This window comes from Streptomyces sp. NPDC043685 (genome assembly GCF_056436585.1).
Window position 1 is genome coordinate 224200 of the sequence record NZ_JBWKCH010000010.1, and the last position, 110047, is coordinate 334246.

At 73.4% G+C, this 110047-nt stretch carries 106 protein-coding genes and 2 pseudogenes (2 of these 108 running past the window's edge); 57 read left to right on the plus strand and 51 right to left on the minus strand.

The genetic code is table 11. The features are described from left to right. The 4 genes from AC0665_RS30580 to AC0665_RS30595 form a co-directional block, all read right to left on the minus strand. On the minus strand, positions 1-974 hold the 5' portion of the coding sequence (locus tag AC0665_RS30580) for a HEAT repeat domain-containing protein (RefSeq protein WP_478706239.1). Its footprint begins 517 nt before the window's first position; only the first 974 of its 1491 coding nucleotides appear in the window; the start codon lies at positions 972-974; the stop codon falls past the left edge of the window. Positions 975-1106: 132 nt separating this feature from the next. Beyond that, the gene (locus tag AC0665_RS30585; protein ID WP_478706240.1) at positions 1107-2114 is read right to left on the minus strand and encodes a trypsin-like serine peptidase; all 1008 of its coding nucleotides are present in this window, start codon (positions 2112-2114) and stop codon (positions 1107-1109) included. Positions 2115-2344: 230 nt separating this feature from the next. Then, positions 2345-2833: an SRPBCC family protein gene (locus AC0665_RS30590; protein WP_468639469.1), complete on the minus strand. Its 489-nt coding sequence runs from the start codon at positions 2831-2833 to the stop codon at positions 2345-2347. 231 nt (positions 2834-3064) lie between these two features. After that, positions 3065-3352: a zinc-ribbon domain-containing protein gene (locus tag AC0665_RS30595; protein ID WP_468414152.1), complete on the minus strand. Its 288-nt coding sequence runs from the start codon at positions 3350-3352 to the stop codon at positions 3065-3067. Between the two features lie 157 nt (positions 3353-3509). Here AC0665_RS30595 and AC0665_RS30600 point away from each other — a divergent pair, with 157 nt between their 5' ends. Continuing rightward, the gene (locus tag AC0665_RS30600) at positions 3510-4001 is read left to right on the plus strand and encodes a DUF5949 family protein (protein WP_478511062.1); all 492 of its coding nucleotides are present in this window, start codon (positions 3510-3512) and stop codon (positions 3999-4001) included. Between the two features lie 53 nt (positions 4002-4054). Here the strand turns inward: AC0665_RS30600 and pgm are convergent, their stop codons facing one another. Next, positions 4055-5695, minus strand: coding sequence for a phosphoglucomutase (alpha-D-glucose-1,6-bisphosphate-dependent) (pgm, locus tag AC0665_RS30605; RefSeq protein ID WP_468413878.1), 1641 nt, complete (start codon positions 5693-5695; stop codon positions 4055-4057). A gap of 228 nt (positions 5696-5923) precedes the next feature. Then, complete coding sequence (locus AC0665_RS30610; RefSeq protein WP_468413876.1) at positions 5924-6352, minus strand: hypothetical protein; 429 nt, start codon at positions 6350-6352, stop codon at positions 5924-5926. A gap of 137 nt (positions 6353-6489) precedes the next feature. On the opposite strand from AC0665_RS30610, the gene AC0665_RS30615 reads away from it, so the two are divergent. After that, positions 6490-6639: a hypothetical protein gene (locus AC0665_RS30615; protein WP_366053424.1), complete on the plus strand. Its 150-nt coding sequence runs from the start codon at positions 6490-6492 to the stop codon at positions 6637-6639. Between the two features lie 106 nt (positions 6640-6745). Then, positions 6746-7618: an SCO4651 family lipoprotein gene (locus tag AC0665_RS30620; protein WP_478706241.1), complete on the plus strand. Its 873-nt coding sequence runs from the start codon at positions 6746-6748 to the stop codon at positions 7616-7618. 7 nt (positions 7619-7625) lie between these two features. Here AC0665_RS30620 and AC0665_RS30625 read toward each other — a convergent pair whose 3' ends face one another. Continuing rightward, complete coding sequence (locus AC0665_RS30625; protein ID WP_478706242.1) at positions 7626-8576, minus strand: DUF1731 domain-containing protein; 951 nt, start codon at positions 8574-8576, stop codon at positions 7626-7628. A 116-nt stretch (positions 8577-8692) separates the two neighbouring features. Here AC0665_RS30625 and AC0665_RS30630 point away from each other — a divergent pair, with 116 nt between their 5' ends. Further along, on the plus strand, positions 8693-9016 hold the full coding sequence (locus AC0665_RS30630) for an antibiotic biosynthesis monooxygenase (protein ID WP_366053420.1): 324 nt from the start codon (positions 8693-8695) through the stop codon (positions 9014-9016). Positions 9017-9231: 215 nt separating this feature from the next. Here the strand turns inward: AC0665_RS30630 and AC0665_RS30635 are convergent, their stop codons facing one another. Beyond that, positions 9232-10584, minus strand: coding sequence for a diacylglycerol/lipid kinase family protein (locus AC0665_RS30635; RefSeq protein ID WP_468414150.1), 1353 nt, complete (start codon positions 10582-10584; stop codon positions 9232-9234). A 314-nt stretch (positions 10585-10898) separates the two neighbouring features. Between AC0665_RS30635 and AC0665_RS30640 the strand changes: the two genes are divergently transcribed. The 5 genes from AC0665_RS30640 to AC0665_RS30660 all read left to right on the plus strand — a co-directional run bounded on the left by AC0665_RS30640 (position 10899) and on the right by AC0665_RS30660 (position 15006). Beyond that, positions 10899-11402, plus strand: coding sequence for an SRPBCC family protein (locus AC0665_RS30640; RefSeq protein WP_478610457.1), 504 nt, complete (start codon positions 10899-10901; stop codon positions 11400-11402). Beyond that, a complete protein-coding gene (locus AC0665_RS30645; protein ID WP_478706243.1) occupies positions 11402-12454 on the plus strand; it encodes an LLM class flavin-dependent oxidoreductase in 1053 nt (350 codons plus the stop codon). Before AC0665_RS30640 ends, AC0665_RS30645 begins: the two co-directional genes overlap by 1 nt. 66 nt (positions 12455-12520) lie before the next feature. Beyond that, entirely contained in the window at positions 12521-13195 is a 675-nt protein-coding gene (locus AC0665_RS30650; protein ID WP_478610459.1) for a hypothetical protein, read from the plus strand. Between the two features lie 207 nt (positions 13196-13402). Beyond that, on the plus strand, positions 13403-13804 hold the full coding sequence (locus AC0665_RS30655) for a hypothetical protein (RefSeq protein WP_478706244.1): 402 nt from the start codon (positions 13403-13405) through the stop codon (positions 13802-13804). 98 nt (positions 13805-13902) lie between these two features. Further along, the gene (locus AC0665_RS30660; RefSeq protein ID WP_478706279.1) at positions 13903-15006 is read left to right on the plus strand and encodes a GNAT family N-acetyltransferase; all 1104 of its coding nucleotides are present in this window, start codon (positions 13903-13905) and stop codon (positions 15004-15006) included. Positions 15007-15047: 41 nt separating this feature from the next. Here the strand turns inward: AC0665_RS30660 and AC0665_RS30665 are convergent, their stop codons facing one another. Further along, positions 15048-15638, minus strand: coding sequence for an AMIN-like domain-containing (lipo)protein (locus tag AC0665_RS30665; RefSeq protein ID WP_478610461.1), 591 nt, complete (start codon positions 15636-15638; stop codon positions 15048-15050). A 148-nt stretch (positions 15639-15786) separates the two neighbouring features. On the opposite strand from AC0665_RS30665, the gene AC0665_RS30670 reads away from it, so the two are divergent. Both AC0665_RS30670 and AC0665_RS30675 read left to right on the plus strand, forming a co-directional pair. Continuing rightward, positions 15787-18342 (plus strand): SpoIIE family protein phosphatase, encoded by a 2556-nt coding sequence (locus tag AC0665_RS30670; RefSeq protein ID WP_478706245.1) that lies wholly within the window; start codon positions 15787-15789, stop codon positions 18340-18342. Between the two features lie 131 nt (positions 18343-18473). Continuing rightward, positions 18474-19136 (plus strand): GAF and ANTAR domain-containing protein, encoded by a 663-nt coding sequence (locus AC0665_RS30675; protein ID WP_478610561.1) that lies wholly within the window; start codon positions 18474-18476, stop codon positions 19134-19136. Between the two features lie 21 nt (positions 19137-19157). Here AC0665_RS30675 and AC0665_RS30680 read toward each other — a convergent pair whose 3' ends face one another. Then, complete coding sequence (locus tag AC0665_RS30680; RefSeq protein ID WP_478610463.1) at positions 19158-21290, minus strand: SpoIIE family protein phosphatase; 2133 nt, start codon at positions 21288-21290, stop codon at positions 19158-19160. Between the two features lie 280 nt (positions 21291-21570). Between AC0665_RS30680 and AC0665_RS30685 the strand changes: the two genes are divergently transcribed. After that, positions 21571-22296 carry an ankyrin repeat domain-containing protein gene (locus AC0665_RS30685; RefSeq protein WP_478706246.1) on the plus strand — a complete coding sequence of 242 codons (726 nt, stop codon included), beginning with the start codon at positions 21571-21573 and terminating at the stop codon, positions 22294-22296. 187 nt (positions 22297-22483) lie between these two features. Here AC0665_RS30685 and AC0665_RS30690 read toward each other — a convergent pair whose 3' ends face one another. Beyond that, on the minus strand, positions 22484-22666 hold the full coding sequence (locus AC0665_RS30690; RefSeq protein WP_468413855.1) for a hypothetical protein: 183 nt from the start codon (positions 22664-22666) through the stop codon (positions 22484-22486). Positions 22667-22995: 329 nt separating this feature from the next. Between AC0665_RS30690 and AC0665_RS30695 the strand changes: the two genes are divergently transcribed. The 3 genes from AC0665_RS30695 (at position 22996) to AC0665_RS30705 (ending at position 27180) form a co-directional block, all read left to right on the plus strand. Then, positions 22996-23817, plus strand: a complete 822-nt coding sequence (locus AC0665_RS30695; RefSeq protein ID WP_468413854.1) for a chitosanase — start codon at positions 22996-22998, stop codon at positions 23815-23817. 88 nt (positions 23818-23905) lie between these two features. Further along, positions 23906-24868, plus strand: coding sequence for a DMT family transporter (locus AC0665_RS30700; protein ID WP_478610466.1), 963 nt, complete (start codon positions 23906-23908; stop codon positions 24866-24868). Positions 24869-24927: 59 nt separating this feature from the next. After that, positions 24928-27180, plus strand: a complete 2253-nt coding sequence (locus tag AC0665_RS30705; RefSeq protein ID WP_478706247.1) for an MMPL family transporter — start codon at positions 24928-24930, stop codon at positions 27178-27180. Between the two features lie 13 nt (positions 27181-27193). On the opposite strand, the gene AC0665_RS30710 is transcribed toward AC0665_RS30705, so the two are convergent. From AC0665_RS30710 to AC0665_RS30725, 4 genes are all read right to left on the minus strand, one after another. Then, positions 27194-27958, minus strand: a complete 765-nt coding sequence (locus tag AC0665_RS30710; RefSeq protein ID WP_468639441.1) for a sulfite exporter TauE/SafE family protein — start codon at positions 27956-27958, stop codon at positions 27194-27196. A 177-nt stretch (positions 27959-28135) separates the two neighbouring features. Further along, a complete protein-coding gene (locus AC0665_RS30715; RefSeq protein WP_478706248.1) occupies positions 28136-30175 on the minus strand; it encodes a DUF1996 domain-containing protein in 2040 nt (679 codons plus the stop codon). Between the two features lie 392 nt (positions 30176-30567). Further along, positions 30568-31734, minus strand: coding sequence for a pentapeptide repeat-containing protein (locus tag AC0665_RS30720; protein ID WP_478706280.1), 1167 nt, complete (start codon positions 31732-31734; stop codon positions 30568-30570). A 250-nt stretch (positions 31735-31984) separates the two neighbouring features. After that, complete coding sequence (locus AC0665_RS30725; protein WP_468413842.1) at positions 31985-32617, minus strand: GNAT family N-acetyltransferase; 633 nt, start codon at positions 32615-32617, stop codon at positions 31985-31987. A gap of 401 nt (positions 32618-33018) precedes the next feature. On the opposite strand from AC0665_RS30725, the gene AC0665_RS30730 reads away from it, so the two are divergent. Next, positions 33019-34071 (plus strand): YihY/virulence factor BrkB family protein, encoded by a 1053-nt coding sequence (locus tag AC0665_RS30730; protein ID WP_478706281.1) that lies wholly within the window; start codon positions 33019-33021, stop codon positions 34069-34071. Positions 34072-34084: 13 nt separating this feature from the next. Here the strand turns inward: AC0665_RS30730 and AC0665_RS30735 are convergent, their stop codons facing one another. The 3 genes from AC0665_RS30735 to AC0665_RS30745 form a co-directional block, all read right to left on the minus strand. After that, positions 34085-34537: a flavodoxin family protein gene (locus AC0665_RS30735; protein WP_478706249.1), complete on the minus strand. Its 453-nt coding sequence runs from the start codon at positions 34535-34537 to the stop codon at positions 34085-34087. Between the two features lie 71 nt (positions 34538-34608). Beyond that, positions 34609-35040 carry a DUF3618 domain-containing protein gene (locus tag AC0665_RS30740; protein WP_478610476.1) on the minus strand — a complete coding sequence of 144 codons (432 nt, stop codon included), beginning with the start codon at positions 35038-35040 and terminating at the stop codon, positions 34609-34611. Next, a complete protein-coding gene (locus AC0665_RS30745) occupies positions 35037-35480 on the minus strand; it encodes a phage holin family protein (RefSeq protein ID WP_478511048.1) in 444 nt (147 codons plus the stop codon). The genes AC0665_RS30740 and AC0665_RS30745 overlap by 4 nt, the downstream gene beginning before the upstream one ends. A gap of 148 nt (positions 35481-35628) precedes the next feature. Between AC0665_RS30745 and AC0665_RS30750 the strand changes: the two genes are divergently transcribed. After that, the gene (locus tag AC0665_RS30750) at positions 35629-36078 is read left to right on the plus strand and encodes an SRPBCC family protein (RefSeq protein ID WP_468413834.1); all 450 of its coding nucleotides are present in this window, start codon (positions 35629-35631) and stop codon (positions 36076-36078) included. Between the two features lie 58 nt (positions 36079-36136). Here the strand turns inward: AC0665_RS30750 and AC0665_RS30755 are convergent, their stop codons facing one another. From AC0665_RS30755 to AC0665_RS30765, 3 genes are all read right to left on the minus strand, one after another. Beyond that, positions 36137-40468 carry an HAD-IC family P-type ATPase gene (locus AC0665_RS30755; protein WP_478706250.1) on the minus strand — a complete coding sequence of 1444 codons (4332 nt, stop codon included), beginning with the start codon at positions 40466-40468 and terminating at the stop codon, positions 36137-36139. Between the two features lie 16 nt (positions 40469-40484). Continuing rightward, positions 40485-41081 (minus strand): hypothetical protein, encoded by a 597-nt coding sequence (locus AC0665_RS30760; RefSeq protein WP_478610481.1) that lies wholly within the window; start codon positions 41079-41081, stop codon positions 40485-40487. 84 nt (positions 41082-41165) lie between these two features. Next, positions 41166-41375, minus strand: a complete 210-nt coding sequence (locus tag AC0665_RS30765) for a hypothetical protein (RefSeq protein ID WP_478610483.1) — start codon at positions 41373-41375, stop codon at positions 41166-41168. Positions 41376-41710: 335 nt separating this feature from the next. Between AC0665_RS30765 and AC0665_RS30770 the strand changes: the two genes are divergently transcribed. From AC0665_RS30770 to AC0665_RS30790, 5 genes are all read left to right on the plus strand, one after another. After that, the gene (locus tag AC0665_RS30770) at positions 41711-42388 is read left to right on the plus strand and encodes a nucleotidyltransferase family protein (RefSeq protein ID WP_468413826.1); all 678 of its coding nucleotides are present in this window, start codon (positions 41711-41713) and stop codon (positions 42386-42388) included. 11 nt (positions 42389-42399) lie between these two features. Beyond that, positions 42400-42687: a hypothetical protein gene (locus AC0665_RS30775; protein WP_468413824.1), complete on the plus strand. Its 288-nt coding sequence runs from the start codon at positions 42400-42402 to the stop codon at positions 42685-42687. After that, complete coding sequence (locus AC0665_RS30780) at positions 42684-43448, plus strand: metallophosphoesterase family protein (RefSeq protein ID WP_468413822.1); 765 nt, start codon at positions 42684-42686, stop codon at positions 43446-43448. Before AC0665_RS30775 ends, AC0665_RS30780 begins: the two co-directional genes overlap by 4 nt. Before the next feature lie 226 nt (positions 43449-43674). Next, positions 43675-45339, plus strand: a complete 1665-nt coding sequence (locus AC0665_RS30785; protein WP_478610485.1) for an alkaline phosphatase D family protein — start codon at positions 43675-43677, stop codon at positions 45337-45339. 170 nt (positions 45340-45509) lie between these two features. Continuing rightward, the gene (locus tag AC0665_RS30790) at positions 45510-46877 is read left to right on the plus strand and encodes an alpha-lytic protease prodomain-containing protein (RefSeq protein ID WP_478706251.1); all 1368 of its coding nucleotides are present in this window, start codon (positions 45510-45512) and stop codon (positions 46875-46877) included. Positions 46878-46938: 61 nt separating this feature from the next. On the opposite strand, the gene AC0665_RS30795 is transcribed toward AC0665_RS30790, so the two are convergent. From AC0665_RS30795 to AC0665_RS30820, 6 genes are all read right to left on the minus strand, one after another. Continuing rightward, positions 46939-48162, minus strand: coding sequence for a serine hydrolase domain-containing protein (locus AC0665_RS30795; protein ID WP_478706252.1), 1224 nt, complete (start codon positions 48160-48162; stop codon positions 46939-46941). Further along, positions 48159-49076 (minus strand): DUF6895 family protein, encoded by a 918-nt coding sequence (locus AC0665_RS30800; protein ID WP_366053391.1) that lies wholly within the window; start codon positions 49074-49076, stop codon positions 48159-48161. Before AC0665_RS30800 ends, AC0665_RS30795 begins: the two co-directional genes overlap by 4 nt. Then, positions 49073-49984, minus strand: a complete 912-nt coding sequence (locus tag AC0665_RS30805; RefSeq protein ID WP_478706253.1) for a DUF6895 family protein — start codon at positions 49982-49984, stop codon at positions 49073-49075. The genes AC0665_RS30800 and AC0665_RS30805 overlap by 4 nt, the downstream gene beginning before the upstream one ends. Further along, the gene (locus AC0665_RS30810; protein WP_468639412.1) at positions 49981-50682 is read right to left on the minus strand and encodes a hypothetical protein; all 702 of its coding nucleotides are present in this window, start codon (positions 50680-50682) and stop codon (positions 49981-49983) included. Before AC0665_RS30810 ends, AC0665_RS30805 begins: the two co-directional genes overlap by 4 nt. Positions 50683-50701: 19 nt before the next feature. Continuing rightward, positions 50702-50890 carry a hypothetical protein gene (locus tag AC0665_RS30815; protein WP_366053388.1) on the minus strand — a complete coding sequence of 63 codons (189 nt, stop codon included), beginning with the start codon at positions 50888-50890 and terminating at the stop codon, positions 50702-50704. A 179-nt stretch (positions 50891-51069) separates the two neighbouring features. Next, positions 51070-51174, minus strand: coding sequence for a hypothetical protein (locus AC0665_RS30820; RefSeq protein WP_478610493.1), 105 nt, complete (start codon positions 51172-51174; stop codon positions 51070-51072). A gap of 50 nt (positions 51175-51224) precedes the next feature. Between AC0665_RS30820 and AC0665_RS30825 the strand changes: the two are divergent. From AC0665_RS30825 to AC0665_RS30840, 4 genes and pseudogenes are all read left to right on the plus strand, one after another. Beyond that, a pseudogene (locus tag AC0665_RS30825) lies at positions 51225-51449 on the plus strand (amidohydrolase); the annotation flags it as partial. Positions 51450-51512: 63 nt separating this feature from the next. Beyond that, positions 51513-52046, plus strand: coding sequence for a DoxX family protein (locus AC0665_RS30830; RefSeq protein WP_366053385.1), 534 nt, complete (start codon positions 51513-51515; stop codon positions 52044-52046). Between the two features lie 76 nt (positions 52047-52122). Then, positions 52123-52686, plus strand: a complete 564-nt coding sequence (locus tag AC0665_RS30835) for a hemerythrin domain-containing protein (protein WP_366053384.1) — start codon at positions 52123-52125, stop codon at positions 52684-52686. Between the two features lie 346 nt (positions 52687-53032). Further along, a complete protein-coding gene (locus AC0665_RS30840; RefSeq protein WP_478610565.1) occupies positions 53033-54319 on the plus strand; it encodes an MFS transporter in 1287 nt (428 codons plus the stop codon). A 409-nt stretch (positions 54320-54728) separates the two neighbouring features. On the opposite strand, the gene rfaE2 is transcribed toward AC0665_RS30840, so the two are convergent. The 10 genes from rfaE2 to AC0665_RS30890 all read right to left on the minus strand — a co-directional run bounded on the left by rfaE2 (position 54729) and on the right by AC0665_RS30890 (position 65284). After that, on the minus strand, positions 54729-56126 hold the full coding sequence (rfaE2, locus tag AC0665_RS30845; RefSeq protein WP_478610495.1) for a D-glycero-beta-D-manno-heptose 1-phosphate adenylyltransferase: 1398 nt from the start codon (positions 56124-56126) through the stop codon (positions 54729-54731). Next, positions 56123-56758, minus strand: a complete 636-nt coding sequence (locus AC0665_RS30850) for a D-sedoheptulose-7-phosphate isomerase (protein ID WP_468413802.1) — start codon at positions 56756-56758, stop codon at positions 56123-56125. Before AC0665_RS30850 ends, rfaE2 begins: the two co-directional genes overlap by 4 nt. A 97-nt stretch (positions 56759-56855) precedes the next feature. Continuing rightward, entirely contained in the window at positions 56856-58133 is a 1278-nt protein-coding gene (locus AC0665_RS30855; protein ID WP_478706254.1) for a glycosyltransferase, read from the minus strand. After that, entirely contained in the window at positions 58130-59095 is a 966-nt protein-coding gene (locus AC0665_RS30860) for a glycosyltransferase (protein WP_478610501.1), read from the minus strand. The genes AC0665_RS30855 and AC0665_RS30860 overlap by 4 nt, the downstream gene beginning before the upstream one ends. After that, positions 59092-60165 carry a glycosyltransferase family 9 protein gene (locus AC0665_RS30865; protein WP_478511038.1) on the minus strand — a complete coding sequence of 358 codons (1074 nt, stop codon included), beginning with the start codon at positions 60163-60165 and terminating at the stop codon, positions 59092-59094. The genes AC0665_RS30860 and AC0665_RS30865 overlap by 4 nt, the downstream gene beginning before the upstream one ends. Next, complete coding sequence (locus AC0665_RS30870; RefSeq protein ID WP_478706255.1) at positions 60162-60770, minus strand: D-glycero-alpha-D-manno-heptose-1,7-bisphosphate 7-phosphatase; 609 nt, start codon at positions 60768-60770, stop codon at positions 60162-60164. Before AC0665_RS30870 ends, AC0665_RS30865 begins: the two co-directional genes overlap by 4 nt. Then, positions 60767-61840 (minus strand): glycosyltransferase family 2 protein, encoded by a 1074-nt coding sequence (locus AC0665_RS30875; protein ID WP_478706256.1) that lies wholly within the window; start codon positions 61838-61840, stop codon positions 60767-60769. Before AC0665_RS30875 ends, AC0665_RS30870 begins: the two co-directional genes overlap by 4 nt. Then, a complete protein-coding gene (locus AC0665_RS30880) occupies positions 61837-63513 on the minus strand; it encodes a carbamoyltransferase family protein (protein ID WP_478511035.1) in 1677 nt (558 codons plus the stop codon). The genes AC0665_RS30875 and AC0665_RS30880 overlap by 4 nt, the downstream gene beginning before the upstream one ends. 66 nt (positions 63514-63579) lie before the next feature. Then, on the minus strand, positions 63580-64545 hold the full coding sequence (locus AC0665_RS30885; protein ID WP_366053374.1) for an NAD-dependent epimerase/dehydratase family protein: 966 nt from the start codon (positions 64543-64545) through the stop codon (positions 63580-63582). Positions 64546-64756: 211 nt separating this feature from the next. Continuing rightward, positions 64757-65284, minus strand: a complete 528-nt coding sequence (locus AC0665_RS30890) for a hypothetical protein (RefSeq protein ID WP_366053372.1) — start codon at positions 65282-65284, stop codon at positions 64757-64759. A gap of 305 nt (positions 65285-65589) precedes the next feature. Here AC0665_RS30890 and AC0665_RS30895 point away from each other — a divergent pair, with 305 nt between their 5' ends. After that, entirely contained in the window at positions 65590-66222 is a 633-nt protein-coding gene (locus AC0665_RS30895; protein WP_478706257.1) for a hypothetical protein, read from the plus strand. Further along, the gene (locus AC0665_RS30900) at positions 66219-66752 is read left to right on the plus strand and encodes a hypothetical protein (RefSeq protein WP_468413786.1); all 534 of its coding nucleotides are present in this window, start codon (positions 66219-66221) and stop codon (positions 66750-66752) included. Before AC0665_RS30895 ends, AC0665_RS30900 begins: the two co-directional genes overlap by 4 nt. 15 nt (positions 66753-66767) lie before the next feature. Here the strand turns inward: AC0665_RS30900 and AC0665_RS30905 are convergent, their stop codons facing one another. Continuing rightward, positions 66768-67091, minus strand: coding sequence for a hypothetical protein (locus AC0665_RS30905; RefSeq protein ID WP_468413784.1), 324 nt, complete (start codon positions 67089-67091; stop codon positions 66768-66770). 284 nt (positions 67092-67375) lie between these two features. Here AC0665_RS30905 and AC0665_RS30910 point away from each other — a divergent pair, with 284 nt between their 5' ends. Further along, positions 67376-68230, plus strand: a complete 855-nt coding sequence (locus AC0665_RS30910) for a fructosamine kinase family protein (protein ID WP_478706258.1) — start codon at positions 67376-67378, stop codon at positions 68228-68230. 3 nt (positions 68231-68233) lie between these two features. Here AC0665_RS30910 and AC0665_RS30915 read toward each other — a convergent pair whose 3' ends face one another. Together AC0665_RS30915 and AC0665_RS30920 are read right to left on the minus strand one after the other, a co-directional pair. Beyond that, the gene (locus AC0665_RS30915) at positions 68234-69892 is read right to left on the minus strand and encodes a catalase (protein ID WP_478706259.1); all 1659 of its coding nucleotides are present in this window, start codon (positions 69890-69892) and stop codon (positions 68234-68236) included. Between the two features lie 145 nt (positions 69893-70037). Beyond that, the gene (locus AC0665_RS30920; protein WP_478610517.1) at positions 70038-71372 is read right to left on the minus strand and encodes a hypothetical protein; all 1335 of its coding nucleotides are present in this window, start codon (positions 71370-71372) and stop codon (positions 70038-70040) included. 94 nt (positions 71373-71466) lie between these two features. Between AC0665_RS30920 and AC0665_RS30925 the strand changes: the two genes are divergently transcribed. Further along, complete coding sequence (locus AC0665_RS30925; RefSeq protein WP_468639392.1) at positions 71467-72081, plus strand: hypothetical protein; 615 nt, start codon at positions 71467-71469, stop codon at positions 72079-72081. A 97-nt stretch (positions 72082-72178) separates the two neighbouring features. Here AC0665_RS30925 and AC0665_RS30930 read toward each other — a convergent pair whose 3' ends face one another. Further along, the gene (locus AC0665_RS30930; protein WP_478706260.1) at positions 72179-72415 is read right to left on the minus strand and encodes a hypothetical protein; all 237 of its coding nucleotides are present in this window, start codon (positions 72413-72415) and stop codon (positions 72179-72181) included. 330 nt (positions 72416-72745) lie between these two features. Between AC0665_RS30930 and AC0665_RS30935 the strand changes: the two genes are divergently transcribed. The 6 genes from AC0665_RS30935 to AC0665_RS30960 are packed head-to-tail and all read left to right on the plus strand — an operon-like array spanning position 72746 to position 78325. Then, positions 72746-74491: an ATP-binding protein gene (locus AC0665_RS30935; protein WP_478706261.1), complete on the plus strand. Its 1746-nt coding sequence runs from the start codon at positions 72746-72748 to the stop codon at positions 74489-74491. Beyond that, positions 74488-74910, plus strand: coding sequence for a roadblock/LC7 domain-containing protein (locus AC0665_RS30940; protein WP_468413773.1), 423 nt, complete (start codon positions 74488-74490; stop codon positions 74908-74910). Before AC0665_RS30935 ends, AC0665_RS30940 begins: the two co-directional genes overlap by 4 nt. Beyond that, positions 74907-75269: a DUF742 domain-containing protein gene (locus AC0665_RS30945; RefSeq protein ID WP_468413771.1), complete on the plus strand. Its 363-nt coding sequence runs from the start codon at positions 74907-74909 to the stop codon at positions 75267-75269. The genes AC0665_RS30940 and AC0665_RS30945 overlap by 4 nt, the downstream gene beginning before the upstream one ends. Beyond that, positions 75241-75867: a GTP-binding protein gene (locus AC0665_RS30950; RefSeq protein ID WP_478610521.1), complete on the plus strand. Its 627-nt coding sequence runs from the start codon at positions 75241-75243 to the stop codon at positions 75865-75867. The genes AC0665_RS30945 and AC0665_RS30950 overlap by 29 nt, the downstream gene beginning before the upstream one ends. After that, complete coding sequence (locus AC0665_RS30955) at positions 75864-77102, plus strand: cytochrome P450 family protein (protein WP_468413767.1); 1239 nt, start codon at positions 75864-75866, stop codon at positions 77100-77102. The genes AC0665_RS30950 and AC0665_RS30955 overlap by 4 nt, the downstream gene beginning before the upstream one ends. Beyond that, entirely contained in the window at positions 77099-78325 is a 1227-nt protein-coding gene (locus tag AC0665_RS30960; RefSeq protein WP_478610522.1) for a cytochrome P450 family protein, read from the plus strand. The genes AC0665_RS30955 and AC0665_RS30960 overlap by 4 nt, the downstream gene beginning before the upstream one ends. 232 nt (positions 78326-78557) lie before the next feature. Here AC0665_RS30960 and AC0665_RS30965 read toward each other — a convergent pair whose 3' ends face one another. Further along, positions 78558-80051, minus strand: a complete 1494-nt coding sequence (locus AC0665_RS30965) for a helix-turn-helix domain-containing protein (protein ID WP_478610523.1) — start codon at positions 80049-80051, stop codon at positions 78558-78560. A 167-nt stretch (positions 80052-80218) separates the two neighbouring features. Here AC0665_RS30965 and AC0665_RS30970 point away from each other — a divergent pair, with 167 nt between their 5' ends. The 9 genes from AC0665_RS30970 (at position 80219) to AC0665_RS31010 (ending at position 89674) form a co-directional block, all read left to right on the plus strand. Next, entirely contained in the window at positions 80219-80839 is a 621-nt protein-coding gene (locus AC0665_RS30970; RefSeq protein ID WP_366053356.1) for an L-threonylcarbamoyladenylate synthase, read from the plus strand. 151 nt (positions 80840-80990) lie between these two features. Beyond that, positions 80991-81746 carry a dienelactone hydrolase family protein gene (locus tag AC0665_RS30975; RefSeq protein WP_478610524.1) on the plus strand — a complete coding sequence of 252 codons (756 nt, stop codon included), beginning with the start codon at positions 80991-80993 and terminating at the stop codon, positions 81744-81746. Positions 81747-82040: 294 nt separating this feature from the next. After that, positions 82041-83546: a metallophosphoesterase family protein gene (locus AC0665_RS30980; protein ID WP_478706262.1), complete on the plus strand. Its 1506-nt coding sequence runs from the start codon at positions 82041-82043 to the stop codon at positions 83544-83546. Positions 83547-83646: 100 nt separating this feature from the next. After that, the gene (locus tag AC0665_RS30985) at positions 83647-84675 is read left to right on the plus strand and encodes an LLM class flavin-dependent oxidoreductase (protein WP_478706263.1); all 1029 of its coding nucleotides are present in this window, start codon (positions 83647-83649) and stop codon (positions 84673-84675) included. Positions 84676-85107: 432 nt separating this feature from the next. After that, positions 85108-85218: a keywimysin-related RiPP gene (locus AC0665_RS30990; protein WP_107047813.1), complete on the plus strand. Its 111-nt coding sequence runs from the start codon at positions 85108-85110 to the stop codon at positions 85216-85218. 26 nt (positions 85219-85244) lie between these two features. Beyond that, complete coding sequence (locus AC0665_RS30995) at positions 85245-87089, plus strand: lasso peptide isopeptide bond-forming cyclase (RefSeq protein WP_478706264.1); 1845 nt, start codon at positions 85245-85247, stop codon at positions 87087-87089. A gap of 34 nt (positions 87090-87123) precedes the next feature. Further along, entirely contained in the window at positions 87124-87378 is a 255-nt protein-coding gene (locus AC0665_RS31000) for a lasso peptide biosynthesis PqqD family chaperone (RefSeq protein ID WP_478706265.1), read from the plus strand. Further along, positions 87375-87812, plus strand: a complete 438-nt coding sequence (locus AC0665_RS31005; protein WP_478706266.1) for a lasso peptide biosynthesis B2 protein — start codon at positions 87375-87377, stop codon at positions 87810-87812. Before AC0665_RS31000 ends, AC0665_RS31005 begins: the two co-directional genes overlap by 4 nt. Further along, positions 87809-89674 carry an ABC transporter ATP-binding protein gene (locus AC0665_RS31010; RefSeq protein WP_478706267.1) on the plus strand — a complete coding sequence of 622 codons (1866 nt, stop codon included), beginning with the start codon at positions 87809-87811 and terminating at the stop codon, positions 89672-89674. Before AC0665_RS31005 ends, AC0665_RS31010 begins: the two co-directional genes overlap by 4 nt. Positions 89675-89733: 59 nt before the next feature. Here the strand turns inward: AC0665_RS31010 and AC0665_RS31015 are convergent, their stop codons facing one another. Continuing rightward, positions 89734-90708: a TauD/TfdA dioxygenase family protein gene (locus AC0665_RS31015; protein ID WP_478706268.1), complete on the minus strand. Its 975-nt coding sequence runs from the start codon at positions 90706-90708 to the stop codon at positions 89734-89736. A gap of 276 nt (positions 90709-90984) precedes the next feature. Between AC0665_RS31015 and AC0665_RS31020 the strand changes: the two genes are divergently transcribed. From AC0665_RS31020 to AC0665_RS31035, 4 genes are read left to right on the plus strand one after another with little or no spacing between them, the layout of a single operon-like run. Continuing rightward, a complete protein-coding gene (locus AC0665_RS31020) occupies positions 90985-92394 on the plus strand; it encodes an extracellular solute-binding protein (protein WP_478706269.1) in 1410 nt (469 codons plus the stop codon). Further along, complete coding sequence (locus AC0665_RS31025; protein WP_478610537.1) at positions 92391-93347, plus strand: carbohydrate ABC transporter permease; 957 nt, start codon at positions 92391-92393, stop codon at positions 93345-93347. Before AC0665_RS31020 ends, AC0665_RS31025 begins: the two co-directional genes overlap by 4 nt. Positions 93348-93364: 17 nt before the next feature. Further along, complete coding sequence (locus tag AC0665_RS31030) at positions 93365-94219, plus strand: carbohydrate ABC transporter permease (RefSeq protein WP_468639369.1); 855 nt, start codon at positions 93365-93367, stop codon at positions 94217-94219. Then, entirely contained in the window at positions 94216-95592 is a 1377-nt protein-coding gene (locus AC0665_RS31035) for a glycoside hydrolase family 32 protein (RefSeq protein WP_478610541.1), read from the plus strand. The genes AC0665_RS31030 and AC0665_RS31035 overlap by 4 nt, the downstream gene beginning before the upstream one ends. On the opposite strand, the gene AC0665_RS31040 is transcribed toward AC0665_RS31035, so the two are convergent. Next, on the minus strand, positions 95555-96619 hold the full coding sequence (locus AC0665_RS31040; RefSeq protein WP_468639498.1) for a LacI family DNA-binding transcriptional regulator: 1065 nt from the start codon (positions 96617-96619) through the stop codon (positions 95555-95557). The genes AC0665_RS31035 and AC0665_RS31040 overlap by 38 nt on opposite strands. 107 nt (positions 96620-96726) lie before the next feature. On the opposite strand from AC0665_RS31040, the gene AC0665_RS31045 reads away from it, so the two are divergent. Together AC0665_RS31045 and AC0665_RS31050 are read left to right on the plus strand one after the other, a co-directional pair. Continuing rightward, complete coding sequence (locus tag AC0665_RS31045; protein WP_478610542.1) at positions 96727-97557, plus strand: aldo/keto reductase; 831 nt, start codon at positions 96727-96729, stop codon at positions 97555-97557. A 38-nt stretch (positions 97558-97595) separates the two neighbouring features. Further along, a complete protein-coding gene (locus AC0665_RS31050; protein WP_478610544.1) occupies positions 97596-98210 on the plus strand; it encodes a DNA polymerase ligase N-terminal domain-containing protein in 615 nt (204 codons plus the stop codon). Positions 98211-98219: 9 nt separating this feature from the next. Here the strand turns inward: AC0665_RS31050 and AC0665_RS31055 are convergent, their stop codons facing one another. The 4 genes from AC0665_RS31055 to AC0665_RS31070 all read right to left on the minus strand — a co-directional run bounded on the left by AC0665_RS31055 (position 98220) and on the right by AC0665_RS31070 (position 102280). Then, positions 98220-100562, minus strand: coding sequence for a SpoIIE family protein phosphatase (locus AC0665_RS31055; protein WP_478610545.1), 2343 nt, complete (start codon positions 100560-100562; stop codon positions 98220-98222). A 61-nt stretch (positions 100563-100623) separates the two neighbouring features. Further along, positions 100624-101091 (minus strand): peroxiredoxin, encoded by a 468-nt coding sequence (locus AC0665_RS31060; RefSeq protein ID WP_468413734.1) that lies wholly within the window; start codon positions 101089-101091, stop codon positions 100624-100626. Then, complete coding sequence (locus AC0665_RS31065) at positions 101088-101468, minus strand: DoxX family protein (protein ID WP_468413732.1); 381 nt, start codon at positions 101466-101468, stop codon at positions 101088-101090. Before AC0665_RS31065 ends, AC0665_RS31060 begins: the two co-directional genes overlap by 4 nt. A gap of 50 nt (positions 101469-101518) precedes the next feature. Continuing rightward, positions 101519-102280, minus strand: a complete 762-nt coding sequence (locus tag AC0665_RS31070) for a helix-turn-helix transcriptional regulator (protein WP_366053337.1) — start codon at positions 102278-102280, stop codon at positions 101519-101521. A 90-nt stretch (positions 102281-102370) separates the two neighbouring features. Between AC0665_RS31070 and AC0665_RS31075 the strand changes: the two genes are divergently transcribed. The 4 genes from AC0665_RS31075 to hemC all read left to right on the plus strand — a co-directional run bounded on the left by AC0665_RS31075 (position 102371) and on the right by hemC (position 107014). Next, the gene (locus AC0665_RS31075; protein ID WP_478610567.1) at positions 102371-103528 is read left to right on the plus strand and encodes an MFS transporter; all 1158 of its coding nucleotides are present in this window, start codon (positions 102371-102373) and stop codon (positions 103526-103528) included. 430 nt (positions 103529-103958) lie between these two features. Next, positions 103959-104939, plus strand: a complete 981-nt coding sequence (gene ligD, locus AC0665_RS31080) for a non-homologous end-joining DNA ligase (protein WP_478610547.1) — start codon at positions 103959-103961, stop codon at positions 104937-104939. Positions 104940-105081: 142 nt separating this feature from the next. Then, positions 105082-105855 carry an NPP1 family protein gene (locus tag AC0665_RS31085; protein WP_468413728.1) on the plus strand — a complete coding sequence of 258 codons (774 nt, stop codon included), beginning with the start codon at positions 105082-105084 and terminating at the stop codon, positions 105853-105855. A 223-nt stretch (positions 105856-106078) separates the two neighbouring features. Beyond that, positions 106079-107014, plus strand: a complete 936-nt coding sequence (hemC, locus tag AC0665_RS31090; protein ID WP_478610549.1) for a hydroxymethylbilane synthase — start codon at positions 106079-106081, stop codon at positions 107012-107014. A 24-nt stretch (positions 107015-107038) separates the two neighbouring features. Here the strand turns inward: hemC and AC0665_RS31095 are convergent, their stop codons facing one another. Both AC0665_RS31095 and AC0665_RS31100 read right to left on the minus strand, forming a co-directional pair. Next, positions 107039-107560 carry a hypothetical protein gene (locus AC0665_RS31095; protein ID WP_468413725.1) on the minus strand — a complete coding sequence of 174 codons (522 nt, stop codon included), beginning with the start codon at positions 107558-107560 and terminating at the stop codon, positions 107039-107041. Between the two features lie 192 nt (positions 107561-107752). Continuing rightward, positions 107753-108276, minus strand: a pseudogene (locus tag AC0665_RS31100) (MarR family winged helix-turn-helix transcriptional regulator). A gap of 196 nt (positions 108277-108472) precedes the next feature. Here AC0665_RS31100 and AC0665_RS31105 point away from each other — a divergent pair. Continuing rightward, entirely contained in the window at positions 108473-109264 is a 792-nt protein-coding gene (locus AC0665_RS31105) for an RNA polymerase sigma factor SigF (protein WP_366053332.1), read from the plus strand. A gap of 21 nt (positions 109265-109285) precedes the next feature. On the opposite strand, the gene AC0665_RS31110 is transcribed toward AC0665_RS31105, so the two are convergent. Further along, complete coding sequence (locus AC0665_RS31110) at positions 109286-109606, minus strand: ANTAR domain-containing protein (RefSeq protein WP_468413723.1); 321 nt, start codon at positions 109604-109606, stop codon at positions 109286-109288. A gap of 247 nt (positions 109607-109853) precedes the next feature. Between AC0665_RS31110 and AC0665_RS31115 the strand changes: the two genes are divergently transcribed. Continuing rightward, positions 109854-110047, plus strand: partial view of a VOC family protein gene (locus AC0665_RS31115; RefSeq protein ID WP_468413721.1) — the start only. The gene runs 610 nt beyond the window's last position; only the first 194 of its 804 coding nucleotides appear in the window; its start codon is at positions 109854-109856; its stop codon lies beyond the right edge, outside the window.

Genomic DNA, 110047 nt, shown 5'->3' on the forward strand with positions numbered 1-110047 from the left:
AGCAGCCACACCGCGTCCCAGCGGCCCGCCGCCCCGACGGCCCCGGCGGCGGCCGCCCGGGTGCGGGCCGGGAGCGTCCGGTCGAGCAGGGCCGAGCGGAGGTGCGCGGCGGCCGTGCCCGGGTCGAGCGTGCCCAGGGCACGCGCGGCCGACGGTCCGGCGACGGGGTCGCGCAGCCATCGCAGGGCCGGTTCCCTCAGGCGATCGTCGCCCTGTCCGGCCAGACCGCCGAGCAGTCGTGCGGCGACCTCGGGATGCTCCTCGGTCCGCGATGCCGCGCGCAACGCGTCATGTACCTGCCGTTGTTCCACGTGGAACAGGCGCCGGGCGGCCTCGATGCGCACGGCGGTGGACGGATCGCGCAGACCGGAGAGCAGGGAGTCGAGGAGCTGTCCGGTGCAGCGCGCCGGCAGCCACTCCAGGGCACGGGCACGGGCGATGCCCCTGCCCTCGCGGGCGGTGCGGATCAACTCCGCGCGCACGGCGGGGTCTTCCCCGCACAGGTGCATCAGGGTACGAGCGCGTCCCCACACCCCGTAGTGGGGGTCGCCGAGCAGGGCGGACAAGGCCGTCACATCGCCGGGGACGCGCAGGGCCGCCAGTCCCTCCAGGGCGCTGATCCGCACGCGATGGTCCGGGTCGGTCAGCAGCCGGGTGAAGGCCCGGGTGATCTCGGGTCCGTCGAGACGCAGCCGGACGGCGGCGACCGAGGCCCTGTGCCGGACGCCCGTATCCGCGTCCGCCATCAGCCGGGGCAGCACCTCCTGGCCGGCCTCGGGAATGCCGAGCCGTCCCAGGGCCAGGGCGGCGGCCGCTCGCACGGACGGGGCGGGATCGTCGGCGGCTTCGGTGAGCACTCGGGCGTGCTCGGCCCGGCCGATCCTCCCCAGCCCCTTCAACGCCGCGGCCCGCCGCTCCGGCTCGGGCCGCGCCGACTCCCGCAGGAAGTAAGCGATCTGATGGTCCGCCCCCATGGCCACCCCCCGTAGGAAGAGACCGTCGAGGGACAGGAAAGTTGCCCTCTCCGCGTCGGCCGGTGGTCTTGACGGCCCCTGGGTCCTCCGCCAGGGATCGGCGGAGGACCCGGCTCTCGAAGAGGGTCTGGATCAGGACGACTGGGCGCTCTGGTACAGGTTCTGCGCGTCCGCGCCGAAGTACGGGCCGTACATGGAGTTCGGGAAGAAGTTGTACTTGAAGCTGTTCACCGAGGACTGCAGGCCGGTTCCGGTGGCCTCGTTGAACTGGGTGAACCAGGGGCCGCCGCTGGAGCCGCCGGTCATGTTGCAGGTCAGTCCGTGGTCGTTGGACAGCAGGAAGTCCCGGGTGGTGGTGCCGCTGCAGTAGATGAACTTCTCCCCGTCGTACGGCGCTGCCACGGGGAAGCCGAAGGAGTACATCGCCTTGTTGTAGCCGGTGTTGAAGGCCAGACCCTGGCCGCCGACGACATCGGTCAGGTTCTTCCCGTCCAGCGGGGCGACCACGGCCGCGCCGATGTCGTAGTTGATGTCCTCACTGGCCGTCCACTGCGGCGTGGACAGGAGTTTGGACGCGGTCCAGGTGCCGTACGGGCGCTGCCCGTCGTGGTAGCCGGGCACGAACACCCAGTTGGTGTGCCAGGCGCCCTCCAGCTTCACGCAGTGGCCCGCGGTCATCACGGTGCTCTTGTTGGCGCTGGTCACGGCGTTGCCGGAGCAGGACGCGGTGCGGCCCTGGTAGGTGAAGAACACCCGTCCGGCGGTCTTGGTCACCGCTCCCCCGCCGGACCAGGGTCCGCCACCGTGCGGGAAGGCGAGGGGACCCGTGGCGGAGGCGGGAGCGGTGGGGGGCACGGTGGTCGCCCTGCCCTTGCGAAGTGCCGGTGCCCGCACGTCGGAACGGTCGACGGTCAGGACGTCGAGCGGGGTGGCCTCGCGCATGCGCTCGGGGGTCCAGAAGGCGAGGGCACGCTCTCGCGCCGAGGGGGTCATCGCGCCGGGATCCGGTGCGGCGCTCGCCGGTGCGACGGTGACGCCGGTCGCCAGCAGTGCGGCGACGCCGGCGAGCGCGCCGACCACGGAACGGCGGGCGCGGTTGCCGCGGAGGAGGGAGGTGAACCTGCGGGGTCTGCCTATCACGCGGTCTCCTTCTGCTGTGGGGGCCGGGCGACGGGAAGCCCGTCCACCCGGTCAGGCAGGGGTGTCACTGCGGACAGTCAGGGGGCAGCGTGCCACCCGGAGACCCAGATGGACAGGTGCATGTCATAACGATGGCCGAAAAAACACGTCCTCTCCCGGCGGAACAGGACACGCGGGCACAGCGGAACCCGGCCTCACCATGGAGGCCGGGTTCCGGGGACGTGGCTGTGTCAGAGGATGGGGCCGGAGCCGCCGGTGGTGTCACCCGGCTGCACGCGGCCGCGCCAGGCGCCGGACTCGACTCCGCGCTCCTCGATGTACTGCTTGAAGCGCTTCATGTCGCCCTTCACCCGGCGGTCGATCGTGCCCGTCATGTCCGCCGCCTTCTCCACGGCTCCGCTGGGCTCGACATCCAGCACGAGCTCCACCCTGGTGTGGGTGTCGTCGAGGCGCTCGAAGCGCACGGAGCCCCTCTGGTGCGTGTCTCCGCTGGTCGTGCGCCACGTGACCCGCTCGTCGGCCAGCTGGTCGACGATCTCGGTGTCGAACTCGCGGCGTACCCCACCGATCTTGGTGGTCCAGTGGTTGTGGCGGTCGTCCAGCTGCCTGACCTCCTCGACGCCCTCCATGAAGTTCGGGAACTCCTCGAACTGCGTCCACTGGTTGTACGCGGTGTGGACGGGGACGGCGACTTCCACGGTTTCCTTGATGGTGCTCATCCGTATGCCTCCGTTTCACTGATCGACTGCAGGAGGCCCATCGGCCCACTCAGGTCCGGGCCCGCGGAGGCCGGGTACCCGGGATGCCGCGGATGCCACATGGGATGTGACCAGCGCCCCGACGGGCGCCCGCCGCGGGGGTCTTGGAGCGGAAGTCGCAGCCGGGTCCGGGGCCGCAGCCGGCGTTCTGAGGGGTCGGCAGGAGGCGTGCCGGAGAGACGGCGCCCGCGGTCAGAACCGGTCGTGCTGCTGCGGCTGCCCGTGTGCCTGGCCGCTCGGGCCGCTCGCGTTCTGGGTCTGCAGCTGCTCCGCCTGTTCCCCGGTCACCTTCTGTTCGGCGCCGCAGAAGGTGCACTGCGTCATGTACTTCGTGGAGACCGGGAACAGCGGGACGAAGAACAGGGTGAACTTCGTGACGCGCTTGCGCAGCGTGTGGGCGGCGGGATTCCCGCACTGTCCGCACACCATCGTCAGTATCGCCAGCTGGTACAGGTATCCCTTGGTGCCGAAGATGATCACGTGTCGGTCCTTCCCCAGTCGGATCTTCATCCAGTGTCCCGCATCGGGGGCACGCCGGGCGTGCGCGCCCCTCGTTCGTGTGGAGAGCCCGGCGGGGGCTGGTCCAGTCGGGTGACGGCGGGCCGGGTGTCCCGCCGCGCGCAGATACGGTTCCGCGGTGACCACGATCTCACCCGAAACGCAGTCCGTGCCCGCCGACGACCTGGGTTCCCTCGTCGTCCAGTCCTGGCGGGGCACGACCCCCGACGGTGACGTCCCCTACCTCCTGGCCTGCTCCCTCGGAGACGGGGCGAACGGCCCCGAGGGCACCTCGAAGGCCGTCGAGCAGTTGCTGCTGAGTGCCGGTCTCCCCCTGGGCGAGGGACTGGTCCACGCCACCCAGCGGCCCAGCCTGCCGGTGAGCCTGCTCGTGGTGCCCGGGTCGGCCGTCCTCACCGTGCAGCACCTCAAGTCGCAGTTCATCCCGCCGGAGACCTGGCTGGAGGCGGTGGGCGAACTCGGTTTCGCCTACCTCATCTTCACCACGCGGCCGTGGCCGCAGGGCGCGGAGCCGGGCGACGTCGAGACGCTCGCCGCGTTCACCTCCGACGAGGACGCGATGGCCTCGGCGGCACATGTCGTGCTGCCCGCCCGCAGCCTGCGCGGCTGACCCGCGAACGGCCCGGGCCACATGCGGTGGCCCGGGCCGCGTCGTGCCCGCGGTCAGGCCGACAGGGCCGACAGCACCACGGACTTGGCCTCCTCCTGCACCCGGCCGAGGTGGTCGGGGCCGAGGAAGGACTCGGCGTAGATCTTGTAGACGTCCTCGGTGCCCGAAGGGCGGGCGGCGAACCAGGCGTTGTCCGTGGTCACCTTGATGCCGCCGATGGCCGCGCCGTTGCCGGGCGCCTCGGTGAGCACCGCGGTGACCGCGTCCCCGGCCAGCGTGTCGGCTGTGACCTGGGCCGGGGAGAGCTTGGCGAGCAGGGCCTTCTCCTCGCGGGTCGCGGGGGCGTCGATGCGCGCGTAGGCCGGTTCGCCGAAGCGGGCGGTCAGCGCCGCGTAGTGCTCGGATGGGGTCTTCCCGGTGACCGCCGTGATCTCGGAGGCGAGCAGCGCGAGAAGGATGCCGTCCTTGTCCGTGGTCCACACCGAGCCGTCCCGGCGCAGGAAGGACGCCCCGGCGGACTCCTCCCCGCCGAAGCCGATGGTGCCACCGGCCAGTCCGTCCACGAACCACTTGAACCCGACGGGCACCTCGACCAGCTCGCGGCCCAGGTCCGCGGCGACCCGGTCGATCATGGCGGAGGAGACCAGGGTCTTGCCGATACCGGTGGTGGCCGGCCAGCGGTCGCGGTGGGCGTAGAGGTAGGAGATGGCGACGGCCAGGTAGTGGTTGGGGTTCATCAGACCCCCGTCCGGGGTGACGATGCCGTGCCGGTCGGCGTCGGCGTCGTTGCCGGTGGAGATCCGGAACCGGTCGCGCTGTTCGATGAGCGAGGCCATCGCGTACGGCGACGAGCAGTCCATGCGGATCTTGCCGTCCCAGTCCAGCGTCATGAACCGCCAGGTGGGGTCGGTGTGCGGGTTGACCACGGTCAGGTCGAGGCCGTGCTGTTCGGCGATACGGCCCCAGTAGGCGACCGAGGCCCCGCCGAGCGGGTCGGCGCCGATCCGGATCCCGGCGGTGCGGATCGCGTCCAGGTCGAGCACGCCGGGCAGGTCGGCGACGTAGGTGCCGAGGAAGTCGTAGCGGCCGGTGGTGGGGGCGGCGAGGGCGCGGGCGTACGGGACGCGCCGTACGTCCTTCAGGCCGCCCCGGATGATCTCGTTCGCCCGGTCCTGGATCCAGGAGGTCGCGTCGGAGGCGGCGGGGCCTCCGCTGGGCGGGTTGTACTTGAATCCGCCGTCGACGGGCGGGTTGTGGGAGGGCGTGACGACGACGCCGTCCGCGAGGCCCGTGGTGCGGCCCCGGTTGTGGGTGAGGATGGCGTGCGAGACGGCGGGGGTCGGCGTGTAGCCGTCCGCGTCGTCGATCAGCACGGTCACCTCGTTGGCGGCGAACACCTCCAGGGCGGTCACGCGCGCGGGCTCCGACAGGGCGTGGGTGTCGGCGCCCAGGAAGAGCGGGCCGTCGATGCCCTGGCCGGCGCGGTACTCACAGATGGCCTGGCTGGTCGCCGCGATGTGGTCGTCGTTGAACGCGGCCGCCAGTGACGAGCCGCGGTGTCCGGAGGTCCCGAACGTGACGCGCTGCCCCGGGTCGTCCAGGTCGGGGCGCAGCGCGTAGTACGCGGTGACCAGCCGAGCGACGTCGACGAGATCCTCGGGTCCGGCCGGACTTCCCGCTCGCTCGTGCTGCATGGGCCCGCTCCTCCGCATCGTGTGATCCTTCGCTTGCGGTCTCATCCTTCCTCGTCACGGCGGTGCCGCGCGAGGGGGGCACCCCGCCGGGGGCCGGATGTGCGCCAGACCACGTGGGAGGAGGCGACACGCCGCACGAGGAGGCGGCGCCGCGGACCACCGGGACACCCGGTGCCGCGTCGCGCCGCCCGCTGCCTCGTGCCGGCACGTCCGTCGCGCCGGCCGTGCTCAGATCCGTCCGCCCGTGAGCCGGGTGAGGGGCCCGTGCGCGCCGCGTTCCGCACGGCGCCCGACGGCGTAGGACGCGGCGCTCAGGGCGGTCAGACCCGCTCCGACGCCCGCGGCCACGAGCTTGCGCTGGGCGATGACCGTCCACGCCGTCTTCGCCGTGGTGGCGACGTGACCCGAGGCCGTGACGACCGCCTGGCGGCCGGCCTCGACGCCCTTGGCCGCGGTCTGCGCGGCCGCCTTCGCCGTCTCGGCGGAGCGCTCCGCACCGGACTTGGCCGCCGACGCCGCCTCACCGGCCTTGTCCGCCGCGCCCTTGGCCGCCTGGGACGCCGGCGCGGTCGCCTTGTCCGCAGTACGGCGGGCCTTCGACTCGGCGGTGCGGACGGAGGCGGGCTTCTGATTCGTGCGCTTGTTCTCTTCAGTCATGGACACCGACTTGCCTCTGTCCCGGGCGGCAAACACGTTCGGTCGCGGACCGACCGGGCAGGAGGGTGCCTGAGCACGCCGAACGGGGGGTAGGCGTGCAACAGGAAATGACATCGGATCAGGAAGGAAGGTGCGTCATGGCCGGAATGCTTAATCGCATCAAGGAGTTCGCCCGGAGCCCGCAGGGGCAGCGGGCCGTGGAACAGGCGCGGCGGGCCGCCGCCGACCCCCGCAAGCGGGCTCAGGCCCAGCGTCTGCTCGGCAAGCTCAAGGGGCGCGGGCACTGACCGGGGCGCCCTTCCCTCCCGGTATCCAACTCCTCGGCCACACAGGTGTGTTCGTGCCCGGCTTGGGCACTTGGGTCGCATCACACACCTGAGAGGGGCTGGTTCGATGAGCAGGGCGGGAAAGGGCGGGCGGGTCTGCGCCTTAGGCGTCGCCGGAGCGCTGGCCGGGACAGTGCTGGTCGGCTGCGGTGACGGTGACTCGGGCGACGCCGCGCAGGGGGTGTCGGCGAAGCCGAGCGCCGGGGCCGAGGAGCGGGGCACCCGGGCGGTGCGTTCGGCCTACGACCGGACGGCCGAGGAGGACACCGCCAAGGTGAAGCTGCGGGTGCGGACCTCGGCCCAGGGCGCGGCGCAGACCGCGAACGGGCAGGGCACGGTCGACCTGGACGACGGCGACAGTGTCATGACGCTCACGGCACAGGGGCAGCGGATCGAGCAGCGCGTCATCGATCAGGTGCTCTACCAGAAGCTGCCCAAGGGGCAGGCGCCCGGCGGCAAGCCCTGGATCAAGATCGACCTGGGGAAGGTCGCCGCACAGCAGGGCACGGGCGACCAGTCCATGAGCGATCCGGCGCAGTCCGCCGCGTACGCCAAAGCGATCACCGACAAGGACGTGACCAAGAAGGGCACGGCCACCATCGGCGGCGTGGAGACCACGCACTACCGGGTCTCCGTCGACGTGGCGAAACTGCCCAACGGCGACACCCTGCGCAAGCAGGTGGGCCCGACCCTGCCGATGGACGTCTGGCTGGACGACGAGGGCCGGATGCGCCGTCAGCAGATCGACATGACCGTCAAGGCCCCGGCGGCGAAGCAGCGGTCCTCCACCGACGCCTCGTCCGCGCCCGAGAAGGTCACGGTGCGCACGGTCATGGACTTCACCGACTTCGGCACCGAGGTGGACGCGGACGCTCCCCCGGCCGGACAGGTCACCGACATGACCGGCAAGGTCCTGGACCGGGGCAAGGGGCGGAGCTGACCCCGGGTCACCTCGCCGCCCGGCCGCGGAGGCGTCGCACGAGGTCCTCCGCGGCCGCCGGCCAGGCCGGGTGATCGAAGGAGAAGCCCGCGTCGAGCAGGCGGCCGGGGACGACGCGGCGGCTCTTCAGCAGCAGTTCGGTGTCCGAGCGCAGGACGAACGCGCCGATCTCCGCCATCCAGCGCGTCGCGGGCAGGCCCAGCGGGACGCCCCACGCGGCGCGCAGGGCACGCATGAAGGCACGGTGCGGCAGGGGGCCCGGGGCGGCGAGGTTGACCGGGCCCTCGATGTCGTCCCGGGCGACGAGGAACTCGACCGCCCGGGCGAAGTCCCGGTCGTGGATCCAGGAGACGTACTGTCCGCCGCCGGCGACGGGGCCGCCCAGGCCGAGCCGGGCCAGGCGCAGCAGGATGTCGAAGACGCCGCCGCGGTCGGGGCTCATCACCATGGCGGCGCGCAGGGCCACTTTGCGGGTGTGCGGGGTGTGGGCGCTCTCCTGCTCGCGCTCCCAGGCCTTGGCGATGTCGACGCTGTAGCCCCAGTAGCCGGGCACGTCGGGCTCGGTGCCGCCGATCAGGCCGTCGGCCTCGTCGTTGGGGGCGTCGAAGCGGTGGGCGTAGACGGTCGCGGTGCTCATCTGCAGCCAGACGGCGGGCGGCCGGTCGGCCGCGGCGATCGCCTGGCCCACGACCCGTGCGGAGTGGATCCGTGAGTCCATCATCTGCCGGAGGTTGGCGGGCGTGTAGCGGCAGCTCACGCTGCGGCCTGCCAGATTGACCACGACGTCGCTGCCGTCGATCTCGGCCATCCAGGGCCCCGGGGTCGCCCCGTCCCAGTGCACTTCCCCCGGCCCCGCGGGATGCCTGCTGAGCACCACGACGTCATGGCCCGCCGCACCGAGGGCGCGCTTCAGGATCGTGCCGACCTGTCCGGTCCCGCCGGGTATCACGAACTTCACGGTGGACTCCCCCTCGCTGTGTCGAGGCGAGCCTAACCCATATTTGAACGCGTTCAAAACATAATGCGCCCGGGGGCTCGGCCTGCGCGGATGTGGCGTCGGGCAAGATGGGGCGCATGAGCGTAGTCAAGATCAATGTGCTGACCGTGCCCGCCGAGCAGCGGGAGACGCTGGAGAAGCGGTTCGCCTCCCGTGCGCACGCCGTGGAGAACTCCGACGGGTTCGAGTGGTTCGAACTGCTCCGCCCGGTGGAGGGCACCGACACCTACCTCGTCTACACGCGGTGGCGTGACGAGGAGTCCTTCCAGGCCTGGATGGAGGGGCCGATGAAGACCGCGCACCAGGGCGGCGGCGAGGGCGAGCGGCCCAAGCCCGCGGCGAGCGGCTCGACGCTGTGGTCCTTCGAGGTCGTGCAGCAGGCCGGGCCGAAGGAAGCCTGACCCACGACACCGCGAGATGGTCCCCCGTGCCGCGCGGCGCGGGGGACCATCTCCTGGCGGCGTGATCAGGGTGGCGCCGTCGGACGCCGGCCCCGGGGCAGGGGTACGGCGGTCGACGCCCTGCCCGCCCGGGATGGTGCCCCTTGGAGAGGACCGCCCATCACTTCGGCGTTCTCGCCGGTCAGGGACGTGGGCGCCACAACCGCCTGGCGCTCTCAGGCAGGGCGGGACCGCGAGGGTACGGCGGTGCGGCCGACCGCTGCGGCCAGTTTGCGCAGCCGGCGCCAGTCGAGGCGCGGAGGCGCCTCGGGGACTCCGGGACGGTTGCGGGGCACCCGCACGCGCAGGGCGCGACGCGCGATGCGGCAGTGGACGGGGGCGGGCATCGTGAGCGCCTCGCCGTCGAGGCCGACCTCCAGCTGCGGCTCGTCGGCGTCCACGACGACATGCTGGGCGGTGAGCACGGTGAGCCCCTCCGGGCGCGGAGACAGCAGCAGTTCGGCCGCTTCCACGGCGTTGTCCACACGGACGGCGAGCACCCCCAGCCGCCCGGAGTTGAGCCGCTCGCGCCGGCCGAGACCGAAGGGGTCGTCCATGCGGTAGGCGTTGTTGCTCACCAGGATGGCCTGCGGATCGGCGACGGTGATGCCGTCGGCGGTGGCCGTCAGACGCGGACCGCTCTGCCGGGTGAGCAGATCGGGCAGGCGCTCCAGGGCCGCGCCCACCTTGTCCTCGCGGTAGCCGGGGCTCTGCACGACCGCCCCGTACACGCCGAACGACGCGTTGTTGACGAAGGGGCGGTCGTCGGCGAAGCCGAGGTCGACCCGCAGTTCCACGCCGTCGGTGAGGGCGTCGAGACAGGTGGAGGGGTCGTCCCGGTCCAGCCCCAGGTCCATGGCGAAGTGGTTGCGGGTGCCGGCGGCGATGACGAGGAACGGCAGGCCGTGCTCGGCGGCGACGGCGGCGACCAGCGCCTGGGTGCCGTCACCGCCCGCCACGCCCAGGAGGTCGGCTCCCTCGGCCACGGCGGCCCGGGCCAGGGCGGTGACGTCCTGATGCTGTTCCGGGTCGAGGAGCACGACCTGGGCCCCGAGCGACTCGGCCTTCTCCCGCAGGTTGAACTTCTCGACCTTGCCGCCGCCGGAACGCGGGTTGAGCAGCAGGAAGGGACGCAGCGGCGGCGGGGTGCGGTACTCCCTGACCCGCACGGACCGCAGGCCGGTGCTGCGCAGGGCGTAGCGGCCGCTCCAGACCGCCCCGCACCACAGGAGCAGGGAGACGAAGACCACCCAGAGCAGATTCGCGGTGGCGAAGAGGGTGACGAGGCCGACGGGCGCGGCGACGACCAGCGCGGCCGCCGCGATGCGGACCACTCCCCTGCGGGACAGCACCCACCACAGCGCGGCGGCGGTCAGGGCGAGTCCCGCGAGGGCCGTCACGAGCAGCAGCAGGCCGCGCAGACCGCCGGAGACGAGCGGCAGCAGGGCCGCCAGAGCGGCCGCGGCCAGGGCGCCCCGGGCAGCCCATCTCTGCCGGCGGTGAAACCGCTCGTCCATCGCCGATCCCATCTCGTCCCTCCGCTCGATGGCCGGCGCGGGCGGACTGTCGAGTCCGCGCCCGGCCCGGACCATGGTGCCCGCCGGCACGTCGGCTCTGCCACTGCCGTCCCTGGATGGCTCCCCCGCCGCCGGGCACGTCAGACGTGCGGATCCATGGGGGTGGAGCCACCGGTAGCGTACGCGGCTGCCCGAGCGCGGTTCCGCGCCCGGGGGCATACCGGCACGCGCACTCGCCCTCTCCTCGTTTCCTCGCCCTTGACCTGTTGAGTCTTATTACGCAACTCTGTCGCCAGAGTCCCAGTCGACGAGGAGGCCGACAGGCGATGGAGTGGACGGGCGCGCGGTACGCCGACCAGCCGACGGTGGAGGTGGCGACCTGGATCGCCGCCCCGCCGGGCAGGGTGTGGGCACTGGTGTCGGACGTGACACGGATGCCGGAGATGAGCCAGGAGCTGCTGTCGGCGCGGTGGGAGGGCGACGCCGGGCCGGCCGTGGGGGCGCGGTTCGTCGGCCGGAGCAGGCACGAGCAGTTCGGCGAGTGGGAGACCACCTCGACCGTCGTCGCGTGCGACCCGGAGCGGGTGTTCGCCTGGGCGGTCGGGGACCCCGCGGAGCCCAGTGCCGTCTGGCGGTTCGCGCTGGAGCCGAGGGACGGCGGGACCGGACTGTCGCAGTGGATGCGGATGGGGCCCGGGCGTTCGGGGCTGTCGTTCGCGATCGACGCCATGCCGGAGAAGGAGCAGAAGATCGTGTTCGTGAGGATGCGGGAGTTCGAGCGGGGCATGACCGCCACGCTGGAGCACATCAGGCAGCGGGCGGAGGCCTGATGCGCGCGGCGACGACCGTCGAGGCGGCGGCGCTCGGCTCCTGGTCCCGGCAGGCCGACTTCGTGGAAGAGGCCGAAAAGCTCGGACTCGACGTGTGCTGGGTGGCCGAGGCATGGGGGTCCGACGCCCCCTCCGCCCTGGGTTACTACGCGGCCCGTACGCGGCGGATGCTGCTCGGCTCCGCGGTCATGCAGGTCGGCACGCGCACACCGGTGGCCCTCGCCCAGACGGCGATCACTTTGTCCAACCTGTCCGGCGGACGGTTCCTGCTGGGGCTGGGCCCGTCAGGTCCGCAGGTGATGGAGGGCCTGCACGGCGTGCCGTTCGCCCGCCCCCTGGCGCGGGTGCGCGAGACGGTGGAGATCGTGCGGCAGGTGGTCGCGGGCGGCAGGATCTCCCACTCGGGCTCGGAGTTCCGCATTCCGCTGCCCGGCGGGGAGGCGGTGCCGATGCGCCTGTCCCTGCGCGCCGAGCATCCCGTGCCCGTCTACCTGGCCGCACTGTCGCCCGCGATGCTGCGGCTGACCGGCCGGGTCGCCGACGGCTGGCTCGGCACCAGCTTCGTCCCCGAGGGGGCGGCGGAGGCCTACTTCGCTCCCCTGGACGAGGGCCTGGCCGCCGCCGGCCGCGCACGCGCCGGGTTCGACGTCTGCCAGGGCGCCGAGGTCGCGTTCGCCCGGGACGAGGAGGAACTGGCCGGCATGGTCGCCGGCCGGAAGAAGGAACTCGCCTTCAGTCTGGGCGGCATGGGCTCGGCGTTCACCAACTTCTACAACCGGGCGTACAGCCGGCAGGGCTGGGCCGACGTGGCGGCGGAGGTGCGTGAGCGCTGGCAGAAGGGCGACCGGGACGGCGCGGCCGGTCTCGTCACCGACGAGATGGTGCTGGCCACCACTCTCATCGGCACGGAGGAGATGGTGCGGCGGCGGCTGCGCGTCTGGCACGACGCCGGTGTGAACACGGTCCGTCTCTACCCGTCGGGAGCCACCCTCGACGACCGGCTCGCCACCCTCGGCCGGGCCATCGAACTGGTCCACGCGACCTCGCCCTGAGGCGGCGGGTAGGCTCCCCTGCTGATCAACGGCCGACACGAACAACAGGGGGGCTCCGTGCGGGCCATGGCTACGGTGACGACGACCGCGTTCTGCCTGCTGGCGAGCGCTGCACTGGCCGGGTGCGGTGCCGGCGGCGGCGAGGAGAGATCCGCCGGCGAGCTGCTCGACGAGGCCAACGCGAGGATGCGGAAGCTGGACTCCGTCACCGTCGAGGTCACCAACCGCACCGCGAGCGGCGGCACGGTCACCAGTCACCTCGTGACCGACCTGGACAGCCGGTGCAGGTCGAAGACCACCTGGTCCGGCGGCGGCGTCCTGGAGCAGATCCGTCTGGGCACGACCGACTACGTCCGGCCCGACCGGGCGTATCTCCAGAAGTGGAAGAATAAGCCGGGGGCCACCGGCGAGCAGAGGCTGTGGGTGAAGACGCCCGTGGATCCGGCCTCCTCGGGCGACGGGCTCGCTTCCTGCGAACGGCCCTTCGACTCCTTCGGCACGGCGAGGAAGGGCGGAACCAAGCGCGTCGGAGACACGAAGGCCGTCGAGCTGATCGTCACCGACAAGGCCGACAAGAAAGGGACGTACACCTTCTACGTGGCCGAGGAGGGCGAGCCGTATCTGCTGAAGACGGTGTACGAGAGCGCCTCGCAGCGGACCACGACGTCGTTCAGCGATTTCGACGAGCCGCTGGACGTGCGGGCTCCTAAGCCGGGTGAGGTGCTGAGCGTCGGCGGCTGAGCACCTGCCCGACGGTGGCGCTTTCCGTTCGATTTCCGGTGGCAAGCGGCCGGATGGGGCGAATCGTCACACCAGGGCTTGACGCGATGGAGCCCGGCTCGGCCTACTGGAAGGCGCGGCCGGGCGTGTCGGGGGATCCGGTCAGTACCGGCCCCGGGGTCGAGTCCACTTCCGTGCTCCCCGTCGGGAACGCAGATCAGGGGTCTGATGGTGCGGCGACGATGGGCGGCGGCGGTGGGTCTGGTGGCCTGCCTGCTGATGCTGCATCTCGTCGTCGAGGGGCTCGCGGGCGAAGGGCGGGCGGCCGTCGCGGTCACGGCGGACTCCTCGGAGCCGGGTGCGGTGGGGTCGGGCGCGACCCTGAGGGCCGAGTTCGCGGAAGCCGCTGAGGCAGGAGAGCCGTGCCCCTGCGAGGACGAGCCGTCCGGGCGGCACCTCGCGGCGCGGACACCGCGGGCCGCCGGAGCGGCCGGTGCGAGCCCGGTGGTGACCGGGGCGGCCGTGGTGGACCGGGGCGGCACGCACGCCCGTGCGGCGGGAGCGGGTCCGTGCACGGGGGCGGCCGGATCCGCCCCGAACGCCGCCCGATTGCAGACGTTCCGCTGCTGAGAGCCGTCAGTACCGGCAAAGGCCTGCGCCGTGCGGCCTGAGTACTGCCCTGGTGCCCGATCGCGGTGATGTGCAGGCCTTCGTGTGTCCCCATGCCGATGACACAGGAGGCGGAGTTGCCCGGAAAACGCGTTCTCGTTCTGCGGCCGGACGAACTGGGCCCGAACGACCAGAAGATGTGGCGGGAGATCCGGACGGAGTCCGGTGCCCCGGCGAACCCCTTCCTCGACCCGGCGTTCACCGTGGCGGTGGGACGGGTCAGGCCCCGAGCCAGAGTGGCGGTGCTGCTGGACGACGGCTCCCCGGTGGGGTTCTTCCCCTACGAGGCGGGGGTGTTGGGGCAAGGCCGGGCCATCGGGCTGGGTGTGTCCGACAGTCAGGGGGCCGTGTTGCGTCCCGGCCTCCGGCTCGACGCTCACCGGCTGTTACGGGCCTGCGGGCTGTCGTCCTGGGAGTTCGACAATCTGGAGGCCGGTCAGGGGGTGTTCGAGCCGCACGCGGTCGAGGAGCTCGCCTCCCCGGTCGTCGACATCGGCGAAGGGTTCGACGCGTACCTCGGACGGCTGCGGGCGAAGTCGCCGGGGTTCCTCAGACAGACCCTCGCGAAGGAGCGCAAGCTGGAACGGCAGGTCGGCGCCGTGCGGTTCGCGTACGACACGACGGATCCGGGGGCGCTGCGGGCGCTGATGGAGTGGAAGTCGGCGCAGTACCGCAGGACCGGCCGCCGGGACCGGTTCGCGCAGGAGTGGATCACCGGTCTGGTGGGGCTGCTCGGGGAGAGCGAGGACCCGGAGTGCCGTGGCGTGCTGTCCGTGCTGTACGCCGCGGACCGGCCCGTCGCCGCGCACTTCGGGCTGCGCTCGCGTTCGGTGCTGTCCTGGTGGTTCCCGGCGTACGACCGCGCGTACGCCAAGCACTCCCCCGGCCGTGTGCTGCTGCTGAGGATGCTGGAGGCCGCGGCGGCCGACGGGGTCGGGACGGTCGACCTGGGGAGCGGCCCGGCCCGCTACAAGGAGTCGCTCAAGACCCGTGACCTGCGGGTGTACGAAGGTGCGGTGGTACGGCCGGTGCCGGGCGGAGCCGCCCACTGGCTGGGCCGGGAGCCCGCACGGGCCGCCCGGCGGTTCGTCCGCAACCGGCCCCGCCTGGCCGGTGCCGCCGCGCGGACCCTCGAAGAACTGGGCAGGCTGCGCGGCGGCTGAGCCTGGGGGCGCCCGGCCCCGGAGGGCCGGGCGTCCCGCGGTCAGCGCGTGGCCGTCCAGCTGTGGGCGACGTCCACGATGACGCGGCCGTCGAGCTGCTGCACCCGGAAGGGCAGCCGGGCGCGGACGCCGAGTCCGATCTGGGTCTCCCCTTCGAAGCTGCCGCCGTACCGGGCGTCCCGGAAGGTGCGGTAGCCGGTGAGGTCGACGCCCGGCAGCGGGCGCGTCGGACGGCCGGGATACGTGGCCGCGCCGGTCTCCGGGTCGTACGCCGGCGCGCTCACCCGCACCTCGAGGACGGCGCCGCCGGCCACGGGGATGGGGCGGCCCGAGCCGTCCTGGTAGAGCTGGTCGACGTACTGGACCGTGTAGCCGACGCCGCTGCCGCCGCCGGGCACGTCGATGACCATCCGGTCGTAGCAGGTGTGACGGCCGGTCCTGATGTTCGTCACCGAGGCGAGCGTGGTACCGGCGTCGGTCTTGGCGAGGCTTCCCCAGCCGGTCGGACAGGTCGTGGCCTGTGTGGTGGACCGCTGGGCGGCGGCAGGTGCGGCCCCGGCCGGGACCGTCGCCATGCCCACCGTGGCGCCCACGAGTGCGAGTGTCGCGCATGCAGTTCTGATTCGTACCATTGCCGCCCCCGAGGCTTGCATTTGCTGGTACGGAGTGAGACGGCCGGGCGGACCGAAAGGTTGCACTTGCCGCGCCGGACCGCCGACCATGGCACATCCTGGTGGGAAGCGATTGGTGTCCGGTGCGTCCGTACCGGGAGGACGCGACATGGATGAGGCAGCCGCCGTACCGGACAGGCCGCGGTCAGCCGGTGGCCAGAGCCGGGACGGGGCTGGCGGCCGGGTCCCCGCCGGGGGCACGGCCCGGATCGAGGATGCCCTGACGACCCCGCTGGTGGAGGCCGTCCGGGACTTCGACGGCTACGGCGGGCTGGTCTACCTGCGCTCCCGCGACCGGCGCTCGCTGGTCCTCGCGATGGTCACCGGGGTACCCCGGTCGCTGCTCAAGAGCTGGTGGCGGGTGCCGGTGGGCGGCGCCCTGCCCATGGCGGAGGCCTACCGGCGCGACGAGACGCTGTGGCTGCCGGACGAGCGGGCCGGCATGGTGCGTTTCCCGCACTTCACCGCCGGCCTGCCCTACTCCTTCGGCTCCGCCTACCAGCCCGTGCGGGCCGGTGGCGAGGCCGTGGGCGTGCTGGTCGTGCTGCGCTCGGCGGCCCGGCCGCCGATGGAGGCGGAGGCGGTGGAGCGCGCGCTGCGTCCCGCCGGGCGGGCCATGGAGGAACGCCTCGACCGCCTCGCCCGCGGCGGGTCCGGTCCGGGCTCCTCCGCCCACCGCGTCGAGTACGACGACGAGCCGGTCACCGTCCGGCTGGCGATCTCGGCCGCCCGCCCGGTCCGGGTCGGACTCATCGACTGGGACCTGGACAGCGACCGGTGCACGGCGGACGACGACGCCCTCGGGCTGCTGGGCATCGACCGGGCGGACTACGGCGGCACCATCGCCGACATCGAGGCCCGGATCAGCCCCGACGACCTGCACGAACTGCGGGAGAGCCGGCACGACGCGCTCACCGGCGGCCGGGTCAGGTCACGGCACCTGCGGGTACGCGACGAGTCCAGGGGCGAGGAGCAGGCCGGCTACCGGCCGGTCGAGCTGTGGGGCCACCTCGTACGCTCCGGCTCCGGGCGGATCCTGGTGGGCGCCCTCGTCGACGCGGCCGGCGGGCTCACCGCGGCCGAAGCCGCCGAGCGGCTGCCCGACGGGCTCTTCTCCCTGGACCAGGACGGCCGCCTGACCTTCGCCAACCGCCGCTGCGAGGAACTGCTGGGCTGCGGCCGGGAAGAGCTCTTCGGACGCTATCCCTGGGAGGTGGTCACCTGGCTGCGGGACCCCGCCTACGAGGACCGCTACCGGGCGGCGATGCTGTCGCAGGAGCAGGTGTCCTTCCTGGTGCGCCATCCCGAGGGGAACTGGCTGAGCTTCGTGCTGTACCCGGACGTGCACGGGCTGACCGGCCGGGTCTTTCGGACCGGGCCGCCCACGGGGGCCGGGCCGGAGGCCGGGTCCGCCGCGGGAGGCGGGGCCGCCGCGGTCACGCCGCCGCCCGGTCCTGTCGCCGCCGCCCGCGCGGGGGCGCTGTACCACGTGGTGCAGATGGCGAGCGTGCTCACCGAGGCGGTCACGGTGCAGGACGTGTGCCGGGCGGTCTCGGAGCAGCTGCTGCCCGCCTTCGGCGCCCGGGAGCTGGCCCTGTACACCGTCCGCGAGGGGCGTATGTACCTGCTGTGGGAGTCGGGGTACCCGGAGGGCTTCCTCACCCCGTTCGAAGGGGTCACGCTCGACACCCAACTGCCCGGCGTCCACGCCCTGACCACGCGGCTCCCGCTGTTCTTCGAGTCGCCCGAGGAGCTCTCCGTCGCCTACCCGGGCATCACTCTGGACCGGATGCACGCCTGGTCGTTCCTGCCGCTGATCGCCTCCGGCCGTTCCGTCGGCTCCTGCATCCTCGGCTGGGACACACCGCACCGGTTCACACCCGACGAACGCTCCGCGCTGACCGCGCTCAGCGGCCTGGCCGCCCAGGCGATGGAGCGGGCGCGGCTCTACGACGCGGAGTCCGCCGTCGCCCGGGGCCTCCAGGAGGGGCTGCTGCCGCACCGGCTGCCCGCCGTGGAGGGCCTGCGCACCACGGGCCGCTATCTGCCCGGCACGCAGGGCATGGCGATCGGCGGCGATTGGTACGACGTGATCACCACCGGGCGGGGTGTGGCCCTGGTCATCGGGGACGTGGAGGGCCACAGTGTGGGCGCCGCAGCGGTGATGGGGCAGTTGCGCAGCGCCGTGCACGCCTTCGCCGCGAGCGAGCGGCCGCCGCAGGAGGTCATCACGCACACCAACCGGCTGCTGACCGAGCTGGAGTCGGACGTCTTCGCGACCTGCTGCTACATCGAACTCGACCCGGCCACCGGGCGGGCTCTGGCCGTGCGGGCCGGTCATCCCCCGCCGCTGCTGCGCCACCCCGACGGGCGGGCCGAGACGCTGGACCTCGAGGGCGGGGTGATGCTGGGTGTCCAGCCCGACTCGGTCTACCCCGTCACCGCGCTGACGCTCGCCCCCGGCAGCGTCCTCGCCCTGTACACGGACGGGCTGGTGGAGCGGCCCGGCAGCGACATCGAGACGGGCATCGACGCGGTCCGCCGCCGGTTGTCCGAGACACCGGCGGACTCGGTGGAGCATCTCGCCGACCGGCTGGTGGGCACCGCCCGGCAGGCCCGGGAGCGGCCGGACGACGTGGCACTGCTGCTGACGGCGTACCGGTGATCGCGGCGCTCCCGCGGGGCACGCCGCCCGGCCGCCCGGACGAAGAGCCCTACGAAGCGGCGCGGAGTAGCGTGGGCGGGACCGGGCGCGAGGCGGTGGTGGCGGTGGAGTGGCAGCGGTACGCCGAGCAGATGGCGCTGTTCGCCCGGGACCTCGTGGCGCGGGAGTCGGTTCAGGAGACGCTGGACGCGATCGCGGTGGCGGCGGTGGAGCTGGTCGAGGGCTGCGACGCGGCGGGAATCCTGACGGTCTCGAAGGGCCGGACGAAGACGCTGTCCGTGTGCGGTGACGTCGTCGCGGAGTCGGACCGGCTCCAGGGCGAGTTCGGCGAGGGGCCGTGTTTCGACGCCGCGCGCCGCGTGGACGGCAAGCGGCTGTTCCGGATCGCCGACATGACGCGGCCGCAGCCGTCCTGGCCGCGGTACAGCCGGGCGGCCCGTGAGCTCGGGATCGGCAGCATGACCGGTGTGCTGCTCTACACCGACGACGAGGACTTCGGCGCGCTGAACCTCTACTCCTTTCGCCCCGGGGCGTTCGGCGAGGACATCGAGGCCGCGGGGTGGCTGCTCGCCTCGCACGCAGCGGTGGCGCTGGCCACGGCCCGTACCGTCGACCAGCTGGAGCACGCCATGGAGACCCGGCACGCCATAGGTGAGGCGATGGGGATCCTGATGGAGCGCCATCAGCTCGGTGAGGACGAGGCGTTCGGCGTGCTCAGGCGCATCTCCCAGGACCACAACCTCAAGCTGCGCGACGTGGCACGGCGGGTCCGGGCCGGGTCGCGCGAGGCCTGACGGGCCGGTCCGGCGGCGGTCTCACGCCGCTCGGTCCCGGAGGTGACCGGCACGCAGCAGCAGCACCGTGATGTCGTCGGTGTGCCGTGCGGTGGGCGTGGTGTGGCGGACGAGCCGGTCGATGAGCCGTTCCAGGTCGTTGCCGTCATCGGCGTCCAGGTGTCCGGCGAGGTCGGAGGTGGTGCGGGTGGCGTCGGTGCCGGGGAGTTCGACCAGGCCGTCGGTGTAGAGGGCGAGGGTGGTGCCGGGCAGCAGGGGCACGGTGGTGACGGGATAGTCGGCGCCGGTGTCGATGCCCAGCAGCGGGCCGGGCTCGACGTCGAGGACACCGGCGGGGTGCCGGGCCTGGCGCAGCAGCGGCGGCACGTGTCCCGCGCTGGCGAAGGACGCCTGCCGGCCGGCCAGGTCGAGATGGACGTACAGGCAGGACACGAGCAGTTCGGAGTCGAGGTCGGCCAGCAGGCGGTTCGTGCGGGCGAGGACCTCGCCGGGTGCGGCACCGGCGGTGGCGTGGGCGTGGACGGCGGTGCGGACCTGTCCCATGAGGGCGGCGGCGGCCACGCTGTGGCCCTCCACGTCGCCGATGACGGCGGCCGCGGTCGTCTCGTCCAGGCGCAGGACGTCGTAGAAGTCTCCGCCGACCTCGGTGCCGTGACCGGCGGGCAGGTAGCGGGCGGCTACGTCGAGGCCGGGCAGCCGGGGCAGGGCCCGGGGCAGCAGGGCGCGCTGCAGCTCGTGCACGAGGCGGTGTTTGGTGTCGTAGAGGCGGGCGCGGTCGAGGGCCTGGGCGATCAGGCCGGACAGCGAGGTGAGGACGGCGCGTTCGTCGGCGGTGAAGGTGTGCGGCCGGGCGTAGGACAGGATGCAGCAGCCGACCGGCCGGCCCGAGATGATCAGGGGGAGGAACGCCCAGGCCTGTTTGCCGCTGATCTGGGGTGCTCCGGGGTAGCTGGCGGCCAGCTCGGCGGGGTGGGCGAAGAAGGCCGGGGTGCCGTCCGCGAGGACCTGGCCGGCCGGGGTGAGGTCGGTGTCTATGGACAGGGCGTCGAGCCGCTCCACGACGTCGGCCGGGTAGCCGTGGTGGCCGGTGATCTTCAGCCGGCCGGCCTCGACGCCGGACAGGACCAGGCCCTGGGCGCCGAAGGCGGGCAGGATCTGGTGGGCGATCAGCGCTACCAGGTCGCGTACGGTCACCGTCTCGGTGAGCGCGGCGGCCAGGTGCACGAGTTGGTAGAGGCGCCCCGTCGGCGCCGCGGTGGCCGGGCGCGCGGGTGCGGGCGGCCGGTCCTCGGGCTGCTGCGCGCCGGGGACGACGCGGACGCTGATGCCGCTGCTGTCGGGGTAGAGCTGGAAGGTCAGCGGCTGATCCGGCGGCCGGACCGCGGTGAAGGACACGGGGGCGCGGCTGACGAGAGCCGTGCGGTAGTGGTCCTCGTAGACGGGGTCGTCCAGCCAGGGCAGGGAGTGCCAGGGACGGGTGCCGAGCAGCCGGTCGGCGCCGCGGCCGAGCAGCCGGGCCGCGGCGGCGGTGGCGAAGGTGACGCGGCCCTCCAGGTCGAGGCCGAGTGCGCCCTCGGGGAGGCGTTCGAGGTAGTCGGCGGCGGCCAGACCGGTCTGCGCGGGGTGGCGTGCCGCGTCGACGGGGACCACGCGCGGCACGTCGGGCAGCTGCGGCGGCTGGGCGGCGTCGTCCAGCAGGCGGGCGATGCGGCGGGCGCTCGAGGTGATGTGGCCGCGTTCGCGCGGGGTGATCCGGCGGGGCCGCCCGGCCGGCCACATCAGCACGATGCCGCCCCAGGAGCGCCGCACGCCGGTCAGCGGGACGGCGGTCAGGGCGAACGGGTAGGGCAGGACGGCTGCGGCCCGCGGGTAGCGGCGGGCCATCTCGTCCTGGCCCGCGACGCTGACCAGGGTGTCGTCGTGGATCGCGTCGGCCACCGGGACCGGTGCGGTCAGGGGCAGTCGCTGCCACGGGGCGGTGAAGGCCACCGGCAGACCGCACAGGGCCACCAGGCGCAGCACCGGCTCCGCCTCCTCGATCAGGTAGAGGCCGCCGATCGAGGCGCCGGTACCGCGCACGGTGTCGGCCAGGGCCGCCCCCAGGGCGTCGTCCAGGGATCCGGCGCCCCGGGACTGCTCGTTGCTCCCGGGCATGTGTCCTCCCGCTCCTACCCGGACGCTACGCCTGGCGACGCGTGCGGGCATGTCATCGGCACGGGTGCCCGCTTCGCGACCGGACGCGCAGGCGCCCGGCCCGGGCGGCGGGCCGTGCTCGGTCGGGGCGACGTATCCCCGGCCCCGGCCGTGCTCCCTTCACCGAGGACGGCGCGCTTCCCGCTCGGCACCACTTCCGAGTACCTGCCTCAGAACGTGGGTGTACGTGGGCGCCTGCTGGCAGAATCGGGGGCCTCGGACGGCATTCGGGGAGGCCGGCTTGCTGACGCTGACATCGCAGGACCCGCAGGCCGTGGCCGTCACGGAGGCGATCCGGGCCGGTGATCTGCCCCGGCTGAGGCGGTTGCTCGCCGACCACCCCGGTCTCGCTTGCGCACGCATCACCGAACGCGGCGAGGACCGCGCGGGTACGCGGACGCTGCTCCACATCGCGACCGACTGGCCCGGTCACTTCCCGCACGGGCCCGAGGTGATCGCGATCCTGGTCGCCGCCGGAGCCGATCCCGACGCCCGCTTCGGCGGAGCCCACGCGGAGACACCGCTGCACTGGGCCGCCAGCAACGACGACGTGCCCGCCCTGGACGCGCTGATCGCGGCCGGGGCCGACATCGAGGCGCCGGGGGCGGTGATCGGCGGTGGCACACCGCTCGCGGACGCGCGGGGGTTCGGCCAGTGGCGCGCCGCGCACCGGCTCATCGAGCACGGCGCCCGCGTCACGCTCCAGGACGCCGCCACGCTCGGGCTGCTCGACCGGGTCCGGGCCTGCGTCGAGACGGACCGGCCCTCACCGGAGGAGATCACCAGCGCCTTCTGGGGCGCCTGCCACGGCGGGCACCTGCCCACGGCGCGCTACCTGCACGAACACGGCGCCGACCCCCACTGGCGCGGCTACGACGACATGACCCCGCTCGACATCGCCCGCGCCCAGGACGCCACCGACGTGGTGCGGTGGCTACGCGGGCTGGAAGCGCAGAGCGGCTCTTAGCGCCCTGGGGTAGCGGGGGGCCGGGCGCCTTCCGGGGGGTCGGCCCGACCGGGTGAGAGCGCACCCGGGCGCAAGGCGCCGTCTGGGCGCCCTGGCACGGCACGACGGGCGCACCTGCTGGTGCCCCCGTTCCTGCACTGCCTCGGCGTAACCCCACACCTCTCGGCGCCCCGCCCCGCCCGACGGCTCACAAGCAGTAACGCACGAGCCATTCGTCCTGGTTGTACGCGGTGCGCGACGGGTCGGGCACGCCGGCCGCTCGCTCCTCGACCATGTCCTCCACGCGCACCGGCTCCGGGAGTGTCCCGAAACGGGCCCGGCGGGCGGCGTTCTCCGCCTCGTTCCCCTGCTGCGACGTCGCCTCGTCCACGGCGATTCCCCTCTCCGGGTGCTCGGATCGACCGTTCGGCCCTTGCTGGGCACAGAGTTGACGTACGAGAGAGGCTCATGGTTCCCGTGACGGCGACGCTCAGCCGTCGAAGTCGCTGTCACCGGTCCGCTTCACGCCGAGGCGCTGCGCACCGACGGACTCGTTCACGGTGACGCCGAGCCGGGCGATTCGCCGGCACCCCAGGCGCTTGTTCGACCCTACGAACTTTCGACTCCGCTGTTCCTCCCCTGCCCTTCCAGTGATAGGAAACCTTCCTATCAGTTCGCACGGCCAGCTCTCCCCCACCCCCCACCCTGCTTGGAGGCACCGTGAAACACCCCTCTGCCCCGGCCACGCGCCGTACCGCCCTGGCGTTGTTCGGCGCGGCCCTCGTCGCCGCCCCGCTCCTGAAGCCGTCGTACGCCACGGCATCCGCGCGGGCGATCGGACTCGACGACCCGGCGAAGAAGGAGATCGCCATGCAGCTCGTGTCGAGCGCGGAGAACTCCTCGCTCGACTGGAAGGCGCAGTACCAGTACATCGAGGACATCGGCGACGGCCGTGGCTACACCGCCGGCATCATCGGGTTCTGCTCCGGCACCGGCGACATGCTGGACCTCGTCGAGCTCTACACCGCCCGCAAGCCCGGCAACGTCCTCGCCAAGTACCTGCCGGCCCTGCGCGAGGTAGACGGCTCCGACTCGCACGACGGACTCGACCCCGGCTTCCCCGGCGACTGGCGCCGGGCGGCGCGCGACGCCGAGTTCCGGCGCGCCCAGGACGACGAGCGCGACCGGGTGTACTTCAACCCGGCGGTCCGGCAGGGGAAGGCGGACGGGCTGCGGGTGCTGGGCCAGTTCGCCTACTACGACGCCATCGTCATGCACGGCGACGGCGGTGACTCCACGAGCTTCGGCAGCATCCGCCGACGGGCCCTGCGAACGGCGAAGCCGCCGGCGCAGGGCGGTGACGAGGTGACGTACCTCAACGCCTTCCTGGACGCGCGGGTGTGGGCCATGAAGCAGGAGGAGGCGCACAGCGACACGAGCCGGGTCGACACGGCGCAGCGGGTGTTCCTGCGTCTGCGCAACCTCGACCTGAACCCCCCGCTGGACTGGAAGGTCTACGGCGACAGCTTCCACATCGGCTGACCGCCGCGGCCCGGGCGGGAATTGGTCCGCCAAGCAGACAGGGAAGTGGACTCCTTCCCGGGCCGCCCGGCTGCCTAGCGTCACCCGTATGAACGCAACGACCACGCGCGGCTCCCTGCTCGCCGCGCTCGCCTGCGTCCTCGTCGGGGGGTCCTTCACCGCCAACAGCGTGCTGGGCGACTACCCGTACGCGGGCGGCCAGTTCCTGCGCTACGGGCTGGCGTGCCTGCTGTTGGTCCCGGCGGCGGGGAAGGGAGTCACCGACCGGCTGCGCGCCCTGACACCGCGCCAGTGGGGCCGTCTCGCCCTGCTGGCCGCGGTCGGCATGGTCGGTTTCAACCTCGCCGTCATCGCCGCGGAGCGCACGGCGGAACCGGCGGTCCCCGGTGTCTTCGTGGGCTGCGCGCCGGTGGCCGTGGCCGTGCTCGTGCCTCTCCTGGAGGGGCGCCGTCCCCAACGGGCGGTGCTGTACGGAGCGTCGCTGGTGGCCGTCGGCGCCTTCACGGTCCAGGGCTGGGGGCGCACCGACGGCGTCGGCATCGCCTTCTCCGCATGCGCCCTGGCCGGAGAGGTCGGCTTCGCCGTGCTGGCCGTACCCGTGCTGCGTCCGCTCGGGCCCCGGCTGCTGTCCGCCACGGTCTGCGCGGTCGCCGCGGTGGAGTCGGCGGCGGCGGGACTGCTGGTGGACGGCGGCTCGTGGCTGCGGCGGCCCGACGGCGTCGAGACGGCCGCGCTGCTGTGGCAGGCGGTGGTCGTCACCGTGGTCGGCTTCGTGTGCTGGTACATGGGCATGCAGCGGATCGGCGCGGAGCGCGCCACCCTGTTCTCCGGTCTCATCCCGGTCGCGGCGGCCTGCACCGCGCCGCTCGTCGGCACGGGCTCGTACGGTCTCGTACAGGCGGCGGGCAGTGCCCTGGTGGGGTTCGGGGTGGCGCTCGGGTCCGGGGCGCTGGGACGGGCGGGGCGCGGGCGCCGGACACGGGGCCGGTCCTTTCGGGGGAACGGCCGCCCTCAGTCCCGTGGCGTCCGCGTGCCCGAAATGCCGGAGTGATCACGCGCGCATCTAATGGGCGGCACCGAACGTCCCGGCCGACCCAGGAGACGACGTCCATGGCGCACACCCGCACCGGTGAAGGGGAGCAGAAGGCCGCGCGCGGGGGCTTGCTGCGGCGACTGGGCGAGTGGTGCGCGCGGCACTTCGGGATCGTCATCGGCGCCTGGCTCGTGGCGCTGGTGGCTCTGCAGGTCGTCAACCACGTCGCCGGTGGGACGTACTCCGACAACTTCTCCCTGCCCCAGGCCCAGTCACAGAAGGGCCTGGACGTGCTCAAGCGGCACGATCCGCAGGCCGGGGGCTACAGCAGCCAGATCGTGCTGCACGACGACCAGCAGGCCCTGACGGCGCTGAGCTCCCCGATGTCCACCACGATCAGCGCCCTGGAGAAGCTGCCGCACGTCCTGTCGGCGCAGAACCCGCTGTCCACGCAGGGGGCGTCCTCGGGGCAGTCGCAGCAGCAGAACGTCGGGCCGCTGTCGGACGACAAGAAGACGGCCTACATCACCGTCCGCTTCGACCAGCAGCCCTCGACGCTCGGGGACGGCTATCTGAACGGGGTCGACAGCGCCGTGCAGCCGCTGCGCTCCGCCGGAGCGGAGGTGGAGTACGGCGGGCCGCTCGGCGAACTCGCCCGGCCGGAGACCGACGACCGGATCAGTGAGCTGATCGGTTTCGGCGTGGCCGTCGTGGTGCTGCTGGTCGGGTTCGGCAGCGTCATCGCGGCGGGAGTCCCGCTGCTCACCGCACTGATCAGCGTCGTGGGCGGTCTCGCCGTCCTCGGGCTGCTGGCCGTCGCGTTCACGTTCGCGACGGTCTCCCCGACCCTCGCCACGATGATCGGGCTGGGCGTCGGCATCGACTACGCCCTGTTCCTGATCACCCGTCACCGGCAGAACCTCGTCGACGGCATGGACCCGGTGCGGGCCGCCGGGCAGGCCGCGAGCACCAGCGGTCACGCCGTCCTGGTCTCCGGCTGCACCGTGATCATCGCGCTCGCGGGCCTGTCCGCGTCCGGGGTCTCCTTCATCTCCCTGCTCGGGCTCGCCGCCGCCGTCACCGTCCTCTCGGCCGTAGTCGGCGCGCTCACCCTCGTGCCCGCGCTGCTCGGTCTCCTCGGACGGCACATCGACCGCTACACGGTGCGCCGTCCGGTCGCCGAGACCGGCGCCGAGGAGGGCGGGACACCACACGGCACCTGGCACCGGTACGCGCAGCGGGTGGAGCGCAGGCCCCTGTGGTTCCTGACGGCGGGTGTCGCGGCGGTCGTGGTGCTCGCCATCCCCGTGTTCTCCATCCAGCTCGGCCACATCGGCGACGGCGCCGATCCGACGTCCTTCACCGACCGGCGGGCGTACGACCTGATGACCGACGCGTTCGGACCCGGCTCCAACGGGCCCCTCACCGTCGTCATCGACCAGACGGACGTGCCCTCCTCGCAGCGTTCCGGTCTGGCGTCGAAGGCCCAGCAGACCCTCGGCTCGGTCCAGGGCGCCGCCGTCGTCACCCCCCTCACCGCCACGCAGGACGGCGACGTCCTCCTCGGCACCGTCTACTCGACCCGGTCGCCGCAGAGCGCCACCACCACCGACCTGGCCAACCGCCTGGTCGACGACACGCTGCCGGACGCGGTGAAGGGCACGGACGCCAAGAGCTATGTCACCGGTACGACGGCGGCCCAGGTCGACTTCCGCGACATCGTCGCCTCCCGGCTGCCCGTGATCATCCTCGTGGTGGTCGCGCTGGCCTTCCTGATCATCCTGGCCGTGTTCCGGGGGCTGCTCGTCGCCGTCAAGGCGGCCGTCCTGAACGTCCTGTCGATCGCGGCCTCCTACGGCGTGGTCGTCGCCGTCTTCCAGTGGGGCTGGGGCGGTCCGGCGCTCGGAGTCAACGGCACGGTGCCCATCGAGAGCTACGTCCCGATGATGATGTTCGCCATCATCTTCGGTCTCAGCATGGACTACGAGATCTTCCTGCTCTCCCGTGTCCACGAGGCCTGGCAGCGCACCGGGGACGCCAAGGCCTCGGTGGCGCACGCCCTGGAGATCACGGCCCGGGTCATCACCTGCGCCGCGCTGATCATGGTGAGCGTGTTCGCGGCGTTCATCGTGAGCGACGACATCGTGGTCAAGATGCTCGGTCTGGGGCTGGCCGTCAGTGTGCTCATCGACGCGACCGTCGTGCGGCTGCTGATGGTGCCGGCCGTGATGACGCTGCTGGGGCGGCACGCCTGGTGGACGCCGCGGTGGCTGGACCGGGTGCTGCCGCACATCGACGCCGAGGGGGCGCAGGCTCGTCCGACGCCCTAGGTGGGGGCGGGGGTCAGTGGACCATCAGGTGGACGAGGGCGACGGTGCCGACCGACACGATGAGGGTGCGCAGGACGGCGGGGCTGAAGCGGCGGCCCGTTCTGGCGCCGATCAGGCCGCCCAGCGCGGAACCGGCGGCGATGAGCAGGACGGCCGTCCAGTCGAAGTCGGCGAAGAAGACGAAGAGCAGGGCCGCGACGGTGTTGACGACGGCCGCCAGCACGTTCTTGACGGCGTTGAGCCGTTGCAGCGTCTCGTCGAGCAGCATGCCCATCAGGGAGACGTAGATGATGCCCTGCGCGGCGGAGAAGTAGCCGCCGTAGACGCTGGCCAGCGTCAGCCCGGTGAACAGCAGCGGGCCGCCGTCACGGCTTACGCGAGCGCCGGACTCACGCCGGCGGCGCACCCGCTTCGCGATCCAGGGCTGGCAGGCGACGAGGACGAGGGCGAGTCCCACCAGGACCGGCACGATCCGCTCGAACGCCGAGGCGGGCAGGGTCAGCAGCAGCACCGCGCCCGTGAGTCCGCCCAGCACGGCACCGGTCCCCAGCAGGAGGACGCGTCGGCCCTGGCCCCGCAGTTCCTCGCGGTAGCCGACGGCCGCGGTGATGGACCCCGGGACCAGGCCCAGCCCGTTCGACACCGTGGCGGTGACCGGGGGCAGCCCGGCGGCGAGCAGCACCGGAAAGGTGATCAGCGTTCCCGAGCCGACGACGGCGTTGACGGCGCCCGCGCCCGTGCCGGCGGCGAGCACGGCGGCCATCTCCCACGGCGTCACGCCGTCGCTCCGCCCCGGGGGCCGTTCCAGGTGAGGTACATGAGGTCACGCTAGCCGGTGGGTCCTTCGGCGGCCGTCGAAGGGTGCCCGGCGCGACCTCGGCCGGACGCAAGGGGACGGCGGCCGAACCCGTGGGGATTCCGCCGCCGTCCGTGGGTCGTGCCCGTGCCTGACGCCCTAGGTGCGCCGCACCCGGCGCAGTACGACGAAGCCCGCGATGACCAGGACTGCGCCCGCCGCGGCCGGCCACAGCTGGGCGCCGGTGTCGGCCAGGCCGCCCCCGCCGACCGCCTGCGGCTCCGTCTGCGACGGGGCCGACGGCGTCGGCGCGGCACTGGTCGCCGTGCCGACGGCCTGGGACTCGCCGAGACCGTCCGTGTCCTGACCGGAGTCGTCGGCGCCGCCGCCCTGTTCGGCGGCGTCGCCGCCGTCGGCCGAAGCGGTCGCCTTCACCTCGGGCACGGTCTTGCCGGGCTCCGGCTCGGCGGCCGGCCCGTCCGCCGGTGGCTCGGCCTTCCCGCCCTTGCCCTCGCCACCGTCGTCGCCCTTGTCCGCAGGCTTGCCCGCGTCGTCACCGTTGTCCGCGGGCTTGCCCGCGTCGTTCCCGCCCTGCTGGGCGTCCGGGGTGCGGGTGGGCTGCTCCTGCGGGGCCTCGGGCGCCTTCGTCGGCTCCTCCCGGGGCGTCTCGGGGGCCTTCGTCGGTTCCTCCTGCGGGGCCTCCGGCGTCTTGGTCGGCTCCTCCTGGGGCTCCTCGGTCGGTCCCGGGTTCTGCCCGCCGTCCGCTCCGGCTCCGCACGTGCGGCCGTCGTTGATGCAGTCGACCATCTCCCCCATCAGATCCTCGTCGAAGATGTTGATGAAGTCGCCGTGGTCCGTGACCGGCTTGTGCAGCTGCTCGGGGAAGGAGTCGACCGCGAACAGCGGTGTCGTACGGCCGCCGTCCTCGAGGCTCGGCGCGTCGATGTCGTAGACGATGCGCTGGACCAGCTGCGGGATGGCGCGGAAGCCGGACGGGCAGGTGCCGTCGGCGGCGGTGAACGCCACGTGGGTGCGGTGGTTGGCGCTGTCGATGTTGCGCCCGTCCCAGCAGCTCTGGAACTTGAAGGTCCGTACGACGTCGCTGCCCTGGGGGCACAGCGGGTACTTGTCCTTCAGCTGCCGGTCCTCGAAGCCGGTGCAGCTCCAGGAGGCGTTGGCGTTGGCGGGGCCGTTGACGAACGACTTGGCGTCGCCGGTGATGATGCGCAGCAGCCGCGGCATGGCCGTGACCTTCTCGCGCGGGTTGCCGACGAACGTCAGCGTGACCTGCTTCGGCGTGACGATCTCACCGGCGTTGCCCTCGATGCCACCGCCGGGCTTCTGGGCGTCCTGCTCCTGCGCGCCGTTCTGCAGACGCACGACGGGCCAGTAGTAGGACGACTTGTCGCCCTGGTCGTCGCAACTGGTCTCGGCCTTCGCCAGGTCCTGGTCGCTGGCGAAGGCGTTGTTGGACTGGTTGCCGACGTAGTCGTGGAAGTGGTGGGCGCCGTTGGTCACGCCGGGGGCGGCGATGATGTTGTCCGAGTTGAACAGGCCGTTGTCGTTCACGCCGCAGCTGGTGGCGAAGGAGCCGCGGGACGCGCCGCCCTGCGCGGCGGGGCTGTTCACATTGGGCTGGACGCTCTTGATGTCCGCGAAGTCGGCGGCGACGGGGCCGTTGCCCGCCTGCCCGCCGTTGGCGCCCTGGCCCTGGCCGTCGCCCTGCTGCTGGCCTCCCTGGCCCTGTTCCTGACCGGGCTGCCCGGCACCGCCGCCGTCCTGGCCCTCGCCCTGCGCGGGCGCCTGGTTGCCGTCCTCGACGGTGCAGGCGGCCAGGGCCTCGAGTCCGTCGGGGCGGTCCCCCACGCGGTCGATGGCGACGGCGATGCGCTCGAGTGTCGCGGCCCGCTTCTCCTTCAGCGGGTTCACGACCGCGTTGTCGGCGAAGGCGGGGTCCTGCCGGACCTGCTGGGCCGATTCGCTCAGCCGCTGGTAGGCCTTGGCGATCTGCTCGTCCAGCAGGGCGAGTTCCTTGTCGACCTCCCCCCGCGCCTGTTCGGGGACCGAGGTCAGCTTGCTGCCGACGTCCGGGCAGTCGATCGTGGCGCCCGCGGTCCGGACCCCCGTGCCGGACCGCGTCTGAGCGGAGTCGCCGGCCGAACCGCCGTCCGTGGCGGAGGCGTAGACGTTCGCGGCCATCAGGCCGCCTCCGCCCAGGATCAGTGCGAATGCGGCGAAGGTCGCGCGTCGTGGGCCGGTAGGGCGTCTTCGCGTGTTGCGTCCCAAGGGTGCTCTCCTGCGCTTGTGGCGTGCCGGGCATGAAAATCCCCTCGCCCCATACGTACGGGAGCACCGCTGCGTTCACCCGTCTCGAAAACTTTCGGAGAACGCTCGCCGGGTCCGGCCCCGCCCTGGTCCCCGCCGGGCCCGTCGCCCGGCGGGCCGACCCGCGGCTTTGCGCGGCCATCGTGGACCGGCTCGCCAGCACCAGGGGCCGGGCTGCCGGGCAGGACGCTGCCACGAGCTGACCACGGACCCCGCAGAGGAGGAGTCAGTCGGCCAAGTCTTCCCGCGCGCAGCGGGCCCTTCGGTCACGGCATGGACCGCAGGGGCGGGTGCTGCGTCGTTATCCCTGAGGGCTGGAGCAGTGGCGGAGGTTCGGGGCCGGGATCCTCGGTGACAACGACGCCGGCGGCCGCGCGATCGAAACCGGCCGGCCAGCGAGTGTGCTCGCTGGCCAGCGCGCCGGTCAGACGTGCCTGGAGCAGGTCGGCTGTGCTCAGGTCGGAGCCACGCAAGTCGGCCAGGCGAAGGTCGGCGCGGCGGAAGACAGCGCCGCCGGCGTTGGCCTTGCGCAGGTTCGCCTCGCGCAGGTCGGCCTCGGTGAAGTCCGCGTCCCGCAAGTCGGTTTCGACCAGCCGGGCGCCCCGTAGGTCGGCCAGAACGCAGCGGGCCCGGCGCAGGATCGCCGTCTTGAGGTCGGCATGCCGCAGGTTGACTGAGACGAGGGACGCCTGCGTCAGGTTGGCGCGGTACAGGCCCGCCGCCTCCATACAGGACCGGTCGAGGTTGACCTCATGCAGCCACAGTCCGTCGCAGTCGGCCCGGCGAAGGTCCGTGACGCTGAGGTTGACCCAGGACTGCTGCCGGGGTTGCAGCAACAACACGCCGAGCCCGGTCAGCGCCACCTGGGCGTCGGCGGCGCGGACCTCCAGCGGCACAACGTCGTTGATAGGCACGTCCGTCGCCGGAGCTTCCGGTCCGGTGGGCGGCCACGGCAGGTGTGTACGCAGGTAAGCGGCCTGGATGGAGATGACGGCCTCGCGATCACGGGCGGAGTGCTCCGCGATCCGCCACAGCGCGTGGAGTCCGCCGATGCGTGTTTCCAGCTTGTCACTGCCGAGCTGATCGACGGCTGTGCTGAACCGGTCGGTGATATAGCCCTCCTGGGTGGCGCGCAACCCGTCCTGGCTGACGCGCAGTTGCCGCCACGTGGCGAACGCGCCGAACAGCACGACCATGCCGCCCACGGCCTGCAGAAGTGTCGTACGGACGTCATTCACCGCTTTCAGCCGGTCCTGCGCGGCGACGCTCGCCCCGGCAAGATCGTGGTCGACCACCACACCCGGTAGGACGACGAGCACCGCGCCCAGAACGGCCAGCCCCGCTGTCCCGGCCAGCAGGGCTGCGATCGCACGATACTTGACCAGCCGGTCTCGCCACGGCCTGCGACCGCGGCCCGGATCCCCCATCTCCATGGTCACGGGAGCCTAGGCGCCGCTCAAAAAACGATCAAGGTGTACGACTTCGAGCGGCTGGGCTCAACTGCCACTGGCCCGACGGATGACCATGACAATCCATGATCTCCCTCTTTCGGATGTGGGGGTGTGGTGCGTTCAACCGTGACGTACTTTCGATCATGTTTCGGGATAGGAGCGCTCCCATATCGCACAGCCTGCACCCCGGAACACGGCTCGGCAATGCGCGCTTGCACCACTTCCGCCTCGCTCAGAGGCGGTCGAGTTCCTTGGTGCCGCGGCCGAGGTAGGTGGCCTCACCCGGCTCGGGGACGTCGATCTCCACGAAGCCCATGCGGTCGTAGAAGGCCCTGGCCCGAGTGTTGGCGGTGGCCATGGAGAGGTGGACGGCCGGCACTCCCCTGTCCTGGAGCGCTTGGAGGAACGTCCGCATCAGGCGGCGCCCGTGGCCTCGGCCCTGCCAGTCGGGCAGCAGGTCGATGTGCAGATGCGCGGGGTGGGCGGCCAGTTCGGGCAGCACCATCCGTTCGGGGTGGTGCAGCAGACCCGCGATCACCTCGTCGGGCGTGCGCGGCGGCCGGGGCGGCTCCGGATAGCGGCCGGCCACCAGGGGCAGCCACGTCGCGCGGAACTCCTCGGCGAAGCGCCGGGTGTCGGCCGTGCCGAGGATGTAGCCGACCGCCCGCCCCCGCCCGTCGTCCAGCACGAAGGCGAGCTCCGGCTCCAGCAGGACGTACGGCGCCGCGAAGGCCGCCGGGAACACGCCCGGGTCCGCGTAGTGGGGGCGGCTGTCCTCGCCGTGGTGCGCGGTGCGGATGCAGATGTCGTCGAGGGCGGGGCGGTCCTGGGGGCGGTACGGGCGGATGGTCGGCGGCGTGGTCATGACCGCAATCGTGCCCGGCGTGGGAGCGCTCCCTCAACCCCGTCCCGTGCCTGCTTCGACACGCGCTGCTTAAGGCCCTCGCCAGGGGTTACCCGGCTCACATGGTGAAGCTGCATATTCCGGGACGAAAAGAGCACCCCGAGACCGAGGCCCCGCCTCCGGAGGACCCGCGCCCCCGGTCCGGGTCGGACCGCGAGTCTCCCGAGGCCGAGGCTGCGGCCGAGCGCCGGGACGCCCCCGAGACGGACCGTCGGCTGACTTCCGAGACCGAACGCCGGGACGTGCGGGAGACGGACCGCCGGGGTGGCTTCGGTGCGGAGCACCGGGAGGGCCCTGAGACGGACCGCCGCCTGGCGCCCGAGGCGGACCGCCGCCAAGCCCCCGAGACGGACCGTCGGCTGGTGCCCGAGGGTGACCGCCGTAAAGCGTCCGAGACCGACCGCCGGGAGGTTCCTGCCTCCGCCTCCGAGGAGCCCGGGCCGGGCCCCGAGGTGGAGCGGGCCGCGCCGGACTCGCTGGCCGACATGCCCCGCAAGTCGTGGGGCGCCGTCCTCAAGGGCAGTCTGCGGGAGTTCAAGGACGACGAGCTGACCGACCGGGCGGCCGCGCTGACGTACTACGGCGTGCTGGCGCTGTTCCCGGCGCTGCTGGTGCTGGTGTCGATGCTGGGCCTGACCGGCCGGTCGACCACGGACAAGGTCACCGAGAACGTCCGCGAGCTGGTGCCCGGCTCGGCGGGCGACATCATCACCCGGGCCGTTCAGCAGCTTCAGGGCAACGCCGGCATCGGCTCCCTGATGGCCATCGTCGGTCTGGTGCTGGCCGTGTGGTCGGCGTCCGGCTATGTGGGGGCGTTCATCCGCTCCGCCAACGCCGTCTACGACATGCCCGAGGGCCGGCCGGTGTGGAAGCTGCTGCCGATGAGGGTGGGCGTGACGGTCGTGCTGCTGGTGCTGGCCGTCATCAGCGCGCTGATCGTGGTCTTCACCGGAGGCCTCGCCCGGCAGGCCGGAGACGCGCTCGGCATCGGCGACACCGCGCTGACGGTGTGGTCGATCGCCAAGTGGCCCGTTCTGGTCCTGCTGGTCGTCTTCATGATCGCGATCCTGTACTGGGCGGCCCCGAACGCCAAGGTGAAGGGGTTCCGCTGGATCACCCCGGGCAGTTTCCTGGCCCTGCTGATCTGGATGGTCGCCTCCGCCGGCTTCGCGGTCTACGTGGCCAACTTCGCCTCGTACAACAAGACCTACGGCACGATGGCCGGTGTCATCGTCTTCCTCGTCTGGCTGTGGATCACCAACCTGGCGATCCTTCTGGGCCTGGAGTTCGACGCGGAGACGGTGCGTCAGCGGGCCATCGCCGGCGGGCATCCGCCCGAGGCCGAGCCGTACACCCAGCCGCGTGACACCCGGACCTGGGACGAGCAGGACCGGCGCCGCCTCGAGGAGACCTGATCCGCCGGGCGGGTCAGCCCATGAGGCCGGCGGCGATCGTCGCGCCCAGCTCCCAGCAGCGTTCGAGGCCGCCCTTGTCCGGTTCGCCGGTCACGGTCACGGCCTCGGCGCCGCGTCGCCAGCCGAGGCCCGTGGTGACCGACTCGATGGAGCGCACGGCCCCGGTGACGTCGTTGCCGCCGTGCACCCAGTAGCCGAAGGGCCGCCCGCGGGTGGCGTCCAGGCACGGGTAGTAGATCTGGTCGAAAAAGTGCTTGAGAGCCCCGGACATGTAGCCGAGGTTCGCCGGGGTGCCGAGGAGGTAGCCGTCGGCGGCGAGGACGTCGGAGGCGGAGGCGGCCAGCGCGGGCACGCGGACGACCCGGACGCCGTCGATCTCGGGGTCGGTCGCCCCGGAGGCGACGGCTTCGAACATCGCCTGGCAGTGCGGCGAGGGCGTGTGATGGACGATCAGCAAGGTGGACACGGCACCCGACCATGCCGTCAGGGCCCCGTCACCGCAAGCGGTGACGGGGCCCTGGTGTCTTTCGCGGTCGCTCAGCGGTTGCCGCGACGGCGGATCAGCAGGAAGGTCACGAGGAGGGCGCCGGCGCCCGCCAGCAGGGCGGTCCGGTGGTCACGCACCTGCTGCGGAGCCTTGTCCTGCCAGACCTGTTCGGCCTGCGCGGCCTTCTCCTTGGCGCCCTGCGCGGCGGCCGCGCCCTTCTGCTTCACCGGCTCGGGGAGCTTCTCCTCGACCGTGTGGGCGACGTGCGCGGCCTTGGCCTTGGCCTGGCCGCTCCATTCCTGGGCCTTGGCCCCGGCCTGCTCCCGGACCGCGACGGCCTTCTCACGGGCGCGGGTCTTGACGTCGGCCCGGTCCGCCAGTGCCTGGACGGTGTCGCCGAGCTCGTGACGGGTCTGCTCGACCTGCTCGCGCAGCTCCTCCTGGCTGCGGGCGGTCGGCTCGTCGTGCGGGGGCTGGGTCATCGCTGTGCACTCTCCTTGATCTCGGCCACGTCGGCCTTGACGCTGTCGATGGTCCGCTGCGGGGTGGGCGGGGCGGCGCTGCGCACCTGCTTGCGTCCGGCCAGCGCCGTCAGGCCGGTGGCGACGGCGAGGACGGCCGTGACGATCAGCGCGGCGGCCCACACCGGCAGCGGTACGGCAAGGGCGGCGATCACCGTGGCGACCAGGGCCTGAAGGGTGACGAAGCCGAGGACGCCGGCTCCGCCGAACAGGCCACCGCCCTTGCCGTAGCGCTTGCCCTTCTCGGTCATCTCCGCCTGGGCGAGGCGCATTTCGCCGCGCACCAGTTCGGTCAGCTGCTCGGTGGCCCGTTGCACCAGCTCGCCCACCGGCTCTTCCCCGGCCGCCGGCGCGCTCCCCGTGGGGGGAGCGGCGGGGGCCGTGCGGTGCGTGTCCGTCATGGCGATCACCTCCCGGTCCGTAGTTGTGGGCCGGGTACCAGCGACGGCGGAAAGAACACCTGGTCGCGCGACTTTCGATGACGATGAGTGAGCGGAGCGAAATCCGGTACCCGTCCGTCGCTCACGTACGAGAGAGGGAGGTATCGCCTTGTCGCAGGTAGAGGAATCCATCGAGGTCCGCGTGCCGGTGCACACCGCGTACAACCAGTGGACGCAGTTCGAGTCCTTCCCCCAGTTCATGGACGGTGTCGAGCGCGTCGAGCAGCGCACGGACACCCTGACGCACTGGGTCACGAAGGTCGGCGGACAGGCGCGGGAGTTCGACGCGGAGATCACCGAGCAGGTCCCGGACGAGCGCGTCGCCTGGACCACCGTGGGCGGCGAGGCCCGGCAGGCCGGTGTGGTGACGTTCCACCGCATCCAGGCCGACACCACCAAGGTGATGCTGCAGATGGACTTCGACCCGAACGGTGTGGCCGAGACGGTGGGCGACAAGCTCGGGTTCGTGAAGCGGCAGGTCTCCGGCGACCTGAAGAGGTTCAAGGACTTCATGGAGGCCCGCGGTACGGAGACCGGCGCCTGGCGCGGCGAGGTCTGACCTCGCGCCCGAAGGCCGCCACCCCGCACGGGGTGGCGGCCTTCCGCTGTGTTCGGGCCTATGCCGCCACCGGACCGGCGACGCCGCTCTGCAAGAGGTCCCGGGTCTGCCGGCTCAGGTCGCCCAGGCGCAGGGCGAGTCGGGCCGCTGCGTCGTAGACGGCGTGGACGGCCCGCAGGCGTTCCAGGCGGGGGGCCAGGGCCGACAGGGCGATGGCCAGGGCCACGCCGGCCCAGGCCACGGGCCCGAGGGGGGTGCAGCCGAAGAAGTGGCTGACGCCCGGGGTCTGGACGAGGGCGGCGAGTACGGCGGCCGAGCCGAGGGCGGTGACCCACACCAGGGTGCTGTGGCGCCGCCCGGAGAGGGTCTGCACGAGCTGGGCCCCGACCACGCCGCACAGGGCCATGGTGGTGGAGCGGCGTTCGGTGCCGGGGGTGAGGCGGCCGATGAGGTACGCGGTGACCGCGCCGAGGCAGGTGGTGATGCCGCGGCGGCGGATGGAGCGCAGCAGAGGCGCGCCGAGGACGTCGAGGCCCATCGGGCCGGTGGCGGCGTGTTCCGCGGTCGAGGGGTCGTCGCTGGGGGTGACCGCGACGGCCATGGCCGGGAACATGTCGGTGAGCAGGTTGACCAGCAGCAGTTGGCGGGTCGACAGGGGCGAGGCGCCGGCGAGCAGGGTGCCGAGGACGCTGAAGCCGACCTCGCCCGCGTTGCCGCCGATGAGGATGCTCACCGCGTCGGCGACGCTGCGCCACAGGGCGCGGCCCTCGACGACCGCGTCCACGAGGACGGAGAGGTCGCCGGTGGTCAGCACGAGGTCGGCGGCGTTGCGGGCGGCGGCGGAGCCGCGGGACTCGACGCCCACTCCCACGTCGGCGGCGCGGATGGCGGCGGCGTCGTTGGCGCCGTCACCGGCCATCGCCACGACCCGGCCGGCCTGTTGCAGGGCCTCCACGACGTGCAGTTTCTGCTCGGGTGCGACCCGGGCGATGACGCCCGCCCCGCGCAGGACCCGGACGCGTTCGCGGCGCTCCATGGCGACGAGTTCGTCGCCGGTCACCGCCTCGGTCTCCTCGGGCCAGCCCAGTTGCAGGGCGATGGCGCGGGCGGTCTCCGGGTGGTCGCCGGTGAGCATGACGGGCAGGATGCCGGAGCGGCGCAGTTCCGCGAGGAGGGCGTGCGAGGTGTCGCGGGGGACGTCGGCGAGGGCGATGAAACCGCTGAACTCCAGGTCCGCGAGCACTTGGTCGAGTTCGGCCTCGGCGTCGTCGGCCCGGCAGGCGCGACGGGCGACGGCGAGGACGCGCAGTCCCTGCCCGGCCAGTTCGTGTGCGGTGTCCCAGGCGTGTCCGGGCAGGTCCCGGCAGGCGGGCAGGATCGTCTCGGGGGCACCCTTGACGACGAGCAGCTCCCCCATGCCGGGGTCGCCGTCGCGGCCGACGGCGGCGGCGTAGCCGCGGCGGGTCTCGAAGGGCAGTTCGCCGGTCGGGGCCCAGTCCTGGTCGGGCGGGGCGACGTCGAGGACGGCCTCGTCGGTGGCGTGCGCGATGCGGCGGCCCTGGCCCGTCTCCTCCTGCGGGCAGGCGCGGGCGGCCAGGCGTACGACGGGTGCGGCCTCCTCGGTGTCGGTGGCGAGGACGGTGCCGTCGGCGGTGGCGACCCGGACCATGCGCAGCTTGTTCTCGGTGAGGGTGCCGGTCTTGTCGAAGCAGACGGTGTCGACGCGGCCGAGCGCCTCCAGGGTGCGTGGGGTGCGGACCAGGACGCCGCGGCGGGACAGCCGTCGGGCCGCCGCCATCTGGGCGACGGTCGCGACGAGCGGGAGGCCCTCGGGGACGGCGGCGACGGCGACCGCGACACCGCCGCTGACGGCGCGTCGGACGGGGCTTCCGCGCAGCAGGGACAGACCGGTCACGGCCGCGCCGCCGGTGAAGGTGACGGGCAGGGCCTTGCGGGTGAGTTCCTGGAGCCGGGCCTGGACTCCGGCGGGCGGTGGGGTGCGTGCGGCGAGGGTGACGGCCCGGCCGGCCTCGGTCTGGTCGCCGGTGTCCACGACGAGGGCGGTGGCGCGTCCGGCCACGACGGTGGTGCCCTCGAAGACCATGCAGGTCCGCTGGGCCACCGGCAGGCCGGGCGTGGCCTCGACGGACTTGGTCACCGGCAGGGATTCGCCGGTGAGCGCCGACTCGTCGACCTCCAGGCCGTCGACGTCCAGCAGCCGGGCGTCGGCGGGTACGACGTCGCCGGCGCCGAGGCTGATCTCGTCGCCGGGCCGCAGCCGGGCGGCGTCGACGGTGATCGTGCGCCGGCGGCTGTCCTGCTTGCGGGCTTTGGGCTGCTGCCGGGCGGCGAGCCGGGCCAGGGCCTGTTCGGCGCGCATCCGCTGGAGTCCGCCGGTGACGGCGTTGAGGTCCATGGCGCCGACGACGAGCAGCGCGTCGACGACCGAGCCGAGCAGCGCGGAGGCGACGGCGCCGGTGGCGAGGACGGGGGTGAGCGGGTCGTCGAGTTCGCGGCGGACGGCGCCGGCCGCCTGCCACGTCCAGCGGGCGGGGGTGGCGACGGGGTGGCGGGCCAGGCGTGCGGCCTGCTGCTTTGAGCGGTCGGCGAGCAGGGCGAGTCCGCGGGGCTCGTCGTCACCGTCGGCGCGCCCCAGCCGGTCGCGGGCCTCGTCGGGTTCCAGGGCGTGCCAGGGGATGTGCAGCCGGGGCGGGGGCGGGGTGGCCCGGGCGACGCGGGTGGCTTCGAGCCAGCCGGTGATCAGGGCGTTGGCGGCGGCGATGTTGACGGGCGCGTGCCGGGAGAGGGGCCACAGCAGGTGCCGGCCCGGGGGCTGTCCGCCGCGGGCGACGAGGAGCCCGGAGAGCGCCGCGCCCGCGCGGGCCAGCGTCTGCGAGCGGCGGCCGACGCGCCGGGCCGCCGGGATGGCGGTCAGCAGCCGCCAGACGTCGGCGAGTCCGCCCGGGGCCAGCACGTCGACCTCCCAGCAGACGGCGGACCGGCCGTCGGTGAGGGCGATCGCCACGTCACCCGCGGGCAGTCCGGCCGCGAGGTGCCGGTCGCCGGACTCGTCAAGGCGGGCGACGGTCACGACCACGCGCCCCTCGGCCTGCAGGGCCCGGACGACGTCCGCGAACGGCTTGGCGCTCGGGGCGACCTCGTCGGCGAGCCGGGTGATGTCCTTCAGGTCGGAGCCGCCCGCGATCACGACGTGCAGTCCTGCCCGGCGGGCGGCGTCCAGCACGGCCTCGGCGAAGGGGTGGACCGGGTCGTCGGGCAGGCCGTCGCCGGTGTCGTCGTGCCGCAGGCTGCGCAGGGCGTCGGCGTGCAGGACGAGGGCGTCGGCGATCTCCAGTTGCCGCAGGCGCTCCCCGTTGCGCAGGAGCATGCCGGCGTGGGCGAGGTAGGTGCCGAGGGTGGCGCCGAAGGCGGCCGGTCCGTAGCGGGCGGCCTTGGGGGATCCGGCGAGGACCGCTTCGGCCGCGTCCGTCGCGCTGTGGGTGACGAGGAGGGTGGCGGCGGCGCCGGCGAGGCTGCCGGTGCTGGCGTGGGAGGCGTACTCCGCGGCGGGGGTCACCTTGAGGGGCGGCCGGGCGCCCGTGGGGCCGGACAGGCTGGTGCGCCGGTGGTGGCAGACGTCGTCGTGCAGCGCCTCGAAGGCCGCGGCGCGGGCCACCGCCTCGACGAGCTGGTTGCCGCGTAGGACGCCGTCGAGCACGAGTGCCAGCGGGGTCTGGCCGACGCCGTGGGCGGCGGCGTTGGCGGCGGCGAGGACGAGTTCCATGCCGGACGCTCCGAAGCGCCGGCGCAGGACGGCCCGGAAGCGGGGGTTCTCGCGCAGCAGCGTGACGGTGGCGGTGATGATGCGCGAGCCGGGGGGCAGCCGCAGCGACCGGCCGGCCAGGGCCCCGGCCGCGCCGGCGGCGTCCAGCAGGATCGCCGCCGCGCTGACGCGCACCTCGGCGGGGTCGCCGGGGTGGCTGGTGTCCCGGAGGTTGGGGTCGACGCCCTCGTCCATGCCGAGGCGGGCCGCGAGTGCCGTGGCCCGTTCGGTGACGCGGTCGGTGGCGGCGTCCTCGGCCAGGGTGACGACCAGGCGGGCCAGTCCCCCGTCCCAGTACGCCGTGAGCACGTCCGGGTGCTCGACCAGCTCCTCGGCGACCTGGCGGGCGAGCGTTTCGGCGTCGCCCTCGGAGTGCCGCAGGGCGAGGTGGAGGCGCTGTCCGGCCTTCCAGTGCTGTCCGCCGGTCAGGGCGTTGCGCGCGACGTTGCGGACGCGGCGCGTGGTGTCGTAGACGGACGTCGCCGACCGGGCTGTGCCGCGGGCGGCTCCTGCGGCCGCGCCGGCCACGGCCCCGACGAGTGGGGCGACGTCGAAGCGTGTGAGCATCTGCTGCTGTCCCGACTCAGCCGGTGGGGCGGCTGTCGTGTCCGGTCCGGGGGCCCTGGACGGGCTCCTCGCCGTGCGGGTGGTGGGTTGTGGCCTCGGCGACCTGCTTCAGCGCGGAGGCGGTGGCGGTGTCGCCGACCTTGGCGGGCTGCTCGTGGACGTGCGGGTCCGGCCGCTCACGCCGGTAGTGGGAGGCGGCGAGTCTGCCGCCGGGGCCGTAGGAGGAGGTGTCCTGGTCGTCGGACCCGTGCTGGGAGCGGTGGTGACCGGCCTCGCCGGTGCCGGGTGCGCCGTTCGGTGACCCGTCGTCGGGCCGGGAGGGGCGCGGCTGGGTCAGCCAGGCGACGGCCGCGCCGGTGACGGCCACCGGCCATTCCACGACGCCGGCCACGCCGAGCACTCCGGCCCCCGCGTAGACGGCCATCCGGCGGCCGCGCGGCGAGACCGCGCCGATCCTGTCCAGCGCGTCGGTGGCCGCCTTGCCCACCTGCTCGGCACCCGGCAGATGCCTCAGTCCCGAGGCCACGGCCCGCAACGGCTGCGGAAGATCGGACGAACGTGATGTCTCCTGGTTCATGTCGACCTCCACAAGCGCGGCGTCCAGTGGCTTCATCCGGTTTCCCAGCTCTTTGCCCCATATTCCGCCTTTGGATGGGTATGCGCTTGTCTTGTTCGGCCGGGTCCGGCGGGCGGGAGGTCAGACGACGGTCTCGCCGTCGTGCACTCCGCCCATGCAGCGCTTGGTGTAGCCCTGTGTGCCGTCTCCCACGGCGGAGATGATGATCATGCCTCCGCCGGCGACGCACTGGCCGGCGGTGACGTCCGCCGGCAGGGTGGCGGCCCGGGCGGGCACGGCGAGCAGGGACACGGCCAGGGCGGTGAGCAGCGCCTGGAGCAGTGTGCGCATGGGGGCTCCTTCTCCGAACGGGCGGCCGGATGGTCCGCCGTATCAGGCTCGCCAGCACGCGCGGGTGCCGCCACCCGGGGGCGACGCCCTCCGGTGGGGCCGGGACCCGCGGTCCGGCACCGAACCGGCCCCGGATGTGCGGGACTTCGTCGCGAAGATCCGTCTCCGCGGCCCTGCCGGCGTCCGGGCCGGGGCGGGTGACGGGCCCGGTCGGGCGCTCTTCGGAAGCCGTCCGTGTCGGGGCGAAAGCTCCGGGTACTCAGTGCAGGCAAACAGCCGTCTCGGGTCCGGGCACCGCACGGGAGCGACGTGTCCGGTTCGGCGAAGGAGTGGTCATGACGCAGAACGGTGATGACGCGACGCTCGTCCGGCGACCGGGGATCCCCGATCTCCGGACGGCACCGGACGGGGACGAGCCCGCGCCACCACAGGACCCGCAGGCCGACGAGCCCCTGCAGGAACTCCCCCAGGACCGCAACCAGGCGCTGCTGGAGGCGGCGAAGCAGGTCGGCGCCCTGCTGAAGCGCAAGGGGCACCTGTTCGCGCTGGCCGGCAGCGTGGCCGCGTATGCCCACGGCGGTGAGAAGAACCTCCAGCACGACGTCGACTTCGCCATCCGCCCCGAGGACGCGAAAGCCGTGGCGGCCACGCTCCACGAGGCCGGGCTGACGGTCTACACCCCGCCGGAGGACTGGCTGATCAAGGCCACGTGCTTCGGCCAGCCGGTGGACATCATCTTCGAGCTGGCGCACCGGCCGGTCGGCGCGGACATGCTGGAGCGGGCGGAGGAGCTGTCGGTCGACTCGGTGCGCATGCCCGTGCTGGCCCCGACGGACCTGCTGTGGAGCCTGACCGCCGCGTTCTCCGAGCACCACTGCGACTTCGGGGCGGCCCTGCCGATCGCCCGCGCCCTGCGGGAGAAGGTCGACTGGGACCGGGTACGGCGCGAATGCGGGGACGAGCCCATGCCCGCGGCCTTCTTCTTCCTGCTGGAGCGCCTGAACGTCATCTGAAGGAGCACCCCATGAGCACCCACGGTTCACAGGACGCGGGCGGCGGGCCGCCCGCCGAGAACCTGGACTACCGCATCGCCCACCTCCAGGACCGCCTCGCCGCCGGCGAGCTCGGCGAACTGGGCGTACGGGTCGAGGCCCGCGGCGAGGCGGTGCTGATCACCGGCACCGTGCCCTCGACGCCCTGCCGGGACGAGATCGTGCGCACCGTCCACGAGGAGCTCGCGGGATTCCCCGTGCACAGCGACCTCGTGGTCACCGAGGCGTCCTCCCCCGACCACGCGGAGGAACTGTCATGATCCGCATCGCGGCCGTCGGAGACATCCACATGGGGCCGGACAGCCAGGGGGTGCTGCGGCCCGCCTTCGAGACCCTGCCCGAGTGCGCCGACATCCTGCTGCTGGCCGGGGACCTCACGCGGCACGGCACCCCCGAGGAGATGCGGGTGGTGGGCCGGGAGATCCAGGACCTCGCCGTCCCGGTCGTCGCCGTGCTCGGCAACCACGACCATCACGACGACCGCCCGGACGAGGTCACGGCCATCCTGCGGGAGGCCGGCGCCCATGTCCTGGAAGGGCAGGGCACGGTCGTCGAGAGCGGCGGTGCCCGCATCGGCGTCGCCGGGACCAAGGGGTTCGGCGGTGGCTTCGTCGGGCGCTGCGCCGGGGAGTTCGGCGAGCCGGTGATGAAGGAGTTCGTGCGGTACTCGCGCCGGAGCGCGGACGGCCTGCGCACCGCGCTGGAGGAGCTGGACGCGCAGGGCTGTGACGCGCGGATCGCCCTGACCCACTACTCCCCCGTCGCGGACACGCTGGCGGGCGAGCCGCTGGAGATCTACCCGTTCCTGGGCAGCTACCTGCTGGCCGAGGCGATCGACACCGCCGGTGCCGACCTCGCGGTGCACGGGCACGCGCACGCCGGTACGGAGCACGGCATGACGAGCGGTGGCGTGCGGGTGCGCAACGTCGCCCAGCCCGTCATCGGACGGGCCTTCCACGTCTACCACCTGCCGGTCCGGGAGCCCGCCACGACCGGCGGCGCCGCCCAACAGGCCCGCTGAGCCACCCCTTTCCCCTCCGCCGCCGGCGAACGCCGGCGGCGGTTTCGTTTGCCCGCTCACCGGGCGCGCCGCACCGCCGGTGTACCGCCTGTGGTGTGAACCCCCCGCACGTCGTGCCCGTTTCAGGCATTTTGTCTGCTTAGCATGCGAGCTCCGCGCTCCGCACATCGGCGATGTCCCCACGCGTCCGTCCGGGGCGCACGTGCCCCGTACGAGAGGACATCAGATGGCGCTGACGGGCCGTCAAACATCACCGTCCGAGCATGCCTTCTCCCCGCACGACGCCGTACTGCGCAGTGCGGCGCCGCACGTCGCCCGCCGTCGCTTCCTGACCGTCACGGCGGCCGCCGCCATGCTCGCCTTCAGCACCAACCGGCCCGCGCGCGGCGCCACCGCCGCCCGTGAACGCGACGCGGCCCGGATCACCGACAACCCCTTCACGCTCGGTGTGGCCTCCGGGGACCCGCTGCCGGACTCGGTGCTGCTGTGGACACGGCTCGCGCCCCAGCCGTACGCCGAGGACGGCGGCCTCGGCCAGGAACGGGTCGCCGTGTCCTGGGAGGTGGCGATGGACGAGTGGTTCGTCCTCGTCGAGCAGGAGGGGACCGCCACGGCCCACCCCGAGTACGCCCACAGCGTCCACGTCGACGTCAAGGGCCTGCGATCGGACAGCGAGTACTACTACCGGTTCCGGGTGGGCAGCTGGATCAGCCCCGTCGGCCGCACCCGCACCGCCCCGGCGCCGGGCAGTGACGCCGACCGGCTGCGGCTGGCCGCCGTCGCCTGCCAGGCCTACCAGGACGGCTACTACACCGCCCACCGGCACCTGGCGCAGGAGGACGTCGACGTGGTCCTCTTCCTCGGCGACTACCTGTACGAGTACGGCGTCGACTCCGCGGGCGGGGCCCGCCGCTACACCGACCGCAAGCTCCCCGACGTGTTCAACCACGAGGCGACCACGCTCGCGGACTACCGGCTGCGCTACTCGCTCTACAAGAGCGACCCGGACCTCCAGGCCGCGCACGCCCAGCACCCGTTCGTCGTCACCTGGGACGACCACGAGACCGAGAACAACTACGCGGGCGCCTACGACGAGAAGGGCAGCGCCCCGGCGGACTTCCTGGTGCGCCGGGCCGCCGCCTACCGGGCGTACTGGGAGAACCAGCCGCTGCGCGCCGAGCAGCTGCCGAACGGGCCCGACGCCCGGCTGTACCGCCGGCTGGCCTGGGGATCGCTCGCCCAGTTCGACATCCTCGACACCCGTCAGTACCGCTCCGACCAGGCCTACAACGACCGGCCCCACGCACCGGGACCAGAGTCGGACGATCCGGCCCGCACCCTCACCGGCGCCGATCAGGAGCGCTGGCTGCTGGACGGCTGGCAGAAGTCGAACGCCCTGTGGCACGTGATGCCCCAGCAGGTGTGTTTCTCCCAGCGCAAATTCGACCTGACGGCGCCGGCCCGGGTGTCCATGGACGCCTGGGACGGCTACCGGGCCTCCCGCGACCGGGTCATGGCGGGCGCGAAGGCCGCGGGCATCTCCAACTGGATGGTGCTCACCGGCGACGTCCACGTCGGCTACGCCTTCGACATCAAGGAGGACTTCGACGACCCGGCCTCCGGGACGGTCGGGACGGAGTTCACCTGCACCTCCGTCGCCAGTGGCGGCGACGGCACCGCCAAGCCCGCCGACTGGGACACGTACATGAAGGCCAACCCCCACATGAAGTACTACGACGGCCGGCGCGGATACGTCCGCGTCGACATGGACCGCGAGACCGCGCAGGTCGACTTCCGGACCGTCCCGGCCATCACCACGCCCGGGGGCGGCATCACGACGACCGCGTCCTTCGTCACCGAGGTGGGTTCGCCCGGCCTGAAGTCCGCGTGAGGCGTCCGCCGGTACTGCACATGGCGCCGTTCCCCGCACCAAAGCGCGAACCGGGGCGGCCCGGGACATCACCCCGGGCCGTTCCGGCAAGGCCTGCACGAAGTCGCGTCGACGACCGCGACACCCACCGAACCACGCACACAACGCTGTGATCGAAGGAGACGCATCGCATGGTCCACAGACATGCCGTGACCGGTCGCCGGGTGGCGCTGACCGCGCTCGGCGCGCTCGTCGCCACCGGGATCCCGGTGGCCGTGGCGGCCGAGCCGACGCCCGCGGCGGGCCCCCTGCCCTCGGCCGCCCAGACCCTCGGCGCCGACCGGCCGTCGGCACCGGTGCTGCGCGCCATGGAGCGCGACCTCGGACTGACTCCGGCCCAGGCGTCCCGGCGGCTGGTCAACGAGGCGGAGGCGGGCACCCGGGCGGGCCTGTTGCGCAACGCCCTGGGTGACCGCTTCGCGGGGGCCTGGCTGCGGGGCGCCACGTCGCAGGAGCTCGTGGTGGCGACCACGGACGCCGCCGACGTGGCCGCCATCAAGGCGCAGGGCGCGAAGGCGGCCGTGGTGAAGAAGACGCTGCGCGACCTGCGGGCCGCCAAGGACAAGCTCGACGCGGCGGCCGCCCGGGTCAGCACCCGCGAGACCCCCCTGTGGTACGTCGACATCCCGGCGAACCGGGTCGTGGTGGAGGCCGGGACCAAGACCGCCGCGGCCGCGTTCGTCAAGGCCGCCGGCCTCGACGCCAGAAATGTGAGCGTGAAGGTCACGGCGAACCGGCCGCGGCTCATGGAGGACGTCACGGGCGGCGACGCCTACTACATCGACGGCACCGCCCGCTGCTCCATCGGCTTCTCCGTCACCAAGGGCGAGCAGGAGGGCTTCGCCTCGGCCGGCCACTGCGGCAAGCCGGGCGCCAAGACGACCGGGCACAACAAGGCGGCGCAGGGCACCTTCCAGGCCTCCGTCTTCCCCGGCAAGGACATGTCGTGGGTGGCCGTCACCGACCCGTGGAAGGCCACGCCGAACGTGAAGGGCGAGGGCGGCCAGCCGGTGCAGATCACCGGTTCGGTCCAGGCGCTGGTCGGGGCGGCGATCTGCCGCTCGGGCTCCACCACGGGGTGGCACTGCGGCAAGGTCGAGCAGCACGACACCAGCGTCAGCTACGCCGAGGGCAAGGTGGACGGTCTGACGCAGACGACGGTGTGCGCCGAGCCGGGCGACTCCGGCGGGCCGTACGTCTCGGGCGTCCAGGCCCAGGGCGTGACGTCCGGCGGTTCCGGTGACTGCTCGACCGGCGGCACCACGTTCTACCAGCCGATCAACGCGCTGCTGAGCGAGTTCGGCCTCACCCTCAAGACGGCCGAGGCGGAGGACCCTGCGCCGCAGGGCAACGTCGCGCAGACGTGGGCCGCGGGCCGGGTCTACGAGGCCGGGGTCACCGTGACGCACGCGGGTGTGCGCTACCAGTGTTTGCAGACCCACCAGGCCCAGGGCCCCTGGGCGCCCACCGGCACCCCCGCCCTGTGGCAGCGGTTGTGACGAGGGGTCAGGGCTGTCCGGTGCCGGCGCGGCCGCTGCCGCCGGTGCCGGGCGGGCCCCGCTACTCCTCCGCCAGCAGCGCGTACGCGGCGGCGACGAACGGGTCGTGGGCGCGGAAGCGGCGGGTGCAGACGGCGGCCAGTGCCGTGCCGGTGTCGGGGCGGAAGCCCAGGAAGGCCTGCTGGCCCAGGGTCGCTCCGCTGTGGAAGTACATCGGCCCGCCGTCGGTGGGGTGACGGAACCAGGCGATGGTGTGCACGTGCCGGTGCGACAGGCCCCGGCGGAGCACCGGGCGCCGGACCGCGCGCAGCGCCGGGGCGAGCTCCGGTGGGGCGTCGTCCGGGTACAGGTGGGCCTCGAGGAAGGTGAGCAGGTCGTGCGGCGTGGCGCGGACGGCGCCGGCCGCCTGGAAGCCGCCGGCGTCGAAGGGGGGTACCGGTGTCTTGCCGTCCTTGCCGTGTCCGACGGCGTCGAGCCCGGAGCCGTCCGCGCGCAGGGCGGTGCCGTCGAGGCCCAGCGGGCGCAGCACCTGCCCGGTGAGCAGGTCCTCCCAGCCGGTGCCGGTCGCGGCGGCCAGGGCGTGTCCCAGGACGGCGACGCCGTAGTTGGAGTAGCACCAGCGGGTGCCGGGGCGACGACGCTGCCGGTGGCGCAGGTAGGCGTCGACGACCAGGTCGGCCGGGAAGCGGGCGTAGGGGTTGGTGTTCCAGCCGGGCAGGGCCCGGAGGAAGAAGCCGGGCGGGAGGGCGGGCAGTCCCGAGGTGTGGGTGATCAGGTGGGCCAGCGTCACGGGGGTGGCGCCGACCGGCCGTCCGGGGTCCAGCAGGGCGGTGGCCGGTTCGCCTCCCGACAGGGCGCCGGTATGGATCAGCCGGGCCAGGAGCAGGCCGGTGAGCGTCTTGCCGGCCGAGCCGATCTCGTGGCGCAGGTCCTCGCGGGGCAGCGGTGGGGGCGGTGCGGTGCCGCCGCTCAGGACGGTGCGGTGGCCGTGTCGCGAGAGGGCGAAGACGACGTCCGGGGCGTCGGAGGCGGTGACGGCGTCGGCGAGCCGCTCGGCCGGTCGCGGGTCGGCCGGAGAGGCGTCCGTCGCCGGCACGCGCAAGGCCTGGGCCGTGGAAGCGGCTCCAGGCGAGGTGTGCGGTGAGCGCGCGGCGAGCGGGAGCGGCGTCGGACGCGGGGCCGTGTACACGGCGTTCGCGGCCGGAGCCTCGTAGGCCGGTGCCGGGGCGTCACCGTCGAGCGGTTCCGGCTCGCCCGGCCACGGGGACGGCCGACGGGACGTCATGACGCGGGCACCAGCCCGGACAGCGCACGGGACGTGGCCAGCACCGAGGCGAACGCGGCGACCAGCGTCGGGTGGTAGACGATGTCGAACACCTCGTCGGGCGTGCCCTCGGGCATCGTGCGGATGGCGGGCATCGCTCCGTCGGGCTGCTGTGCGGCGGCGAAGGCCTGCCAGGCGCGTTCGTCCAGGGTCGGGCGGGGCAGGCAGGCGTCGACCACGAGGAGTTCTCCGAGCAGGTCCCACCGTTCCAGGTCCAGCCAGTCGTCGATCCAGACCGGCAGCCAGGTGGCGAGGTAGTCGGCGATGTCCGGCGGCAGACCGTCGGGGTCCTCCCCCCAGTCGGTGAGGTGGAAGACGGTGTGGGTGATGTCGTAGGCGATGTGGCCTTCGACGGTCCAGGGTTCCGGGGTGCGCGCCAGCCAGGTCGTGCCCACCAGGTCGGCCTCGGGCGGGCGGGGGGTCAGTCCGTAGCGGCGCTGGAAGGCGGACAGGCCGAGCCGCCGGGTCGGGGTCGTCTCGAAGGCGACCCAGCTGTCCAGCCGGTGGTTGAGGACGGCCGCCCGTTCTACGTCCGGCTGGCTGTAGCCCAGTTCCTTGAAGGGGAGGTACACCTCGAACGGGATGGGTGAGATCGGCTCCGTGCGCTGTCCGCGGACCAGCATGGTGCCGCCGTCGAGCGTCTCGCGCCAGGCGTGGTCGAGCAGTTGGCGCGCCAGCTGGGCCTGGCGCGAGCCGGCCACTCCCTCGCGGAAGAGCACCTTGCAGATCAGGGCCAGTTCACCGACGGGCTTGAAGCGCTCCAGGAAGCCGATCTCGGGGTCCACATCGGGTTCCAGGCGGAATCCGTCCCGGTGGGCCCACAGCCATTCGATGGCGCCCACCCCGACGGTGTGGATCAGACGGGTGTCGGTCATACCGGTGCTCCTTGTCCGGCGGTGAGTGCCGCCGCGAAGGCCGCCATGAGGGTGGAGTGGTAGTGGTGCGCGAAGTACCGGTCGGGGTCGCCCGCGTCGTTCTCCTCGGGGAGTGCGCCGGACGGGTCCTGTGCCGCGGCGATCCGTTCCCAGGCGTCGCCGGGGACGGTGTCGTCCGGCAGCCCGGGCACGCCGGCCGCCACGGCGAGCAGTTCGCAGGACAGGTCCCACATCCGCGCGTCCAGGCAGGTGTCGAGCCAGGGCGGCAGCCAGTCGGCGAGGTAGGCGGTCAGGTCGGAGGGGAAGCCCTGGGGCGCGCGGCCCCAGTCGGTGAGGTGGAAGACGACGTGGGTGAGCGCGTAGCCGGCGGACCGTTCGAAGGTCCATGGCTCGGGCAGACCGCCCAGCCAGGTGCGGCGCAGCACCTGCTCGCCGGGGTCGTCCCGGTGGACGCCGCCGTGTTCCTCCGCCTTGAGGACGCCCAGGCGGCGGGTCGGTTCCTGCTCGGTGAGCCGCCAGCCTCGAGTGCGGGCGACGGTGGCGGTCGCGGCCTCGTAGGCGGGGTGCCGGAATCCGGCCGCGGCCAGGGCGGCGTAGACCTCCAGCGGGTAGGTGGCGAAGGGCTCCAGGCGTTGCAGCCGGAGGAACAGCTCGCCCTCGCCGGTCTGCTGCCAGGCGAAGGCCAGCAGGTCGGCCGCGCAGGTGTGCAGCGGGTCGCCGGGGGGTGTGCGGCGGATGACGCTCGCGCAGACCTGGGCCAGTTCGCCGAGCGGCTTCCAACTGCTGTTGACCTGTCCGTCGACGGCCAGCGCGTCGTCGCCCAGGGCGAAGTCCGCGCGGTGCGTGGACGCCCAGGCCAGCGCGGCTCGCGCCACCTGCCGGATCCGCGGGGACTGTGCCGTGGTCACACCGGCACTCCGGTGCGCAGGCGGCGGGCCGCCGCCACCTGGAGTTCCACGAGCGGGTCGTGGCCGGCCATCAGTTCCACGAAGTCCAGGCCGGTTTCGAGTCCCAGTGTCTCGGGGACGCCGTGCAGCAGGGTGAGCCAGCGGCCGGCACCGGCGGCCTGCCGCCAGTCCCTGCGGCGCACCGCGCGCACGAATCCGCGGGCCACGTCCACGGGGCGGCCCTGTGCGGCGCGGGACACGGCGCAGTCCTCGCCGGGCAGGGCGAGGGGGGCCAGTACCGCCAGTTGATGGGTCAGGACCTGCCAGCTCGCGACGTCGAGCCATTCGGCCCCGGGTTCCGTGCCGTCGGCGATCCCGGCGGCGGACGGCGGGTCGAGGCGGCGCAGGGTGCGTGCCATGGCCCAGTGGCTCCACAGCACGGTGGGGGCCGCGTCCGCGCGCGGCGGGAAGGACTCCACGGACTTGCGGAACACGGCGAGTTCGTCCGGGTCGGGCGGGGTGCCCAGCAGGACGGCCGGCAGCAGCGCGTCGGCTCCCAGCACGCGGACGGCCGCGAGTACGAGGCCTCCCTCCTCCACGTCGACCGGCCCGGGTGCGGCCGCTCGCGCGTGGTCTCCGCCCCGAAGGGCGGAGACCACACCGGAGGCGAGGTCCTGCACCGCGCCCTGCAAGAGGGTCGAAGTGCCAGACTGCTCCATTGACTACTCCCGTCGATCACTAGCCCTTCTTCGGGCGCGGGGTCGGCGGCGACAGCAGCAGCTTGGTTGCCCCGGAGGACAGAGCCAGTGCTGCGCACTCACGGCTGTCGCGGTAGACGCCGTCGAGTTCCGCCGGGTCGAGTGCCGCCTCGATGTCGACGCTCGGCACACCGGTCAGTTCTTCGATGACCTTTTCCTTGGAAGGCATAGCACCATCTCCCTGAGCTGAAGCGAGTACCTTCACCTTCCGGATCACCGAAATCCGGCAAAGCATGCCAACTTTCTCAGAATTCACTTAAATAACATTTTCAACATCTGACCCATCAGGAGCCACCTCGCGGGCCATGACCCGCAGCGTGCGCATGGAGGAATCGGCCGCGTCCGGGATCAGGACGCCGTGCTCCACGCGCTGCGGAGGCAGTCCAGCACCGCGTCGGTGATGACCTCGCCGGGAGCCACCGCGGGGACGCCCGGCGGACAGGGGCGGGTCATCTCCGCGGAGATCCGTCCCCGGCCCGCTCGGCGGGCACGTGCTCGACCGGGACGTCGGCAACGTCAGCACGCGGGTGCCGGCCATCCACCCGTTCGTCGCGATCATGGGCGAGGACGGTTCCGACCACACGCCGGAGTCCGCCGGGGCGGCAGCCTCGCCCCGGGCCCGCGAGGTGCTGGTGGCGGCCACCGAGGCCCTCGCGTGCACCGCGGCCGACGTCCTGCTGTCGGGGGAACTGCGCGAGCGCGCGTGGGCACGGCACCGGGCGGTGTGAGTGGTTCGGCTCCGGCTGGGGAACCCGGCGAGCGCTGTACCCACCGACTCCCTGGAGAGGGCCATGAGTTTGTTGCGTGTGCTCGGCCGCCCCATGCTGGCCTCGATGTTCCTCACGGGCGGCATGAACTCCGTCCGCGATCCGAAACAGGTCGCCGACGCCGCCGAGCCTGTCGTCCGACCCGTCACCGAACGCGTCTCGGCCCTGCCGGACCGCACCGAGCAGGTCGTGCGGCTGAGCGGCGCGGTCCAGGTCGTGGCGGGGCTGATGCTGGCCACGGGGCGCATGCCGCGTCCGGCCGCGCTGGCCATCGCCGCCACGCTGGTGCCGACCACACTGGCGGGGCACCGTTTCTGGGAGGCGGACGACCCCGAGGAGCGGGCGCAGCAGCGCATCCACTTCTTCAAGAACATGTCCATGCTCGGCGGCTTGCTGATCGCCGCCGACGACACCGGCGCGCGCCCCTCGGTGGTGTGGCGCGGCACGCACGCGGCCCGGGGTCTGCGGCGCGACGCGGGTCTGGTGCGCCGTTCCGTGCGCGCCACCGCCCGCCCGGCCGCCGCGGCCGGTCGCGTCCGGGCCAAGCTCCCCGCCTGAGCCGCCGGGCGGCACCGGCCGGACCGCGCGTTAACCCCGAGAGGCCGGGGGGACCCGGGCGCTGGAGGTGAAGGACATGGGACACGGAGGAAACGTCATCGACGAACTGGTGACCGATCACCGCGAGGTCGAGGAGATGTTCGGCAGGATCGAGGCACTCCCGTCCGGCCACCAGGACCGCAAGATGTACGCCGACCAGGTCACGATGGAACTCGTACGCCACTCGGTGGCCGAGGAGGCCTACCTCTACCCCGCCGTACGCGAGCACGTGGCGGGTGGGGACGCCCTGGCCGACCAGGAGCTGCGGGATCACGCCACGGCCGAGCAAATCATGAAGGATCTGGAGGGCTGTGACGCGGGCGACGCCGACTTCGACCGGCTGATGGGCATGCTGATGAGCGAGATCCGCTCGCACATCGCCGACGAGGAGGGCAACCTCTTCCCCCGGCTGCGGCAGGCCTGTCCGATGGACACGCTCGACGAGCTGGGCGACAAGGTGCGCAAGGCGAAGAAGACCGCCCCGACCCGGCCGCACCCGGCCGCGCCGGACAAGCCTCCGGCGAACAAGCTCCTGGCTCCGGGCGCCGGCATGATCGACCGCCTGCGGGACGCGCTGAGCGGCCGCGGCTCGTCCGAGTAGGTCACCGCTCCGAGCAGGACACCGCAGGCAGCTCACCGCAGGCAGCTCACCGCGCGAGCGGGGCCCGTCGCAGAGGCGACGGGCCCCGCTTCCGTGTGCGTGTGATCAAACGCACTACGGCCTCAACACATGTGCGCGCCAGGGTGTTTGGGAGGCCTCGGGCGGCGGGCCGGGGCGAGGTGGAACCGCTTGTCCGGTCCCCTCTGCCACGATGGTCGGCGCCGTACCCGTCGAGGGACGCCGCCGTGCAGCGCCGCCGGTGTGACACGCTCCCTCGTCCCCCTCCTGCTGAGTCCTCCGACTCGTCTTCGAGTACCGCACTGTGTCTACCTTCCCCTCCCCCGCCCTGCCTGCCTCCCGTTCACCCTGGCGTGCCCTGCGGTACCGCAGCATGCGCTGGTGGTCCGTCGCGAACTTCGTGTCGAACGCCGGTACGTGGATGCAGCTCACCGTGCAGAACCTGCTGGTCCTGCAGATCACCGGGTCCGCCGCCGCGACCGGGCTGTCCATGTCCGTGCAGGCCGCCCCCGCGCTGCTGATCAGCGTGGTGGGCGGGGCCGCCGTCGACCGGTGGCCCCGCAAGCTCACGGCAGCCGTGAGCCAGGCGGTGCTCGGCATGATCGCGTTCACCACGGCCGTTCTCGTGGCGCTGGACCGGATCGACATGACCTCGCTGATGGTGCTGGCCGCCGTCACGGGCGTCGTCGCGACCGTCGACAACCCGGCCTGCGCCCTGCTGGGCAACGACCTCGTGCCGGCGGAGGACGTGCCCTCGGCCATCGGGGTCGGCGCGCTGGTGCACCAGGCGGGACGGCTGGTCGGCGCGGCCATGGCCGGTGTCGCGGTCGGGTTCCTCGGCACGTCCGCCGCCTACTTCGGCAACGGGCTGTCGTTCCTGTTCGTGGCCGCGGTCATCCCGTTCCTGCGCCCCGCGCCCGGTGCGGCGCCGCAGGACGCCCCGGCCCCGGAGCACACCGGTGCCGACCTGACCGTGCGCGAGGGCCTGGCCTACTTCGTGCGGCGGCCGCGCCTGGTCGCCCTGGCAGGGGTGACCGGGATCAGCTCCGTGTTCGGCCGCAACTACGGGCTGACCCTGGCCGTGCTCGTCACCGGGCCGCTCGCCGGAGGCGCCGGGGCGTTCGGCACGGTGTCGACGGTGCTCGCCGTCGGCGGCATCCTCGGGGCGGTGCTCGGCGCCCGGCTGCGCCGGCCGTCGGTGCGGCTGGTGGGCGCGCTCGCGGCCGCCGGGGCACTGTTGCAGGTGGTGGCGGGGCTGTCACCGTCGATGGCGGTGCTGATCGCCCTGGTGCTGCCGATGGCGGTGGTGGAGTCCGTCTCCGACACCGCCGGTACGGCGGTCCTCCAGACCGACCCGCCGCCGCATCTGCGGGGCCGGGTGCTGGGGGTGTGGGGCAGCATCGGCACGGTGTGGGGTCTGGGCGGCCCGCCCGCACTCGGCCTCCTCATGGAGCTGGCCGGGCCCCGCGGCGCCCTCGTCACCGGCGGGCTGCTCATCGCCGGCGCGATCGGAGCGGGCTCCCTGCTGCGACGGCGCCGTCCCACGGCCCCGGTGATGCTCCGCACCGAGGAGCACGACATGCCGGTCAAGCCGGCGCTGAGCCCGGCGGCCTGAGGGCCCCCGGCCGGGCATCCGGAGGCCGAAGAGCTCGAACGCCCGGCACGCCAGGACGCGCCGGCCGGTGGCCCCGTGCCGCCGATGCTCCTCCCAGAGGAGCACGACATGCCGGTTAAGCCGGCGCTGAGCCCGGCGGCCTGAGCGCGCCCGCGCCCTCGTCACCGGCGGGCTGCTCATCGCCGGCGCGATCGGGGCGGGCTCCCTGCTGCGACGGCGCCGTTCCACGGCCCCGGTGATGCTCCTCACCGAGGAGCACGACGTACCGGCTCAGCCGGCGCTGAGCCCGGCGGCCTGAGCGCGCCCGTCCGAGTTCCTGGAGCAGCTGCCACGGGCTGCCCGGGCCGGGCCGAAGGCGGAAGCCGTCGGCCGCATGCCCGGCGGCGAGGGCGCCGGCGTCGCCGTGGGCCTACCTTCCCAGCGCCTCCTCCGCCGCCTTCGCCGCCCGGCGGGCCAGCAGGGTCGTGGAGCGGCCGTCGAGGTAGGGCAGGACGACGGCCTGGCCTCCCCAGGCGCGCAGTGTGCGCGCCTCGGGCAGGTCCTGGACGGAGTAGTCGCCGCCCTTGACCCAGACGTCCGGCCGCAGCCGGGCCAGGACCGCCTCCGGAGTGTCCTCCTCGAAGACCACGACGGCGTCGACGCTGCCGAGCGCGGCCAGGACGCGGGCCCGGTCCGCCGCCGGGTTCAGCGGGCGGCCCGGCCCCTTGCGGCGGGCGACGGAGGCGTCGGAGTTCAGGCACACGATGAGGCAGTCGCCGATGCGCCGGGCGCTCTCCAGCAGACCGACGTGACCGGCGTGCACCAGGTCGAAGCAGCCGCCGGTGGCGACGACGGTGCCGCCGCGGGCCCGGACCCGCTCGGCGAGACCGAACGCGTCGGTCTCGGGCTCGTCCTCGGGACGGGGCGCGGGTTCGGTCCGCCACAGGTCGGGGTTGCCCGCGCCGCCCGCCGCGACGAACGCGGCCGCCTCGGCCACCGCCCGCTGCACCGCCTCCTCGGGGAGCAGTCCGTCGGCGAGGGCCGCCGCCGTCGTGGCGGCGAAGCAGTCGCCCGCGCCGCAGGGGTCCCCGGCGGCCCGGTAGGGCACCGGCACGAGCATCGGGGTGCCCGAGCCCGGCCGGGCCAGCAGCACCCCCCGTTCGCCGAGGGTGACGGCGACACCGGCGGCCCGCCAGCGCTCGGCCAGCCGCGCCCCCCGCTCGGCGTAGGCGCCCAGGGTGGTCCCTCCGGAGCCCGGATGCAGGGCCCGCGCCTCCGCCGCGTTGGGGGTGACCAGCCGGGCCCCGGGCACGGGCGGGTCGCCCTGGGGGTGCGGGTCCCACACCAGCGGGGTGCGGCGGGCGACGTCCTCGAGGAGCGGCCGCAGGGCGCCCGCGGTGTGCCGGCCGTAGTCGGCGACGAGCACGGCGTGCGCGTCGGCCAGGGCCGCACGGACCGTGTCACCTGGTTCGCCGGGGGTGCCGCCGCCCCGGTCGATGCGGACGACGGGCCGCCCGCCCGCGAGGACGCGGGTCTTGACCGGCAGAGTGCCGTGCAGCGGGATCTCCAGCAGCCGGACCCGGCCGCGCAGGTCGCGCCGCACCGCCTCGCTGGCGTCGTCGTCGCCGAGCGCCGTCACCAGGACCACGTCCCGGCCACCGCGGGCGGCGAGAGCGGCGGCGAGCCCGGCACCGCCCGGGTGGCGGCGGTCGCCGGTGACGTCGACGACGGGGGCCGGGGCGTCCGGGGCGAGCCGGGTGGAGACACCCTCGATGTCCTCGTCGAGCAGGACGTCCCCGACGACGGCCAGAGGACGCGGGCCGGTCATGAGGTGCTCCCCCGGGTGAGGACCGCGCGCCGGGCGAGCGGAGTGGACACGGCCGTGTCGAAGCATTCGCAGAGCAGGTGCACGGCGACCAGGTGGGTCTCCTGGACGTTGGCGGTGCTGCCGGCGTCGACGCACAGCGCTTCGTGGGCGGCTTCGGCGAGGGGGTTCGGGCCACGGCCGGTCAGGGCCCACACGCGCAGTCCGGCCTGCCGGGCGGTGACGGCGGCGGCGATGAGGTTGGGGCTGCGGCCGGAGGTGGAGAGCAGCAGCAGGATGTCGCCGGGGCGGCCGTGGGCGGTGACCTGACGGGCGTAGACGTGGTCGAAGCCGTAGTCGTTGCCGATGGCGGTCATGCTGGACGTCTCGGCGTGCAGCGCGAGCGCGGAGTAGGCGCGGCGTTCCTGGCGGTAGCGGCCGACCAGTTCGGCGGTGAGGTGCTGGGCCTGCGCGGCGCTGCCGCCGTTGCCCGCGGCGAGCAGCCGGCCGCCGCCGCCGAGGACGTCGGCGAGCCGGCCGCCCCAGTCGGCGATCCGGTCCAGGCCGTGCGTGCGGAACCGGGCGAGGGCTTCCTCCAGGGACCGGCAGTGCAGGCGCGCGGCTTCCAGGGCGTGGTGTGCGGAGGGTTCGCTCATGTCGGTCGGGCGTACCGCCGTGGGTGACGGCGGCGAGCCCACACCTCCTTCGGACGTCGGCTGCTGTCGGCTGGTCGTCGGGTCGGGGACGGGGCGGTCAGCCCGCGCCGGTCGCCGCGGTTTCGGTGTCGAGGACCTCGCAGTAGGCGGCCTCGGTGGCCGCGGCGACCTGGCCCCAGCCGTACCGGCTCAGCACCCGGCGGCGCCCGGCCGCCCCGCAGGCCGCGCGGGCGGCCGGGTCGGCGAGCAGCCCGGCGACGGCGTGGGCCAGGGCCACCGGGTCGCGGGGCGGCACCAGCCGTCCGGTGCCGGGGTCGGCGACGGTGTCGAGCTGCCCGCCGACCGCGCTGGCCACCACGGGCACGCCGCAGGCCATGGCCTCCAGCGGGACGATGCCGAAGGGTTCGTAGTCGGCGGGGCACACCACCACGTCGGCGGAGCGCAGCAGTGCCGGCACCTGCTCGCTGGGCAGGGCGCCGGTGAAGCGGACCCGGTCGGCTACCCCGGCGTCCCGGGCGATGCCCCGCAGCCGGCGCACCTCCGGGTCGCCGTCGAGCCGGTCGGCGGGCGGTCCGCCGGCCACGACCAGTTCGGTGCCGGGCAGCCGGGCCAGCGCGGCGATGGTGACGGCGGCGCCCTTGCGCGGTACGAGCCGGCCCAGCTGGAGGATCCGGTGCGGGTACGGTCCGCGCGGGGCGGCCGGGCCCTTCGGGGTGAACCGGTCGGGGTCGACACCGCACGGCACGATGCCCACCTGGTGCGGGGGAATGCCCATGCGGGCCAGTTCGTGGGCCTCGTCCCGGCAGGTGGCGATGACACGGTCGCAGCCAAGGCCGATCTCGATCTCGCCGGGGATCCGCTCCGGCGGGCTGGTGTCGGCGAGCCGCTGGTGCCGTCGCTTCACCGTGCCGAGGGCGTGGTACGTGTGCAGCAGGGGCAGGCCGTGCTCGCGGGTGGCGCGCAGCGCGGCCAGGCCCGACATCCAGTAGTGGGAGTGCACGAGGTCGGGGGCCCGGGTGCGCCAGCTGCGGACGAGGTACCGGCCGAACTCGTCCATGTGCGGCAGCAGGGCGTCCTTGGGCAGCGGTTCGGCCGGCCCGGCGGGCACGTGGTGCACCTCCACTCCGTCGCGCAGTGCCACCCGGCAGGGCGGGTCGGGCGCGTCGCGGCGGGTGTAGACGGTGACGCGGTGTCCGCGGTCGGCGAGCGCGCCGGCCAGGCAGGCGACGTGGACGTTCTGCCCGCCGGCGTCGACTCCGCCGAGTGTGGCGAGGGGGCTGGCGTGCTCGGAGACCAGCGCGATGGCGAGGACGCCCGGGTCGAGCGGGTCGCCGCCGAGCGGCCCGGCGGGGAAGGGGCTGAGGGACGGGGTCATGAGCACACCTCCGTGATCAGGCGCTCCCAGTCGGACAGGAAGCGCTTGAGCCCGTAGCGTTCGAGGGCCGCCTGGCGGGCGCGGGCTCCGTCCGCGGCCGCGGCCTCGGGTTCGTGGAGGTAGCGGCGGGCGGCGCGGGCCAGGACGTCGGGGCGGGTGGTCAGGGTGCCGGCGCCGGGCGGGACCGCCTCGACCGCCTCGGTGGTGGCGAGGGCCAGCACGGGCAGGCCGAGGTGCATGGCCTCCAGCAGGGACAGGCCGAGGGAGGTCCAGCGCACCGGGTGCAGGTACATGCGGCGTTCGGCCAGGGCCGTGTGCAGCTCGCTCTGCGGGAGGTCGCCGGTGCGGCAGCGGTCGGGTGCGAGGCCGAGGTGGGCTGCCAGGTCCTCGGTGCCCATGCCGAACACGTCGAGCGGGACGGCCTCGGCGAGGGCGGGCAGCAGGTCGGTGCCGGTGTACCGGGCGCGCCGCACGGGTTCGTTGACGACGACGGCGGCGCGGGCGAGCCGGCCGCTGTAGCGGTGGCCCGGGTCGACGATGCCGTGTTCGATCACCTCGGTGCGGGTGGTTCCGCTGTCCCAGAACAGCCGGTTGAAGTGCGTGACGTGCACCAGCGTCAGGTCGTCGCGGTCCGCGCTCGGGTGCCGGGTGTCGGGTACGTCGCCGTCGGGCGCGTTGTGCTCCAGGTACACCGCGGGCACGTCCCGGCCCGGGCGGCGTCCCCCGAGCCAGCGCTCGGCGAGTGCCGCCTCGTGCGGCCGCTGGAGGAGGACCAGGTCGACAGGCGTGTCGCACAGCTCCTCGGGGGTGACCTCGCGGACCGTGGCGGGCCAGGTGAAGGTGCGGGCCCGCCCGAGGCCGTCCGGGCCGCGGTCGGGGGTGACGGGGACGAGGTAGGTGTGCGGGCCCTGGACGAAGGCGGTCGTCCAGGAGCCGTGCACGTGCCACAGCAGGATGTTCATACGGCCGCTCCTCGCTCGGTCTGTTCTCCCCGGTCCGCCGGGCGGTCGGTGAGGGCCGCCACGGCGGCGAGCACCTCGGCGTCACCGATGCCGTCGAGGCAGGGGTGCCCGGGGACGGGGCAGTGCCGGGCCCGGGTCTCGGCGCACGGGGCGTGCGGGTCGCCGAGCAGGACGTGCGGCACGCCGTGGGGGGCCCACCGTTCGGCGGGCACGACCGGCGCGAAGAGGCTGACCACGGGGGTGCCCACGGCGGCGGCCAGATGCGCCGGGCCGGTGTTCCCGGCGACCACGGCCCGGGCACCGGCGAGGACTCCGGCCAGATGCGGCAGGTCGGTGGCACCGCCGAGGTCCAGGGCGTGCCGGCCGGCGACCCGTGCCGTCAGTTCGCGCTCGGCGTGTCCCCCGGTGACCACCACGCGGTGGCCCGCTCCGGCCAGCGCGGCGACGGCCCGTGCCGCTCGTCCCGGGGTCCAGGCCCGCGCGGGCACGGCCGCGCCGGGGTGCAGGACGAGATACGGCTCGGGGCCGGTGAGGTGGGTGGTGTGCGGCGGCGGCAGGACGCGCAGGCGGCCGTCGTCCCCGGGCGGGAGCGCGAAGCCCGCGGCCCTCGCGAGGTCGAGGGCGGCCACCGCCTCGTGCCGGTGGGGCAGCCTGTGGTGTCTGAGGTCGAGCAGCGCCCCGGGGTAGTCCTCGCTGTCGGCGGCGGTCCATCCGATGCCGGCGAGCTTCAGCAGCAGGGCGATCGGCAGCGGGCTCTGGTGGTACGACACCAGCACGAGCGCCCGGTCGAAGCGGCCCGCGGTGAGCGCGCGCATCAGCTGCCGGGTGGCCGTCCGCGTGACCGGGGGCGGTTCCAGTCCGACCCAGGGCGCGTCGTGGACCAGCACGTCGTCGACGCCGGGCAGCATCCGCCCGGCCGCGGCGCCCTGTGGTCCGCACAGCAGCGCGGTGTACGAGGATCCGGCGGCGACGGCCCGTACGGCGGGCCCGGCCAGCAGCACGTCCCCGGAGCTGTCGAGGCGGACCACGAGGGTGCGGGGAAGGCGGGCGCGGGAGGGCGGAGGGCTCATCGCGCCTCCCCGGTCGGCACGGCGGCGTCCAGCACGAGACGCACGGCCTGGGGCAGGTCGGCCGCCGTGGTCTCGGCGGCCACGATCTCCTCGGTCCGGGTGACGGGCGTGGGCACCAGCACTCCGCGGGCCCCGGCCGCGCGGGCGGCCCGCATGTCCGCTCCGATGTCACCGATCACCACGGTGCGGCCGGGCGGGACGGCGAGCCGGCGGCAGGCTGCCAGGATCAGGCCCGGCGCCGGTTTGCGGCACCCGCAGCCCTCCCCCGGCCCGTGCGGGCACACGGCCCAGAGGGCGAACGGCCCCAGCAGTTCCTCCACCCGCAGCAGTACGGCCTCCACCTGGCGGCGGGTCAGCAGGCCCCGGGCCACGCCCGACTGGTTGGTCACGACACCGACGGGCACCCCGGCCGCGCGGACGGCGTCCACGGCCTCCCGTGCGCCCGGCATCGGGGTGACGCGCGCGGGGTCGCCGTTGTAGGGCACGTCGGCGACGAGCGTGCCGTCGCGGTCGAACAGGACCGCCGCGGGCAAGGGGCTGTGCGGGTCGTACGGGCGCTGCCGCACGTCCCCGGGAAGCAGCCAGGGGCCGAGGGGCGGCGTCATGACCGCAGCCGTTCCCGGGCCGCCGGGCGGGGTGCGGTCGTCGGCTGACTGCCGCCGGACGCGGTGTGCGGCCGGGCCCCCCGGTGCGCGAGCCGTCCGCGCAGCCAGTGCCAGGTCGCGGCGGGCGGGACGAGGGCGCTGGTGAGCGTCATGGTGAGGATCTCGTCGCGGGTGCACGGCCCGGGCAGGATCCGGGCGAGGGCGAACTCGGTGGTGCCGGCCAGCCACGCGGTGGCGCAGGCCGCGGCGGCCCGGTGCCGGCCCAGCAGGGCGCAGCCGGCCGCCGCCACTCCCGCTCCGGTCACGGCCAGGTGCAGGGGCAGGCGCCCGCGGGGTGCTTCCGCCCGGCGCCACCAGTGGCGGCCGTGCAGCCGGGTCATCAGCACGTCGTCGGCGTTGCCGGCCTGGAGGCGGACGGAGGTCCAGCGCCCGGCGGGCCGGACCGGGTGGGTGGTGGCGCGTCGGCCGCCGGTGAGCGTCCACCCGGCGTCGAGCATGCGCAGGGCGAGGTCGGCGTCCTCGCGGAAGGCCCGCCGGAAGCGTTCGTCGAATCCGCCGACGGCCACCAGCGCCGTCCTGCGGTAGGCCATGTCGGCGGTGATCCAGTGGGCGCCGGCGAGTCCGGCCGTGTTGCGTTCCCAGTCCGTGGGGCGCCGGCCGGCGGGCAGGGGCACCTCGATGCGGGCGGTGATCCCGGCGGTCCGCTCGGTGGCCGCGGCCAGGTCCAGGGTCAGGTCGTCGCCCCAGGTGGGTCCGGGGACGACGTCGTCGTCGAGGAAGACGATCCAGGTCACGTCACCGGCGGCACGCCAGCCGAGGTTGCGTGCGGCGGCGGGTCCGCGCGCCCCGCCGGGCACGACGATGGTCCGGGCCCTCAGCGAGGGCGGCACGTCGGCGGTCAGCGGCATCCGCGCCGTGTCGGGCCGGTCGTCGACCAGGACCACCCGGACGGGGCCCGGCCCGCTCGCCTCGGCGAGGGCGTGCAGACAGGCGCTCAGGCTGGGCCGGCCGAGGGTGGGGATCACGACGGCGTACTCGGCGTCGCGCGCCGGGGCGTCGGGTGCGGTCATCGGGGGTCTCCGGCGTCGTCGCTGCGGGATTCGGTACGGAAGAGGTCGCCGCGCCGGATCGCGTACGGGCCGATGGCCAGCAGGTCGACGGGTGAGGAGCCGAAGCACTCCAGGGCGTCGCGCGGGTCGTCGACCATGGGCCGGCCGGCGGTGTTGAGGCTGGTGTTGACGACCACGGGCACCCCGGTGAGCCGCTCGAACTCGCCGAGCATCCGGGCGACGAGCGGTTCGCGGTCCGGGTCGACGGTCTGGATCCGGGCGGTGCCGTCCACGTGCACCACGGCGGGGATGCGGTCCCGCCAGGCGGGGGCCACGTCGTGCACGAACAGCATGTACGGGCTGGGCAGCGGGCCGTCGAAGATCTCGGCGGCGCGGTCGGCCAGGACCATCGGGGCGACGGGCCGGAACTGCTCGCGGCCCTTGACGTCGTTGAGCCGCTCCAGGTTGCCCGCGTGCCCGGGGTGGGCCAGCAGGGAGCGGTGCCCGAGGGCGCGCGGGCCGTACTCGGAGCGGCCCTGGAACCAGGCGACGATCCCGTTGTCGGCCAGGGCGCGGGCGACGGTCGCGGCGATGTCCGGGGGCCGTTCGAACGGTACGGCGGCGGTCTTCAGCCAGGCCGCGAGCTCGGCGTCGGACCACTCCCGGCCGAGGTCGGCGCCGGCCATGGCCTCCGGTTCGTCGCCCTGGACGGCGGACAACAGCAGGGCGCCTCCCAGCGCGGTACCGGCGTCGCCCGCCGCGGGCTGCACCCACACGCGGGAGAACGGACCCTCGCGGGCGATACGGGAGTTGGCGACGCAGTTGAGGGCGACGCCACCGGCGAGGGTGAGCACCCGGTCGTGGGTCCGCCCGTGCAGCCAGCGCACCAGGTCGAGCAGGGTCTCCTCCAGCACGGCCTGGGCGCTGGCGGCGACATCGGCGTGGGCCTGGGTCCAGGGCTCGTCCGGGCCGCGGGGCGGGCACAGCTCGTGCCAGGGCACGCCGGTGGCGTGGAACCCGCCGTCCCCGGTGGGGTACACGTGGCGGCGCAGTGCGGTGAGCATGCGCGGGGTGCCGTGGGAGGCGAGGGCCATCACCTTGAACTCGTCGGAGGAGCGCAGGAAACCGAGGTGTTCGGTGAGCTCCTCGTAGACCAGGCCGAGCGAGTGCGGCAGGTCCTGCGCGTGCAGCGCCTCCAGGCGGTCGCCGACCCGGCGCGCCGCCAGGTGGGAGGCGCGTTCGCCGCGGCCGTCCAGGACCAGGACGGAGGAGTTCCCGGCGTCCGGTGCGGCGAAGGCGCTGGAGGCGGCGTGGGCCATGTGGTGCGGCACGAACCGCACGAGGGCCGGGTCGAGGCCCGGCAGGGCGGCCTTCAGGAAGCCGGGTGCCTCACGGGCGTAGGTCTGCCGCAGGTGGTCCCACGGGTCGTCCAGGCCCATGTCCCCGGCCGGGCGGGCGAGGGCCGGGTCGAAGGAGTAGGCGACCGCGTCGAGGTCCTGCGGACGCAGCCCGGCCCGCTTCAGGCACCAGGCCGCGGCCCGTTCGGGCAGTTCCCAGGCGGAGAACGGCAGGGGTCTCTTGCCGTGTTTGCGGCGGGAGAACCGCTCCTCCTCGGCGGCTGCGACGGTCCGTCCGTCGATCACCAGGGCGGCGGCGGGGTCGTGGAAGAGGGCGTTGATTCCGAGGATGCGCATGGGCAGACGGGCCTTTCGGCGGTCGGGAGAGGTCCGGACGCGGCGGTGCGAGGTGCCCGGTCGGGGTCACTCCTCGCTGCCGGCCTCGCGGAACCAGGCGATCGTGCGCCGCAGTCCCTCCTCGGCGCGCACCTGCGGGTCCCAGCCGAGCTTGTCGCGGGCCAGGGTGATGTCCGGGCAGCGCACGGCCGGGTCGTCCACCGGGCGTTCGATGTAGCGGATCTCCGAGGGTGACCCGGCGAGTTCCACGACCAGGCGGGCCAGGTCGAGCATGGTGATCTCGGTCGGGTTGCCGATGTTCACGGGGCCGCGCATGCCGTGGGCGGCGGCGGCGAGGACGCCGCGCACGGTGTCGTCGACGTAGCACAGCGAGCGGGTCTGGCGGCCGTCGCCGGTCACGGTGAGCGGCTCGCCGGCCAGTGCCTGCCGGACGAAGGTCGGCACCGCGCGCCCGTCGTGGCCGCGCATGCGGGGGCCGTAGGTGTTGAACAGCCGCACGATGCAGGTGTCGGTGCCGTGAGTGTCGGCGTGTGCGGTGGTCAGCGCCTCGCCGAAGCGCTTGGCCTCGTCGTAGACGCTGCGGGGGCCAACGGGGTTGACGTTGCCCCAGTAGCGCTCGTCCTGCGGGTTCTGCTGGGGGTCGCCGTAGACCTCGGAGGTCGAGGCGAGGACGAAGCGGGCGCGGGAGGAGTGCGCGAGTTCCAGGGCGTTGCGGGTGCCGAGGCTGCCGGTCTCCATGGTGTGCAGCGGCAGGCGCAGGTAGTCGGCGGGGGACGCCGGGGAGGCGAAGTGCAGGACGAGGTCCGGTGGCCGCTTGATCCGCAGTCCTTCGGTGACGTTCGCCTGGACCAGGGTGAAGCCGGGCCGTTCGAGCAGCGGCGATATGTTCTCGGGCCGCCCGGTGCTGAAGTCGTCGACGCAGGTGACGGCCGCGCCGGCGTCCAGCAGGGCGGCGCACAGATGGGAGCCGACGAACCCGGCGCCACCGGTGACGACGGCGTGTTCCCAGTTGCGCGAGAGTGCGGTGGCCATGTCGGTCTCTCCTCCGTCGGCGGTGCGGCTCGGCACGACGGGTGCGCCCCGGACCGGCGAACACGGACCGGAGGGCCGTCGGGCCCACGATCAGAGTCCGCCGACCGTGCGGGCGCGGCACGGTCGCGTACGGCACACGGGTGAGTCACGGAGGGTGAGGTGAGCGGCCGACGGGTCGTCCGTGCGGGCCGGCGCGGCGGGAGAGGGTGCGTCAGGCGATCAGCGTGCGGCCCGGGTTCAGACGGGCGAGCAGCTGGTCCTGGTGCAGACCGGCGACGGGGGCGAGCAGGTCCGGGTGGCGCAGCAGGGCGGCGGCCCTCCGGTCGTTGTCGTCGGGCGCGATCAGCCGGCGGAACCCGGACCGTGACCCGGCGTCGTGGCCGCCGTCGGCGAGCGCCGTCACGGCCCGGGCGGCCAGCTCCGGGTCGGTGAGCAGGCAGGCCGCCCAGCTCGCCACGACCTCGTCCACCCAGGTGCGCCAGGCGTGCGCGTCCGGGTCGTCGCCCAGGGCGGCGTCGGCACCGGTGACCCAGTCGAGCCGCCCGGAGCCGCCCGGTCCCGCCAGGCCGAGCAGGGCGGCGTCCATCGCCGTCGGGTATCTCAGCCAGGCCGCGACGGTCACAGCCTGCCGGGCCTGCACCTCGCACAGGGCGGAGGACAGCGCGCCGCCGGAGGCGGGGAAGGCGCGGGTCAGCCACTGGGCGGTCGCCGCGATGACCGGGGAGAGATCTGCTTGCACTGCCGGGCCGTCCGAGGGAAGGGAGCGGGGTGTGGTCGTAGAAGGTAACCGCCGCTTCGGGCACCCGGACGTGACCGGGACCTCGTCCGGGACGTGGCCTCGGCCACACCGGCCGGCCCCGGCAGCCGCGAGGGCGTCGGGGCGCCGGCAGGTTTCCCGGCTGTGGTGACGCGTACAGGCCGGGGAAGAGGCACCGTGCGGTGTTCCTCCCGTTTCGCCGCAAAAGGGCCGGGCACCCGGCCCGCGTGTCGTCCCACGGACCCGGAACCGCTGGTCCGGCCCGGCGTGCAGGTGCCCGGTCGCCGGTGCGCTCGCTGCGCTTCGACGGCTGGATCGCGGGGATCGGCACGGCCTCCGGCGTCCGCGTGGTGCTCGGGCACTGGCCGCGGTCCCCGTTCGGGGTGTTCAGCGACGTGATGGTCGAGGAGGCCGACGGCCGGCGGCTGCTGCTGGCACCCACGCCGGAGACGGCCGGCTTCGTCGCCGCCACGTATGTCTTCGACAAGGTGCGGGTGGTCCCGGTCGAGGTGCGGATCGCCGACCGGCGTCATTGGACGGTGACAGCCCCGCCGTTCGGCCTGCGCTTCAGCACCGGCCGCCGCAACCTGCCGGGTCTCGCGCTGCGGGCGGTGCCGGTCCGGCTCGCCACGCATCCGCGCTGGCTCGCCCTGTGGGACCGGCCCGCCCGTCTCCTGCTGGGAGCACGCACCCACGGCAGCGCCCGGGACGGACGGCACCAGTGGTACGGCGCCCGGGACCTGCACCCGGTCACCTCGGCCACCGTCACCCGCGACGGCGAGAGCCTCGGCGCCCTCGCCCCGGTCGAGCCGCCCGTGCGTTTCGGGACCGGCTCGACACCCCGCCCTCCCTGTCTCGTACGGATCACCACGAGGGTGGCCGTGGAGCAGGACCGGAGTACGACAGGAGCCGCGTCATGACGGAACAGCGAGCGGATGCGCCGGACGCCCCGCGTACCCCGGCCACCGACACGTCCCTGCTCGGCATCTACCTCAACGACCACCTCGCCGGTGCCACCGCGGGGACCGCGCGGGTGCGCTATCTGCTGCGCTCATGTGCCGGCTCTCCGCTCGCGGACGCGCTGGCCCCGGTCGCCGCCGAGATGGCCGACGACCGGACGAGCCTGCTTCACGTCATGCGGCGCCTGGACGTGCCGGTGCGCCGCTACAAGGTCTACGCGGGCCGGGCGGTCGAGCAGGTGGGGCGGCTGAAGAGCAACGGCAGCCTGGTACGGCGCTCGCCGCTGAGCACGCTGTGGGAACTGGAGGCGCTGGCACTCGGTGTGGAGGGCAAGCTCGCGGGATGGGAGACCCTCCGTGATCTCGCCGCCACGGACCCGCGGCTCGACGCGCGGCAGCTCGACGAGCTCATCGAACGCGCCCGGCGGCAGCACACCACGCTGGAGGAGCTGCGCCACCGGCAGGTCGAGGTCGCCTTCCGCGGGGCGTGAGGTGCCGGGCCGCGCTCACCAGAACCTGGTGCTGAGGGCGGGCTGATGGGTCAGTTGCACGGCGTCGCGCAACCGCAGGGCGACGCTGATGGTGGCGCGCAGGGCGGAGGGCCGTACGGTCTGCGCGGTCTCGGTGGCGAGGACGAGCAGGCAGGCCGCTGCCTGCTCGACGATCGTGACGGGCAGGACGAAGTCGTTGTCGGCGGCCGTGCGGAAGGCCTTCAGGGGGATCGCGGCGCCGTCGATGGCCCGGTGCGCGGCCTGCTCCAGATGCTGTGCGGCCTGTTCGCACACGGGGGCGGGCAGGGCGATGGTGCGCTGGAACGGTGAACTCGTCATGCCCCGACTGCTCCCCCGGCGGTGACCGGTTCTGTCGGCCGGCGACGGGATTTCACCGTCCCGCGTGACCGGCGCGTGGCGCATGTCCCGGGATCGAACCGCGGCGACTTCGCCCGCGCGTACCGCATCTCGCCACAGCTGTCGGAGGAAGCCTCCGGCAGCCCGCAGTTCGACGTCTGCCCCGCACGGCAGATCCAGCCGCTCGACCCCGACTGCGGGTCGGAAGGCCGAGCGGCGTCGCCGTACGCTGAGTGCCGACCGACCGGCACGGAGAAGGAGTGCGGATGACCGCCCGCGCGGATGTCGTGGCCCGGCTCACCGGGAGGGCGGTCAGTGGCGAGCGGCCCCTGTCGGGGGCTCTCGCGGAGGTCACCCTGGACGACGGACGGGTCGTGGTCGTCAAGCGGTGCGACCCGCCGGGGGCGGCACGGGCCGAGGCGGCGGGGTTGCGCTGGCTGGCCGCCGCCGGGAGCGTGCGGGTGCCGGTGGTGCACGGGCACGAGGAGGGCTGGCTGGTCATCGACCGGGTGGCGCAGGGGCCGCCGAGCGGGGAGGCGGCGGTGCGGTTCGGCCGGGATCTCGCGGCGCTGCACGCCGCCGGGGCGCCCGCCTTCGGCGCGCCGCCGCCGGACGGGCCGGCCGACGCGTACATCGGGCTCGCCCGGATGCGCAACGAACCGGGCGCCGACTGGCCGCGCTGGTACGCCGAGCAGCGCGTCCTGCCGTATCTGCGGCAGGCGGTCGATGAGGGTGCCGTACGGGCCGGCGAGGCCGCGGTCGTGGAGCGGGTGTGCGAGCGGCTGCCGGCGCTCGCGGGGCCGGCCGAGCCGCCGGCGCGGCTGCACGGGGACCTGTGGAGCGGCAACGTGCTGTGGGCGGCCGACGGACGGGTCCGGCTGATCGACCCGGCCGCGCACGGCGGGCACCGGGAGACGGACCTGGCGATGCTGCGGCTGTTCGGGTGTCCCCGTCTGGACCAGGTGCTGGAGGGCTACCAGCAGGTGGCACCGCTCGCGGACGGCTGGGACGCACGCGTCGGCGTGCACCAGCTGTTCCCTCTGCTGGTGCACGCCGTGCTGTTCGGCCGCGGGTACGCGCAGCAGGCGCTGGCGGTGGCCCGTACGGCCCTGTCGGAGTGACCGTCAGCGGGTCACGACGTGGCGTTCGTCGGGGACGCAGTGGGTCATGGTGAGCCCCTCGACGTCACGCGGCTTGTTGTTGCCGAGGTCGGCCAGGCGTTCGCGGTCCTCGTCGGTGAGGTCCTGGCTCGCCAGCGGCTCCAGTCCGGCCACGTCCTCCGGGCCGATACCCAGCCCCTCGCCCACCCGCAGACCGAGGTCGTTGTCGACCAGCAGGAAGTGCCAGACCATGCGTTCCTGGATCGGCCGGTCGCACTGGGACAGTTGACCGATGAAGTTCTTCACCAGGTCGTCGCGCTCCCAGTCCTCCAGCAGCTGGTAGCGCTGACCGGCCTGGAGGTAGTCGTTGGTGCGGGGGATGCGCTTGCGGGTCAACCGGCCGTGGATCTCGGGGCCCTGTTCGTCGTGGGTCGGGTAGGTGGCCTCGCGCAGGCCTCCGGTGATGGAGGGCTCGTAGTTGACCTGCGGGTTCTCACCTCCACCGTCCACGTGGTACGCCATCTGGCCGTCGCGCTGGTTGGTGCGTACGTCGGCGTTCTTGGCCTGGTTGACGGGCAGCTGGAGGTAGTTGGGACCGACCCGGTAGCGCTGGGTGTCGCTGTAGGAGAAGGTCCGGCCGACGAGCATCTTGTCGTCGGAGAAGTCCAGGCCGTCGACGAGGACGCCGGTGCCGAAGGAGATCTGCTCGTTCTCGGCGAAGAAGTCCCGGGGCATCCGGTCGAGCACCATCCGGCCCACCGGCTTCGGCGGGAAGTCCTGCTCGGGCCAGGTCTTGGTGTCGTCCAGCGGGTCGAAGTCGAGTTCCGGGTGGTCGTGGTCGTCCATGATCTGGACGAGTAGTTCCCACTCGGGGTACTCGCCGCGCTCGACCGCCTTGTACAGGTCCTTGGTGGCGTGGCCGAGGGTGTCGGCCTGGACGTTGGCCGCGTCCTCCTCGGTCATGCTGCGCACGCCCTGCTTGGGCATCCAGTGGTACTTGACCAGCTTGGTCTCACCGTCGGCGTTGACCCACTTGTAGGTGTTGACGCCGAAGCCCTGCATGTGCCGGTAGTCGGCCGGGATGCCGCGTGGGCTGAACAGGTTGACCAGCATGTGCATGGCCTCGGGCGTCTGCGACATGAAGTCGAAGATGCGGTTCGGCTGCTGCTCGAAGGTCACCGGGTCCGGCTTGAGGGCGTGGATGACGTCCGGGAACTTGATGGCGTCGCGGATGAAGAAGACGCCCAGGTTGTTGCCGACCAGGTCCCAGTTGCCGTCCTCGGTGTAGAACTTGACGGCGAAACCACGCGGGTCGCGGGCGGCCTCGGAGGAGTCGCGGCCTCCGATGACCGTTGAGAAGCGCACGGCGACATCCGTGCGCTTGCCCCGCTCCTGGAACAGTTTGGCCCGGGTGTAGCGGCTGATCGGCTCGTCACCCCAGGTGCCGTAGGCCTCGAAGTGGCCGTAGGCGGTGACGCCGCGGGCGTGCACCACGCGCTCCGGGATGCGTTCCCGGTCGAAGTGGCTGATCTTCTCCAGGAACTGGTAGTTCTCCAGCGTGGCGGGGCCGCGGGCGCCGACCGTGCGCTGGTTCTGGTTGTCGTGGACCGGATGACCCTGGCGGTTGGTGAGGATCTTGCGGTCGTCGCCCGGGGCGGGGCCGGTGCCGGAAACGTCCGTCATCTGTGGGGGCTCCTTCGGCTCGTGTCCGGTGGCCGGCCGGGTCGGCACCGAACGGCCGCCCGGCCGGTCCTGGCGGGACGGACCGAGTACCCGGCGAGGCGGGGTCACTCACGCGCCAGGAACCTCATCCGGGACGGCACCGCCGCTACGCTCCGTCACGCGGCTCCGGGCACAGGGACCGTGCCTCCGCGAGGAGGGCGGGCCACTCCTCGCCGTATGTGACGACGGCCGCGTACACCGCGTCCACGGCCGCCTGGAGCGGGTCGGGGTGCGCGGCTCCGGTCACGGCCGGCAGGGCCATGTGGGGTTGGGAGAAGCGCAGGGACGGATCCGGTGCGCCGAAGACGACGAAGAGGCCGCCCTGGCCGGGCTCCGGGGCCGGTGCCGGGCCCGACGGCGGTGCACCGTCGGGCCCTGGGTCGGGCGGTGTGCTCAGCTGCCGTGCGACGGCCCTCGCCGGGCCGACCATGCTCATGGCCGCCTCCTCGGGCCACGCGACGGTGTCCTCGGACGAGGACGAGGGCGGGAAGGGCGGCCGCTGCGGTGGGACGGCCCGGCCGACGGTCCGGTCCGGGACGTCCGGGTCGGAGCTGAGGGCATGCCACATGCGGGCGTCGTCGTCGAAGGGCGGGGGCAGCGGGCGGTCTTCGTCCAGGGCCGTGAGCGCGTCGGTGACCCAGCCGAGGGCGGTGAGCCCCGCGGCCTCACAGGCCCGGCGGGCCGCCCACCGGGCCACCGCACGCTGAACGGCGGGTCCCGCGGCGTCGAGGTCGTGCAGGAGGGCGGGGTCGAACTCGAGCAGGCCGCTGACGTTCCCCCGCAGGTCGCGCAGAGCCGCGCTCGGCGACCGGCCACCCCACCGGTGGCGTTCGAAGGCGAGGAGGCGTTCCCGCTCGGCCGTCTCCTCGGCGAGACGGGCCCGGCGTTCGGCCTCGGCGCGTTCGGCCGGGCTCGGCGGGGGCGGCAGTTTCCGGGCGTAGTCGTGCCAGTAGGCGGCGCTGTGCGAGGTCTGCTTCAGCACGCGGTCGCGCTCGGGCGGGGCCGGCCAGAACTGTAAGAGGTACCGGTCCAGTTGGGGTTCGCCGTGGAGCCGGGTGTCCCGCTCGCCCGCCCGGTCCATGCCCGCGGCGCAGTACCGCACGCGGTAGTCGGTCTGCTCCAGACCGAGCGGCCAGGCGTCCCCTCCGCCCCACTCCACGAGTGCGGTGTCCTCCGAGGCCGGGCGGAAGGACACCTCCACCACGTCCTCCCAGGACGAATCCAGCGGCGGGGCCGACTCGTGCACCTCGACCGTGAAACCGACGTCGCCGGTGTGCAGGCCGGTGTTCAGCCACAGCGCGCCCGGTGTCGCGGCCCCGCACAGCCCCGCGCTCTGGCCGGCGAACGCCTCGGCCAGGCCGGGCCCGAAGTCGTCCGGGTCGCTCTCGACGTAGATCTGCCCGTAGTGCACATGAACCTCTCCCTCGACCGGTCTGCGCACGCTCGCGTCCTCCTCGGATGGGGATGGAAGGGTGACTGGTCGCATCGTGGCATCCGCCACTGACAATCAGCGGCGGCCCGAGGAGAGGAGAGACATGCGGCACGTCTACTGGATCGGCGGCGGAAGCGGCGGGGGCAAGTCGACGGTCGCCCGCCGCCTCGCCGACCGGCACGGCTGGCGTCTCTACGCGACCGACGACGCGATGGCGGATCACGCCCGCCGGGCCGACGCCGGGCAAGCGCCGTTCCTGCACGCGTTCATGGCCATGGACATGGACGAACGGTGGGTCGACCGGTCCCCCGAGACGATGCTGGAGACGTTCCCCTGGTTCAGGGGTGAGGCCTTCGGCCTGATCCTGGAGGATCTCGCGCGCATGCCGGGCCGGGCACCTGTCGTCGTCGAGGGGTTCCGGCTCCTGCCCCACCTGGTGAAACCGCTGCTCACCGGGCCCGGTCAGGCGGTCTGGCTGCTTCCCACGCCGGAATTCCGGCAGGTCGCCTTCAGCAGCCGTGCCACTCCGGCGGGACGCTTCACCCGGAACACCCGTGATCCGCAGCGGGCCGAACACAACCTCGCCGTACGGGACGCCCTGTTCACGGAGCGGCTGCGCGAGGAGACCGAACGCCTGGGGCTGCCCGCCGTCACGGTGGACGGCACGATGACCGAGGACGAACTCACCGACCGTGTCAGCGAAGTCCTGCGCCTGTGACGCGGAGAAGGGCCCGCGACACGGCGGGAGCCCGTGACACGGAGGAGGGCCCGGCCCCCCCCCGTTCGGGAGCCGGGCCCTGGAAGGCGGGTGCGTCTCAGCCTTCCTGGAGGCGTGCGCGCAGCAGCCTCTTGCCCAGTTCGGCACCCTTGCGGCTGTCCGCCTGGGCCTTGCGGAACAGGTCCGCGACCTCGGTGTCCTTGGCGCGCTCGGCGTCCTGGATGTAGCTCTCCAGGCGCAGGGCGTTGTTCAGGCACGCCTCGACATACCAGATGAGGTTGTAGTCCTTGTCCTGCGTACCGGTCACACCGCCGGTCTCCGATCCCCTGCTCATGCGGGCCTCCTTCTCGCGGAGCGGACCTTTCAGGCGCCGGACGAGTACCCTCCCTCCGATCCGCCACACGGCCCGGGCGCGTCACCCGGCGTGAGCATCGCGTCACGGACCATGAGGCCGACCGGCCAGACCCGCACGGACCAGCAACTCCAGCCATGTGTACGGCAATTCAGACAGTTGCCCCGGATGCGACCAGACACCGATCACTTTCGGAATGAAGTGGCGCTCCACCGTGCGAGACCGGTCGATGACGGTGTGTACTGTGCTGCGGGTGGCTCGCCAGAGCTTCTCGGACCCCGCCCTGCCCGACTCGCTCCTGGAATCGACTCGATGATCGAAGTACCGGACCTGGCCGTCGGCGCCCTGGCCCTCGGCACACTGTCCGCGTTCGCCCTCGGCGGCGGGCTGCTGCGCTCCCGGCGGCAACTGGCGGCACAGCGTGCGAAGACGGCCGCGCTGCGGGCCCGACTCGACGGCACGTCACGGGCGTTCACCTCCGAGATCGAGCATCTGGCAGCCCGGCGGGTGCCCGCGGCGGCCCGGCAGGCCGCCCACGCCCATGTCACCGAACCCGGCCCACTGAACCCGCAGTTGGCCGATTCACCCTTCGGTCTCGCCCTGGAACAGGTGCTGAAGGGGCTCCGCGCCGAGCTGGCCGCGCAGCGCACCCGCGTCGACGCGGCCGCCCAGGCCGGGATGCGCGGGGCCACCCGGGAGATCCAGGCGGCGCTCTACCGGCTTCAGGACGCGTTGCGCAGTCTGCAACAGCGCTATGACGACCCGGAGCTGGCACAGACCCTGTTCGAGCTGGACCACGAGAACGAGCAGTCGCTGCGGCGCGCCCAGATCGCCGCGGTGGTGTGCGGGGCCTGGGTGGGTCTCGCCCGGGAGGAATCGCACCTGGTGGACGCGGTGACGGGTGGTCAGGCCCGGCTCGCCGGCTACCGGCGCGTCCGGATCAGCAACCACCTGCCGGCCGGGACGGGCCTGGTGTCGCATGCCGTCGAACCGGTCGCCATCATCGTCGCCGAGCTCCTCGACAACGCGCTGCGGCACTCCGCGCCCGACACGGACGTCGTGGTCAACCTGGAGACGGTCCACCACGGCGTCTGCGTCACCGTGGACGACGCCGGGCTGGGCATGAGCCAGGACGAACGGGCACGCGCCCAGCGGATGGTCGCCGGTACCGATCCGATCCTGCTCACGGACCTCGGCGACCCGCCGCGCATGGGCCTCGCGGCCATCGGCCGGCTGACCCGGCAGTTCGATCTGAGCGTGGACCTGTCCTCACCGTCCCCGTACGGCGGCGTGCGGGCGGTCCTGCGCGTCGACCGTCACCTGCTGACGAGGATCGACCCCGAGGAACTGCCCCCGGCCGCCAGCGCCCCGCGCCCGACACGCAAGGAGACGGCGCGGGACACGCCGAGCGCGGCGGGCGCGGCCGACGGTCCGGCCCCTGGTGCGTCCCGTGTTCCGGTTTCCAGTGCGTCCCGCGGCTCCGACTCCGGCGCACCCCGCGGTTCCGGCCCCGGCGCGCCCCAGGGCCCGGCTTCCGGCGCACCCCGCGATCCCGGCCCGGGTCCCGGCACATCCCGCGCATCGGATTCCGGCGCGTCCGACGAGCGTGGCCCGACCGCCGAGCCGCCGCGGACCGAGTCGCGGACGAGCGGGCCGGAGAGGACCGGGCCGCAAAGGAGCGGCCACCTCCCCGCCCTCCCGGACGACGATCACGGCTACGGCAAGGAGCAGGACGCCGATGCCTCCGCCCCGGCCCCCGGCCACCACGGGCCGCGCGACGGCGGCGGACTCCCCCAGCGGCGTCGCCGCAACCGTGCCACGGCTTCGGCCGCGACCGGCCCGGCCGATCCCGCGCCGGCACCCCGCCCACGCCGCCCCGAGGAGGCCGCCGCCGCCCTCGGCGCCCTCCAGTCCGGCACCGCGGCGGCACGCATCGCCGCCGGTTCGAACAACAGGGCCGCTCCAGCCGTACCTGGGGGTGCCCCGGCCGCGACCACGGCCGGCGGCGCTTGCGAGGAGACCGACAGCAACGACCACGAAGGGGGAACGGCGCGATGACCAGCCGCGCGGCGGGGGACACGGCATGGGTGCTCGAACCGGTCCTGGAGGTGCCGCACGTCGTGGCGGCCGTCCTGCTCACCCGGGACGGATTCGTCACGGGATACACCGACGCGCTGTCGCAGCCGTCGGCCGAGCGGGTCGCGGCCATCACCAGCACCGTGCAGGGCGCCTGCCGTACCGCCGCGGCGGCGTTCGCCGACACCGACCGGGCCGACATCCGGCAGGTCGTCATCGAGTCGGACCACGGCTACGTGCTCATCGTGCCGACCGACCACGGCACATGTGTGGCCGCGTACGGCGATCCGGACGTGCGGCTCGACCTGCTGGCCCACCGGGTGCACTCGCAGGTCGCGCGGCTGGGCGAGAAGGCGATGGCCGCCGGGCCCCGAGAGGACGACGGCGGCACGCCGGCATGACCGGCCGCCGAGGCGGCCGTCCCCTGGTTCCCGCGTACCTGTCGACCGGCGGGGTGGCGCGGCCCAGCCGTGCGCACCTGGAGCGGCTGTCGGTGCTCACCGGCAGCGGTGAGCCGGCCCCCGCCGAACTGCCCGCCGCCCAGGCGGCCCTCCTGGAGGAGCTGGAGCACGGGTCGCTGACGGTGCTGGAGGCCGCTGCCCTGCTGCGGCTTCCGGTCTCCGCGGTGCTGGTGCTGGCCGCCGACCTCCTCGACCGCGACCTGGTGCTGGCCCGCGCGCCGATCCCGCCCGCCCGGCGCTTCGACCCCGACCTGCTGAAGAGAGTGGCCGATGGCCTCCGCGACCTCAAGCGCCGTTGACGCCGAGCCCTGTGACGTGGACGTCCATCTCCCCGACACCGCCCGGGACTTGGTGAAGATCCTGATCACGGGACCGTTCGGCGTGGGCAAGACCACCCTGATCCGCTCGGTGTCCGAGATCCGCCCGCTGCACACGGAGGAGCCCCTCTCCGAGGCGTCCGCGCGGGTCGACGACCTCGCCGGGTCACGGGACAAGTCGACCACGACGGTCGCCATCGACTTCGGCCGGATCAGCCTGCCGGGCGGCATCGTCCTGTATCTGTTCGGCACGCCGGGGCAGGAGCGCTTCCGGGCCCTGTGGGACGACATCGCCTACGGCGCGCTCGGCGCGCTCGTCCTGGTCGACACCCGGCGGATCGACGCCTCGTTCGACGTGCTGGGGCTCGTGGAGGAGAGCGGACTGCCGTACGCGGTCGCCCTCAACACCTTCCCCGACGCACCCCACCACCACACGCCCGAGCAGGTGCGCGCGGCCCTCGACCTGGAGCCCACGACCCCGATGGTGACCTGTGACGCGCGGGAGGCGGACTCCTCGGTCGACGCCCTGCTCGCGCTGGTGCAGCACCTGATCGACCACCACCCCCCGGAGCCCCGGTGACCCACCCCTCTCCCGCCGCGCAGGCCTTCTCGCAGGCGACGCCCGTCCGCCTGTGGGAGGACGGCTTCGCCCGCGATCCCCGTTCCTACTACGCCGCCCTGCGCGCGCACGGCCCGGTCGGCTGGGCGGAACTCGCCCCCGGTGTCCCGGCGTACGTCGTCACCGACCGGCGGGCGGCGCTCGACCTGCTGCACGACACGCGGACGTTCTCGCACGACCCCAGGCCGTGGGAGGCGACCGTCCCCGACGACTCGCCCGTGCTCGGCATGATGCGCTGGCGGCCCAACACCCTGTTCGCCGACGGCGGCGCCCATCTGCGCTACCGCACCTCGCTGCTCGACGCGTTCGACCTCGTGGAGCCGCACGACCTGCGGGCCCGGGTGCACCGGGCGGTGCATCTGCTGGTGAGCCGGTTCGGGCCGCGCGGCGAGGCCGACCTGGTGGGCGACTTCACCCGGCCGCTGATGGCGCTGGTCTTCAACAGCCTGTTCGGGCTGCCGGACAGCGCGAGCGACCGGCTCGACTCCGCCCTGGGCAAGCTGATCGAGGGCGGCGCCCAAGCAGCCGAGGGCGAGGCCGAGTTCGGCGGGTACGTGCTGGAGCTGATCGCCGCCAAGAGGGAGCGGCGGGGCGATGACCTGCCGAGCTGGCTGCTGGACCACCCGGCGGGACTGACCCCCGAGGAGGTCACCTGGCAGGTGTTCCTCACCCTCGGCGCGGGACACGAGCCGACGGCCAACCTGGTGTCCAACGCGCTGTCCAGGATCCTCGGCAACCCGGCCTACTACTCGACGCTGACCAGTGGTGCCCGCCCGGTGGCGGACGCGGTGCTGGAGGTGCTGCACCACGAGACGCCCCTCGCCAACTACGGCATCCACTACGCCCGGACACCGGTGACCTTCCACGGAGTGTGGATCAGGGCAGCGGTGCCGGTGGTCGTCTCCTACGGGGCGCTCGCGGAGGCCGCAGAGCGGGAGCGCGGCCAGGACCGCCACCCCTCGGACGCCTCCCACCTGTCCTGGTCGGCGGGTCCGCACGCCTGTCCGGTCAAGCAGCACACCCTGCTCATCGCCACCGAGGCCATCGAACGGCTCACCCAGTGGCTGCCCGACCTCGAACCCGTGCTGCCGCGCGAGCGCCTCACCTGGCGGCCCGGCCCGTTCCACCGCTCGCTGACGGCGCTCCCCGTCCGTTTCCGCCCCCGCTCCCCCGACCAGCCAGGAGGACGACCGTGACCGTGACCGACCGCATCGCACTCGACCCGTTCGGCGCCGACATCCCCGCCGAGAGCGCCCGGCTGCGCGCCCTCGGACCGCTCGTGCCCGTGGAACTGCCCGGCTCCATCCCGGCCTGGGCGCCCACCCGCTACGACACGCTGAGGGAGCTCATCCTCGACCCACGGGTCAGCAAGGACCCGCGGCGGCACTGGCGGCTGTGGCCCGAGATCGACCAGAACCCGTCCTGGGCCTGGATCCTCGGCTGGGTCGGCGTGGTCAACATGCTCTCCACGTACGGCCCGGACCACACCCGGCTGCGCAGGCTGGTCGCGCCCAGCTTCACGCACCGGCGCACCGAGGCGATGCGGCCCCGGGTGGAGGCGATCACGGCGGAGCTGCTGGACGCGCTGGAGGCCGCGGACGGCGAGGTCGTGGACGTCAAGGAGCGGCTCGCCCACCCCCTGCCCATGCGGATGATCTGTGAACTGATGGGTGTGCCGGAGGGGTTACGCGAGGACACCGGACGGCTCATCGCGGCGATCATGGACACCTCGGACCCGGGTCCCGAGCACGCGGCGTCCGTGCAGCGGCAGATCGGGACGGTGCTGCCCGCGCTGATCGCGCACCGGGCCGCGCACCCCGGGGACGACATGACGACCGAGCTGATCCGGGTCCGGGACGAGGACGGCGACCGGCTCAGCGACGAGGAGCTGCTGTACACGCTGCTGCTGGTGATCGGGGCCGGCTTCGAGACCACCGTGAACCTGATCGGCAACGCCGTCGTCGCGCTGCTGCGCCGTCCCGAGCAGCTGGCGGCGGTCCGGGCCGGGGAGATCGGCTGGGACGCCGTCGTCGACGAGACGCTGCGCGTGCACCCGTCGATCGCGTCGCTGCCGCTGCGGTTCGCCGTCACCGACCTGACGGTCGGCGGTGTCACGATCCCGGCCGGTGACGCCATCATCACGACGTACGCCGCCGCCGGGCTGGACCCCGCGCGCTACGGGCCGGACGCCGACCGCTTCGACGCCACGCGGGGCGCCGACGATCATCTGGCGTTCGGGATCGGCGTCCACCGCTGCATCGGGGCGCCGCTGGCCCGCCTGGAGGCCCTGACCGCGCTGCCCGCGCTGTTCGACCGGTTCCCGCATCTGAGCCTGGCCGACGGTGACGGGGGCCTGCGACAGGTGCCGTCGTTCATCGCGTTCGGCTGGCGGGAGATCCCGGTGCGGCTGCGGGGATGACGCGATCGGGGGCACGCCGCCGAGGGGGTACCGCGCGGGAGCGCGACCGGTCCCCCGTTCCGGTCGGCGCCCCCGCGGTGAGTTGAACTTACGTCCGTGGCCGACGCCTTGTGAACCGTGTCGATGCCCGCTGCACGCTCATCGGGGCTCACCCGTGCACAGCTGCGTCCGGATGGCCCGGTTTCGTCCCGCCCGGAGCGGGCCGATCGCTTGCCCCTGAGGCAAAAAGGGCTCACGCGGGGCACGGGACGGCCGGCAGATCGAGGTCGCCCACGGCCAGGTACGCCAGCACGACCTCGTACAGGTCGGTTCCGCCGGCGAGCAGTTGGCGTTCCAGGAGGGGTTCGGCGCTGCGCACGTGTTCGCGCACGGTCTGGGCGTGCACGCCCAGGGCCTGCGCGGCCCGTTCGGCGTTGCCGCCGGCGGCGATCCAGGTGCGCAGCGTCCGGCGCGGATTCCTGGCGTCGGAGTCCAGCCGGCCCAGCAGATCCCGCGCCCAGGTGCGCAGGGCGGGCCCGGACAGCAGGTCGGCGAGCCGCAGCCCGGGGTCGCCGGTGTCCTCGGCGGGCCGGGTGTCGGGCAGGCCGATCTGGGTGTTGACCGCCAGGTGGACGACCGCCCGGGCGGTGAGGTCGGCGAAGTCGGTGCCGAGCAGGGTCTCGACGCGTTCCATGCGGGCCCGGACGGTGTTGCGGCTGACGCCGAGGACCTTGGCGGCGTTGACGGCGGTGAACTCCAGGCCGAGACGGCTGGTGGCGAGGAGTTCGGCGCGGGTGTGGTGCGCCAGGGCGTCGAGCGGGCGCAGCACCCGGGACGTCCAGCCGCGCAGCGCCACCGGGTCCATCAGGCGTTCGGGGTGGGTGCGCTCGGCGTAGACGGCCGTCTTGTCGGGGCGGAAGTGCGCGACGGCGAGGGCGCTGACGGCCTGCCCGTAGGCGGTGGCGGTGCGGGCGAGGCTCTGCCGGACGCTGCCGCCGAGGAAGAGGTCCGGGTGCCGTCCGATCAGGGACCTCAGGGCGTCGCCCGTGGTGTCGCGGAGGCTGACGACGATCACGTGCCCGTCCATGGCCGGGCAGCGCACCACGAGGGCGTCCTCCCGCGTCCGCTCCAGGCACTCCTCCGCGATGCGGTCGCGCACGGCGGGGTGGGACTCGACGACGTACACGCAGGCCGTCTCGGCGTCGAGGAGTCCGGGCCAGAGTCCGGCGGCGACCCGGCGGGCGGCGATGGTGTCCTCGACCATCAGCAGTTGCAGGATCGCCAGCCGCAGGTCGGCGGTGGCCCGGCGCAGCCGGTGCCCGGCCGCGGCATACTCGCTCGCCGTCAGCAGCAGCTCCAGCACCTGGGCGGTGTGCGTGACGACGTCGGAGGCCCGCCGGTCGAAGGGGCTCCGCCGGGAGACGGCCAGCACGCACGCGTGGGACGGGTGTTCCACTCTGACCAGTCGCAGGTGCCGCTCCCGGCTCTGCCAGGCGGCGGAGGCGATCCGGCCGGCGGTGATGTCCGCGACCAGGTCCTCCTCCAGGGGGAGCCGCTCGCCGGCGACGAGGTTGCCGTCGGCGTCCTGCAGGGCCACCGTCGCGCCGACGGTGGCGGAGAGCCAGGTGACGACTCTGCGGACGTCCCGCCCGGCCGGGCGCAGGTGTTCGAGCAGTTCCTCCGCCCACGCGGGTCCCGTGCCGGCGGGTGTCTCCCGCGGGCGGTTCCCGTCCTCCAGGCCAGCCACCTCGGTCTTCCCCCTCGTTCCTCGTGCCCTGCGGCACATCGGTCGGGGACGTTACCTCACGTCCGCCGGGCGCGCGGCGGGGCCCGTACGCCGGACGGCGGGGGCCTGCCCCGGACCGGTACCCCTCCCTGCGCCACCGACCCGTGGCGGCGGCATAAGCTCGGCGGATGGCGAAGTACTACGACGTGCACCCCGACAACCCCCAGCCGCGCACCATCGGCCAGATCGCCGACAGCATCCGCGCCGACGCTCTCGTCGCCTATCCCACGGACTCCTGCTACGCGCTGGGCTGTCGGCTGGGCAGCCGTGACGGCATCGACCGCATCCGCACGATCCGCAAGCTGGACGACCGGCACCACTTCACCCTCGTGTGCCAGGACTTCGCGCAGCTCGGCCAGTTCGTGAGGATCGACAACGACGTTTTCCGCGCGATCAAGGCGTCGACGCCGGGCAGCTACACGTTCATCCTGCCCGCGACCAAGGAGGTGCCGCGGATCCTCCAGCACCCCAAGAAGAAGACGGTCGGCGTGCGCATCCCCGACCACGTCGTCACCCAGGCCCTGCTGGCCGAGCTCGGTGAGCCGCTGCTGTCCAGCACGCTGCTGCTGCCCGGCGAGGACGAGCCGATGACGCAGGGCTGGGAGATCAAGGACCTGCTCGACCACGTGCTGGACGGGGTGGTCGACTCCGGGGACTGCGGGACCGAACCGACGACGGTCGTCGACTTCTCGGGCGGGGAGGCCGAGATCGTGCGGCACGGCGCGGGCGACCCCTCCCGGTTCGAGTAGACGGCAAAACACGCACCAATGGCCGTTCACGGTTCAACCACGTGCCGGGGGTGGGCGAAATGCCCGGGGAACGGACGTGCCACGATGACCATGATCCGCCCGGTCACGCGGACGGGTTCCCGGCCCCACCCCCGCAGAGAGGCAGCCAGCCATGACCGCCGTACAGGGAACCGCTGTCGACATCCCCACCGAGGACGGCACCGCCGACGCGTATCTGGCCCGTCCCGGCGACGGAGCCGCCCACCCGGCGGTCCTGGTCTTCATGGACGCCTTCGGTCTGCGTCCGCAGCTGCGCTCCATGGCCGACCGGCTGGCCGCCGAGGGCTACACGGTGCTGGTGCCCAACGTGTTCTACCGGCACGGCCGCGCCCCTGTGTTCGACCTGCCCGAGTTCATCGACCCGGGGGCGCGTCCGGAGATCTTCGAACGCATCGGCCCGGTCATGCGGGCCCTCACGCCCGAGCGGGCGATGCGAGACGCCGGCGCGTATCTGAGCTGGCTGGACGGGTCCCCGGCCGTGGCCGACGGCCCGGTGGCGCTGACCGGCTACTGCATGGGCGCCCGCCTCTCCCTGCTCACCGCCGGCACGTACCCGGAGCGGGTCGCGGCCGCCGCCGGATTCCACGGCGGGCGGCTGGCCACGGACACGCCGGACAGCCCCCATCTGGTGGCCGGCAAGGTCACCGCCGAGCTCTACTTCGGCCACGCCGACCAGGACCCCTCGCTGCCGCCGGAGCAGATCGAGCGCCTGGAAGAGGCCCTGACGGCGGCAGGCGTCCGCCACCGGTGCGAGGTGTACACGGGCGCGCCCCACGGCTTCACGCAGGCCGACACCGCGTCGTACCACCAGGAGGGCGACGAGCGGCACTGGTCGGCGCTGCTCGACCTGCTCAAGCGCACGTTCTGACGCCATCGGGTCTGCGGCAGGCGAGCCGGGGGCGGCCTACCGGCGGCGGCTCATGGACGGCACGGTCGACAGGTTCCGTGGGGTCTGTCCGACGGCCTGCCCGGGCGGGGCGCCGGGGCCGCACTGGTGCTGGTGGTCGTCCTCGGCGAACGATCCCCCGCCCGGCAGCCCGCCGGGCCGCCAACTCCGTTGTGCGGTCCCGCCCTTCGGGGCGTGAGCACGGCCGCACCCACGCGTGAGGCGTGCGGAAGGCCGCCTGCGGGCGGGGTCTGCCTCCCTTGTTACGGTGCCCCGGTGTCTGACTCCTCACGCGATACCGCCGAAGGCGCCGGCTGGGGTTCCACCGAACGGGGCGCGTATCAGCGGCTGATGCCGCCGAAGCCCGGGAAGATCTCCTGGCTGAACCCCCGGATGCTGTGGATCGCCCGCAACGGCGTGCTGGCCTCCTGGCTCGGGGATCCCGTCGGCCGGACGCGCGGCCGGTGGGTGGCGCAGCGGGCGGCCGCCGGCGCACCTGCCGACAAGGTGATCAAGCGCGACGACCCGGACCGGTTCTCCTTCCTGGTCATCGGCGACACCGGCGAGGGCGACGATCCCCAGTACGCCGTCGTACCGGGCCTGCTGACGGTCGGTCAGGACACCCGCTTCGCCGTGCTGGCCAGCGACGTGATCTACCCGGTGGGCAGCGCGGACGACTACGGCCCCAAGTTCTTCCGCCCGTACCGGGATTACCAGGCGCCGATCTACGCGGTGCCCGGCAACCACGACTGGTACGAGGACCTCGGCGGTTTCATGCGCGTCTTCTGCGACGACGCCCCTCCCCTGCCGCCCGAGCCCCGGCCCCGCCCGCTCACCCGGGCCTGGCTGAGGTCACTGCTGTGGCACCGGCCCCGCCCGGACGACGGCCGGCACCTGGCCGAGGCACGCGCCCTGCGCTCCGCCCCCGCACAACAGGCCGTCCAGCCGGGGCCGTACTGGGCGATCGACGCCGGTCCGGTGCGGATCGTCGGGATCGACACGGGTCTGCTCGGCACCCTCGACGCCGAACAGGGCGCCTGGCTGCGCGAGGTCTCCCGGGGCCGGCGTCCCAAGATCCTGGTCACCGGCTCGCCCCTGTACGTGGACGGCCGGCACCACCCGTGCGCCATCGAAGGGGGCGGGACCGTCGACGCCGTCGTCCGCGACCCGGACCACCACTACGTGGCGGCCATCGGCGGCGACATCCACAACTACCAGCGTTATCCGGTGCCGCTGGAGGACGGACGCACACTTCAGTACGTCGTGGCGGGCGGGGGCGGCGCGTTCACGCACGCCACCCACACGATCCCCCGCGTCGACGTCGCGGGCGTCACCGAGCAGGACTTCCGCTGCTACCCGCTGCGCGGCGACTCCCTCGCCTTCTACAGCCGGCTCTACGGCCGCAGGCTGCGGATGCCCCGTTTCTTCACGCTCACCGAGGCCGAGGCGACGGCGGTGATCGCCGAGCGCCTCGGCATCAGGCCCACCCGCACCCCGGACGCCTCGACCCGGGTCACCCGGCGCGTCCGCATGGTCGCCGCGTTGCTCGGCACCGGCCGCCGCCCCGACCGGGCCAGGCGGTTCCGGCTGCCCGTGCGGAAGATCTACACGTCGTTGTTCTCGCCCGGCTCTGCGACGTACAGCCCGCCGTTCTTCAAGTCCTTCCTGCGTCTGGACGTCTCGCCCGAGTCGGTCCGGCTGCGCTGCTACGCGGCGACCGGCAACCGGGCACAGGAGATCGCCCCGCCCGTCGAGGACGAGGTGACGATCCCGCTGCGCTGACCGGGCGGCACCGGAACGGCATGGCCGGTACGGGAACAGGGTGGTCCGCGGTCCGGTTGGCACCTCCATAGGCCATTGAAGGTTCAATGAAGGAGGGCCCGTGCCACCGACCCCACGCCCCCTGCGCAAGCTGGGTTTCCTGACGATCGGGCTGTTCGACGCGGCGAACCCGCGCCCGGGCCACGAGTCGACGCTGGAGATCATCGAGCTGGGCGAGCGGCTCGGCTTCGACAGCGCGTGGGTGCGCCACCGGCACCTCCAGTACGGCATCTCCTCCCCGGTCGCCGTCCTGTCCGCGGCCTCACAGCGCACGCGCCGGATCGAGCTGGGCACGGCGGTCATCCCGCTGGGCTGGGAGAACCCGCTGCGGCTGGCGGAGGACCTGGCCACCGTCGATCTGCTGTCGGGCGGCCGGCTCAACCCCGGGGTGAGCGTGGGCCCGCCGATGCACTTCGACCGGGTGAAGGGGGCGCTGTACCCGGACACGGCCGACGCCGAGGACTTCGGGTACGCCCGGGTGGAGCGGCTGCTGGACTTCGTGCGGGGCGAGCCGGCGACGGACTTCGAAGGGGTCGAGGGTTTCGAGGTCTTCTCGGACCGCGTGCAACCGCACTCCCCCGGCCTGGGAAGCCGCCTCTGGTACGGCGGCGGCAGCCTGCGCTCGGCACGCTGGGCCGGCGAACACGGCATGAACCTCCTCACCAGCAGCGTCGTGAAGACCGCGGCACCCGAGGGCCCCTACGACTTCGCGGAAGTCCAGCTCGCCCAGATCCGCGCCTTCCGCGCCGCCCACCCGGACGGCGAGGCCGCCCGGGTCTCGCAGGGCCTGGTCGTCATCCCCACGGACTCCGCGTCCCCCGAGCAGCGGGCCCGCTACGAGGAGTACGCCGCGCAGCGCACTCCCCGCACGGCGGCGCCGCAGGGACCGGCACGGCTGTTGTTCGCGCCGGACCTGGTGGGGTCCTCGGCTGAGATCGCCGAACGGCTGCACGCGCACGCCGCGTTCCGGGAAGTGGACGAGGTGGCGTTCGCCCTGCCCTTCTCCTTCGAGCACGAGGACTACGTGCAGATCCTCACCGACATGGCGACCGAGCTGGGCCCGGCACTGGGATGGCGGCCCGGCACCTAGACCTGCCGGTGTCCTGCCGGGCGGAAAATCTCTTGTCTCCCGGTGAAGGGGAGCACGGCGTGCGCGTGAAGTGCGCCCCGGCGGCGCCCACCCGGGCGGCCGTCGGGACCGGTCCGGCAGGTGCCGTGAGCATCTGCCGGAGGCGCAAGTCGAAACGTTCATGCGCACCAGTGCGCACCCACGCCGAGCCGTCGGTCCGCGTCTGCGCCGGCAGAACGAGAGTCGACGTATGACCCAAGAGAGTCGACTTTTGCATATTATCCGAGCTTCGCGAAGGCTCTTGCCTCGATCTCACGCTCTGCAGCTAGCTAGTGATGCGTCCGCTTCCCGGCCCGGGTTCCCGATGAGCCCGGCGCCGACCGACGACACATGGGCCGGCCCCAAGGCCATCGGTCAGGGTGGCGGAGGTACACCTGTACGTGAGGAGTAGTCGTGAAGAAGGCATACGAGGCACCGACGCTCGTCCGGCTCGGCACGTTCCGGAAGGAGACGGGGCTCCTCCAGCGCTCCGGCAACGACCGGCTGATCCTGAGCAAGAACTGACGACCGACGGTCCTTGACCCGACGTCATGACTGAACTGCACGAAAGTGCGGGGACGGGCCCCGGCGACGCGCACTTCGCGGTCTTCACCGACCGTGCGGACGCGGCCGCCGCGGCCCGCTCCTTCGCCCGCCCCGGAAGCCGGACCCTCCCGCATGCGTCGGGCCGGCCCTGGCTGGTCGGCCACTGGCACGACGACGAGATCGTCACGGCGGCCGTCCGCGGCGCCTCTCTCGCCGTCGTCGGCTGCTGTCCGATCGACGCCGACGAACTCCAGCGCCGTGCGGCGCGGTTGCGTGATCTCGCGGAACTCGACGCGCTGGCCCGGTCCCTCCCCGGCAGTTTCCACCTCGTCGCCGCCCTCGACGGCCGGATCAGGGTGCAGGGCACGGCCTCGGGGCTACGGCTCGTCTTCCACGCGGAGATCGACGGCGTGCGCGTGGCCGCGACCCGTGCCGACACCCTGGCCGGCGTCCTGGGCTCGGAGCCCGACGTGGAGGAACTGGCCGTCAGGCTGCTGTGGCCCGCTCCCTACCCGTTGTTCGAGACGTCGATGTGGCGTGCGGTCACCGCCGTTCCCCCACAGTGCGCCGTCGTGGTCGCCGCGGACGGGCGCACCGTACGACACACGCGCTGGTGGACACCGCCGGAGCCGGTCCGGCCGCTCGGCGATGCGGCTCCCCTGATCCGGACGGCACTTGAGGAGGCCGTCGGCGCGCGGACCCGGCAGGGCGGCGTGGTGAGCTGCGACCTGTCCGGGGGCCTCGACTCCACCTCCGTCTGCTTCCTGGCCGACCGCTCCCCCGCCCGCGTGGTGGCCAGTACGTGGCCGGGGCGCGATCCGGCGGACACCGACCTGTCCTGGGCCGAGCGGGCGATGGGCCACCTGCCGGACGTCGAGCACGTGGTCTGGGACGCCGACGCCTCGCCGCTGGTCTACGAGGACCTGCTCGGCATCGACGACCTTCTCGACGAACCCACCATCGGCGTGATGGACCGTTCCCGGGTCCTGCACCACCTGCCGGGTCTCGCGGCACGCGGCAGCCGGCTGCATCTGACCGGCATCGGCGGCGACCACGTGGCCTGGTGCTCCGAGGCGTACTGCCACCGGCTGCTGCGCACCCGTCCGCTGTTCGCCCTGCGCCAGTTGCGCGGATTCCGGGCGCTGTGGCAATGGCCGCTCGCCGGCACGCTGCGCGCTCTCGCCGACGCGCGGCCGTACCGGAGGTGGCTCGCCGACGCCGCCGGTGATCTGCGTGGCCCGTTGCCCCCGTCCGTCGCGACGGGCCTCGGCTGGGGCATGACCCCGCGCCTGTTCGACTGGGTGACGCCCGAGGCCGAACGGCTGGCCCGCCGGGCGATCCTCGAAGCGGCGGCGACGGCCACCCCGCTGCATCCGGACCGTGGGCTGCACACCGACCTGGAGCAGATCCGCTCGTGCTCCCGCGTCATCCGGCAGTGGGACCGGATGGCCGCCCGCGCCGGGCTGCCGATGGCCTCCCCCTTCCTGGACGACCGCGTCATCGAGGCGTGCCTGACCGTGCGTCCGGCCGAGCGCGTCACGCCCTGGCGGTACAAGCCCGTGCTGAGCGCCGCGATGCGCGGGATCGTGCCCGAGGAGTGCCTGCGACGCAGCAACAAGGCCACCGCCTCCATGGACGCCTCCAACGGCCTGCGCGAGCACCGTGCCGACCTGCTGGCCCTGTGGGAGGACTCACGTCTCGCGGAACTGGGCCTGGTGGACGGCGCCGAGCTCCGCCGCCTCGCCCGCCGGCCCGCCTCCCCGGGGCTCTCCGACGCCATCCTCTACTCCACGATCGCCGCGGAGGTATGGCTGCGCGGACTGGGCCGCGCCCGTGTCCCACAACCTTGACCGCCCCCGTCAGACACGTCAGAAAGGCCCTCACATGCCCCTGCGGTTCGGCGCCGACATCTCCACGGCCGAGACCGACTACGGCACGGTTCTGCTGGACGAACAGGCCGGTTCCTACTGGGAGTTGAACCCGACGGCCACCCTGGTGGTACGGACGCTGCTGGACGGCGGCGAGGAGTCGGACGCGGCCGCCGCCCTGGTCCGGGAGTTCGACATCGACCGGGCGCAAGCCCTTCAGGACGTCGAGACGCTCGTCCGCGGGCTGCGCGAGTCGGGGCTCGCCTCATGACGACGCCCAGCGCGCTGGAGCGGCCGACCGGTGTGCCCCTGGCCCGGCGCCTGACCGCCCGCCTGGTCCTGTTCCCCGCCGTCGCCCTCGCTCTGCTGCCGCCCCGCCACATCCGGGCCGTGCTCGGCGTCCTGCGGCGCGGCGCCGCACCGGCGACCACCGCGCAGGCCCAGAACGCGCGCGACGCCATGTGCGCCGTCAGCCTGCGCTGCGCCGGGCCGAAGGGGTGCCTGCCGCGCTCCCTGGGAGCGGCACTGCTGTGCCGGATCGGCGGAACATGGCCGACCTGGTGCACCGGCGTGCGGGTCACCCCGCCCTTCACCGCGCACGCCTGGGTCGAGGCCGAGGGCCGTCCCGTCGGCGAGGGCGTCCCGCAGGGTTACTTCGCCCGGCTGGTGACCGTGGCCCCGGTGCCGGGGCCTGAGGGCCGATGACCGGGGCGACGGCCCCGCGCGGCGGCCGGACGGCGATCGCCGGAACCGAGGAGTCCGCCGCCGGCAAGCCCGCCGCCACCGACAGGTCCACCCTGGCGGCGGTGGCCACGATGTACCGGCTCACCGCCGGGCATCGGAGCGCCATCGCCGTCGCCGGCGTGCTGACCCTGGCCGGATCCGCCCTGGGGCTGGCCCAGCCGCTGGTCGCCAAGCAGGTCGTGGACGCGAGCGGCCGCGGACAGGTCATCTGGCCGCTGCTGGCCCTCCTGGGCACGCTGTTCGTCGTCGAGGCGGTCACGGGAGCGGCGGGGCGCTTCCTCCTGGAGCGGATGGGCGAAGGCGTCGTACGCCAGCTCCGGCACGGGCTGGTGGGCCGGCTGCTCCGCCTGGAGATGAGCGAGTACGACCGCCATCGCGGCGGTGACCTCATCTCCCGCGTGACCGCCGACACCACCTTGCTGCGCGAGGTCGTCTCCCAGGCGCTGGTCGATCTCGTGACCGGAAGCCTGGTCGCGGCCGGGGCGATCGCCCTCATGGCGTGGCTGGACCCCCTGCTGCTGGTGCTCGTCGTCGTGACCGTGGCGGCGGCGGCCGTGGTGGTCGCTTCGCTGCTCACGGGGATCAGGAACGCCTCCGAACACATGCAGGGTTCGGTCGGTGCCGTGGCCGCCGACCTCGAACGCGCCCTGAGCGCCCTGCCGATGGTCCGTGTGCACCGGGCCGAGGAGCGGGAGGCGGCCGGCATCGGCGCCCGGGTGGACGCCGCCCACGACGCGGGGGTGCGCACCGCCAAGCTCGCCTCCGTGATGAGCTCCGCCGTCGAACTCGCCGTGCAGGGCTCCTTTCTCATCGTCCTGGTCGTCGGCGGCCTGCGCGTCGGCGGGCACGCCGGCTCCCTCGGTGATCTCGTCGCGTTCCTGCTGTACGCCTCGTACCTCGTCCTGCCGCTGTCGTCCGTCTTTCGCTCGGTGGGCCTCATCCAGCGCGGGATGGGCGCCTACCAGCGCATCGACGAGGCCCTCCGCCTCCCCGTGGAACCCACCGCTCCCCCGGATGCGGCGGACCGCGTATCCGCACCGCGGCCGGCCGGACCGTCCGGGACGCGCGGACAGCCCGTGCTCGCCCTGGAGGACCTCCACTTCGGCTACGACCCCGAGCGCCCGGTGCTGCGCGGGGTCTCGTTCACCGTGCCGCAGCGTCGGCAGGTGGCCCTGGTGGGCCCGTCCGGGGCCGGCAAGAGCACGGTGTTCGCCCTGGTCGCGAGGTTCTACGAGCCGGATGCGGGCACCTTGCTCTTCGACGGGCGGCCGGCGACCGCACTCACGCGCGGCGAGTGCCGCCGGGGCATCGCCGTCGTCGACCAGAACACCCACGTGGTCCACGGCACCCTGCGGGACAACATCACCTACGCCGTGCCCGACGCCACGGAGGCGGAGATCCGGCGCGTCGTCGAACTGGCCCGGCTCGAAGAGGTCGTCGACCGGCTGCCCGGGGGCCTGGCCGCCGTCATCGGCGAGCACGGCTGCAACCTCTCCGGAGGCGAACGTCAACGTGTCGCCCTCGCCCGGGCGTTGCTGGCCCGGCCCGCTCTGCTGCTGCTGGACGAGCCCACCTCGCACCTCGACGCGATCAACGAATCGGCCCTCACCACCGTGATGAAGGACGTCGCCCAGGAGTGCGCCCTGCTGGTCATCGCCCACCGTCTGTCCACCGTGCAGCACGCCGACCACATCGTGGTGCTCCAGGACGGCCGCACGGCGGCCGGCGGACGGCACGAGGACTTGCTGGCCGGCAGTCCCCTCTACCGCGAACTGGCCGCGAGCCAGATGCTCCGGCCGGGTGGGGAGCCCCGGAGCGGGTGACGGCCGCGTTCACCGATGTCACCGATGAGCGGCCGGCACCCCGGGACAACCGAGTGCGGTCACCAGCGGCCCGGCTCGGTCCCGGTGACCGGCTCCGACGGCCTGCCGTCCACGCCCACGGGCACGTCCCCGACGAGCATCACTCGGTGCATGATCCGCGGATGGTCGAGGTGGGCGGTGTCCCCCGGGGCCAGGTGCATGGTGGCCCGGTTGTCCCAGAACGCCACGCTGCCGGGCTCCCAGCGGAAGCGGACCGTGTACTCGGGCCGGACCGCCTGCTCCAGCAGCATCTCCAGGATCGCGCCGCTCTCGGGCCGGGAGAGGCCGGCGATCTGCTCGACGTAGTAGCCGTTGACGTAGAGGATCCGTTCGCCCGTCTCGGGGTGCACCCGCACCAGCGGATGCAGTGAGGCGACCTGCCGGTCCAGCAGGTGCCGGACGTACGCGTCGTCGCCCGGCCGGGACTGGTAGCCGACCCCGAGCCGGTGCTCGGCGCGCAGCCCGTCCACGAACTGCCGCAGCGGGGCCGAGAGTCCGGCGTACGCCGCCGCCAGATTCGCCCAGGTCGTGTCGCCGCCGTAGGGCGGGACGGTCTCCGCCCGCAGGATCGTCGCGGCGGGCGGGTCGATGCGGGCACCGTGGTCGCAGTGCCAGCCGCGCAGCAGGGTGTGGCGGCGCCTGCGCAGCCACTCGTCGTGCTCCATCCCGAACCGCCCGCCCAGTTCCAGCCGGTCGGCGGTCGTCTCGACCTCCGGGAAGCCGGCGGGCGAGGCCTTGCCCCGCCGGGGCAGCACCACGGTCTCCCCGAAGCGCCGCGCGAACGCCACATGCCCGGCGTGGTCCAGCCGTTGGCCACGGAAGAAGACCACCTTCCACCGCAGCACCGCCGCCCTGATCGCGGCGACCACGGCGTCGTCGAGATCCCCGGCGAGATCGACGCCGCCGATCTCGGCCCCGATGTACCCGGCGACCGGTTTCACCTCCACCCCGGCCTTCCGCGCCGCCTCGTCCGTGGTCCCGCTGTCCGTCGTCATGAGCACTCCGCTGATCGTGACGTGGTCCGGCCTTCCCGAAGATCGTGACAGTGATCTCCGCCGAGGTCGACCACGCCGTGACGAGCCGGTCGAGACGGCGGGGCTGGCGTGGCCCGACACCTCGTCCCTCACTCGGGCAACGGCGGCTCATGGCCTCAGAACTTTCTGACCTAACTCGTTAAAGGTCAAGCGCCCGAACGCCTTGACAGCTCCGCCGCGCCCTCACATCATCTGGGGCATCAATCCACGGCTAACACGAGTTAGGCCCCACATACGATGACCGACTCGCACCTCACCCGCCGCGCCCTGCTGCGGTACGGCGCCTATGGCGCGGGGGCCGCCGCCCTGGCCGGCACCGCCGCGAGCTGGGACCGGCTCACCGGAGCCGACCTGCCCGGCCGGGACGACGGCTCCCTCGTCGTCGCCACGCTGGGCCCCGCCTACGGGCCGGAGGCCATCCACACGCTCCGGCAGGGCTTCGCCGAGCTGCACCCCGACATCAAGCTCCGGATCAACGCGGTGCAGGCCGTGGACTGGTCGGACTTCTTCGCGAAGATCCTCACCCAGGTCGCCGCGGGCACCGCCCCCGACCTCGTCTACGTCGCCACCGAAGGCGTGCAGCTGTTCGCGCAGCGCCTCGGCGTGGCCCTGGACCGGTGGGTCAGGCGGGACGCGGCCGAGCTCAAGGAGTACTTCGCCGATGTCCACCCCTCGCTGGTGGAGTCGATGATGTACGAGGGCAGCCTCTACCAGCTCCCGGTGGAGTTCAACGCGGCCGACATGTACCTCAACCACCAGGTCCTGCGCCGGGCGGGCGCGGACTACCCGCCGGCCGACTGGACCCGGGACGACTTCACGGCGCTGCTGCGGGACATGAAGAGGTCGAGCGGCTCCCGCTTCACGCCCTACTTCTGGACCAACCGGCTGTGGGGCGGCGTGGTGCCCTGGCTGTTCGCGAACGACACCAACCTGCTCACCGAGTCCAAGGCGCCCGGCGGCGCCTGGCTGTGGGACGGCTTCTACCCGGCCGCACAGCGCGAGGGCCGCGGCGGCGGCTTCCGCTGGACGACGCCGCAGGCCTCGCACGAGCGGGTGGAGGAGGTCTACGACTATCTCGCCTCCCTCGTCCAGGAGGGCCTGTGCACCCGCCCAGAGGGCGGCAACGGCCAGAACCTCATCGGCGTGTTCTCCACCGGCCGGGTCGGCGTCACCCCGGCGGGCGGCTTCTGGGCGGGCGGACTGCACCTGGCCGGCATGGAGCGGGACGGCTTCGACGTCCAGTACTTCCCGCGCTGGCGCACCCAGCGCATGCAGTACGGAGCGGCGGGCTACGCGCTGCTGCGCACCTCGAAGATGCAGGACGAGGCGTGGGAGTTCATCAAGTACGCCGCCCGCAGGGACACCCTGGAGAAGCTGTTCAGCACGAACCAGACGACCCCGGCCCGCCGCTCCCTGCTCACCGCCGGCCGCTACGCGAAGACCGGCCCGGCGCACTGGCCGGTCTTCTACGACACCCTCGACCGGTTCCCCGACACCGGACCGATCCCGGCGCCGCCGCAGGTCGCCGAGGTCGAGCAGGTGCTGCTGAAGCACACCGGCACGGCCCTGGCCTCCCCGCGCTCGGTGCGTCCCGCGCTGCGCCGGATGCAGGGCGATCTGGAGAAGGCCATGGAGCGTGACGTATGACGGACACCCGGATACCCCCCGCCCGTGCCGAACGCCCCGCGGCCCCGCCCGCCCCGGCGGCGAAGGGGCCCTCGGCCCGTGACCGCGGCACCCGCCTGCTGGCGACCCTGTTCCTGGCCCCGACGATCGTCGGGATCGTGGTCTTCACGGTCGTGCCCATCATCGGCTCGGTGGTCCTGAGCTTCTTCCACTGGAACGTCATCGACTCACCGTCCTACGCCGGACTCTCCAACTACGGCGAGGTGTTCGGCGACGAGACCGTGCTGGTCTCCTTCCGCAACACGCTGGTGTTCATGGTGCTCGCGGTGGCGCTGCAACTGCTCGTCGCGCTGGCCCTCGCGCTGACGCTGAACGGGCGCATGCCGGTGTGGCTGCGGTCGGTGTTCCGCTCGGCCTTCTTCTTCCCGCTGGTGCTGTCCGCCGCGTCGATCTCGGTGGTGATGAAGTACCTGTTCAACCAGGACTTCGGGGTGGTCAACTGGCTGCTGGGCTTCGTCGGCATCGCGCCGGTGCCGTGGCTGACGTCGGAGAACGCGGCGATGGCGACGGTGGTCCTGGTCTACGTCTGGCAGCAGTTCGGCTTTTCTTTCCTGCTGTTCGTCGGTGGCCTGAACAACATCCCCAAGGAGATCCACGAGGCCGCCGCCCTCGACGGCGCGACTGGCCTGCGCAAGCACCTCGGCATCACCCTGCCCCTGCTCTCGCCGACGCTGCTGGTCGCCTCGGTCGTCGGCATCATCAACGCCCTCCAGGTCTTCGAGCAGCCGTACGTCCTCACCGACGGCGGCCCCGGCGACTCCACCCGCACGGTCGTGATGGTCATCTACGAGACGGCGTTCGAGCAGCTGCGCTTCGGTGCGGCATCGGCGGTGGGTGTGCTGCTGTTCGTGCTGATCATGGCCGTCACGGCCCTGCAGTTCCGGCTCAGCCGGCGTTTCGTCCACTACCAGTGAGCCGGGTGAGTCTTCCCATGAGCCAAGCAACCCTGTCCTCCAGCCGTGTGCGGCACGGGCTCGCGCCGTGGGCGCGGATCGCCGGACTCGCCGTGTGCGCGCTGCTCACGCTCGGGCCGGTGGTGTGGACGGTCTCCACCTCGCTGCGCACCCCTGCCGAGGCGTTCGACCTGCCGCCGCAGCTCATCCCGTCCCACCCCTCCGCCGAGGCCTACCGCGGGGTCTTCGACCAGATCGACGTCTGGCTGCTGGCGCTGAACTCCACCCTGGTCACGGGCCTGATCGCGGTCGGTCAGATGATCACGGCGGGCCTGGCCGGCTACGCCTTCGCCCGACTGGAGTTCCGCTTCAAGAAGCCCCTGTTCGGCCTGGTGCTGGCGACGATGATGGTGCCGTTGCAGGTCACCATCGTGCCGGTGTTCCTGGTGCTGAAGTCGATGAGCCTGACCGACACCCTGCTCGGACTGATCATCCCGGCGTTCCCGACCGCCTTCGGCACGTTCCTGATGCGTCAGTACTTCCTCGGCATGCCCAAGGATCTGGGCGAGGCGGCGATGCTGGACGGGGCCGGGCCCTGGCGGACCTTCCGGTCCGTGTACGCCCCGCTGGCCGCGCCCGGCCTCGCGATCGTCGGTGTCCTGGCCTTCAACTACCACTGGAACGAGTTCTTCCGGCCGCTGATCCTGGAGACGTCGGGCCAGAACTACACGTTGCCGCTGGGACTGGTCTCCCTCCAGGGCAACCTCGGCACCGGATCCGTCTCGGTCGTCCTCGCCGGTGTCGTCCTCTCCATGATCCCCGCCGTCGCCGTGTTCGTCGTCGGCCAGCGCCCTCTGCGTGAGGGCATCACGTCCGCAGGAGTCAACCGTTGAGCCTCGCCGCTCCAAGGCAGGACCCGCACGCCCCGCGCTTCCGGGTCCGTCCGCCCGCCAACTGGATGAACGACCCCAACGGGCCCTTCCACTGGCGCGGCCGTCATCACCTCTTCTACCAGCACAACCCGCACGCTCCGGTGCACGCCGACGTCCACTGGGGCCATGTCTCCAGCCCGGACCTCGCCCACTGGGAGCACCATCCGATCGCCCTCGCCCCGACCCCGGGCGGCCCGGACGAGGCGGGCTGCTGGTCGGGGTGCGTGGTCGACGACGCGGGCGTGCCGACGGCCGTCTACACCGGTGTCGACCGGCACCACACCGGCCTCGGCGCGATCTGCCTGGCACGGGCGGCGGACCCGGACGACCCGGCGCTGGCCGAGTGGACCCCCCTGCCCACGCCGGTGGTCACGGGCCCGCCGGACGGCCTGGACGTGGTGATGTTCCGCGACCCGTTCGTCTTCCGGCACGAGGGACGGCGCTGGGCGCTGGTCGGCGCGGGCCACGCCGACGGCACTCCGTCGGTCCTCCTCTACGACTGTGACGACCTGGCCGGGTGGCGGTTCGCGGGCGTCCTGCTGGACGGTCACGACCAGGCGGCCCGGGCCGCGTTCGGCGGCCGGGCGACGGGCTGGGAGTGTCCGCAGCTGTACGCCACGCAAGGCGGCGAGTGGGTGCTGGTGGTGTCGCTGTGGGACGGCCACCCGTGGACCACCGGCTACCTCACGGGCCGTCTGGACGCCGACCTGCGCTTCACCGCCCGCGCGGGCGGCCTGCTCGACCACGGACGCGACTTCTACGCCCCGGCCGTGCTCCAGGAGCCGGACCGCGCCCTGCTGTGGGGCTGGTCGTGGGAGGCCCGCGAGCAGGGCGAGGCCGACTGGGCCGGGGTCCTCACCGTTCCTCGGGTCGTCGACGTCCATCCGGACGGGGCGCTGCGGGTGGAGCCGGCGCCGGAGCTGGACCGGCTGCGGGCCGCCGAGCCGTTCGTGACCGCCCCGGGGCGGGCCGCCCTGCCGGCCGCGTACGACCTGACGGTCGGGGCCCGCGGGCACACCACGGTGAGCCTGCTGAGGTCGGCTTCGGGCGCCGAGCTGACGGTGCGTCTGGATCCGGGCGAGGGCACCGTGACTCTGGACCGGGGGGACTGGCCGCGCAAGGAGGCGGCGCGGCCCGTGGTGGTCCGCGTGCCGCCCGGCTCGGAGCTCACGGTGCGTGTCCTCGTCGACGGCTCGCTGTACGAGCTGTTCGTCGGCGACCGCGCCACGATCACCGAGCGCGTCTACGAACGAGCCGACGACACACGGGAGTTGCGCGTGACGTCCGGTGCGTCCGTCACGGGATGGGCGCTGGTCCCACCGACGCGCGGCTGATCACCGGGCAGGCCAGGCGCCGCACCGTGGCGGGCGGGGTGCGGCCCGTGGCGATGGAGTCCAGGAGCAGCCGCGCGGCGGCCTCCCCCATCGCCCGGTGGGGCAGTGCGACGGTGGTGAGGGGCGGTGCGAGGTGGGCGGCCATGTGTTCCTGGTCGTCGTAGCCCACCACCGACAGGTCGCCGGGGACGGTGATGCCGAGCCGGGTCGCGGCGTGCAGGACGCCTGCCGCGACCCGGTCGTTGTAGGCGAAGATCCCGGTCGGCCTGAGCTCGGGCGGGGTGCCGTCGAGCAGGCGCGTGGCGCCCTCGTAGCCGCCGGAGATCTCCCCGCCGGTACGGACCACCCAGTTCCGGGGCACGGTGACGCCCTCGGCGCGCAGCGCGTCGCGGAAGCCCCGCAGCCGTTCCACCGAGGCGATGTCGTCCTGCCCGCCGACGAGCGCGACCCGCCGGTGGCCCTGCTCCAGTAGCAGCCGGGCCGCCGTACGGCCGCCGGCGCGCTCGGCGGGGATGACGGCGGGCAGCGAGTCGTCCTGCGGCAGGCAGTTGGCCAGGACGGAGTGGGTGCGGTGCAGGCCCTCGGGGACCCGGACCCTGCGCAGGGACATGGCGGCGTAGATGATGCCGTCGACGCGCCGGTCGAGGAGTTCGGCGACGGCCGCGTCCTCCTTGGCCGGGTCGCCGCCGGAGTCGACGGTGAGGACCAGGTGCTCACCGGCCCAGGCGGTGTCCATCGCGCCGCGCAGCAGCCGCCCCGCGAACGGCGAGGAGGCGATCTCGTCGGTGACCAGCCCGATCACGGCCGTACGGCTGCGGCGCAGACCGCGGGCGACGGGGTCGGGGCGGTAGCCGAGCCGGGCGGCGGCCTGCCGGATGCGTTCCTGGGTGGCGGGCGAGAGGTTGCCGGCGGCGCGGCCGTTGAACACGAAGGACACGGCGGTGTGCGACACGCCGGCGAGCCGTGCCACGTCCCGCGAGGTGGGCCGTCCCGACCCCGCCACCGGCCTCTCCTCGGCGCTGCCCATGCCGTCCGCCGTCCTCATCCCCCACCTGTCCGGTTGATCATTGCTCACCCTATCCGTGACGCTGGAGGGACGACACAGTCCCCGCACCCCGACGGGAAGGTCCGACGGTGATCAGCATCCCGGCACACACGCTCAACGACGGTACGACGCTCCCCGCCCTGGGTCTGGGCACCTGGCCGCTCGGCGACGACGAGGCACAGCAGGCGGTGCTCACGGCCCTGGAGGCGGGCTACCGCCTGATCGACACGGCGGCCAACTACCGCAACGAGGCGGGGGTGGGCCGCGCGGTGGCCACCGGGGTGGTGCCCCGCGAGGAGATCGTCGTGACGACGAAGCTCCCGGGCCGGCACCACGGCTACGAGGAGACCCTCGCCTCCTTCGAGGAGTCCCGGGCGCGCCTGGGCCTGGAGTACGTCGACCTGTACCTGATCCACTGGCCGCTGCCGCGCGTGGACCGCTACGTCGACTCCTGGAAGGCCATGGTCACACTGCGCGAGGAGGGGCTTGTCAGGTCCATCGGCGTCTCCAGCTTCACCGCCGGGCACATCGAGCGGCTGGAGGAGGAGACCGGGGTGCTGCCCTGCGTCAACCAGATCGAGCTGCACCCCTTCTGGCCCCAGGAGGACCTGCGCGCCTTCCACGCGGGCAAGGGCATCGTCACCGAGAGCTGGAGCCCGCTCGGCCGGGGCACCGCCCTGCTGGAGGACCCCGCCGTGGCGCGGATCGCCGAGGCGCACGGGGTGTCGGCGGGGCAGGTCGTGCTGCGCTGGCACACCCAGCTGGGGGCGGTGCCCGTCCCGAAGTCGGCGAGCCCCGAGCGCCAGCGCGCCAACCTGGACGTCTTCGGCTTCGAGCTGAGCGAGGAGGAGATGCGGGCCGTCGCCGGGCGGGCGCACCGGCGGGTGGGCGGGGACCCCGAGGTGCACGAGGAGTTCTGACGGGTACCCGGCGCACCGCGAGCAGGAAGGAGCCGCAGGTGGCCGATCGGGACCGGCTGCGGGACTACCGCGGCAAGCGCGACTTCGACCGGACCGGCGAACCCCGGGGCCGTGGCGCTCGGGACGGGGACGAGCCACGCTTCGTGGTGCAGATCCACGACGCGAGCACGATGCACTTCGACTTCCGGTTGCAGGTGGACGACGTGCTGAAGTCCTGGTCGGTCCCCAAGGGCCCCTCGGCGGACCCGAAGGACAAGCGGCTGGCCGTGCCCACGGAGGACCATCCTCTGGAGTACGAGGAGTTCGAGGGGGTGATCCCCCGCGGCGAGTACGGCGGCGGCACGGTCATCGTCTGGGACCACGGCCCGTACGAGCCGCTGAGCCACGACCGCGAGGGCCGTCCGGTCGACTTCGCGGAGTCCCTGGAACGCGGCCACGCCACCTTCCGGCTGAAGGGTGCGAAACTGCGCGGCGCGTACGCGCTGACCCGGTTCCGCGGCGGTAGCGGCGGTGCCGGCGAGGAGGCCTGGCTGCTCGTGAGACGGGCCGGAGGCGGGGCCGGCGCCCGCGGGGCCCCCGATCCCCGCCGGGCCCGTTCGGCCACGTCCGGCCGCACGCTCGCCCAGGTGGCCGCGGACGCCGCCGGGGAGTGAGCCGGCCGTTCAGAACAGCGGTGTGAGGGACTGTTCGCACCAGATCGTCTTGCCCCGGGTGGTCTGCCGGCTGCCCCAGCGCTGGGTGAGCTGGGCGACCAGCAGCAGGCCCCGGCCGCCCTCGTCGTCCTGGTGCGCCCGCCGCAGGTGCGGTGAGGTGGAGCTGCCGTCGGACACCTCGCAGATCAGGGTCTGGTCGCGGATCAGGCGGAGCTGGATGGGCGGGGCGCCGTAGCGGATGGCGTTGGTGACGAGTTCGCTCACGACCAGTTCGGTGACGAAGGCCGTCTCGTCCAGGCCCCATGCGGTGAGCTGGTCGGTGGCGGCCTGCCGGGTGGCTGCCACCTGCGCGGGGTCGGGGGTGACGTCCCAGGTGGCGACCTGGTCGGCGCCCAGCGCCCGGGTACGGGCCAGCAGCAGGGCCACGTCGTCGCCGGGCTCCTCGGGCAGGACGGCCTTCAGCACGGTGTCGCACAGGGCGTCCAGCGAATCCGCCGGCACGGTCAGGGACCGGCACAGCTCGCCGGTGGCGTGGTCGACGTCCCGGTCGCGGTCCTCGACGAGCCCGTCGGTGTAGAGGGCGACGACGGAGCCCTCGGGCAGTTGGAGCTCCGTCGCCTCGAACGGCAGGCCGCCCACGCCCAGCGGCGGGCCCGCGCTCATGGGGACGAGCCGGGCCGATCCGTCGGGCAGTACCAGGGCGGGGGCGGGATGACCGGCGGCGGCCAGGTTCAGGCGGCGTGTGACGGGGTCGTAGACGGCGTACAGGCAGGTCGCGCCGAGCTCGGCGACCTCCTCGCCCTCGTCGTCCGCCGCCAGGTGGGTGACCAGGTCGTCGAGGTGCGTGAGGAGCTCGTCCGGCGGCAGGTCCACGTCGGCGAGGGTGCGCACGGCCGTGACCAGCCGGCCCATGGTCGCCGTGGAGGGGATGCCGTGGCCCACCACGTCCCCGACGACCAGCGCGACCCGGCTGCCGGAGAGCGGGATGACGTCGAACCAGTCGCCGCCGATACCGGCCGCCGAGCCGGACGGCAGGTAGCGGTGGGCGACCTCGACCGCGGCCTGGCCGGGCAGGCCCCTGGGCAGCAGGCTGTGCTGGAGGGCCAGCGCGGTGGTGCGTTCCCGGGCGAAGCGGCGGGCGTTGTCGACGCAGACCGCGGCCCGGCTGGCGAGTTCCTCGGCGAAGACGGCGTCGTCGTCGGCGTAGTCGTCGGGCTGTGCGACGCGCACGGCCACGGCGACGCCCAGGGTGGTGCCGCGGGCGCGCAGCGGTACGGCCATCATCGAGTGGACGCCCTTGCGGTAGGGGCGTCCCTGGGGGGCGCGGGTGTTGCGCTCGGCGACCCAGCGCATGAAGGCCGGCTCCCCGGCCTGGCTGAGGACGGCCCGGCCTTCGCGCATGGCCCGCGCGATCGGGGAGAACGAGGGGTAGACGTCCACCTCCCCCAGATGGACGGCCGCCTCCGGGGTGCCCTCGGTGACGGAGCCGTGGGCGACCCGGCGCAGCGTGATCTCCGCGGCCGACGCCGTCGGTGCCTCGTCCGCGCCGAGGACCCAGTCGAACAGGTCCACGCTCGCGAAGTCCGCGAACCGGGGCACCATGACCTCGATCAGCTCCTCGGCCGTGCGGACCACGTCCAGGGTGGTGCCGATCGCGGCCGCGGCCTCGTTGAGCAGGGCCAGGCGCTGGCGCGCCCAGTACTGCTCGGTGCTGTCGAACGCGGCCAGGGCGGTTCCCACGAGCGCGCCGTTCGCGTCCCGCACCGGCCACATCTCGGTGACCCAGGCGTGTTCCCGGTTGAGGGCCGGTGCGCCGGTGTAGCTCTCGTAGCGCAGCGGGCGGCCGGTCTCGACGACGTGCCGCAGGTGCCAGTCGAAGCCGCGGCTGTGCTCCGCCTCCTCCACGGTCTCCGGGAAGTGCCGGCCGAGCAGGGTCTCCTCGGACACGCCCATCACGTGGCAGGCGGCGTCGTTGAGCCGCAGATAACGCTGGTCTTTGTCGAAGACGGACATCGACATGGACGCCTGCTGGAAGGCGCGGCCCGCCAAGGAGGTCTCCGCGCGGCCGGGCGGAGCCGCGGTGAGCACATAGCCGGAGGGCCGGCCGTCGGGACCCGTCACGGCGCAGCCGGTGACGCGGAGCCCGACCAGGTAGCCGTCGCGGTGGCGCACCATGACGGTGCCGGACCGCGCGGTCACCGCCTCGGGCGGCACGGCCTCGCCGAGCAGCTCCCGTGCGGCACGGCCCACGGCCTCGTCGGCCGAGTAGCCGGTGAGCCGCCGGGCGCCCTCGCTCCACCCCGTCAGCATGCCGCGGGCGTCGATGATCGCAGCAGCGGAGGCATCCTCCATTCGTCCAGGATTATCCCTTTGCGGCGCTTCATCAACCGCGACGCGTCATTCGTGACTGGGGTCAGGACCGGTGGGCGCGCAGCGCCGCGAGGGCCCGGTCCGCGTGCGCGTTCATGCGCAGTTCGCTGCGTACGACGTCGAGGACGGTGCGGTCCTGCGAGATGACGAAGGTGGTGCGCTTGGTGGGTGCCAGGGAGAAGCCGCGCGTCACTCCGAACCGCTCGCGGACCGCGCCGTCGGTGTCGGACAGCAGCGGCATGCCGAGACCGTGCCGTCCGGCGAACTCCTGCTGCCGCTCGACGGCGTCGCCGCTGATGCCGACCGGGCGGGCTCCGACGGCGGCGAACTCGGCGGCGAGGTCGCGGAAGTGGCAGGCCTGGGCGGTGCAGCCGGGGGTCAGGGCGGCCGGGTAGAAGAACAGCACGACCGGCCCGTCGGCGAGCAGCCCGGACAGGGTGCGGACCGTGCCGGTCTCGTCGGGCAGGGCGAAGTCCTCGACCGTGTCGCCGGTCTCCACGCGGGCGGTCACGAGGCGTCCTTCGCGTTCCGGGCGACGCCGCGGGCCCAGAGCACCAGGGGCACCTGGAGCGGCAGGCGCCCGAACGCGGCGGCCTTCTGCGGTGTGGGGCGGTGGCGCCAGTCGGCGGCCATCTTGACGTTGGCGGGGAACACGCCGACGAAGAAGGCCGCGGTGGCCAGTGCGGCCGTCCTGCGGGTGCGCGGCAGCGCCAGGCCGGCGGCCAGTGCCAGTTCGGCGGCGCCGCTCGCGTAGGTCCATGCCCTGGGCGTGCCGGGCAGGCCGCGCGGAATGGTCGCGTCGAACGGGCGTGGGGTGGCGAAGTGGGCGGCTCCCGCGGCGGCCAGCAGGCCGGCGAGCAGCAGGGGCGAGCGTTCGGACCGGGGCACGGTTCCTCCTCTGAAGGCCTGCCGCGCATTATTACCGGTCGGTAGAGCGGTCAGTCCGCCGGGTCCGTGGAGCGCCGGTGATGACGGCCCGGCGTGTAGCCGAAGGCGCGGCGGAAGACGTCGATGAAGGCGCTGGCGGAGGACCAGCCGCAGCGGTGGGCGACGGTGGTGACGGGCAGGCCGTCGGCCAGCATCCGCAGGGCGTGGTAGAGCCGCGACTGGGTCCGCCACTGCGGGAACGTCATGCCGAACTCGGCGCGGAAGAGGCGGCTCAGGGTCCGCTCCCCAGCCCCGGTCGCGGCGCCGAGCTCGGCGAGGGTCCGCGCGTCGGCCGGGTCGGCGTGCACGAGCGCGCAGACGGCGGCCAGGCGCGGATCGGCGGGGGTGGGCAGGCGCAACGGCTGCTGGGGCGAGATGCGGAGCTGGTCGCGCAGGACGGCGCGCAGACGGCGGCGCTCGGGGCCGTCGTCGCGGGGGTCGCGGGTGTAGGCGAGGATCAGCTCGCGCAGCAGCGGGCTGACGGCGAGGACGGCCGGGTGGTCAAGGCCGAGGGGGTTGTCGGCGGCGGGCAGGCCGACCAGGTGCAGGTCGAGCCGTCCGTGGGCGCGATGGGCGTGCACGGTACCGGCGGGGATCCAGATGGCGCGGGTGCCTGGCGCGAACCAGGTGCCGGCGTCGGTGGTGACGGCGACGACGCCCGCGCCCGCGTAGACGATCTGGTGGTCGTCGTGCCGGTGCGCGTCGATGCGGTCGCCGGCGGCCAGCCGCTGGGCGCGGGTCGGCGCCGTGGGGGAATGGCGGATGTTCGGCACGGTCCGGCAGATTATCGGAAGCGGGCCAGGGCTCCCGCGGACGACGATCGCCGGGTGACCGCTTCGAGAAACGACCGATCCGTGGCCCTGATGTCTCTCGGGCACGCCTGCGTGGACGTCTACCAGGGTGCCGTGGCCGCCCTGGTGCCGTACTTCGTCGCCGAGCGCGCCTACTCCTATGCCGCCGCTTCGGGTGTCGTCCTGGCCGCGTCGCTGCTGTCCTCGCTGGTGCAGCCGCTGTTCGGGGTGCTCACCGACCGGTGGGCGATGCCGTGGCTGCTGCCGCTGAGCGCGCTGGCGGCAGGGGCGGGTGTCGCCCTGAGCGGGGTGACCGGGTCCTACGCGCTGACCCTGGCGGTGGTGGCGGTGTCGGGGGTGGGCGTGGCGGCCTACCATCCGGAGGCCGCCCGGGTGGCGCGGGCCGTCGCGCACGGCCGGCACACGGGGATGGGCTGGTTCTCCTTCGGCGGCAACGCCGGCTTCGCCCTCGCGCCCCTGCTGGTCTTCGCCGTGGTGGCCACGGGCGGTCTGCGCGCCTCTCCCCTGCTGTTCGTCCCGGCCCTGGTGGGGGCGGCGCTGTGTGCGGCGGCCGTGCGCTCGGCCGGCTCCGGCGCCAGGAGCGCGGGCGCGTCCGCCGCCGTCGGCGAGGACGACTGGGGGTCGTTCCTGCGGCTGTCCGGCGCGGTGGTCTGCCGCTCCGTGGTCTTCGTCGGCCTGAGCACGTTCGTCTCCCTGTTCGTACGGGAGCGTGCGGGCGGCGGTGAGGTGGCCGGCACGGCGGCCCTGTGCGTGCTCTACGCCGGCGGCGCCATCGGCACGCTGGCCGGGGGCCGGCTGGCGGAGCGGTACGGGCGGACGGTCGTGGTGCGCCGGTCGTACGCCCTGACGGTCCTGGCCGTCGCCGGTCTGGTCCTGGTGCCCGGACCCCCGGTGTACCTGTTCGTGGCACTGACGTCGGCCGGTCTGTACGTGCCGTTCTCCCTGCACATCACGCTGGGCCAGGACTTCCTGCCCCGCCGGGTGGGCACCGCGAGCGGGGTCACCCTGGGCCTGACGGTGAGCGTCGGCGGTCTGGCGGCCCCGGCGCTGGGAGCCCTGGCCGACGCGACGACCCTCCGTACGTCCCTGCTGCCCCTCATCGCGCTGCCCGCGCTGGGCCGGCTCCTGCTGTGCGGGCTGCGCGAGCCCGCACCACCGGCAGCGGTGGCCGTCGAACGGACGGATCCGCAGAACCCGGTCACGCGGTGACCTGGCGGGGCGGGCACTCGCGGGACCGCCGCGGGGGGCGGTTGTTCGCGGCTCCGCGGGCGGACGCGCCGGGTGCCTGCCCGGCTTCTGACGGCTGGTGCCCGGGCGCGCGACGCCGGCGCGGCGTCGAGGCGGTGGCGTCACCGTGCGGCGCACATGGGAAGCGGGTGGCGTCACGGTCCGGCAGGCATGCGAAGCCGGGTGGCCGGGTGGTGACGGCACAGCGGGGTGCGTGCCGCGGCGGATCGTACGGCCGTGCCCGCGAGGTGGCCCTGCCCGGCGACCGGTCACCGCCCCGAGGTCACGCACCGTGGCCCGGCGGGACGGCAAGGTCGGTTCGGCCCCGGCCGAGCGGAAGACCGGGGCGCCGTTCAGGGGAAACAGGCCGCGAACACGCGTGACGGCCCGCCGGTGCGTCGACACCTCACCCGTGGACCTGCCGCTGATCCCGCCCATGCTCGCCACGTCCGGAACCCTGCCGCCCGCCGCGCAGGACGGCCGGTGGGCCTATGAGACCAAGCAGGACGGCCAGCGTGTGGTGGTCTACCTGCCCGGCGACGGCAGCGTGCTGCTGCGCGCCCGCTCCGGGGACGACATCACGGCCGCCTACCCGGAGCTCGGGCCCCTGGGCACCGCCCTCGGTACCACACCCGCCGTACTGGACGGAGAGGTCATGGCCCTGGACGAACAGGGCCGCGCCAGCTTCCAGTTGCTGCAATCTCGCATGGGCCTGGCCCACGCACCCGCCAGGGCCGCGCGACGGGCGGCGGACGTACCCGTCCACCTCGTGCTGTTCGACCTGATGCACCTTCAGGACCGGTCCCTCCTCCGGCTCCCCTACACGCGGCGCCGTGCGGCGCTGGAGGACCTCGGGCTCACCGGGCCTTCGTGGTCGACGCCGCGCGCGCTGGTGGGCCATGGCGCCGAGGCCCTGCGCGCCACCCGGGAACACGGCCTGGAGGGCCTGGTCTGCAAGCGGCTGGACTCGGTGTACGAGCCGGGGGTGCGCTCCCGGGCCTGGATCAAGATCCGCAACATGCGCACCGAGGACGTCCTGGTCGGCGGCTGGCAGCCCGGCAAGGGGCGGCTCACCGGTCTGCCGGGCGCCGTCCTGGTCGGGCAGCGTGCCGCGGGGCGGCTGCGTTACGTCGGGAGTGTGGGCACCGGCTGGAGCGAGGCCGAACGCACGGAACTGGCCGGGCTGCTGAGGGCCGCCGCGACCGACGCCTGCCCCTTCGACCCCGCGCCGCGCGCTCCCGGGGCGCACTGGGTGGTGCCCCGCCTGGTGGGCGAGGTCCGCTACAGCACCCGCACCCGGGAGGGGCTGCTGCGGCAGCCGTCCTGGCTGCGGCTCCGGCCGGACCTCGAGCCCGAGGAGGCGGCGGCCGACATCCCGGACGACCTGGTCTGAATCGACGGCCGGCCCCCGATTGTTGGGCCGCGATTCACCGTTGAGATCCTCCATCCCTCTTGGCATGGACGCGTTCACCCTGGAAGCTGAACCTCCCTTTCCCCCACAGCCGTTGGGCTGCGCCCGGACCAAGGAGGACGCAGTGTCGTCACGCCCGTTCGCCCACCGCAGGAGATGGCTCACCGGAGCGGCCGGTGCCGCCGCTCTCGTCCTGGCCTTCCCGGCCACCGCCTTCGCGGCACCGCCGTCGGCACTGCCGGCCCGCGCGGACGCGCTGGAGCAGACGTACCAGCCCGCCTACGACTACGACACCGACGGCTGCTACTCCACGCCCGCGATCGGCCCGGACGGGACCGTCAACGGCGGACTGAAGCCGACCGGCGCCCTGAACGGCAACTGCCGGGACGCCTCCGACCTCGACAACACCAATGGCTACGCGCGCTCCAAGTGCAACAACGGCTGGTGCGCCATCCTGTACGCCCTCTACTTCGAGAAGGACCAGGCCGTGGCCGGCAGCGGCATCGGCGGCCACCGGCACGACTTCGAGCACGTCGCGGTGTTCGTGCAGGACAACCAGGTCAAGTACGTCTCGACGTCCAACCACGGCGGGTTCACCGTGCACGCGGCGTCCGCGATCCGCTTCGACGGCACGCACGCGAAGGTCGTCTACCACAAGGACGGCGTCCGCACGCACTGCTTCCGCGCGGCCAACTCCAACGACGAGCCGCCGGAGAACCACGAGCACACCTGGCAGTACCCGGCGCTGGTCGGCTGGAACGGCTACCCGGCCGGAGTGCGCGACAAGCTCACGTCGTACGACTTCGGCAGCGCCAACTTCGGCCTGAAGGACGCCAACTTCGCCAACCACCTCGCGGCGGCCAAGCCGTCCGGCATCTCCTTCGACCCCTACGCCTGACGTCGTGAGACCCGGTCGGAGGGCGTAGGCCTCCGACCGGGTCCGGCCTCCGCCCCCGCGCCCGACGACCGCCTCACCGAACCGGTCCGGGCCGCGACCCACCGCTACGCCACCCACGGCACACACGGCGAGCCGAGCAGGCTGGCACGAACTGACGCTCGGTGCGGGGTCGTCGGACGAGGAAGGGGACGAACACCCCCGCGTGAGGGTCTATCGTGTCCGCATGTCCGTCCCCGAACTGATTCGCATCGTCTCCCGCGACTCCCCCATGGCCCTCGCCCAGGTGGAGCGCGTCCGGGTCGAGTTGGCCGCCGCCCACCCCGGAGTGCGCACCGAGGTCGTCCCGGTGAAGACCACCGGCGACAAGTGGATGGGCGATCTCTCCCAGGTCGAGGGCAAGGGCGCGTTCACCAAGGAGGTCGACGCGGCGCTGCTGGCCGGCGAGGCCGACCTCGCCGTGCACTGCGTGAAGGACGTACCCGCCGACCGGCCACTCCCGGCGGGCACGGTGTTCGCCGCGTTCCTGAAGCGGGACGACATCCGTGACGCCCTCATCCACCCGGGCGGGCTCACCCTGGACGAGCTGCCGCCCGGGACGCGGATCGGCACGTCCTCGGTGCGCCGCGTCGCCCAACTGGCCGCCACCCATCCCCACCTGGAGTGCGTGCCGTTCCGGGGCAACGCCAACCGGCGTCTGGCGAAGCTGGCCGCGGGCGAGGCGGACGCGCTGCTGCTCGCGGTCTCGGGCCTCGAGCGCATCGGCCGCGAGGACGTGATCAGCGAGATCCTGTCGACCGAGACGATGATGCCGCCCATCGGCGCCGGGGTGCTGGCCCTCCAGTGTCGCGAGGACGACACCGCGCTGATCGACGCCGTGAGCGGTCTGGGCGACCCGGACACCCATCGGGAGACCACCGCCGAGCGCATGTTCCTGCATGTGCTCCAGGGGCACTGCAACAGCCCCATCGCCGGGTTCGCACAGGTGGATCGCAGCGGTGAACTGTCCCTTCGCGCCTGCGTGTTCACCCCGGACGGCAAGACCCGGCTCAACGCCCACGAGTGGGCGGGCAGGCTGGACCCCGCCACGCTCGGGACCTCGGTCGCCGTGGCCCTGCTGCGTCAGGGCGCCCGCGAGATCATCGACGGCATCCCGCACTGACCGCCGCGGCGCCCTGACACGGGATCAGGCGGTGCCTTCCTCCGCCTGGTCCCGCAGGAAGACGCTCACCTGCTGCGCCAGGCTGTCCCGCACCGCGCCCTGCTGAGTCCCGGCAGGGCCCTCCTGGGCGCCGATGCCGCCCGCCCACAGCCGGCGCTCGGTCCACTCCTCCTCGACGCGCAACTGCACCTGGACGTCCACCAGGCTCAGGGATGCCTCGGGCCCGGCCGCGTACAGCACGGCGGTGGCCCGGCGCAGCGGGTAGACGTCGAAGCCCTCGATGAACTGCGAGTTGCGCCAGTCGATGAAGGCGCTCTCCCCGTCAGGGCCGAGCCGGACATCGATCTGACCGTCCTCCAAGTGGACGCCGAGATGGCGGCTTCCCCGGTTCTCGACCGTCACGCGGAGGCAGAAGTAGGTCAGTCCGTCGGCGGCGTCGTCCCGGCCGCGGGGCGGCTCGGCCAGCTCCAGACGGTGGACGCGGACACGCAGACCGGCATGCTCGTCGTACTCCCGCCAGTCCCCGACCACGTTCGGCTCGTACACGCTGCACCCTCTCGACCTCTGGAAGCTGCTTCCTATCTGTGCTCTCAGCGCACTGTCAAATGAGCAGAATGCGCTGTGGCCAGGCAGTTCATCCTTTTTGATCGGTGATCAAGCCGTGCCCAGCGGTTATCCGGAAAGAGCCGGAGAAAGCGCTTGCCCGGGCGTGCCGCACATCACTTCCACGAGTGAAGATCAACGGGCCGGCCGGCCCAGCAGCGCCGAGGCCGCGGTGAGGCCGAGCGCGGCGGCGACGCACAGCACCGTGAAGCCGGTCGCCAGACGGTGGGGCGTGCCGAGGAGCAGACCGCGCAGGGTGCCGGCCAGCCTGCGCAGGGCCGGGATGGCGGGGTGCAGCGTCCCGACCGGTCCGCCTCGTCGAGGCGGGCCGGCCGGCGGTGTACGAGTTCGGCGCGGTGGCGGCGCCACTCGTCCAGCCGTGTCCCGGCGGCGGGGGTGGGCAGCAGCCGGGCGGCCCGCCGGTCGGCCGGGTCGGTCTCGCGGATCAGGTAGCTCGCCCCCGCGAGCTGGTTGACCAGGGTGGACACCGAATCGGCCGCCAGGCCCAGCTCCCTGGCCGCGCCGGAGACGCCGACGCCGGGCCGCGCCACGACCAGGCGCAGCAGTTCCACCTCCGCGCCGCGCAGGGGCGGGTCGGGCATCCGCTGCCGCAGACGCCGCCGGATCAGCCGCGCCGGGAACGGCGGCGAAGACCTCAAGGCGCCCGAGGCCCTCTATTGCCGTATTGTCGTAATTGTTTCGATATGTCCCTGCCCGGGAAGGGGCAGGGAAGTGCTTCGGACAGGAGGCACGTGCGTGGGAGCCGGCAGGCCGGGCCCCCGGTGTCTCCCAAGGCCCGAGTCGGCGCTCCCACGGTGTCTGTCCATTCAGCACCTGCTCAGGGAGGTGCGCACCATGCGTATCGCCGGCAGCACCCGAACGCACCCCCACGACGACGCTCCGGACACCGCCGCGGCCTTCGCCCGTCTCGTGCGGCTGCCCGAGGGACCCGAGCGCAAGGCCCTGCGCGACGAACTCGTCGAGGCCTGGCTCCCCATGGCCGAGCGGATCGCCGTCCGCTTCCGGGGCCGCGGTGAGGCGCTCGAGGATCTGTACCAGGTGGCGGCTCTCGGTCTGGTGAAGGCCGTCGACCACTACGACCCGGCGCGCGGCAACGCCTTCGAGGCGTACGCCGTGCCGACGGTCACGGGCGAGATCAAGCGCCACTTCCGCGACCACATGTGGACCCTGCATGTGCCCCGCCGGGTCCAGGACCTGCGCAACCGGGTGCGGCACGCCGCCAAGGAGCTGTCGCAGACGACACCGGGCCGCTCCCCCACGGTCGCCGAGATCGCCGAGTACGCCCAGCTCACCGAGGGCGAGGTGCGCACCGGCATGGAGGCGCTGGAGTGCTTCTCCGCGCTCTCGCTGGAGGCGGAGATGCCCGGGACCGACGGGTACGCGCTCGGGGACGCGATCGGCGGGCCCGACCCGGCCTTCGACATCGTCGTCAACCGGGTCGCCGTCAGGCCGTGCCTGGAGGCGCTGCCGGAGCGCGAGCGGATCATTCTGTACCTGCGGTTCTTCAAGGGCATGACGCAGAGCCGCATAGCCGAGCAGCTCGGCATCTCACAGATGCACGTCTCCCGGCTGCTCAGCAGCTGCTTCGCCCATCTGCGTGAGGAGCTGCTGACCGAAACCCGGTGAAGCGGCCGCCGCCGGGGGTGATCACGCCTCCGGCGGCGAGCCGGGGATCTGCGTCGGTCCCGCGCGGTCGAGGGCGTCCTCCAGGGCGGCCCGGATCTCGGCGGGCATCACTCCGGTGCGTCCCCAGGCGAGGATCAGCTCGGCGACGTTGCGCAGCTTGATGTTGGTGTGCTGGGAGACTTCCTTCAGCACGGCCCAGCCCTGGTCGGGGGAGAACCGGCCGAGTACCACCACCATCCCGATCGCCTGGTCCACGACAGCGTGGGAGACGACCGCCTCCTTCAGCTGCTGGACCTCTTCCTGCAGCTCGAAGAGTTGATCCGAGCCCCCGTCCGTGGACATGGTCACCTCCGGGTCCGGTGCGCCGCGGTCCCCGAGGCCCCCACGGGTGCTTGAGTACGTTGACGCAGTGTCCGACCCCTCCATCGTCGTCACTCGGGCCGCCCTGTGCCACCGGGGCGGACCAGGCCGGATGCCGTTTCGGCGTCGCCGCCGGGGTACTCGGCAGGCGCCCACAGCGGTTCCGGTTGGACACTGGTGTCAATTCCTCCGGTGGCTGCCGGGCCGACGAGATCAGGACGCGACTGCCATGAACCACGACACACCCACCCCCTCCGGCACGAAGGACGTCGTCTCATCACACTCCGTGTTCGGTGCTCCCTGCTGGGTGAGCCTGACCAGCCGGGACGTGAAGGCGACCGAGGAGTTCTACGGTGCCGTGCTGGGCTGGCAGTGGCGGCCGGCCAAGCTGGGCGACCGGTTCCGGATCGCGCTGGCGGACGG

What these genes read in the sequence shown, in the direction of transcription:
- AC0665_RS30590 (WP_468639469.1), bottom strand. Translation starts at nt 2,833, where the DNA reads ATGAGCACCATCAAGGAAACCGTGGAAGTCGCCGTCCCCGTCCACACC.
- pgm (WP_468413878.1), bottom strand. Translation starts at nt 5,695, where the DNA reads ATGCAGCACGAGCGAGCGGGAAGTCCGGCCGGACCCGAGGATCTCGTC.
- AC0665_RS30610 (WP_468413876.1), bottom strand. Translation starts at nt 6,352, where the DNA reads ATGACTGAAGAGAACAAGCGCACGAATCAGAAGCCCGCCTCCGTCCGC.
- AC0665_RS30615 (WP_366053424.1), top strand. Translation starts at nt 6,490, where the DNA reads ATGGCCGGAATGCTTAATCGCATCAAGGAGTTCGCCCGGAGCCCGCAG.
- AC0665_RS30620 (WP_478706241.1), top strand. Translation starts at nt 6,746, where the DNA reads ATGAGCAGGGCGGGAAAGGGCGGGCGGGTCTGCGCCTTAGGCGTCGCC.
- AC0665_RS30630 (WP_366053420.1), top strand. Translation starts at nt 8,693, where the DNA reads ATGAGCGTAGTCAAGATCAATGTGCTGACCGTGCCCGCCGAGCAGCGG.
- AC0665_RS30635 (WP_468414150.1), bottom strand. Translation starts at nt 10,584, where the DNA reads ATGGGATCGGCGATGGACGAGCGGTTTCACCGCCGGCAGAGATGGGCT.
- AC0665_RS30640 (WP_478610457.1), top strand. Translation starts at nt 10,899, where the DNA reads ATGGAGTGGACGGGCGCGCGGTACGCCGACCAGCCGACGGTGGAGGTG.
- AC0665_RS30645 (WP_478706243.1), top strand. Translation starts at nt 11,402, where the DNA reads ATGCGCGCGGCGACGACCGTCGAGGCGGCGGCGCTCGGCTCCTGGTCC.
- AC0665_RS30650 (WP_478610459.1), top strand. Translation starts at nt 12,521, where the DNA reads ATGGCTACGGTGACGACGACCGCGTTCTGCCTGCTGGCGAGCGCTGCA.
- AC0665_RS30655 (WP_478706244.1), top strand. Translation starts at nt 13,403, where the DNA reads ATGGTGCGGCGACGATGGGCGGCGGCGGTGGGTCTGGTGGCCTGCCTG.
- AC0665_RS30660 (WP_478706279.1), top strand. Translation starts at nt 13,903, where the DNA reads ATGACACAGGAGGCGGAGTTGCCCGGAAAACGCGTTCTCGTTCTGCGG.
- AC0665_RS30665 (WP_478610461.1), bottom strand. Translation starts at nt 15,638, where the DNA reads ATGGTACGAATCAGAACTGCATGCGCGACACTCGCACTCGTGGGCGCC.
- AC0665_RS30670 (WP_478706245.1), top strand. Translation starts at nt 15,787, where the DNA reads ATGGATGAGGCAGCCGCCGTACCGGACAGGCCGCGGTCAGCCGGTGGC.
- AC0665_RS30675 (WP_478610561.1), top strand. Translation starts at nt 18,474, where the DNA reads ATGGCGCTGTTCGCCCGGGACCTCGTGGCGCGGGAGTCGGTTCAGGAG.
- AC0665_RS30680 (WP_478610463.1), bottom strand. Translation starts at nt 21,290, where the DNA reads ATGCCCGGGAGCAACGAGCAGTCCCGGGGCGCCGGATCCCTGGACGAC.
- AC0665_RS30700 (WP_478610466.1), top strand. Translation starts at nt 23,906, where the DNA reads ATGAACGCAACGACCACGCGCGGCTCCCTGCTCGCCGCGCTCGCCTGC.
- AC0665_RS30705 (WP_478706247.1), top strand. Translation starts at nt 24,928, where the DNA reads ATGGCGCACACCCGCACCGGTGAAGGGGAGCAGAAGGCCGCGCGCGGG.
- AC0665_RS30715 (WP_478706248.1), bottom strand. Translation starts at nt 30,175, where the DNA reads ATGGCCGCGAACGTCTACGCCTCCGCCACGGACGGCGGTTCGGCCGGC.
- AC0665_RS30720 (WP_478706280.1), bottom strand. Translation starts at nt 31,734, where the DNA reads ATGGAGATGGGGGATCCGGGCCGCGGTCGCAGGCCGTGGCGAGACCGG.
- AC0665_RS30725 (WP_468413842.1), bottom strand. Translation starts at nt 32,617, where the DNA reads ATGACCACGCCGCCGACCATCCGCCCGTACCGCCCCCAGGACCGCCCC.
- AC0665_RS30740 (WP_478610476.1), bottom strand. Translation starts at nt 35,040, where the DNA reads ATGACCCAGCCCCCGCACGACGAGCCGACCGCCCGCAGCCAGGAGGAG.
- AC0665_RS30745 (WP_478511048.1), bottom strand. Translation starts at nt 35,480, where the DNA reads ATGACGGACACGCACCGCACGGCCCCCGCCGCTCCCCCCACGGGGAGC.
- AC0665_RS30755 (WP_478706250.1), bottom strand. Translation starts at nt 40,468, where the DNA reads ATGCTCACACGCTTCGACGTCGCCCCACTCGTCGGGGCCGTGGCCGGC.
- AC0665_RS30760 (WP_478610481.1), bottom strand. Translation starts at nt 41,081, where the DNA reads ATGAAGCCACTGGACGCCGCGCTTGTGGAGGTCGACATGAACCAGGAG.
- AC0665_RS30765 (WP_478610483.1), bottom strand. Translation starts at nt 41,375, where the DNA reads ATGCGCACACTGCTCCAGGCGCTGCTCACCGCCCTGGCCGTGTCCCTG.
- AC0665_RS30770 (WP_468413826.1), top strand. Translation starts at nt 41,711, where the DNA reads ATGACGCAGAACGGTGATGACGCGACGCTCGTCCGGCGACCGGGGATC.
- AC0665_RS30775 (WP_468413824.1), top strand. Translation starts at nt 42,400, where the DNA reads ATGAGCACCCACGGTTCACAGGACGCGGGCGGCGGGCCGCCCGCCGAG.
- AC0665_RS30780 (WP_468413822.1), top strand. Translation starts at nt 42,684, where the DNA reads ATGATCCGCATCGCGGCCGTCGGAGACATCCACATGGGGCCGGACAGC.
- AC0665_RS30785 (WP_478610485.1), top strand. Translation starts at nt 43,675, where the DNA reads ATGGCGCTGACGGGCCGTCAAACATCACCGTCCGAGCATGCCTTCTCC.
- AC0665_RS30790 (WP_478706251.1), top strand. Translation starts at nt 45,510, where the DNA reads ATGGTCCACAGACATGCCGTGACCGGTCGCCGGGTGGCGCTGACCGCG.
- AC0665_RS30795 (WP_478706252.1), bottom strand. Translation starts at nt 48,162, where the DNA reads ATGACGTCCCGTCGGCCGTCCCCGTGGCCGGGCGAGCCGGAACCGCTC.
- AC0665_RS30800 (WP_366053391.1), bottom strand. Translation starts at nt 49,076, where the DNA reads ATGACCGACACCCGTCTGATCCACACCGTCGGGGTGGGCGCCATCGAA.
- AC0665_RS30810 (WP_468639412.1), bottom strand. Translation starts at nt 50,682, where the DNA reads ATGGAGCAGTCTGGCACTTCGACCCTCTTGCAGGGCGCGGTGCAGGAC.
- AC0665_RS30815 (WP_366053388.1), bottom strand. Translation starts at nt 50,890, where the DNA reads ATGCCTTCCAAGGAAAAGGTCATCGAAGAACTGACCGGTGTGCCGAGC.
- AC0665_RS30820 (WP_478610493.1), bottom strand. Translation starts at nt 51,174, where the DNA reads ATGACCCGCCCCTGTCCGCCGGGCGTCCCCGCGGTGGCTCCCGGCGAG.
- AC0665_RS30830 (WP_366053385.1), top strand. Translation starts at nt 51,513, where the DNA reads ATGAGTTTGTTGCGTGTGCTCGGCCGCCCCATGCTGGCCTCGATGTTC.
- AC0665_RS30835 (WP_366053384.1), top strand. Translation starts at nt 52,123, where the DNA reads ATGGGACACGGAGGAAACGTCATCGACGAACTGGTGACCGATCACCGC.
- rfaE2 (WP_478610495.1), bottom strand. Translation starts at nt 56,126, where the DNA reads ATGACCGGCCCGCGTCCTCTGGCCGTCGTCGGGGACGTCCTGCTCGAC.
- AC0665_RS30850 (WP_468413802.1), bottom strand. Translation starts at nt 56,758, where the DNA reads ATGAGCGAACCCTCCGCACACCACGCCCTGGAAGCCGCGCGCCTGCAC.
- AC0665_RS30855 (WP_478706254.1), bottom strand. Translation starts at nt 58,133, where the DNA reads ATGACCCCGTCCCTCAGCCCCTTCCCCGCCGGGCCGCTCGGCGGCGAC.
- AC0665_RS30860 (WP_478610501.1), bottom strand. Translation starts at nt 59,095, where the DNA reads ATGAACATCCTGCTGTGGCACGTGCACGGCTCCTGGACGACCGCCTTC.
- AC0665_RS30865 (WP_478511038.1), bottom strand. Translation starts at nt 60,165, where the DNA reads ATGAGCCCTCCGCCCTCCCGCGCCCGCCTTCCCCGCACCCTCGTGGTC.
- AC0665_RS30870 (WP_478706255.1), bottom strand. Translation starts at nt 60,770, where the DNA reads ATGACGCCGCCCCTCGGCCCCTGGCTGCTTCCCGGGGACGTGCGGCAG.
- AC0665_RS30875 (WP_478706256.1), bottom strand. Translation starts at nt 61,840, where the DNA reads ATGACCGCACCCGACGCCCCGGCGCGCGACGCCGAGTACGCCGTCGTG.
- AC0665_RS30880 (WP_478511035.1), bottom strand. Translation starts at nt 63,513, where the DNA reads ATGCGCATCCTCGGAATCAACGCCCTCTTCCACGACCCCGCCGCCGCC.
- AC0665_RS30885 (WP_366053374.1), bottom strand. Translation starts at nt 64,545, where the DNA reads ATGGCCACCGCACTCTCGCGCAACTGGGAACACGCCGTCGTCACCGGT.
- AC0665_RS30900 (WP_468413786.1), top strand. Translation starts at nt 66,219, where the DNA reads ATGACGGAACAGCGAGCGGATGCGCCGGACGCCCCGCGTACCCCGGCC.
- AC0665_RS30905 (WP_468413784.1), bottom strand. Translation starts at nt 67,091, where the DNA reads ATGACGAGTTCACCGTTCCAGCGCACCATCGCCCTGCCCGCCCCCGTG.
- AC0665_RS30910 (WP_478706258.1), top strand. Translation starts at nt 67,376, where the DNA reads ATGACCGCCCGCGCGGATGTCGTGGCCCGGCTCACCGGGAGGGCGGTC.
- AC0665_RS30915 (WP_478706259.1), bottom strand. Translation starts at nt 69,892, where the DNA reads ATGACGGACGTTTCCGGCACCGGCCCCGCCCCGGGCGACGACCGCAAG.
- AC0665_RS30925 (WP_468639392.1), top strand. Translation starts at nt 71,467, where the DNA reads ATGCGGCACGTCTACTGGATCGGCGGCGGAAGCGGCGGGGGCAAGTCG.
- AC0665_RS30930 (WP_478706260.1), bottom strand. Translation starts at nt 72,415, where the DNA reads ATGAGCAGGGGATCGGAGACCGGCGGTGTGACCGGTACGCAGGACAAG.
- AC0665_RS30935 (WP_478706261.1), top strand. Translation starts at nt 72,746, where the DNA reads ATGATCGAAGTACCGGACCTGGCCGTCGGCGCCCTGGCCCTCGGCACA.
- AC0665_RS30940 (WP_468413773.1), top strand. Translation starts at nt 74,488, where the DNA reads ATGACCAGCCGCGCGGCGGGGGACACGGCATGGGTGCTCGAACCGGTC.
- AC0665_RS30945 (WP_468413771.1), top strand. Translation starts at nt 74,907, where the DNA reads ATGACCGGCCGCCGAGGCGGCCGTCCCCTGGTTCCCGCGTACCTGTCG.
- AC0665_RS30950 (WP_478610521.1), top strand. Translation starts at nt 75,241, where the DNA reads ATGGCCTCCGCGACCTCAAGCGCCGTTGACGCCGAGCCCTGTGACGTG.
- AC0665_RS30970 (WP_366053356.1), top strand. Translation starts at nt 80,219, where the DNA reads ATGGCGAAGTACTACGACGTGCACCCCGACAACCCCCAGCCGCGCACC.
- AC0665_RS30975 (WP_478610524.1), top strand. Translation starts at nt 80,991, where the DNA reads ATGACCGCCGTACAGGGAACCGCTGTCGACATCCCCACCGAGGACGGC.
- AC0665_RS30995 (WP_478706264.1), top strand. Translation starts at nt 85,245, where the DNA reads ATGACTGAACTGCACGAAAGTGCGGGGACGGGCCCCGGCGACGCGCAC.
- AC0665_RS31000 (WP_478706265.1), top strand. Translation starts at nt 87,124, where the DNA reads ATGCCCCTGCGGTTCGGCGCCGACATCTCCACGGCCGAGACCGACTAC.
- AC0665_RS31005 (WP_478706266.1), top strand. Translation starts at nt 87,375, where the DNA reads ATGACGACGCCCAGCGCGCTGGAGCGGCCGACCGGTGTGCCCCTGGCC.
- AC0665_RS31010 (WP_478706267.1), top strand. Translation starts at nt 87,809, where the DNA reads ATGACCGGGGCGACGGCCCCGCGCGGCGGCCGGACGGCGATCGCCGGA.
- AC0665_RS31015 (WP_478706268.1), bottom strand. Translation starts at nt 90,708, where the DNA reads ATGACGACGGACAGCGGGACCACGGACGAGGCGGCGCGGAAGGCCGGG.
- AC0665_RS31020 (WP_478706269.1), top strand. Translation starts at nt 90,985, where the DNA reads ATGACCGACTCGCACCTCACCCGCCGCGCCCTGCTGCGGTACGGCGCC.
- AC0665_RS31025 (WP_478610537.1), top strand. Translation starts at nt 92,391, where the DNA reads ATGACGGACACCCGGATACCCCCCGCCCGTGCCGAACGCCCCGCGGCC.
- AC0665_RS31030 (WP_468639369.1), top strand. Translation starts at nt 93,365, where the DNA reads ATGAGCCAAGCAACCCTGTCCTCCAGCCGTGTGCGGCACGGGCTCGCG.
- AC0665_RS31040 (WP_468639498.1), bottom strand. Translation starts at nt 96,619, where the DNA reads ATGGGCAGCGCCGAGGAGAGGCCGGTGGCGGGGTCGGGACGGCCCACC.
- AC0665_RS31055 (WP_478610545.1), bottom strand. Translation starts at nt 100,562, where the DNA reads ATGGAGGATGCCTCCGCTGCTGCGATCATCGACGCCCGCGGCATGCTG.
- AC0665_RS31075 (WP_478610567.1), top strand. Translation starts at nt 102,371, where the DNA reads ATGTCTCTCGGGCACGCCTGCGTGGACGTCTACCAGGGTGCCGTGGCC.
- hemC (WP_478610549.1), top strand. Translation starts at nt 106,079, where the DNA reads ATGTCCGTCCCCGAACTGATTCGCATCGTCTCCCGCGACTCCCCCATG.
- AC0665_RS31105 (WP_366053332.1), top strand. Translation starts at nt 108,473, where the DNA reads ATGCGTATCGCCGGCAGCACCCGAACGCACCCCCACGACGACGCTCCG.
- AC0665_RS31110 (WP_468413723.1), bottom strand. Translation starts at nt 109,606, where the DNA reads ATGTCCACGGACGGGGGCTCGGATCAACTCTTCGAGCTGCAGGAAGAG.